General features: G+C 64.8%; 117 protein-coding genes, 1 pseudogene and 2 riboswitches (2 of these 120 only partly in view). Of the genes and pseudogenes, 73 read left to right on the forward strand and 45 right to left on the reverse strand.

Annotation, left to right across the window (positions count from 1 at the left end; translation table 11 throughout):
* Together otsB and RFA01S_RS04805 are read right to left on the reverse strand one after the other, a co-directional pair.
* On the reverse strand, window positions 1–299 hold the start of the coding sequence (gene otsB, locus RFA01S_RS04800; RefSeq protein ID WP_032406564.1) for a trehalose-phosphatase. 2254 nt of this gene lie to the left of the window's left edge; only the first 299 of its 2553 coding nucleotides appear in the window; its start codon is at window positions 297–299; its stop codon lies off the left edge, out of view.
* 59 nt (window positions 300–358) lie between these two features.
* Window positions 359–1102, reverse strand: coding sequence for a FadR/GntR family transcriptional regulator (locus RFA01S_RS04805; RefSeq protein WP_027494331.1), 744 nt, complete (start codon window positions 1100–1102; stop codon window positions 359–361).
* Between the two features lie 80 nt (window positions 1103–1182).
* On the opposite strand from RFA01S_RS04805, the gene RFA01S_RS04810 reads away from it, so the two are divergent.
* Together RFA01S_RS04810 and RFA01S_RS04815 are read left to right on the forward strand one after the other, a co-directional pair.
* Complete coding sequence (locus tag RFA01S_RS04810; RefSeq protein WP_027494330.1) at window positions 1183–1743, forward strand: gluconokinase; 561 nt, start codon at window positions 1183–1185, stop codon at window positions 1741–1743.
* 259 nt (window positions 1744–2002) lie between these two features.
* Window positions 2003–2305 carry a WhiB family transcriptional regulator gene (locus tag RFA01S_RS04815; protein WP_032406563.1) on the forward strand — a complete coding sequence of 101 codons (303 nt, stop codon included), beginning with the start codon at window positions 2003–2005 and terminating at the stop codon, window positions 2303–2305.
* Here the strand turns inward: RFA01S_RS04815 and RFA01S_RS04820 are convergent.
* Entirely contained in the window at window positions 2278–2859 is a 582-nt protein-coding gene (locus tag RFA01S_RS04820; protein ID WP_032406562.1) for a GNAT family N-acetyltransferase, read from the reverse strand. The genes RFA01S_RS04815 and RFA01S_RS04820 overlap by 28 nt on opposite strands.
* A 1208-nt stretch (window positions 2860–4067) precedes the next feature.
* Between RFA01S_RS04820 and RFA01S_RS04825 the strand changes: the two genes are divergently transcribed.
* Both RFA01S_RS04825 and RFA01S_RS04830 read left to right on the forward strand, forming a co-directional pair.
* Window positions 4068–4787 (forward strand): DUF2637 domain-containing protein, encoded by a 720-nt coding sequence (locus RFA01S_RS04825; protein ID WP_032406561.1) that lies wholly within the window; start codon window positions 4068–4070, stop codon window positions 4785–4787.
* A gap of 22 nt (window positions 4788–4809) precedes the next feature.
* Complete coding sequence (locus RFA01S_RS04830) at window positions 4810–5322, forward strand: DUF427 domain-containing protein (protein WP_032364925.1); 513 nt, start codon at window positions 4810–4812, stop codon at window positions 5320–5322.
* 4 nt (window positions 5323–5326) lie between these two features.
* Here the strand turns inward: RFA01S_RS04830 and RFA01S_RS04835 are convergent, their stop codons facing one another.
* From RFA01S_RS04835 to RFA01S_RS04845, 3 genes are read right to left on the reverse strand one after another with little or no spacing between them, the layout of a single operon-like run.
* Window positions 5327–6376, reverse strand: coding sequence for a YncE family protein (locus RFA01S_RS04835; protein ID WP_032406560.1), 1050 nt, complete (start codon window positions 6374–6376; stop codon window positions 5327–5329).
* Window positions 6373–6996, reverse strand: coding sequence for a 5,6-dimethylbenzimidazole synthase (gene bluB / locus RFA01S_RS04840; RefSeq protein WP_174557217.1), 624 nt, complete (start codon window positions 6994–6996; stop codon window positions 6373–6375). Before bluB ends, RFA01S_RS04835 begins: the two co-directional genes overlap by 4 nt.
* A gap of 11 nt (window positions 6997–7007) precedes the next feature.
* Window positions 7008–9281 carry a putative bifunctional diguanylate cyclase/phosphodiesterase gene (locus tag RFA01S_RS04845; protein WP_032406558.1) on the reverse strand — a complete coding sequence of 758 codons (2274 nt, stop codon included), beginning with the start codon at window positions 9279–9281 and terminating at the stop codon, window positions 7008–7010.
* A 126-nt stretch (window positions 9282–9407) separates the two neighbouring features.
* On the opposite strand from RFA01S_RS04845, the gene dinB reads away from it, so the two are divergent.
* Entirely contained in the window at window positions 9408–10649 is a 1242-nt protein-coding gene (gene dinB, locus RFA01S_RS04850; RefSeq protein ID WP_052060524.1) for a DNA polymerase IV, read from the forward strand.
* On the opposite strand, the gene RFA01S_RS04855 is transcribed toward dinB, so the two are convergent.
* Window positions 10650–12047 carry a cytochrome P450 gene (locus RFA01S_RS04855; RefSeq protein WP_032406557.1) on the reverse strand — a complete coding sequence of 466 codons (1398 nt, stop codon included), beginning with the start codon at window positions 12045–12047 and terminating at the stop codon, window positions 10650–10652.
* Window positions 12048–12142: 95 nt separating this feature from the next.
* Between RFA01S_RS04855 and RFA01S_RS04860 the strand changes: the two genes are divergently transcribed.
* From RFA01S_RS04860 to RFA01S_RS04870, 3 genes are all read left to right on the forward strand, one after another.
* Window positions 12143–12718: a TetR/AcrR family transcriptional regulator gene (locus RFA01S_RS04860; RefSeq protein WP_032406556.1), complete on the forward strand. Its 576-nt coding sequence runs from the start codon at window positions 12143–12145 to the stop codon at window positions 12716–12718.
* Between the two features lie 22 nt (window positions 12719–12740).
* Window positions 12741–13022, forward strand: a complete 282-nt coding sequence (locus RFA01S_RS04865) for a DUF2277 domain-containing protein (RefSeq protein ID WP_032406555.1) — start codon at window positions 12741–12743, stop codon at window positions 13020–13022.
* A gap of 106 nt (window positions 13023–13128) precedes the next feature.
* Window positions 13129–13821 (forward strand): hypothetical protein, encoded by a 693-nt coding sequence (locus tag RFA01S_RS04870; protein WP_032406554.1) that lies wholly within the window; start codon window positions 13129–13131, stop codon window positions 13819–13821.
* Between the two features lie 17 nt (window positions 13822–13838).
* Here the strand turns inward: RFA01S_RS04870 and RFA01S_RS04875 are convergent, their stop codons facing one another.
* Window positions 13839–15002, reverse strand: coding sequence for a globin domain-containing protein (locus RFA01S_RS04875; protein ID WP_032406643.1), 1164 nt, complete (start codon window positions 15000–15002; stop codon window positions 13839–13841).
* Window positions 15003–15175: 173 nt separating this feature from the next.
* On the opposite strand from RFA01S_RS04875, the gene clpB reads away from it, so the two are divergent.
* From clpB to pyrE, 5 genes are all read left to right on the forward strand, one after another.
* Complete coding sequence (clpB, locus tag RFA01S_RS04880; protein ID WP_032406553.1) at window positions 15176–17722, forward strand: ATP-dependent chaperone ClpB; 2547 nt, start codon at window positions 15176–15178, stop codon at window positions 17720–17722.
* 103 nt (window positions 17723–17825) lie between these two features.
* Window positions 17826–18767 carry a DUF5666 domain-containing protein gene (locus RFA01S_RS04885; protein ID WP_052060523.1) on the forward strand — a complete coding sequence of 314 codons (942 nt, stop codon included), beginning with the start codon at window positions 17826–17828 and terminating at the stop codon, window positions 18765–18767.
* A gap of 125 nt (window positions 18768–18892) precedes the next feature.
* Window positions 18893–19846, forward strand: coding sequence for a TtfA family protein (locus tag RFA01S_RS04890; RefSeq protein WP_032382281.1), 954 nt, complete (start codon window positions 18893–18895; stop codon window positions 19844–19846).
* A gap of 57 nt (window positions 19847–19903) precedes the next feature.
* Window positions 19904–20479 carry a LemA family protein gene (locus tag RFA01S_RS04895; protein WP_032364932.1) on the forward strand — a complete coding sequence of 192 codons (576 nt, stop codon included), beginning with the start codon at window positions 19904–19906 and terminating at the stop codon, window positions 20477–20479.
* 102 nt (window positions 20480–20581) lie between these two features.
* Entirely contained in the window at window positions 20582–21130 is a 549-nt protein-coding gene (pyrE, locus tag RFA01S_RS04900; RefSeq protein ID WP_032406552.1) for an orotate phosphoribosyltransferase, read from the forward strand.
* Between the two features lie 58 nt (window positions 21131–21188).
* Here the strand turns inward: pyrE and RFA01S_RS04905 are convergent, their stop codons facing one another.
* From RFA01S_RS04905 to RFA01S_RS04925, 5 genes are all read right to left on the reverse strand, one after another.
* Window positions 21189–21686: a class F sortase gene (locus RFA01S_RS04905; RefSeq protein ID WP_255283965.1), complete on the reverse strand. Its 498-nt coding sequence runs from the start codon at window positions 21684–21686 to the stop codon at window positions 21189–21191.
* Window positions 21687–21783: 97 nt separating this feature from the next.
* Entirely contained in the window at window positions 21784–23631 is a 1848-nt protein-coding gene (locus RFA01S_RS04910; protein ID WP_072692001.1) for a hypothetical protein, read from the reverse strand.
* 271 nt (window positions 23632–23902) lie between these two features.
* Complete coding sequence (locus RFA01S_RS04915) at window positions 23903–25129, reverse strand: MFS transporter (protein ID WP_027494311.1); 1227 nt, start codon at window positions 25127–25129, stop codon at window positions 23903–23905.
* Window positions 25126–25587, reverse strand: coding sequence for a MarR family winged helix-turn-helix transcriptional regulator (locus tag RFA01S_RS04920; protein WP_032364936.1), 462 nt, complete (start codon window positions 25585–25587; stop codon window positions 25126–25128). The genes RFA01S_RS04915 and RFA01S_RS04920 overlap by 4 nt, the downstream gene beginning before the upstream one ends.
* A gap of 93 nt (window positions 25588–25680) precedes the next feature.
* Entirely contained in the window at window positions 25681–26280 is a 600-nt protein-coding gene (locus RFA01S_RS04925) for an Rv1733c family protein (protein WP_048316526.1), read from the reverse strand.
* 141 nt (window positions 26281–26421) lie between these two features.
* Here RFA01S_RS04925 and RFA01S_RS04930 point away from each other — a divergent pair, with 141 nt between their 5' ends.
* Window positions 26422–27117: a lysoplasmalogenase family protein gene (locus RFA01S_RS04930; RefSeq protein WP_052054760.1), complete on the forward strand. Its 696-nt coding sequence runs from the start codon at window positions 26422–26424 to the stop codon at window positions 27115–27117.
* Here the strand turns inward: RFA01S_RS04930 and RFA01S_RS04935 are convergent.
* The gene (locus RFA01S_RS04935; RefSeq protein ID WP_032406550.1) at window positions 27044–27493 is read right to left on the reverse strand and encodes a hypothetical protein; all 450 of its coding nucleotides are present in this window, start codon (window positions 27491–27493) and stop codon (window positions 27044–27046) included. The genes RFA01S_RS04930 and RFA01S_RS04935 overlap by 74 nt on opposite strands.
* Window positions 27494–27583: 90 nt before the next feature.
* Here RFA01S_RS04935 and RFA01S_RS04940 point away from each other — a divergent pair, with 90 nt between their 5' ends.
* The 4 genes from RFA01S_RS04940 (at window position 27584) to RFA01S_RS04955 (ending at window position 31000) form a co-directional block, all read left to right on the forward strand.
* The gene (locus RFA01S_RS04940; RefSeq protein WP_027494308.1) at window positions 27584–28372 is read left to right on the forward strand and encodes an SDR family oxidoreductase; all 789 of its coding nucleotides are present in this window, start codon (window positions 27584–27586) and stop codon (window positions 28370–28372) included.
* Between the two features lie 86 nt (window positions 28373–28458).
* Window positions 28459–29121: a DUF6636 domain-containing protein gene (locus tag RFA01S_RS04945; RefSeq protein WP_370878753.1), complete on the forward strand. Its 663-nt coding sequence runs from the start codon at window positions 28459–28461 to the stop codon at window positions 29119–29121.
* Complete coding sequence (locus RFA01S_RS04950) at window positions 29118–29801, forward strand: TrmH family RNA methyltransferase (protein WP_052060522.1); 684 nt, start codon at window positions 29118–29120, stop codon at window positions 29799–29801. The genes RFA01S_RS04945 and RFA01S_RS04950 overlap by 4 nt, the downstream gene beginning before the upstream one ends.
* A 62-nt stretch (window positions 29802–29863) precedes the next feature.
* Window positions 29864–31000 carry a glycoside hydrolase family 76 protein gene (locus tag RFA01S_RS04955; protein ID WP_032373679.1) on the forward strand — a complete coding sequence of 379 codons (1137 nt, stop codon included), beginning with the start codon at window positions 29864–29866 and terminating at the stop codon, window positions 30998–31000.
* Window positions 31001–31083: 83 nt separating this feature from the next.
* Here RFA01S_RS04955 and RFA01S_RS04960 read toward each other — a convergent pair whose 3' ends face one another.
* Together RFA01S_RS04960 and RFA01S_RS04965 are read right to left on the reverse strand one after the other, a co-directional pair.
* Window positions 31084–31749 carry a DedA family protein gene (locus RFA01S_RS04960; protein WP_027494304.1) on the reverse strand — a complete coding sequence of 222 codons (666 nt, stop codon included), beginning with the start codon at window positions 31747–31749 and terminating at the stop codon, window positions 31084–31086.
* 73 nt (window positions 31750–31822) lie between these two features.
* Window positions 31823–32563 (reverse strand): VTT domain-containing protein, encoded by a 741-nt coding sequence (locus RFA01S_RS04965; protein WP_371828753.1) that lies wholly within the window; start codon window positions 32561–32563, stop codon window positions 31823–31825.
* 185 nt (window positions 32564–32748) lie between these two features.
* Between RFA01S_RS04965 and fbaA the strand changes: the two genes are divergently transcribed.
* Entirely contained in the window at window positions 32749–33789 is a 1041-nt protein-coding gene (gene fbaA, locus RFA01S_RS04970; protein WP_027494302.1) for a class II fructose-bisphosphate aldolase, read from the forward strand.
* Window positions 33790–33852: 63 nt separating this feature from the next.
* Here the strand turns inward: fbaA and RFA01S_RS04975 are convergent, their stop codons facing one another.
* Window positions 33853–34554 carry an Rv0361 family membrane protein gene (locus RFA01S_RS04975; RefSeq protein ID WP_052060521.1) on the reverse strand — a complete coding sequence of 234 codons (702 nt, stop codon included), beginning with the start codon at window positions 34552–34554 and terminating at the stop codon, window positions 33853–33855.
* 148 nt (window positions 34555–34702) lie between these two features.
* Here RFA01S_RS04975 and RFA01S_RS04980 point away from each other — a divergent pair, with 148 nt between their 5' ends.
* The 3 genes from RFA01S_RS04980 to RFA01S_RS04990 all read left to right on the forward strand — a co-directional run bounded on the left by RFA01S_RS04980 (window position 34703) and on the right by RFA01S_RS04990 (window position 37259).
* Entirely contained in the window at window positions 34703–35119 is a 417-nt protein-coding gene (locus RFA01S_RS04980; RefSeq protein WP_032406638.1) for a DUF3151 domain-containing protein, read from the forward strand.
* Between the two features lie 37 nt (window positions 35120–35156).
* Complete coding sequence (locus tag RFA01S_RS04985; RefSeq protein WP_032371495.1) at window positions 35157–36251, forward strand: FUSC family protein; 1095 nt, start codon at window positions 35157–35159, stop codon at window positions 36249–36251.
* Between the two features lie 78 nt (window positions 36252–36329).
* Window positions 36330–37259 carry a cation diffusion facilitator family transporter gene (locus RFA01S_RS04990; RefSeq protein ID WP_027494299.1) on the forward strand — a complete coding sequence of 310 codons (930 nt, stop codon included), beginning with the start codon at window positions 36330–36332 and terminating at the stop codon, window positions 37257–37259.
* On the opposite strand, the gene RFA01S_RS04995 is transcribed toward RFA01S_RS04990, so the two are convergent.
* The 3 genes from RFA01S_RS04995 to RFA01S_RS05005 form a co-directional block, all read right to left on the reverse strand.
* Window positions 37249–37716: a pyridoxamine 5'-phosphate oxidase family protein gene (locus RFA01S_RS04995; protein WP_032406549.1), complete on the reverse strand. Its 468-nt coding sequence runs from the start codon at window positions 37714–37716 to the stop codon at window positions 37249–37251. The genes RFA01S_RS04990 and RFA01S_RS04995 overlap by 11 nt on opposite strands.
* Window positions 37717–37833: 117 nt before the next feature.
* On the reverse strand, window positions 37834–38607 hold the full coding sequence (locus RFA01S_RS05000) for a site-2 protease family protein (protein WP_032406637.1): 774 nt from the start codon (window positions 38605–38607) through the stop codon (window positions 37834–37836).
* Window positions 38604–39269 carry a hypothetical protein gene (locus tag RFA01S_RS05005; protein WP_052053266.1) on the reverse strand — a complete coding sequence of 222 codons (666 nt, stop codon included), beginning with the start codon at window positions 39267–39269 and terminating at the stop codon, window positions 38604–38606. Before RFA01S_RS05005 ends, RFA01S_RS05000 begins: the two co-directional genes overlap by 4 nt.
* A gap of 203 nt (window positions 39270–39472) precedes the next feature.
* Here RFA01S_RS05005 and RFA01S_RS05010 point away from each other — a divergent pair, with 203 nt between their 5' ends.
* The 7 genes from RFA01S_RS05010 (at window position 39473) to RFA01S_RS05040 (ending at window position 45611) form a co-directional block, all read left to right on the forward strand.
* Complete coding sequence (locus RFA01S_RS05010) at window positions 39473–40762, forward strand: adenylosuccinate synthase (RefSeq protein WP_027494295.1); 1290 nt, start codon at window positions 39473–39475, stop codon at window positions 40760–40762.
* 413 nt (window positions 40763–41175) lie between these two features.
* Window positions 41176–41727, forward strand: coding sequence for an alternate-type signal peptide domain-containing protein (locus tag RFA01S_RS05015; protein WP_032382206.1), 552 nt, complete (start codon window positions 41176–41178; stop codon window positions 41725–41727).
* A 30-nt stretch (window positions 41728–41757) separates the two neighbouring features.
* Window positions 41758–42354 (forward strand): hypothetical protein, encoded by a 597-nt coding sequence (locus RFA01S_RS05020; protein ID WP_052054742.1) that lies wholly within the window; start codon window positions 41758–41760, stop codon window positions 42352–42354.
* On the forward strand, window positions 42351–42926 hold the full coding sequence (locus RFA01S_RS05025) for a signal peptidase I (protein ID WP_032406548.1): 576 nt from the start codon (window positions 42351–42353) through the stop codon (window positions 42924–42926). Before RFA01S_RS05020 ends, RFA01S_RS05025 begins: the two co-directional genes overlap by 4 nt.
* On the forward strand, window positions 42926–43552 hold the full coding sequence (locus RFA01S_RS28490) for a SipW-dependent-type signal peptide-containing protein (RefSeq protein WP_052060520.1): 627 nt from the start codon (window positions 42926–42928) through the stop codon (window positions 43550–43552). The genes RFA01S_RS05025 and RFA01S_RS28490 overlap by 1 nt, the downstream gene beginning before the upstream one ends.
* Before the next feature lie 85 nt (window positions 43553–43637).
* On the forward strand, window positions 43638–45080 hold the full coding sequence (locus RFA01S_RS28670; protein WP_261308155.1) for a signal peptidase I: 1443 nt from the start codon (window positions 43638–43640) through the stop codon (window positions 45078–45080).
* 186 nt (window positions 45081–45266) lie between these two features.
* On the forward strand, window positions 45267–45611 hold the full coding sequence (locus RFA01S_RS05040) for an LGFP repeat-containing protein (RefSeq protein ID WP_255283968.1): 345 nt from the start codon (window positions 45267–45269) through the stop codon (window positions 45609–45611).
* Window positions 45612–45682: 71 nt separating this feature from the next.
* Here RFA01S_RS05040 and RFA01S_RS05045 read toward each other — a convergent pair whose 3' ends face one another.
* Window positions 45683–46207: a methylated-DNA--[protein]-cysteine S-methyltransferase gene (locus RFA01S_RS05045; RefSeq protein WP_032406546.1), complete on the reverse strand. Its 525-nt coding sequence runs from the start codon at window positions 46205–46207 to the stop codon at window positions 45683–45685.
* 90 nt (window positions 46208–46297) lie between these two features.
* On the opposite strand from RFA01S_RS05045, the gene yczR reads away from it, so the two are divergent.
* Window positions 46298–47779 (forward strand): MocR-like transcription factor YczR, encoded by a 1482-nt coding sequence (gene yczR / locus RFA01S_RS05050; protein WP_032406545.1) that lies wholly within the window; start codon window positions 46298–46300, stop codon window positions 47777–47779.
* A gap of 69 nt (window positions 47780–47848) precedes the next feature.
* Here yczR and RFA01S_RS05055 read toward each other — a convergent pair whose 3' ends face one another.
* Entirely contained in the window at window positions 47849–48925 is a 1077-nt protein-coding gene (locus RFA01S_RS05055) for a CaiB/BaiF CoA transferase family protein (RefSeq protein ID WP_032391242.1), read from the reverse strand.
* A 95-nt stretch (window positions 48926–49020) separates the two neighbouring features.
* Here RFA01S_RS05055 and purT point away from each other — a divergent pair, with 95 nt between their 5' ends.
* Window positions 49021–50217, forward strand: coding sequence for a formate-dependent phosphoribosylglycinamide formyltransferase (gene purT, locus RFA01S_RS05060; protein WP_032406544.1), 1197 nt, complete (start codon window positions 49021–49023; stop codon window positions 50215–50217).
* On the opposite strand, the gene RFA01S_RS05065 is transcribed toward purT, so the two are convergent.
* Window positions 50214–50909 (reverse strand): CPBP family intramembrane glutamic endopeptidase, encoded by a 696-nt coding sequence (locus RFA01S_RS05065; RefSeq protein WP_139278375.1) that lies wholly within the window; start codon window positions 50907–50909, stop codon window positions 50214–50216. The two genes, purT and RFA01S_RS05065, sit on opposite strands and share 4 nt — an antisense overlap.
* 42 nt (window positions 50910–50951) lie before the next feature.
* Between RFA01S_RS05065 and RFA01S_RS05070 the strand changes: the two genes are divergently transcribed.
* Complete coding sequence (locus RFA01S_RS05070) at window positions 50952–51434, forward strand: DUF456 domain-containing protein (protein ID WP_032406543.1); 483 nt, start codon at window positions 50952–50954, stop codon at window positions 51432–51434.
* Here RFA01S_RS05070 and RFA01S_RS05075 read toward each other — a convergent pair.
* The gene (locus RFA01S_RS05075; RefSeq protein WP_032406542.1) at window positions 51431–52177 is read right to left on the reverse strand and encodes an amidohydrolase family protein; all 747 of its coding nucleotides are present in this window, start codon (window positions 52175–52177) and stop codon (window positions 51431–51433) included. The genes RFA01S_RS05070 and RFA01S_RS05075 overlap by 4 nt on opposite strands.
* Before the next feature lie 55 nt (window positions 52178–52232).
* On the opposite strand from RFA01S_RS05075, the gene RFA01S_RS05080 reads away from it, so the two are divergent.
* Window positions 52233–53102, forward strand: a complete 870-nt coding sequence (locus RFA01S_RS05080) for an SMP-30/gluconolactonase/LRE family protein (protein ID WP_027494282.1) — start codon at window positions 52233–52235, stop codon at window positions 53100–53102.
* Between the two features lie 71 nt (window positions 53103–53173).
* Here RFA01S_RS05080 and RFA01S_RS05085 read toward each other — a convergent pair whose 3' ends face one another.
* Window positions 53174–54559 (reverse strand): FAD-dependent oxidoreductase, encoded by a 1386-nt coding sequence (locus RFA01S_RS05085; RefSeq protein WP_032371478.1) that lies wholly within the window; start codon window positions 54557–54559, stop codon window positions 53174–53176.
* A 304-nt stretch (window positions 54560–54863) separates the two neighbouring features.
* On the opposite strand from RFA01S_RS05085, the gene RFA01S_RS05090 reads away from it, so the two are divergent.
* From RFA01S_RS05090 to RFA01S_RS05105, 4 genes are all read left to right on the forward strand, one after another.
* On the forward strand, window positions 54864–55727 hold the full coding sequence (locus RFA01S_RS05090) for a TauD/TfdA dioxygenase family protein (RefSeq protein WP_032406541.1): 864 nt from the start codon (window positions 54864–54866) through the stop codon (window positions 55725–55727).
* A gap of 80 nt (window positions 55728–55807) precedes the next feature.
* Complete coding sequence (locus RFA01S_RS05095; protein ID WP_032371476.1) at window positions 55808–56335, forward strand: Rv0361 family membrane protein; 528 nt, start codon at window positions 55808–55810, stop codon at window positions 56333–56335.
* A 45-nt stretch (window positions 56336–56380) separates the two neighbouring features.
* Window positions 56381–56794 (forward strand): rhodanese-like domain-containing protein, encoded by a 414-nt coding sequence (locus RFA01S_RS05100; protein ID WP_032371475.1) that lies wholly within the window; start codon window positions 56381–56383, stop codon window positions 56792–56794.
* On the forward strand, window positions 56791–58014 hold the full coding sequence (locus RFA01S_RS05105; RefSeq protein WP_032364984.1) for an O-succinylhomoserine sulfhydrylase: 1224 nt from the start codon (window positions 56791–56793) through the stop codon (window positions 58012–58014). The genes RFA01S_RS05100 and RFA01S_RS05105 overlap by 4 nt, the downstream gene beginning before the upstream one ends.
* A 5-nt stretch (window positions 58015–58019) precedes the next feature.
* On the opposite strand, the gene RFA01S_RS05110 is transcribed toward RFA01S_RS05105, so the two are convergent.
* The 4 genes from RFA01S_RS05110 to RFA01S_RS05125 form a co-directional block, all read right to left on the reverse strand.
* The gene (locus RFA01S_RS05110; protein WP_032406540.1) at window positions 58020–59093 is read right to left on the reverse strand and encodes an isochorismate synthase; all 1074 of its coding nucleotides are present in this window, start codon (window positions 59091–59093) and stop codon (window positions 58020–58022) included.
* Window positions 59093–59851 (reverse strand): HAD-IIA family hydrolase, encoded by a 759-nt coding sequence (locus tag RFA01S_RS05115; protein ID WP_068053998.1) that lies wholly within the window; start codon window positions 59849–59851, stop codon window positions 59093–59095. Before RFA01S_RS05115 ends, RFA01S_RS05110 begins: the two co-directional genes overlap by 1 nt.
* A gap of 90 nt (window positions 59852–59941) precedes the next feature.
* The gene (locus RFA01S_RS05120) at window positions 59942–60283 is read right to left on the reverse strand and encodes a WhiB family transcriptional regulator (RefSeq protein WP_371829088.1); all 342 of its coding nucleotides are present in this window, start codon (window positions 60281–60283) and stop codon (window positions 59942–59944) included.
* 167 nt (window positions 60284–60450) lie between these two features.
* Window positions 60451–60813 (reverse strand): hypothetical protein, encoded by a 363-nt coding sequence (locus RFA01S_RS05125; protein WP_032406539.1) that lies wholly within the window; start codon window positions 60811–60813, stop codon window positions 60451–60453.
* A 156-nt stretch (window positions 60814–60969) separates the two neighbouring features.
* Window positions 60970–61063, forward strand: a riboswitch (SAM riboswitch).
* Window positions 61064–61206: 143 nt separating this feature from the next.
* Between RFA01S_RS05125 and RFA01S_RS05130 the strand changes: the two genes are divergently transcribed.
* The 4 genes from RFA01S_RS05130 (at window position 61207) to RFA01S_RS05145 (ending at window position 64540) form a co-directional block, all read left to right on the forward strand.
* Entirely contained in the window at window positions 61207–62136 is a 930-nt protein-coding gene (locus RFA01S_RS05130; protein ID WP_238325060.1) for an amino acid ABC transporter permease, read from the forward strand.
* The gene (locus tag RFA01S_RS05135) at window positions 62133–62930 is read left to right on the forward strand and encodes an amino acid ABC transporter ATP-binding protein (RefSeq protein WP_032406537.1); all 798 of its coding nucleotides are present in this window, start codon (window positions 62133–62135) and stop codon (window positions 62928–62930) included. Before RFA01S_RS05130 ends, RFA01S_RS05135 begins: the two co-directional genes overlap by 4 nt.
* Window positions 62931–62972: 42 nt before the next feature.
* Window positions 62973–63947, forward strand: coding sequence for an ABC transporter substrate-binding protein (locus RFA01S_RS05140; RefSeq protein ID WP_032406536.1), 975 nt, complete (start codon window positions 62973–62975; stop codon window positions 63945–63947).
* 68 nt (window positions 63948–64015) lie between these two features.
* Window positions 64016–64540 carry a GNAT family N-acetyltransferase gene (locus RFA01S_RS05145; RefSeq protein ID WP_052060518.1) on the forward strand — a complete coding sequence of 175 codons (525 nt, stop codon included), beginning with the start codon at window positions 64016–64018 and terminating at the stop codon, window positions 64538–64540.
* Between the two features lie 68 nt (window positions 64541–64608).
* On the opposite strand, the gene RFA01S_RS28085 is transcribed toward RFA01S_RS05145, so the two are convergent.
* Complete coding sequence (locus RFA01S_RS28085; RefSeq protein ID WP_255283969.1) at window positions 64609–65124, reverse strand: TfoX/Sxy family protein; 516 nt, start codon at window positions 65122–65124, stop codon at window positions 64609–64611.
* Window positions 65121–66965 (reverse strand): HNH endonuclease signature motif containing protein, encoded by a 1845-nt coding sequence (locus tag RFA01S_RS05155; RefSeq protein WP_072692003.1) that lies wholly within the window; start codon window positions 66963–66965, stop codon window positions 65121–65123. The genes RFA01S_RS28085 and RFA01S_RS05155 overlap by 4 nt, the downstream gene beginning before the upstream one ends.
* 370 nt (window positions 66966–67335) lie before the next feature.
* Here RFA01S_RS05155 and RFA01S_RS05160 point away from each other — a divergent pair, with 370 nt between their 5' ends.
* The 10 genes from RFA01S_RS05160 (at window position 67336) to RFA01S_RS05205 (ending at window position 78601) form a co-directional block, all read left to right on the forward strand.
* The gene (locus tag RFA01S_RS05160; RefSeq protein ID WP_139278376.1) at window positions 67336–67842 is read left to right on the forward strand and encodes a hypothetical protein; all 507 of its coding nucleotides are present in this window, start codon (window positions 67336–67338) and stop codon (window positions 67840–67842) included.
* 103 nt (window positions 67843–67945) lie between these two features.
* Window positions 67946–68039, forward strand: a riboswitch (SAM riboswitch).
* Between the two features lie 220 nt (window positions 68040–68259).
* Window positions 68260–69870: an ABC transporter substrate-binding protein gene (locus RFA01S_RS05165; protein ID WP_032406535.1), complete on the forward strand. Its 1611-nt coding sequence runs from the start codon at window positions 68260–68262 to the stop codon at window positions 69868–69870.
* The gene (locus RFA01S_RS05170) at window positions 69867–70847 is read left to right on the forward strand and encodes an ABC transporter permease (protein WP_032391251.1); all 981 of its coding nucleotides are present in this window, start codon (window positions 69867–69869) and stop codon (window positions 70845–70847) included. Before RFA01S_RS05165 ends, RFA01S_RS05170 begins: the two co-directional genes overlap by 4 nt.
* Window positions 70840–71736 (forward strand): ABC transporter permease, encoded by an 897-nt coding sequence (locus tag RFA01S_RS05175; protein WP_032406534.1) that lies wholly within the window; start codon window positions 70840–70842, stop codon window positions 71734–71736. The genes RFA01S_RS05170 and RFA01S_RS05175 overlap by 8 nt, the downstream gene beginning before the upstream one ends.
* A complete protein-coding gene (locus RFA01S_RS05180) occupies window positions 71733–73331 on the forward strand; it encodes a dipeptide ABC transporter ATP-binding protein (RefSeq protein WP_032406533.1) in 1599 nt (532 codons plus the stop codon). Before RFA01S_RS05175 ends, RFA01S_RS05180 begins: the two co-directional genes overlap by 4 nt.
* Window positions 73324–74403, forward strand: coding sequence for an LLM class flavin-dependent oxidoreductase (locus tag RFA01S_RS05185; protein ID WP_032406532.1), 1080 nt, complete (start codon window positions 73324–73326; stop codon window positions 74401–74403). The genes RFA01S_RS05180 and RFA01S_RS05185 overlap by 8 nt, the downstream gene beginning before the upstream one ends.
* A gap of 2 nt (window positions 74404–74405) precedes the next feature.
* Complete coding sequence (locus RFA01S_RS05190) at window positions 74406–75770, forward strand: NtaA/DmoA family FMN-dependent monooxygenase (protein WP_032369944.1); 1365 nt, start codon at window positions 74406–74408, stop codon at window positions 75768–75770.
* Window positions 75767–76507 carry a DUF1684 domain-containing protein gene (locus RFA01S_RS05195; RefSeq protein ID WP_238325059.1) on the forward strand — a complete coding sequence of 247 codons (741 nt, stop codon included), beginning with the start codon at window positions 75767–75769 and terminating at the stop codon, window positions 76505–76507. The genes RFA01S_RS05190 and RFA01S_RS05195 overlap by 4 nt, the downstream gene beginning before the upstream one ends.
* Window positions 76504–77628, forward strand: a complete 1125-nt coding sequence (locus RFA01S_RS05200) for an LLM class flavin-dependent oxidoreductase (protein ID WP_032369856.1) — start codon at window positions 76504–76506, stop codon at window positions 77626–77628. Before RFA01S_RS05195 ends, RFA01S_RS05200 begins: the two co-directional genes overlap by 4 nt.
* A 37-nt stretch (window positions 77629–77665) precedes the next feature.
* Window positions 77666–78601: an NADP-dependent oxidoreductase gene (locus RFA01S_RS05205; RefSeq protein ID WP_032406530.1), complete on the forward strand. Its 936-nt coding sequence runs from the start codon at window positions 77666–77668 to the stop codon at window positions 78599–78601.
* A 24-nt stretch (window positions 78602–78625) separates the two neighbouring features.
* Here RFA01S_RS05205 and RFA01S_RS05210 read toward each other — a convergent pair whose 3' ends face one another.
* Window positions 78626–79315, reverse strand: a complete 690-nt coding sequence (locus RFA01S_RS05210; protein WP_238325058.1) for an LLM class flavin-dependent oxidoreductase — start codon at window positions 79313–79315, stop codon at window positions 78626–78628.
* A gap of 168 nt (window positions 79316–79483) precedes the next feature.
* Entirely contained in the window at window positions 79484–80503 is a 1020-nt protein-coding gene (locus RFA01S_RS05215; RefSeq protein WP_032366695.1) for an aldo/keto reductase, read from the reverse strand.
* Window positions 80504–80596: 93 nt separating this feature from the next.
* Between RFA01S_RS05215 and RFA01S_RS05220 the strand changes: the two genes are divergently transcribed.
* Window positions 80597–81187 (forward strand): TetR/AcrR family transcriptional regulator, encoded by a 591-nt coding sequence (locus RFA01S_RS05220; protein WP_032386123.1) that lies wholly within the window; start codon window positions 80597–80599, stop codon window positions 81185–81187.
* A gap of 29 nt (window positions 81188–81216) precedes the next feature.
* Here the strand turns inward: RFA01S_RS05220 and RFA01S_RS05225 are convergent, their stop codons facing one another.
* Together RFA01S_RS05225 and RFA01S_RS28090 are read right to left on the reverse strand one after the other, a co-directional pair.
* On the reverse strand, window positions 81217–82866 hold the full coding sequence (locus tag RFA01S_RS05225) for an FAD/NAD(P)-binding protein (protein ID WP_307718863.1): 1650 nt from the start codon (window positions 82864–82866) through the stop codon (window positions 81217–81219).
* Window positions 82812–83261, reverse strand: a pseudogene (locus RFA01S_RS28090) (FAD/NAD(P)-binding protein); the annotation flags it as partial. The gene RFA01S_RS05225 and the pseudogene RFA01S_RS28090, both read right to left, overlap by 55 nt.
* Between RFA01S_RS28090 and RFA01S_RS05230 the strand changes: the two are divergent.
* The 4 genes from RFA01S_RS05230 (at window position 83157) to RFA01S_RS05245 (ending at window position 86726) form a co-directional block, all read left to right on the forward strand.
* Window positions 83157–83567, forward strand: a complete 411-nt coding sequence (locus RFA01S_RS05230) for a nuclear transport factor 2 family protein (protein WP_032391261.1) — start codon at window positions 83157–83159, stop codon at window positions 83565–83567. The pseudogene RFA01S_RS28090 and the gene RFA01S_RS05230 sit on opposite strands and share 105 nt — an antisense overlap.
* 324 nt (window positions 83568–83891) lie before the next feature.
* Window positions 83892–84764: an LLM class flavin-dependent oxidoreductase gene (locus RFA01S_RS05235; protein WP_032406529.1), complete on the forward strand. Its 873-nt coding sequence runs from the start codon at window positions 83892–83894 to the stop codon at window positions 84762–84764.
* Between the two features lie 12 nt (window positions 84765–84776).
* Window positions 84777–86123, forward strand: a complete 1347-nt coding sequence (locus RFA01S_RS05240; protein WP_032406528.1) for an LLM class flavin-dependent oxidoreductase — start codon at window positions 84777–84779, stop codon at window positions 86121–86123.
* A 78-nt stretch (window positions 86124–86201) separates the two neighbouring features.
* Window positions 86202–86726, forward strand: a complete 525-nt coding sequence (locus RFA01S_RS05245) for a hypothetical protein (RefSeq protein WP_032406527.1) — start codon at window positions 86202–86204, stop codon at window positions 86724–86726.
* A gap of 14 nt (window positions 86727–86740) precedes the next feature.
* On the opposite strand, the gene RFA01S_RS05250 is transcribed toward RFA01S_RS05245, so the two are convergent.
* Complete coding sequence (locus RFA01S_RS05250) at window positions 86741–87220, reverse strand: winged helix-turn-helix domain-containing protein (protein WP_032366689.1); 480 nt, start codon at window positions 87218–87220, stop codon at window positions 86741–86743.
* 279 nt (window positions 87221–87499) lie between these two features.
* Here RFA01S_RS05250 and RFA01S_RS05255 point away from each other — a divergent pair, with 279 nt between their 5' ends.
* Window positions 87500–87913 (forward strand): GNAT family N-acetyltransferase, encoded by a 414-nt coding sequence (locus tag RFA01S_RS05255; RefSeq protein ID WP_080736226.1) that lies wholly within the window; start codon window positions 87500–87502, stop codon window positions 87911–87913.
* 18 nt (window positions 87914–87931) lie between these two features.
* Here RFA01S_RS05255 and map read toward each other — a convergent pair whose 3' ends face one another.
* The gene (gene map, locus RFA01S_RS05260; protein ID WP_032406526.1) at window positions 87932–88702 is read right to left on the reverse strand and encodes a type I methionyl aminopeptidase; all 771 of its coding nucleotides are present in this window, start codon (window positions 88700–88702) and stop codon (window positions 87932–87934) included.
* A 103-nt stretch (window positions 88703–88805) separates the two neighbouring features.
* On the opposite strand from map, the gene RFA01S_RS05265 reads away from it, so the two are divergent.
* On the forward strand, window positions 88806–89501 hold the full coding sequence (locus RFA01S_RS05265; RefSeq protein WP_094622791.1) for a GNAT family N-acetyltransferase: 696 nt from the start codon (window positions 88806–88808) through the stop codon (window positions 89499–89501).
* A gap of 2 nt (window positions 89502–89503) precedes the next feature.
* Here RFA01S_RS05265 and RFA01S_RS05270 read toward each other — a convergent pair whose 3' ends face one another.
* Together RFA01S_RS05270 and RFA01S_RS05275 are read right to left on the reverse strand one after the other, a co-directional pair.
* Window positions 89504–89725: a hypothetical protein gene (locus tag RFA01S_RS05270; protein ID WP_032406525.1), complete on the reverse strand. Its 222-nt coding sequence runs from the start codon at window positions 89723–89725 to the stop codon at window positions 89504–89506.
* A gap of 236 nt (window positions 89726–89961) precedes the next feature.
* On the reverse strand, window positions 89962–90258 hold the full coding sequence (locus RFA01S_RS05275; RefSeq protein ID WP_032406524.1) for a DUF222 domain-containing protein: 297 nt from the start codon (window positions 90256–90258) through the stop codon (window positions 89962–89964).
* Between the two features lie 124 nt (window positions 90259–90382).
* On the opposite strand from RFA01S_RS05275, the gene RFA01S_RS05280 reads away from it, so the two are divergent.
* From RFA01S_RS05280 to fgd, 3 genes are all read left to right on the forward strand, one after another.
* A complete protein-coding gene (locus RFA01S_RS05280; RefSeq protein ID WP_032406523.1) occupies window positions 90383–90721 on the forward strand; it encodes a hypothetical protein in 339 nt (112 codons plus the stop codon).
* The gene (locus RFA01S_RS05285) at window positions 90718–91050 is read left to right on the forward strand and encodes a YidH family protein (protein WP_027498497.1); all 333 of its coding nucleotides are present in this window, start codon (window positions 90718–90720) and stop codon (window positions 91048–91050) included. The genes RFA01S_RS05280 and RFA01S_RS05285 overlap by 4 nt, the downstream gene beginning before the upstream one ends.
* A 63-nt stretch (window positions 91051–91113) precedes the next feature.
* Window positions 91114–92127, forward strand: a complete 1014-nt coding sequence (gene fgd, locus RFA01S_RS05290; RefSeq protein WP_027498496.1) for a glucose-6-phosphate dehydrogenase (coenzyme-F420) — start codon at window positions 91114–91116, stop codon at window positions 92125–92127.
* Here the strand turns inward: fgd and RFA01S_RS05295 are convergent, their stop codons facing one another.
* Window positions 92128–92652: a nitroreductase/quinone reductase family protein gene (locus RFA01S_RS05295; protein WP_032406522.1), complete on the reverse strand. Its 525-nt coding sequence runs from the start codon at window positions 92650–92652 to the stop codon at window positions 92128–92130.
* A 60-nt stretch (window positions 92653–92712) separates the two neighbouring features.
* Between RFA01S_RS05295 and pta the strand changes: the two genes are divergently transcribed.
* Window positions 92713–94830, forward strand: coding sequence for a phosphate acetyltransferase (gene pta, locus RFA01S_RS05300; protein WP_174557203.1), 2118 nt, complete (start codon window positions 92713–92715; stop codon window positions 94828–94830).
* On the forward strand, window positions 94827–96011 hold the full coding sequence (locus RFA01S_RS05305) for an acetate kinase (RefSeq protein WP_032365119.1): 1185 nt from the start codon (window positions 94827–94829) through the stop codon (window positions 96009–96011). Before pta ends, RFA01S_RS05305 begins: the two co-directional genes overlap by 4 nt.
* Window positions 96012–96018: 7 nt before the next feature.
* Here RFA01S_RS05305 and RFA01S_RS05310 read toward each other — a convergent pair whose 3' ends face one another.
* From RFA01S_RS05310 to RFA01S_RS05320, 3 genes are read right to left on the reverse strand one after another with little or no spacing between them, the layout of a single operon-like run.
* Window positions 96019–98502, reverse strand: coding sequence for a serine/threonine-protein kinase (locus RFA01S_RS05310; RefSeq protein ID WP_139278377.1), 2484 nt, complete (start codon window positions 98500–98502; stop codon window positions 96019–96021).
* An 11-nt stretch (window positions 98503–98513) separates the two neighbouring features.
* Window positions 98514–99485, reverse strand: a complete 972-nt coding sequence (locus RFA01S_RS05315) for a glutamate ABC transporter substrate-binding protein (protein WP_032391270.1) — start codon at window positions 99483–99485, stop codon at window positions 98514–98516.
* A complete protein-coding gene (locus RFA01S_RS05320; RefSeq protein ID WP_032365121.1) occupies window positions 99482–100786 on the reverse strand; it encodes a GlnX family signal transduction membrane protein in 1305 nt (434 codons plus the stop codon). Before RFA01S_RS05320 ends, RFA01S_RS05315 begins: the two co-directional genes overlap by 4 nt.
* A gap of 85 nt (window positions 100787–100871) precedes the next feature.
* On the opposite strand from RFA01S_RS05320, the gene RFA01S_RS05325 reads away from it, so the two are divergent.
* Complete coding sequence (locus tag RFA01S_RS05325; RefSeq protein WP_027498489.1) at window positions 100872–101708, forward strand: NUDIX hydrolase; 837 nt, start codon at window positions 100872–100874, stop codon at window positions 101706–101708.
* 2 nt (window positions 101709–101710) lie between these two features.
* On the opposite strand, the gene thiE is transcribed toward RFA01S_RS05325, so the two are convergent.
* A complete protein-coding gene (thiE, locus tag RFA01S_RS05330) occupies window positions 101711–102403 on the reverse strand; it encodes a thiamine phosphate synthase (protein ID WP_027498488.1) in 693 nt (230 codons plus the stop codon).
* A gap of 158 nt (window positions 102404–102561) precedes the next feature.
* Between thiE and thiO the strand changes: the two genes are divergently transcribed.
* The 7 genes from thiO to RFA01S_RS05365 all read left to right on the forward strand — a co-directional run bounded on the left by thiO (window position 102562) and on the right by RFA01S_RS05365 (window position 108938).
* Window positions 102562–103614 carry a glycine oxidase ThiO gene (gene thiO / locus RFA01S_RS05335; RefSeq protein WP_081371280.1) on the forward strand — a complete coding sequence of 351 codons (1053 nt, stop codon included), beginning with the start codon at window positions 102562–102564 and terminating at the stop codon, window positions 103612–103614.
* Window positions 103611–103826 carry a sulfur carrier protein ThiS gene (gene thiS, locus RFA01S_RS05340; protein WP_032369838.1) on the forward strand — a complete coding sequence of 72 codons (216 nt, stop codon included), beginning with the start codon at window positions 103611–103613 and terminating at the stop codon, window positions 103824–103826. The genes thiO and thiS overlap by 4 nt, the downstream gene beginning before the upstream one ends.
* Window positions 103819–104571 carry a thiazole synthase gene (locus tag RFA01S_RS05345; protein ID WP_027498485.1) on the forward strand — a complete coding sequence of 251 codons (753 nt, stop codon included), beginning with the start codon at window positions 103819–103821 and terminating at the stop codon, window positions 104569–104571. Before thiS ends, RFA01S_RS05345 begins: the two co-directional genes overlap by 8 nt.
* 284 nt (window positions 104572–104855) lie before the next feature.
* Complete coding sequence (locus RFA01S_RS05350; protein ID WP_027498484.1) at window positions 104856–105818, forward strand: ABC transporter ATP-binding protein; 963 nt, start codon at window positions 104856–104858, stop codon at window positions 105816–105818.
* Window positions 105818–106588, forward strand: coding sequence for an ABC transporter permease (locus RFA01S_RS05355; RefSeq protein ID WP_032386137.1), 771 nt, complete (start codon window positions 105818–105820; stop codon window positions 106586–106588). The genes RFA01S_RS05350 and RFA01S_RS05355 overlap by 1 nt, the downstream gene beginning before the upstream one ends.
* Before the next feature lie 25 nt (window positions 106589–106613).
* A complete protein-coding gene (locus RFA01S_RS05360) occupies window positions 106614–108080 on the forward strand; it encodes a M28 family peptidase (RefSeq protein WP_032406520.1) in 1467 nt (488 codons plus the stop codon).
* A 36-nt stretch (window positions 108081–108116) separates the two neighbouring features.
* A complete protein-coding gene (locus tag RFA01S_RS05365) occupies window positions 108117–108938 on the forward strand; it encodes an adenylate/guanylate cyclase domain-containing protein (RefSeq protein WP_032406519.1) in 822 nt (273 codons plus the stop codon).
* Here RFA01S_RS05365 and thiD read toward each other — a convergent pair.
* Window positions 108900–109754 (reverse strand): bifunctional hydroxymethylpyrimidine kinase/phosphomethylpyrimidine kinase, encoded by an 855-nt coding sequence (thiD, locus tag RFA01S_RS05370; protein WP_027498480.1) that lies wholly within the window; start codon window positions 109752–109754, stop codon window positions 108900–108902. The two genes, RFA01S_RS05365 and thiD, sit on opposite strands and share 39 nt — an antisense overlap.
* A gap of 301 nt (window positions 109755–110055) precedes the next feature.
* Here thiD and RFA01S_RS05375 point away from each other — a divergent pair, with 301 nt between their 5' ends.
* Together RFA01S_RS05375 and RFA01S_RS05380 are read left to right on the forward strand one after the other, a co-directional pair.
* A complete protein-coding gene (locus RFA01S_RS05375) occupies window positions 110056–110382 on the forward strand; it encodes a GNAT family N-acetyltransferase (RefSeq protein WP_027498479.1) in 327 nt (108 codons plus the stop codon).
* 114 nt (window positions 110383–110496) lie between these two features.
* Window positions 110497–110584, forward strand: partial view of a GNAT family N-acetyltransferase gene (locus tag RFA01S_RS05380; protein WP_052060516.1) — the start only. Its footprint extends 269 nt past the window's final position; only the first 88 of its 357 coding nucleotides appear in the window; the start codon lies at window positions 110497–110499; the stop codon falls past the right edge of the window.

Raw genomic sequence — 110584 nt, forward strand, 5'->3', positions numbered from 1 at the left:
ACGAACCCGGCGTCGAACTCGCTGCCGTGGCTGCCCACGAGCTGCACCTCGGACGGCAATCGCGAGAGGATCGCGAGATCGCGGAGGGCGCGGCCGGAGATGACCGCAGCGTTGGTGCCGGCGAGGGAGGCGAGCCCGCGCATGGCGCTGACGGACTCGGGGTGCGGGAAGGCCTTTTGCGGGTCGGAGACGATCGGAGCCATGGTTCCGTCGTAATCGGACGCGACGAGCAAACGCGGAGTCCGAGCGACTCCGACGAGTGCGCGGCGAAGTTCGAGCGGCAATTCGAGAGCAGTCACGCGTCGAATCTAGGCGATGAACCTCGTCTCGGCGTACCTGGCTTCGTGCGTCCGGTGCATCACTGCTGGTCGGGAACCAGACCGGGCGACGGCGTCACACCGGAAGCAGCCGACATCGACCTCGCGGATTTGGTGACGATGGCCAACATCGCTCGTTGTGCGGCGTCGGCGTCACCGGACTGGATCGAGGACGCGACCACTCCGTGCAACCGGATGGCCTCGGGGTCTGCTTGCCGCGACATCAAGGCATGGCGGGTGCGTCCGGCGAGTACCTCGACGACGATGTCCGACATCGACCGCAACATGGGATTGCCCGACGCCTCCAGCAGCGTGCGGTGAAAGTTGCAGTCGTGTTCGAGGTAGGCCTCCGAGTCCGCGGACCGCGACGTCGAGGACATTCCGATGACGGCAGCGGTGAGCGCCCCGCAGTGCTCGGGGGTGGCTCGGTGGGCAGCGAGTTTGGCTGCCAAAGGTTCGATACCCGACCGCAGTTCGCTGAGCAGCAGCAGCTGCTCGGCGCGGGCAGGCCCGGCCAGTTGCCAGCGGATGACCACCGGGTCGAGGGAGTTCCAGTTCTGCGAACCCAGCACCGTGATGCCGACGCGTCGCCGAACGGTGAGCAGGCCCAGTGACTCGAGAACACGAACGACTTCTCGCACCACGGTTCGCGATACGGCGAACCGCACGGCGACGTCGTCGGCCGAGATTCGGGTGCCACTCGGGATCGCGCCACTCACGATGTCGCGCCCGAGCTCGTCGAGCACCGAATCGTGGAGTTGGCGAAAATCGTTGGTCTCGGTCATGTCCGATCGATCGTCCCACGGGTTGCCCGGTTTCTCGCGTCTGTCCGATCCCGATGCACCGGATGGAGCAGTATCGAGTCATGGCAGCAGAGAAGACAGGCAGAGCGCACCATCCGGTTCTCGTGGTGATGGGGGTATCCGGATCGGGCAAATCCACCGTGGCAGGCATCCTCGCCGGAGCCTTGAAATGGGACCTCCAAGAGGGCGACGACCTGCACCCGGACGCCAACGTCGCGAAGATGGCGTCGGGTCAGCCCCTGACCGACGAGGACCGATGGCCCTGGCTCGACATCATCGCCGAGTGGATCACCGACCACACCAGCACAGGACGATCGGGAATCGTGACGTGCTCGGCACTCAAACGGTCGTATCGGGACGTACTGAGCGCAGGGGCGAAGGACGGGGCGCCGGTGATCTTCGTGCACCTGGCCGGAACCAAGGACCGAATCAGCGGGCGTCTGAATGCACGGATGGACCACTTCATGCCGTCCTCGCTGCTCGACACCCAGATCTCGACCCTGGAACCCCTCGGCGACGACGAGAACGCCATCGTCGTCGACATCGGCCCGCCGCCCACCAAAATCGCCGAACACGTCCTCGTCGAACTCGAAAAACGCGCAGGAATGTCCGAAAGCCACTGAGTGCTGCCTGCCTCTGCCCTCTTGCTCCCCACCCGGGTTCGGATCAATGCGGGATTCAGTCGGTCAGAGTGCGGCAATGGGACATTGATCCACACCCGGGGGCCGAAACAGGGCAGAGGTCCGGGGCGGAGTGTCCGGTAAGTGCATATTCCAAGCAAGCGCGCTTGATTTTAAGTACTACGAATGACCGAAAGGACTTGTAAAAGTACGACGAATGCGAGAAGGTGAGCTTGTTCACTTTTCAGTGAGGAGACAGCTCATGGTGCGAGGCGCACCCGCCAGGCCGGTCCAACTTCCCGTTCCCAATGCAGATGTCTGGGACTGGCAACTCGACGGTCTGTGTCGTGGTCTCGACTCGTCCGTGTTCTTCCATCCCGAGGGGGAGCGAGGCCGTGCCCGCGCCACGCGGGAGAGAACCGCCAAGCAGGTCTGCGGTCGCTGCCCGGTGCTCGAGCAATGCCGTCAGCACGCACTCGAGGCGAACGAGCCGTACGGCGTGTGGGGCGGAATGTCTGCACACGATCGCGCAGACTTCTACCGCGGAGCGGTTCGTACCGCTTGATCCTGCAGTACCGGTGCTGCAGAGGCTTCGTAGACGATCTCCAGGCCGTCCTCGTCATCCCATTGCTCACCCACTTCGATGAACCCGAAGCTCTCGATGAGGGCCAGCGAGGGCGTGTTGTTCGGGCTGACTGTGGCGCGCACACTACGCACGTCCTTGTGTTGCCGTGCAACAGCGAGAAGGGTTTCTACCGAACGTCGGGCATGGCCTCGTCGACGAAACTCAGGATCGACTCGGTACCCGATCTCCACCATCCCCGTCTCGTCGGGAGCTCCGTGGAAGCCGGCCACGCCGACTGCCATGGCGACGTTCGGGTCGACCATCAGCCGCGTGATCCACGATGCATCGCCGGGGATGTCGATGATCTGCTTGCTTCTCCTCCGCCACAGGCTGCGGCATTCGACCCCGGCGAGATAGGGCGAAACACGGTGGTGTGATGCGGGAATCGACTGTCCCTTTGCCAAGGCATGCAGCATCTCCGCGGGAATTGCGTCCAGGTGAAGTCGTGACAGCTGGGGCTGGGGATGACGCCACGGGGCGCTTGTCATAGTCATTGGCGAGACCTTTCCACTCTTTCCGGCCGATCAGCCTTCCTCGATGAGATCGAGCACAACGCCGCTCGAGTCGAAGCCGAAACGGGAGTTGAGCGGCAAGCGATGTGCTTCAGGTTTCAAACTTTCGATACCTTGGCGAACTATTTTGGCTCAAACCCTTGTCTTGGACGTATGTGCCGTTTTATGTTCGAAGCGTCCAGAAGCACGAAACAACTCATGTTTCTCGAGGAGTAAACATGCAGGTCAGACGAGCTATCGGGGGAGTATTAATCGGGGTTGCCGTTCCCGCACTGGCCATGGCGGGAGTGCAATGAGCCTCGGCTGAACCTATTCAGCCGCAACCGCAAACGCCCGCTTCTGTCGCCAGGCGCATTCGCCTTCCACTCCACGAAATCGGTTGCGTGGTGGGCAATGACAACGGCCGATGTGTTGGCGGCGGGGTGTACAAGCGAGAGGATGCGAGATAGCAGCACCACTGATCAATTCATCGCAAATTCCTGCCCCGATCAAGGTCGGGTCGCGGATACCACAAGGCACCTCGATAGATCGCATCATTGCTGCGCTGGAGCCTCTGGACGGGAAAGTGACGCGTGTGAGCGAGACGTCAGCCCGGATCGACGCCGGCAACATAGCCGTTTACCGAATGTTGGGAACATCGCTAGCGCTCGGGCGGCGAAACTTGCCAATTGCCGTCTCGATCGATGTCAGGGACCAAAAGCCCTCAGTTTCAGTGACATTGAGAGACACGATTGCCGTGGTACTCCGTGTGCGGAGTGAGGGTGATGCGCTGAATGAACGCGTCGCGGAGATCAACGAGCTTCTCAATGTTGTATGACTTCCGATTCCGCGGTACTGCGAGCTACTGATCTCACAATATCGGTGGCGGATCGCGCACTAGGGCAGTGTCTCCATTGCGTTGCTCGACGCTCAGTCGCAGGGGTCCATCCCGGCGTTGTGCTCCTTGGTGGCCATAATGGTTCTGCTTCCAGCTGGATACATGGTCCGAATGTGAAAAGGTGGGGCGACGGAGGCGCAGACTGGAAGCGGATTGCCTCGTTATCATCGAGCGTTCACTCGTCCGAGCCGTGATCGGAAGTATCGAGGTGGAGTGCAGCACACGGTGCCGGACGTGACCTGCGCACTGGATTCGGGGCCACCAGCGTGCTCGTCGCCGAACCTGTCGGTGGGCTCGTGTTTCATGACGACCCATGAACAAGGTCCTGCGTGCGACGCTCGTCAGTGCGGTCGTCATCACCACCGTCATCGGAATTGCGTCGTTCGTGCTGAGTTTTGCCGCACTGTGGGATCTCGCCACGATGGCGGGCGTCCCGCGTTCGCTGTCGTGGCTGTGGCCCGTGATCGTCGACGGCACCATCCTGCAGGCCACGATCTCCGTCATCGCGCTTGCTCAATTCGAGGAACAACGCAGTGGTCGACGCTTTTTCTGGGGCGTGTTGATCACGGCAGCTCTGGTCAGTATCGGCGCAAATGCCATGCACGCCTTCATTTCCGACGCCGGAACACTGCATCCGGCGCTGTCGGCGGCCATCGCGACGGTCGCCCCGGTCAGTCTGTTGGCCGCGACCCACGGACTCGGCATCCTGGTCCGAGTGCCGGCCGAACTGCCGAACAATCCAGAGATCCCGGACGACGCCCGAAGCCTCACGCAGGCAGACGACGACACCGTGGCCGCCGACGTGGTGCCGCTGCAGACCGGGATCGAACCGAGACCGGAACTGGCTGAGCCCGCGTCTGCTGTGTCATCCACCCCGGTACCGGCCGCACCCGTCGAGGACGTTCGTCGCGAGGTGCCGGCGCGCGATATTCCGTTCACGTCCGTGCGCACGGTCGAACCATTGGACGACGTCGATCGCTGGATTCTCGACGAAGAACGGGTGGACGATCTCTATCCCGTCGACGCTCCGTGACATCCGGTGGCACCATCGAGTGATGAGCCAGAATCTGCCGAGATCCGTAGTTCCCGAGAAGCCGAAGCCGGGTCAGGAGTCGGTGTGGGATTACCCCCGTCCACCGAAGCTCGAGTCCTCCAACCGTTCGCTGGTCGTCCGGCTCGGCGGCGAGGTGGTCGCGCGCACCACCGCCGCGTACCGAGTGCTCGAAACCAGCCATCCGCCCACCTGGTACATCTCGCCCGCAGACGTGGTTCCGGGTGCGTTGACGCCGTCCGAGGCCCGGTCGACGCATTGCGAATGGAAAGGCGCGGCGACGTACTGGGACGTGCACGGCGGCGACGCCGTCGCCCCGGCCGCGGGGTGGAGCTACGAGAACCCGACACCGCGGTTCGCCGAGATCGCCGGCTACCTCGCGTTCTCACCCAGCCGACTCGACTGCGAAATCGACGGCGAGGCGGTCCGGCCGCAAGAAGGCGGTTTCTACGAGGGCTGGATCACCGACGACGTGGTCGGCCCGTTCAAGGGCATTCCAGGCTCCTACGGCTGGTGATCACTCACCCCGCGGGTAGCTCGGCGCGGGGGATGATCTGAATCGAACTCGTTGCGCCGGGGTCGCTGCCGGTCACCAGAACGTCCCCGGTGCGCGGGTCCACGGCAACAGAGTTGGCCTGTGTCACGGTCGGGACGTCGCCCAGGATTCGCGGTGCGGAGACGTCCGAAACATCTACCACGCGCAACAGATTCGACGCGGTCAACGTCACGAACAGCAGTGCCCGGTCGCGGTCGACGGCAAGTCCATACGGATTACCCGGGGCCTCGATCGACGCGGTCTGGCGGATACTCCCCGCAGCGTCGACCGAAGCGAGAAGAACGGTCCCGCCGTCGGTATCGGCGAACCCGGCTGTTGTCTCGTTCACCGTCACGGCGTGGGTCAGCTTGACGCCGATCGGGGCCTGCGCCACCTCCCGCTGGGTCGCGCCGTCGTAGACCCACACACCGTTGCCCTGCACGTCTGCGACGGCGGCGTACGGGCCGAGAGCGGCAGCGCCACCGGGCTGGACCGGGCCCGGCGGTAGCTCCGACACGACCGATCCCTCGCGCAGGAAGATCACCCCGCCGCCCATCTCGTTGGTGGCCACGATCGTGCCGCCGGAGGTGAGCACCGCGTCGTGCGGCTGCCGTCCGACACCCGTGGCCGTGGACAGGATCGCGCCGTCGTTGAGCGCCACTTCGAGTAGTTCGTCACTGCCTTCGAGCGGGGCCAGGACCGGGCCGTCGGGACCTGCCAGCGAAAGATGCCGGGGTGCGCCCGTCGTCGGGACCATCTGCCGGACGGCACCCGTCGCCGCGTCGAACAGCACCACGCCGTCGGGCTCGCGTACTCCGGCGGCGGCGATGCCCGACGTCCCCACGACGATGCCCTCGGGAGCCCCGGGGAGCGGAACGACAGTTCCGACGGGATCGGCAGAATCGGGTGCCTGGGCGGGTTCGGCTGCCGGAGTTGTTGCCGGCGTGGTTGCGGGCGAGGGGGATTCGTCAGGGGCAGAAGAGCACCCCACGAGCAGGAGGCACGTGACCGTCGCCGCGGCGAGAGCGGTTTTCACGATCGGCGGTACTGCTCGAAGTGCAGGGCATCGTCCAGTGGACGCCCCGTGCGCCAGCCGAATCGCTCGAGATCCGGTACCTCCTGGAACGACTCGACCGGGCCCACACACAACCATGCGATCGGACGCACCGGGGCGGGGATGTCGAGCAGTTCGGTGAGGTACGCCTCGTCGTAGAACGACACCCAGCCGACCCCGACGTTCTCGGCTATCGCTGCGAGCCAGAGGTTTTCGATGGCCAGTACTGCCGAGAACAATCCGGTGTCGTCGACGGTGTCGCGGCCGAGGACGTGCGGGCCTCCCCGGTTCGGGTCGTACGTGACCACCACTCCGGTGCCGCTGGTCTCGATCCCTTCGATACGGATGGGGTCGAACGTCTGTCGGCGCTCGGAGTCGAGCTTGTTCGCGAAGTCCTGTCGGCAGTCGGCGACGTGTGCGGCGAAGGCGCTCAACGTGTCGGGTTTGCGGACCACTATGAAATCCCAGGGCTGGGTGTTACCGACGCTCGGTGCCTGATGCGCTGCGCCGAGGATGCGGCGCAAGGTGTCGTCGTCGACGACGGTTCCGTCGAACTCGGCTCGCACGTCGCGGCGAGATCGAATGGCCGCGTATACCGACAGTGTGGCTTCGGTCATGATATCCGTTCTCCGATAACAGTTTTCAGGTTCTCGTTCAGTTCGTCGACGAGGGCGGGCAGGTGCTCGCCGGGGGTGGGGCGGCCCAGATGGAAGCCCTGCGCCCGTCCGCATCGCAGCTCACGCAACACCGATACCGTCCTTTCGTCCTCCACGCCCTCTGCGGTCACCGACAGCCCCAGTGTGCGCGCCAGTTCGATGGTCGAGCGAACGATGGCGGCGTGAGTGGCGTTGTGCGACATTCCGCTGACGAACGTTCGATCTATCTTGAGTTCCTGGACCGGGAGGCGCTCGATGTAGGCCAGAGAACTGTAGCCCGTGCCGTAATCGTCGATGGCGACCTGCACTCCCATGGCGTGCAGACCGGCCAGCACCTCGGTGGCACCGGCGGGGTCGGTCATCGCGGAGCTCTCGGTCACCTCCAAGGTCAACTGCTCAGCAGGACAATCGAACTCGGACAGGACCCGGGACACGTGGAAGATCAGGCTGTCGTCGAACAGGTTTCGGGTGGAGATGTTGACGGCCATGCGCAGGTGCAGGCCCGATGCCGCCCATCGCTGTCGTTCCGCCAGGGCTTGCTCGAGAACGTAGCGGGTCAGTGGGCGGATCAGTCCGGTGTGCTCGGCCGTGGGCAGAAATGCGCTGGGAGAGAGAATGTCTCCGCTCGGGTGGTGCCAACGCAGCAGGGCTTCGACCCCCACCACGGTCATCGAGTCCAGGTCGACCTGGGGCTGATAGCGCAGTCTCAGTTGATCCGACGCGAGGGCGGCGGTGAGCTCGCCCAGCATGATCAACTGCTCGCTCTTGTCCCGGTCCATGGACCGGTCGTAGTACGCGACGCGCGATTGCACGGTCTTCGCGGCCTGCACGGCGAGGTCGGCGCGTTGCACCAGACGGTCGGGTGTGGCGTCGTCCTCGGCGACGCGCGCCGGGGCGTTCGTCGCTACCCCCACGCTCGCTTCGATGAGCAACGACATGTTGCCCACCTCGAACGGCGTCGAGAATTGTTCCAGTATGTCGCGGGCGAGGGCCGCGGGATCCATCGAATCCGACTCACCGCACAGCGCGAATTCGTCACCGGCCAAGCGTGCCAACAGGATCGCGTCATCGCCCACCGTGCGCAGACGGGTGGCGACGGCGGCCAGCACCTGATCTCCGAGGCCCCGTCCGAACGTGTCGTTGATTTCGGTGAAGCGGTCGATGTCGACCGTCAGCAATGTCGATTCACCGGCGTTGCCGTAGATCCGGTGTTCGAGGGCGCGCAGATTGGCCAGCCCGGTGAGGTGGTCGGTGTCGGCGACGGCGCGGAGCTGAACGGTCTGGATGTGCAGCAGCCGCAGCAGGTCGGTGATGCGCAGGATCACCAGGACCACCAGAATGCCCGCGCACAGCATGACCGCCCATCCCCATTGTGCGATCGGCTTCTCGCGCACGACTTCGACGACCATCACGGCGGGGGCGGTGAGCGTGGCGGCGGTCAGCACGACGACGGACGGTGTGGTGAACGACGCCATCAGGTGGGCGTCGGATTCGATGGTGGGGCTGGTGATTCTCCGCATCGACGGGTGGAGTGCGGCGACGCCGATGAGCACGTAGGACAGCGTCCACCCCGCGTCGAGCAGCGAGCGGTCGGCCGAGGAATCGGACACGATGGAGAAGTTGTTGGCGGTGTCGGTGACGACGAGCAGGACCACCGCCGCGGTGAGCAGTCGGTAGGACAGTGCCCGCCACTGACGAGAGCCGACGAAGTGGGCGAGCAACCCGAGCAGAAAGATGTCCATCGCGGGATAGGCGACGTCGACCAGCCCGGCAACGCCGGAGATACCGTCCCCGTCCAGCGATGGTTGGACCGCAAAAACCCAGGTGAGCAGTGCGAATGCGACCATGACGATAGCGCTGTTGGCGATGTGGCCGCGTTCGCTCGCCCGCCACTTGTGCCGGACCAGCAGGAACAGTCCGAAACCGTAGATCGGGTAGCCGACGAGGTAGAGCGCGTCGGCGAGGGACGGATAAGGCACGACGCCCCCGCCGGCGTGAAGCCACTCGTAGACGATGTCGCCGAGCACCCACACCGCGGTGCCCGCGGCGATGCTCCACCAGGCGGTTCGGTTGCGCGGACGGTTCAGTCTCGTTCCCACGATCGTGGCGGCGACGGCGGACGCCCCGACCACGACGAAGATCGATTGCGACCAGACGGAGTCGGGCACCGCGAAGTAGGCGATGCAGCCGAGTACGCCGAGTGCTCCGTACCACCGCCACCAGGCCGTCACAGTTGTCTCCAGCCGTTCGCGTGATCCGACGACTCAACAATGGCACATCAGGTGACCTGGGTCACTTTCTCGGGGTGTTTTTCGGGCTCGATGCAGGTAACGGGGATGTCGGTGCCTCGTGGGAGCATGAAAAACGTGGAGTCGAGCGCCGAAAAGGCGAAGAGCGGGGAAGCGAGCATCATGCATGCCGATCTCGACTCCTTCTATGCCTCGGTGGAGCAGCGAGACGACCCGCGGCTGCGGGGAAAACCGGTGATCGTCGGCGGGGGAGTGGTACTCGCGGCCAGCTACGAGGCCAAGGCCTTCGGGGTACGCACCGCGATGAGCGGTGGGCAGGCGCGGGCGGTCTGTCCGCAGGCGATCGTCGTGCCGCCGCGTATGGAGGCGTACTCCCAGGCGAGCAAGGACGTGTTCGACGTCTTTCACGACACGACGCCGCTCGTCGAGGGAATCTCCATCGACGAGGCCTTTCTCGACGTCGGAGGCCTGCGCAAGATAGCGGGCAGCGCCCTCGACATAGGGCAGCAACTGCGCCGCGACGTCGCCGAACAGGTCGGGCTCCCGATCACCGTCGGGATTGCCACCACCAAGTTCCTGGCGAAGGTGGCCAGTGCTTTCGCCAAACCCGACGGGCTGCTGTTGGTGCCACCCGGTGGTGAACTCGACTTCCTGCACCCGCTGAACATCGAAAGGTTGTGGGGCGTCGGCAAGGTCACCGCCGAGAAGCTGCACGTACTCGACATCAGAACCGTGGGAGACATCGCGGCCTACGGCGAGAGATCGCTGGCCTCGGTGTTGGGAAAGGGCGCAGGAGCGCACCTGTACGCACTGGCCATGGGACGAGATCCGCGCCGCGTGCAGCCCGGAAAGTCGCGCAGTTCTATCGGTGCCCAGCGGGCCCTGGGCCGCGGGCGGCACGACGCGGCCGAGGTGGAGGCGTCGTTGATCGGCCTCGTCGATCGCGTCACGCACCGAATGCGGGGCGCGCAGCGGACCGGCCGAACCGTGATGTTGCGCTTGCGGTTTGCCGATTTCACTCGGGCCACCCGATCGCACACCCTCGATCGCGCCACCGCCGACACCCGGGACATCCTCGATGCCGCACTCGAGCTGCTGCACGAGGCGGCTCCGCTGATCGCGGAGAAGGGCATCACGCTGGTCGGGGTGACGGTCTCGAGCATCGACAGGGGTGGAGCCGAGCAACTGGAACTGCAGTTCGACGCCCCCTCGGTACGCAGACCACCCGAGGCGTCGGCTCTCGACCGTGCGTTGGACGGGGTGCACAAGAAGTTCGGGTCGACGTCGCTGACGCGCGGGGTACTGCTCGGACGAGACCCGGGGGTATCGGTACCGCTGCTGCCGGACTGACTACGTGCGCACCGTGGGCTGCACCCGAAAGCCCTCGGGCATCATGGTCAGCCGCTCCGTGACTTTAAGCCGATACGACGGGTCGGCCTGCAGGTCGAAGCGTTGCAGAACGGTTCCGAGAACCAGTACGGCCTCATGGATGGCGAATTGCCTTCCGATGCATGCTCTTTCACCCGTCCCGAATGGCTTGTACACGTGCGCCGGCCGGGCTTTGATACGAGCGGGCAGGAAGTTGTCGGGGTCGAATTTCTCCGGCCGATCGCCCCACACCGGATCTCGATGCAGTGCCGTCGCGAGCACGATCGCCCAGTCTCCTGCCGCCATGGGGTAGCCGTCGCCGATGACGGTGTCGGCTCGTGCGCCGCGTCCGAACGCGGGAACCGTCGGCCACAGACGCAGTGATTCGTCCAGGACTCGGCGAACGTACCGGAGTTTGGGGACCTGGCCGAACTCCGGTTTGTCGGTGCCCCAGATCTCGTCCACCTCGGCCCGGGCACGTTCGAAGACCTCGGGGTGGGTGGCCAGGAAGTACAGCGCGAAAGACAATGCACCAGAGGTGGTCTCGTGCCCGGCGATCAAGAACGTCAGAATCTGGTGGCCGATGTTGGCTTCGCTCAATGCATTCGGGTTGTCGGCCTCGCGCGCCGCGTCCATCATGATCTGCAGTAGGTCGGTGAAGTCCCCGTCGGACTGTCGACGAGTACGTACGACGTCGGTGAGTACCTCGGCCAGGTACTTCTTGTTCTGCTCGTATCGGCGGTCCGATCGGGCGAACAGCGGCGCGGCGAACGCCGGGATCGATACCAACGCCCGCCGTTGGTTGTACGTCAGTGCGCCGACCATCGCGGACACGAACGGGTGTGGTTCGGCGCGGGTGAACGAGCCGAAGCTGTAGCTGAATCCGGTGCGTCCGATGGTCTCGAGCGTCAGCTTCGTCATGTCCGAGGACACATCGGTCGTCGACGCGTCGCGCGAACGCTCGGTCCAGTGCTCGATCAGATCGTCCGCGACGTTCACCATGATGTCGTGGTAGCCCCGCATGGCTCCGGCGGTGAACGCCGGCCGCAGCAGATCGTGGGCCCGTTGCCAATTGGGCTCGTGGTTGTAGGCGGTGAACAGGCCGTCGGCACCGATGTCGCGGAGGCGCTCGACGCCCGGCGGCAGGAACTTCTCGAAGCGGCGTTCGTCGCACAGATCGCCGACCACGTCGGCACCCGAGGCGAAGACGAAGCGTTTGCCGAGGATGTGGCGCTCGAACATCGGTCCGAGCCGGGCGGCCAGAGCGGTCGAATCCTGGATCGGCGAGCGCGGGTCGACGCCGATGACGTCGCCCAGTATCGGCAACCGATACGGCGGATGCGGTAGTACGCCGTCTCGTAGTGCGAATTCCGTCGACATGGCCGCTCCTCAGTCCCCGAACCGACTCGTTGAACCGGTGTCAAATAGTGACCGTACTCACCGTTGAACTCGTGTCAAGTAAGGTTCGAAACCCCATGACCACACCTCGAAAACGCATGACACCGGAGCAGCGGCGTGCGCAGCTGATCGAGATCGGGTCGACCCTGTTCGCCGAACGTCCCTACGAGGACGTGTGGATCGAGGAAGTGGCAGACCTGGCCGGGGTCTCACGGGGTCTGATGTACCACTACTTCCCGTCCAAACGGGAGTTCTTCGTCGAGATCGTGCGCACCGAATCCGAGCGCAACCTCGCCGTCACCGCCCCGGACCCGTCGTTGCCGGTCCTCGAGCAAATAGCCGCCGGACTCGACGCCTACATCGCCTACACCGACGAGCATGCGCACGGCGTCCGAGCGGTCAATCGAGGCGCGCTGCTCGGAGACGACCGCATCAACGACATTCTGACGCGCGAGTTCGACATCCAGCAGCAACGCATTCTCGACGCGCTGCCGGACGAGTTCCACGACGACGAGACGATCCGGGCCGCGCTCCGCGGGTGGGTGGCATTCGTCCGCGCGGTCTGTCACGACTGGGTGGAGCGCAGGACTCTGAAGAGGGAACAGGTTCGCGAGCTGTGTCTGAAGGCGATCGCAGGTCTTCTCGAGGTGTGACCTGCGGGTCTATCGTCGGGGAATGTGCCGAAACATCACCACCCTGCGGGGATTGGAACCACACGCCACCGACGACGAGATCGAGGCTGCGGCGCGTCAGTACGCCCGCAAGATCAGCGGAGTGCAGAAGACGTCCGACGCCACCCGTGACGCGTTCGAGACGGCAGTCGCCGAGGTGACGGCCACGACGCATCGGCTGCTCGACGCCCTGCCGGACCGGCGGCAGCCACCTCCGACGGTGCCTCCGCTCAGGCGTCCGGAAGTGCAGGCGCGGATTGCCGCCAAGGCGGCTGCCGGGGCCTGACGCGCGCTAGCAGACCACTGCATCGAATGGATGGTTTTCCGCAGAATCGGACGCGCGATCGGGGTCGAGGGTGGCAAACTGGTCGAGTCAGGCGAAGGGGGTGACGATGACCGATCGACGACGACGACGCACGTTCGATTCCCGAGACGGTGACGCCGAGGTCGCCGAGCCGCTGCTGCGAGCGGTGTTGTCCTACGCGCCCCGCGACGAGTCCCCGATGCCCCATCCTTCCGAGGGCATCACCTTGCGGGCCGAGAACGGATCCGGTTCGATCCGCCTGGAATTGGCCATCGCCGACGATCTCGGGGTAGGCGTACCGGGACCGTTCGGATCCAGATTCTACGAATGTGGATCGTTCGAAGTAGTTGTGCCGCAACGAGACCCACGCGAGGGTGCGTTGTTGATGATTCACCTGCTCGAAGCCAAGGCTCCGCATCGATTCGAGTTCACCGCATCCATGCCTGCGTGCTGGGCGTTACGGCTCGAGCGAGACGGTTCCGTATCGGTGCTCGACAGCACCGGCGACGCAGTGATATTCATCGGCCGCCCTTGGGCTTTCGACTCCGACCTGCACCCGGTGCACGTGTACTACACCATCGAGAACGGCCTGTTGGTGCAGAATGTCGGAGCTACCTCCGACACCGGATACCCCATCCTCGTCGACCCCGATCCCGAGGCGATCATCACCGGAGACGGCAGACTCGTCACCGAGAGCTGGACACCGCGGCTGGTCGTCGGTGGCATCGTCGAGGACCTCCCGCCGCGGTCGATCTCCGGTCGAAAGATCATTCCCGGCTGAAAAGTGTTGTAGCGCAGTCAGAACGGATCGTGCTGAATGTGCTCCATCGGCGTACCGACCTTGCGCAGTGCATACAGCGTGGTGCGCACCATCGACGGCGATCCACAGATCTGAATCTGCCGATCGGCCCACGAGCCGAACCGGGTCACCACCTTGCCCACCGGGCCGTGCAGCCGATGATGCATGCCCCACGGGAGTTCGCGCGTCGGACCCGAGTGCCACCACGGATCCTCGAGCTCCTCGGTCACCGGCACCACCGTCAACCACGGATTCGACAACGACAGCTGCCACAGCGTGTCCAAGTCGTAGAGATCGCACGGATACGTCCCACTGACGAACAGGTGCACCCGCGGATTGGTGCTGCGCTGGGCCATCTCCATCACCTGCGCGCGCAACGGTGCCAAACCGGTGCCCCCGGCGATCATCAGCACGTCCTCGCCGATCGTGCGATCGACGTGCATGCCGCCCAGCGGCGGGCTGATCAGCCAACGGTCGCCGACAGTCGTTTCGGTGACCATCGCCGGTGATACCCAGCCCCCGGATACGCGTCGAACATGGAACTCGATCTCGCCGTAGGGGTTGCTGGGAATGGCAGGGGACAGGTAGCGCCACAGTTTGGGCCGCTGCGGAATCTGCACACTGACGTACTGGCCGGGGAAGTACGGAATCTCCCCGTCGGTCTTCAGTCGCACCACGGCCAGGTCGTCGAGCAGGCGGTGATGTTCGACGACCGTCGCGCTCCAATACGGGGGCAGTTCGTCGTTGTCGGCGGCGGCGGCCATTGCGTTGCTGACCACGGTGAGGGCATCTCGCCAGGCGGTCTCGACCTCGTCGGTCCACATCTCGGTGCCGGCGAAGCTCCGGAAGGCGCTGATCAGCGCCGAACTCCCCGCCCGGAAATGTGCCCCGGAAATTCCGTGCTTGCGGTGGTCCCGGCCCAGCTGTTCGAGGAACGGCTCGACGCGGTCGGCGTCGTCCAGATTGTCGAAGATGTACCCCAGTGCCAGGACGAAATGCTCGCGCAATGCGTCCATCGATGCCGGGAACAGGGAACGGAAGTCGGGATACTCGGCGAAAAGGTGAGCGTAGAACGACCGGGACAGCCGTTCGGGACCGTTCGGTGCAGCCGCTACCGACTTGAATCCGGTGCGGACCAGGGAGACCGTGCGTGCGTCGAGCAACCTCCACCCCCACCGATTGACACCTTCGACCGTCACCAAAGTAGACCGATCGAGACTTTCGCGCATCAGGGCATTGCGTACGAAAAGAATCAAGGTTGAGCGGAACAGACTCAACTTGTCTATGGTTGTACCCAGCGACACGCTCGAACCCCACACTGGAAAGAAGGTGACCGGTGGACAGTTTCACTCCCACCACGAAGTCGCAGGCAGCACTTTCGGCTGCCCTGCAGGCCGCATCCGCGGCCGGTAACCCGGATATTCGTCCGGCACATTTGTTGGTGGCGTTGCTCGATCAGACCGACGGCATCGCCACACCATTGCTGAAGGCCGTCGGCGTCGACCCCGCAACGGTGCGTCGAGAAGCGCAGAACCTCGTCGATCGCCTGCCCTCGGCATCCGGTTCGACCACCACTCCGCAACTCGGCCGTGAAACCCTCGCCGCGATCACCGCAGCGCAGCACCTGGCCACCGAACTGGACGACGAGTTCGTCTCCACCGAACACCTCATGGTGGGTCTCGCGACCGGAAACGACGACGTCGCCAAGCTCCTGTCCGGCCATGGTGCAGGAGCCAACGAGCTGCGCGACGCGTTCCAGGCGGTCCGCGGCAGTGCCCGCGTCACCAGCGCGGATCCGGAGAACACCTACCAGGCGCTGGAGAAGTACAGCACCGACCTGACGGCGCTCGCCCGAGAAGGCAAGCTCGATCCCGTCATCGGTCGCGACACCGAAATCAGGCGTGTCGTCCAGGTGCTGTCCCGGCGAACCAAGAACAACCCCGTTCTGATCGGTGAACCCGGTGTCGGCAAGACCGCCATCGTCGAAGGACTCGCGCAACGCGTCATCGCCGGCGACGTACCCGAAAGCCTGCGAGGCAAGACCGTCGTATCCCTCGATCTCGGTTCGATGGTCGCCGGCGCGAAGTTCCGCGGTGAGTTCGAGGAGCGGCTCAAGGCCGTGCTCGACGACATCAAGAACTCCGCCGGTCAGGTCATCACGTTCATCGACGAGCTGCACACCATCGTGGGCGCGGGAGCCACCGGCGACTCGGCGATGGACGCGGGCAACATGATCAAGCCGATGCTTGCTCGCGGCGAGCTCCGACTCGTCGGCGCGACCACCCTCAAGGAGTACCGCAAGTACATCGAGAAGGACGCCGCCCTCGAACGCCGCTTCCAGCAGGTCTACGTCGGGGAGCCGTCGGTCGAAGACACCGTCGGCATCCTGCGCGGACTCAAGGAACGCTACGAGGTGCACCACGGCGTCCGCATCACGGACTCCGCCCTGGTGGCCGCCGCGACCCTCAGCGACCGGTACATCACGGCCCGGTTCCTGCCGGACAAGGCCATCGACCTCGTCGACGAGGCTGCATCACGTCTGCGCATGGAGATCGACTCGCGCCCCGTCGAGATCGACGAGGTGGAACGAGCCGTCCGTCGCCTCGAGATCGAGGAGATGGCCCTGGCCAAGGAGACCGACGACGCATCGAAGGCCCGGCTGGACAAGCTGCGTCAGGAACTCGCCGACCTACGGGAGAAGCTGGCCGAACTCAGCACGCGGTGGCAGAACGAGAAGAACGCCATCGACTCGGTGCGGGCGCTCAAGGAAGAACTCGAGAACCTGCGCGGAGAATCCGATCGTGCCGAACGCGACGGTGATCTCGGCAAGGCCGCCGAACTGAGGTACGGCCGGATCCCGACCCTGGAGAAGGAACTCGCGGCCAAGACCGAGGACTCACCTGCCCAGGGCGACGTGATGCTCAAGGAGGAGGTAGGCCCGGACGACGTCGCCGACGTGGTGGCGGCGTGGACCGGAATTCCGGCCGGCCGAATGCTGGAAGGCGAGACCGCCAAGCTGCTGCGGATGGAAGACGAACTCGGCAAGCGAGTCGTCGGACAGAAAGATGCAGTGCAAGCGGTGTCCGACGCCGTCCGACGGGCCCGCGCCGGGGTGGCCGACCCGAACCGTCCGACGGGCTCGTTCCTGTTCCTCGGACCCACCGGCGTCGGTAAGACCGAGCTCGCGAAAGCGTTGGCGGAGTTCCTCTTCGACGACGAACGCGCGATGGTGCGCATCGACATGAGTGAGTACAGCGAGAAGCACGCCGTGGCCAGACTCGTCGGTGCCCCTCCGGGCTACGTCGGCTACGAGGCCGGCGGCCAGCTGACCGAGGCGGTACGCAGGCGTCCGTACACGGTGGTGCTTTTCGACGAGGTGGAGAAGGCACACCCGGATGTGTTCGACATCCTGCTGGCCGTGCTCGACGAGGGCAGGCTCACCGACGGCCAGGGCCGCACGGTCGACTTCCGCAACACGATCCTGATCCTCACCTCGAACCTCGGTGCCGGCGGTACCAAGGACGAAGTGATGGACGCGGTGCGGCGCTCGTTCAAGCCCGAGTTCGTCAACCGGCTCGACGACGTCGTCGTGTTCGACGCACTGTCGGAGGACCAGCTCGAGTCGATCGTCGACATCCAGCTCGGCTTCCTCGCGAACCGTCTGGCAGCTCGTCGACTGACTCTCGACGTGTCGTCGCCGGCCAAGATGTGGCTGGCCGTACGCGGTTACGACCCGCTGTACGGTGCTCGACCGCTTCGCCGACTGATTCAGCAGGCAATCGGCGACCAGCTGGCGAAGCTCCTCCTCGCCGGTGACGTGCACGACGGCGACGTGGTGCCCGTGAACGTCAGCCCCGACGGCGAACGGCTCATCCTCGGCTAGCGCCCGAGCCGGCAACCAGCCCGAGCAGGCCCGCACGAACGTCTCGTGCGGGCCTGCTGTCGGTAGCCACTGTCGACGTTCTCGGCGTGGGTACCCTCGTGGAATGACAGATCCGGACGACCCGCGAGCACCTAGAGATCGCGATCAGGACGCGGCGCAGCAGCCGGAGTCATCCCAGCCGACCCAGGACTATGGGCACCCAGGTGCCCAGCAGTACCCGGACGCCCAGCAGTACCCGGACGCCCAGCAGTACCCGGATGCCCAGCAGTATCCGGGCGCTCAGCCGACGGAGGCGTATCCGACCCAGGCCTACGGCAACCCCGACCCGCAGGCGTACCCACCGGGCTACCAGCCGACGCAGGCGTTCCCGCCCTTCGACCCGGCGCAGCAGGCGGCCGCGAACCAGGCCTACGGACAGGCCCCGGGATACGACACCCAGCAATACGGTCACACCCAGCAGTACGGTCACACCCTGCAGTTCGGACAACCACAGCAGTTCGGGGGCACCCAGCAGTTCGGGGGTGCGCCGCCGCCGCAGGAGCCGAACAGCGTCGATTCCGGCAGTAAGGGGCCCCGTCCGTGGGTTCTGGCGCTGATCGGGCTCGTTGTGCTCGTCATCGTCGTCTCGTTCGGGATTGCGTTTCTGAGCGGAGGGCGCGACGAACCGGGCACCACCGCCGCGGCACCGTCCACCTCCATCCGGCCCTCGCCGTCCAGCGCGCCCACGACCACGCCGCGGCCCACGGAATCGGGTGCGACAACCACACCCGAGCTCATCCCGGGCGGCATTCCCGAGATCCTCGGCCAGCTCGGCTCGTCGGTGGGAACGATCAACGCCAACGACGGTTCGACTCTGACGCTCGACGGCCTCGACGGCGCTCCGGTCACAGTGCAGACCACACCGCAGACCCAGATAATTTCGTTGTCCGGTCGCGATCTCGCGTCGTTGGCCGTCGGCGCTTTCGTCGTGGTGCAGGGCGAGGCCGTCGAGAACGGAATCATCCGTGCGAACGTCATCATCGAGACCCCCAAGCTCGGAGGGTAAGGCGGGAGTGGAGCCTGCGGAATGACCCGCAGCTCTCCGTGCGGCTCCTATGACCGTTCACAGGAGTCGGCGGCCGTGGACGGGCGCGAGGTGGAAGTCGATTAAGGTGGTTCGCGATGACGGCAATGTGGTTCGGCCTGGCGGTAATTGCACTCGTGGGCGCAGCAGCGCTGCTCTACATCGACCGATCCAAGCGAGATCGATCCGGTCGGGTACGGCAGATGTGGGCCAAGGCCCAGGGGTACGAGTACCGACCCCACGACCGAGAGCTGGTCACCCAGTTCTCGCGCGCCGCGCTGTCCAAGCCCGAGTTCGATGTGGCTCTCGGCGTCGTCACCGGAGTTCGGCGTGGTGAGGAGTTCGTACTCTTCGACGTCGAGGAGACGGGCACCATCGTGGCCGTGCAGCGTTCTGTCGGCTCCGACGTCGATATCGACCTGAGGCCCCGCTCGACGCCACCTCCGCGCGACGAGGACATGCAACTGCTCGGGTCCATCGGACCGCGAGTGGTGTTCGCCACCGACGTCGACATCGCTCGTCGTGTCTGTGACCAGCGGATGGCGGCGTTCACCGAGTCGATTCCCGAGAATCTGCAGCTGTTGTGGAGTGAACAGGACTGGACTCTCGGATCGATGCCCCTGACCAGCTCGGGGCGCGATTGGGATGCCGCGATCGATGCGGTGGCGCGACTGTCGGGGATGCTGCACGTTCTGCCGCCGGTCCGCGGTAGCGCCGTGTACGGCTCGCGTCCGGGCGGCGGCGAGTCCGTTCGTGATCGAAGCGATCCGGGTCGACCGTTGGTGCAGGAACCGCGCGTCGGGCCGCCCCGCAACCAGCAGTCCGGGAACGTCCCGCCGCGCGGTGTGGAGCCGCGCAGTGTCGAGCCTCGCGGTGTGGAGACGAGAAGTCCTGCTGCCGATTCTCGTCCGCAGGAGGCGACTCGACGGCCGAGTCCACCGAGGCCGGATCAGAGCGGACCGCAGGCCACGCGATCGGTGAATCCGGTGCGACCGGTGCCGCGTCCGCCCGTGTCCCGTCCGATTCCGTTCGATGCGGATCGGCGACGCAACCAACCCTGATCATTCTCGGGCGTGCCTACCGGCCTCGGCGGCTGGGCACCGTTAAATTCGTACCTCGTGACGGTTTTCTCGGGCGTTGTGGTCCTCGTGCTGGTACTCGTCGTTCTCGGTTACGTCCTGAGTGTGGTGCGCCGCCTCGCGCGGTACCGCGGTCTGGCCGAGCAGAGCGCACGGCTCGTCGACATCGAGCTCGAGCGTCGATACGAGCAACTGCAACCGTTTCTGACTGCGGCCGAGTCGGCGGACCTGTCGGGCGACCTGCTGCGTCAGCTCGCCGGAGCGCGTTCGTGGTCCAAGGCAGTCCGTGATCGCGGACTGGGCCTGCAGGCGCAGGCTGCCGCCGAGAACGCTCTGTCCGCCGCCTTCCATGCGGTTCTCGACGACGCCGAAGCGCGCCGCAGTGTCGTCGGCAACTGGGCGTTCCAGGGGCCGGCCGGCGACCTGACGGTCACCGAGAAGCGGATTGCCGGCGCGGTGCGGGTGTACAACGACACGGCGTATCAGCTGTCCGAGGCCGTCGGATCGTTCCCCTCGTCGCTGGTCGCGAAGGCTCGATCGGTGACCGCGCCCGAACCGTTCGTCGAAACCAAGGAGTCCCTGGACGAGCACCGCGCCGCCGAGGTCGCCGCGTAGGGGAGCGCTGCGCCCAGTACCCGGGTGCGGGTGGTCGAGAATCTCGGTGGGTAAGTTCGTACCGACCCGACCGCCTCATGGCACGACGAGAGGAACCCGAACATGGCTGACAGCGCTGCGAATTCGGACAGGCAGGAACTGGCCGATCTGGTGAAAGAGCTCGCCGTCGTGCACGGGAAGGTGACGTTGTCCTCGGGCAAGGAAGCCGACTACTACGTGGATCTGCGTCGGGCGACCCTCCATCATCGCGCAGGTGCATTGATCGGTTCGCTGATGCGCGAACTCGTCGCCGACTGGGATTTCGCGTCGGTCGGCGGTTTGACGATGGGCGCAGATCCCGTCGCGATGGCGATCATGCACGCGCAGGGCCGGCCGATCGACGCATTCGTGGTGCGCAAGGCAGCGAAGGCGCACGGCATGCAGCGTCAGATCGAGGGACCGGACATCGTCGGCAAACGTGTTCTCGTAGTGGAAGATACGACGACGACCGGCAATTCGCCCCTGACCGCAGTTCGAGCCCTGCGCGACGCGGGCGCGACGGTGGTCGGGGTCGCCACAGTCGTGGATCGGGCGACGGGTGCGGACGATGTCATCGCCGCCGAAGGGCTGGTATACCGATCACTGCTGGGCTTGGCAGACCTCGGTCTGTAGCCACTGTCGCGGCCGGACCGGGGGCCCGGCCGCGACAGTGATTGTCTACAAGCCTGTTTCAGCGAATCAACTGCGCGACGACGACGAAGTTGTCGTCGGTCGGCTCGCCGCCTTGAACGTCGCAGTTGGCCAGGATCAATCGACCGGGCACCGATTTGCGGAGTTCGTTGTCCGCCAACAGTGATCCCTTCGGCAGGGGTCCTACGGTTTCGACTGCGTACTCCACAGTGCCGTTGGCCGTGCGTAATACGACGGTGTCTCCCGGTGCCACCACCCGGAGTGCCTTGAACGGGGCGTCCCGCTTCGAATAGTTGTGTCCGGCAACAACTACCGTCTGCTCGGTCGAGGTGCCCGGCATGCCACTCTCGGCCCACCAGGCCGGTAGTTCGTCCACCGGGTTCAGCACCTGCCCGCTTTCCCCGCCGCGATAGAGGGGGTCCGGATGAATGGGACTGCTCAGATAGGTCGACCCGTCCGCCGAGCGCAGCTCGATGTACTCCGGTCGAGAGGGGGCGACATCGCCCGTCGGTGCAGCCCCCGAGATCTGTGACTGCACCGGCGAACGATCGGGTGCGGCGATCCCGACTTCGTCACTCGCACAACCTGATACGAGAAGAACGAACGTCAGGATCGCCGTCCACAGCCAGCGGGTGTTACGAGGTGGCATCGGTGGAGCTGCGGCGACGCAGGTAGAACGCGCCACCGGCAGCTGCGACGACGACCACGCCGACACCGGCCAGGATCACCGGGGTGTTCGACGAGCTGTCCGAAGCGCCCGACGCCTCGTTCGAGGAATCGCCGAGTGCCAGATCGACCGGCGGGAGCTCTCCGGCCACGCTGACGACGCCGTTGTCGTCGGTGGTGAAGTAGTCCGCGACGGTGAAGGATCCGTCCTCGTTCTTCACGCCGACGAGCGAGACTCCGGTCTTGTCGACGACGACGGTGTTCTCGTCGACCTCGGTGACGGGTACGTCTTCCTTCACGGTGTTGCCGAGGTTGATGGTCCACTCGAACTTCGGTCCGCTGGCTGCCAATTCGGCTGCCTCGGCCTTGAGATCGGCCTCGGCCTTCGCCTTGGCGTCGGCTTCGGTCTTGGCGGCCGTTGCGGCGTCCTGAGCCGTCTTCAGCGTGGCTGCTGCCTCCGTGGCCTTGGTCTTGGCGGTCGCGGCTGCGTCGGTCTTGGCCTGCAGGTCGGCGTTCGCCGTCTCGACGGCCGTATTCGCCGTCACCAGTGCCGCTGCGGCTGCGTCGGCCTTGGCCTGCAACTCAGCGACATCGGCGTCCGACGGCGCGGAATCGAGTGCAGCCTGGGCAGCGGTTGCCGCCTCGGCCTTGGCGTCGGCGTCGGCCTTCGCTGCGTCGGCGGCAGTGCGGGCGTCGGCTGCGGCCTTCTCGGATGCAGTGTCTTCACCTGCGGCGGCCTCGGCTGCGGCTTCGAGGTTCTTCGCGTTCTGCTCGGCCACTGCGGCCACTGCGGCAGCGGTCTGAGCCTCGATGTTCAGTGCCAGCGACTTCGCGGCAGTGGCAGCGGCAGCGCGAACTGCAGCGGTCACCTTGGCGAGGTTGAAGTTCTTGAACGAATCCTGAACAGCGGTAACGGAATCCGCGAGCGCCTTGTTCGATGCGTCGGCTTCGACCTTGGCGGTGGCGGCGAGTTCGGCCTTCGCGTCGGCGTCTGCGCGAGCCGCCTCGGCTGCGGCGGTGGCCTCGGGGTCGCCCGAGACGGCTGCGGCTTCGAGCTCCTTCGCCTTCGCCTCTGCCTCGGCTGCGACTGTTGCAGCGCTGTCGGCGGCGGCCTTGGTTTCGTCGGCCTTGGTCTTCAGTTCGGCAGCGGTGTTCTTCGCTGCGGTGACCGCTGCGCTCGCTGCTGCGCTCTCGACCTTGGCGTTCGAGGCGGCCGTGACGGCGGCCTTGGCCTTGACGTCTGCCTCGGCAGCAGCAACCTCTGCCTTGGTGGCGTCGGTGCTCGCGGTGGCCTCGGCTGCCTTGGCCGTCTCGAGTCGTACCTGGGCGGCAGCCGATGCGGCTGCGGCTTCCTTGCTGGCGGCCTCGGCGTCGGCGATCGCCTTCTTCTCGGCGTCGGACAACTGCGGAATGACGTCGAGATTGACTGTGGCCGTGCCGTCTTCGTTGAACACGACGCCGCCGGTGATCTGCGGCAGTGGACGAACGGCGGAGGGGGCTTCGGGTGTCGGGACTGCGGCTGCGGCGGCCGCGGCTGCGTCCTCGGACGTGACGGCCGGGACAGGAGCGTCGATCTGTCCTTCGGCTGTTGCGGTGCCCGATCCTTCTACTGCGGCACCCTGTTGGCCTGTGGGAGCGGCGGGTTCGACGCCTTCGGATTCTTCGCCCGCCGGTGCTTGAACCTCGGAGCTTTCCGGCGTACTGGGATCCTGAGCACTGGCGATTCCCGGTGCGGCGATGGACAGGGACAGTGCCATGGCGGCCCCGGCTGCGGCGAGGCGCGCCTTCTTGGACCTGGCGATCGACTTCTGCGACATGGAGATTGTGGCCCTTCGGTCAGTGGCAGCAGTGAGCTGCGCGCACCCGTCCTCCCACGCGGAACGAGTGTTGTTGGTGAGTCACACGAACAACCGTGATGACGTGACCGTAAACCAACCGGACGGTACATCGAACCGAAAAGTCCTTTACTGAGGTATTGGTTACCAAAGTGTTACTGATGAGACGGATGTGACGAATGAGGCCATTGATACACGCCGACGGCCGAAAGCGATGCTCTCGGCCGTCGGATCCAGCGGTTGATCGAAAGGCTCAGTCGCCTACTGTCACCGCGCGGGCCTCGTCGATGCTGTGCGGTGCCGGCTCGTGTTCGTCCACGTGAGCGAGGACTTTCCGGCCGCTCGCAAGGACGACGATGGCCAGGGCCGTGCAGGCCGCGCCGACCCAGAACGGGACGTGCATGTTGGATTCACCGAGCTTGCCGGCCAGGTAGGGAGCGGCGGCACCGCCGGTGAAGCGGACGAAGCTGTAGGCCGCCGACGCGGTCGAGCGCTCCACCGGCGCCGAGATCATGACGGTCTCGGTGATCAGAGTGTTGTTGACGCCCAGGAAGAGGCCGGCCACGACGGTTCCGACGATCAGGACGGTCTTGTTCTCGGTGAACATCGCCATGACGCCGAGGTCGACGGCGAAGAGCAGGAGCGAGAGCATCATCATGTTCAGCGTTCCGTAGGCCCGCTGGAGTCTCGGTGCGATGAACACCGATGCCACGGCCAGGCAGAGGCCCCAGCCGAAGAAGATGAAACCGATCGAGTAGGTACCCATGTCCAGGGGGAACGGGGTGTACGCCAGCAGGGTGAAGAAGCCGTAGTTGTAGAGCAGTGCGGTGATGCCGACGGTCAGCAGTCCGCGGTGTCGCAGTGCCCGGAACGGATCGAGGATCGACGTGGTGTGCGCGGGCTTGGGGGTGTCCGGGAGCATGACGATCAGCAGGATGAATGCGATGGCCATCAGTACCGCGACGCCGAAGAACGGTCCGCGCCAGCTGAATCCGCCGAGTAGGCCGCCGACCAGCGGGCCGGTTGCGATTCCGATGCCCAGTGCGGCCTCGTAGAGGATGATCGCGCGGGCGACGCCGCCGGATGCTGCGCCGACGATGGTCGAGAGCGCCGTGGCGATGAACAGGGCGTTGCCCAGTCCCCAGCCGGCGCGGAATCCGATGATCTCGCCGACGGAACCGGACATGCCGGCGAGGGCGGCGAAGACCACGATGACGGCCAGGCCGGCCAGCAGTGTGCGCTTGGGCCCGAATCGGCTGGACACGACGCCGGTTATCAGCATCGCGACGCCGGTGACGAGCATGTAGCTGGTGAACAGCAGCGACACCTGGGACGGCGAGGCGTGCAGTTGTTCGCCGATCGGCTTGAGGATCGGGTCGACCAGACCGATGCCCATGAAGGCGATGACGCTGGCGAACGCGACGGCCCACACGGCGCGCGGTTGCTTCAGCAGGCTGTCGGGGGAGGTGCTGGTGGTCACGAAAGAGTTCCTCTCTTTTCGCGATCGACGGGTTCGAGGATGCTGCGAAGCTCGCTCAGGCCGTCGGTCAATTTCTGGATTTGTTCCGGGTCTCGGTCGGACAGGTACGGGACGAGTCCGTCGACGATGTGACGGCGACTCGCGGCGAGCCACCGATGGCCGGCCTCGGTCATCTCGACAAGCACGGCCCGCGAGTCGTCGGGGTCGGACGTCTTGGTCACCAGGCCGTTCTTGCCCAACTTCGCGAGCAGTGCCGTGGCCGAGGGCTGCGAGCATCGGTCCAACTCGGCGAAGGTGCTGATGCGCAGGGGCTGATACTCCTCGAGCAGCGACAGTGCCCGCATCCACGCTCTGGGCCATTCGTCGCTGCCGAATCGGGCAGCCAAGCGAACGAAGCGTGACGAACTGGTGACCAGCTCCGAGACCAGATCTTTGAGGTCGTCGTGGGAATGGCTCACCGGTTTATTGTTGCATACACTAACTATATATCGCAATGCGAGGCTCACCTGCCGTTGAAATCGGGTGGGGTGAGCTCGGGGAGTGAGAGCGGATCAGTGTCGACTCAGTAGATCGGCGATCTCGCGATCCCACTCGGCGTTTCGGCGCCCGTCATATCGGAAGCGCATGACGTAGTAGAAGCCGATCAGCGCAGTGGCCGCCAGGATCCAACTTCCGACAGCACTGAAGATCGCGGCAGCGACGACATCCGACGAGGTCAGTGGCCGCAGGCTCAGCTCGCCGGCGTCGTTCACCCAGATCTGAGCGGTCGTACCGACCGGCGACCCGGTGTCGACGCTGACGCGGCCGGTGTGCTCGACGCCTCGGTAGACCCACTGCGAGGGAACGGCCGTCACGGCGGCACCGTTGGTGGAGTCGAAGCTGGTCGCGGCAGTCGGTGCCACGGTTGCGACATCGGTCGTGGTGGCCGTCACCTGGTGGATCGACGTGCGCTGCTCGTCGAGTCGTTGCTGCTGCTCGGAGTAGGCACCGGTGCCGATCCACAGCGAGAACGGCACCATGACGATCAACAGGGTGACGACCCAGCGCTTGATCTGTGCCTGGCGGAGGTCGCAGTCGCGGAGAAGCGGATTGGGGTAGCCGGCGACCTCGTCACCTGCGATGCGAGTGTGCCCGGTGAGTTTGCGGCGCATGATGGTCCCCAGTGCTTTCGAAAATGATCCGACCGACCTGTCCACGATGCCCACGCTCACTGCGAGTATCAAGCGATAGGGGTCAGGGTCACATGTGACGGTCGTTATGACGGATTCGCCCCGGAAAGGTCGGAAGTGAACATCGATCGGGTGGGATATGCCCGCGTTGCCGCGTCGGTAGCAGGTGCGGTGACAGTGCTCGGGGCGTGGACGGGCTCGGCACGGCTGCAGAAGATTGCCAAGCCGCTGATCGTTCCTGCATTGGCCACCGCTCTCGATCCAGCACACGACCGGGTGCTGGCGACGGGTCTGGTCGCAGCCACCATCGGCGACGTGCTGTTGATCGACCCGGACGACGACTCGGCGCTCGAACTCGGTGCCACGGCATTCGGAGTTATGCAGAGTTGCTACACGTTTCTGCTGTGGCGTCGTGGTGCGCGACCGGTTCTGCTGGACGCCGTTCCGCGATACGCGGGCTGGCTGGCCGCGTCGATCCTGCTGGCTCGACGCCAACCGGCGGTCGCCCCGACCCTGTCGGCCTACGGCGGCGTGCTCGCGACGACGTCGACGTTGTCTGCGCGGTCGGTCTCGCGTGGGGGTGACCGCAGGCTCGTCGTGGGCGGCATCCTGTTCACGGTGTCCGACGCGCTGATCGTCCACCGACGGTTGTTCCTCACCGACGAACGGCAGCGCCGCACGGCGGAGGCGGTGATCCTGTCCACGTACGTGGCCGCTCAGATGTTGCTCGTCGACGCCCTGGCCACTACTCGTCGACGCCGTGACGGGGAAGCAGCAGAACCCGCTCTCGATGGGCCGGGTCCACTCGAACGGCGATGACCGTGCCCGGCTCGAAGTGTGCGGTGTCGGCTCGGGGAATGCCGTAGACGATCTTGCCGAAGTAGCTGCTCGAGCCCGGCACGGTGAACTCCAGGTCCAGCTCGGCGGTGTCGTCGTCGATGCGCCGGATCGCGTCCACCGTCGCCCACCCCTCGACGCCGTGTTCGATCAGATCCTTCTGCTCGCGCGTGGGGCGTCCGGCGATCATCATGGCCAGGCCGAGGGCCGCGCCGAATCCGGCCACCAGGGCTGCCAACTGGTACGGCAATGTGCCGGGCGGGGTCTTGTCCACGAGCCAGCCGATCCAGACTGTCAGCACTATCGAATAGCCGATCGCCACGACGACGACGGCTCGCACGATCCTCGAGTCGTTCACTTCGGTACTCCTGTGCCGTCGGGAGACGGCGTTCGATCGATCGGAGATTGGGGGTTACTCGTAAGTAGGGTTACATGTACGGTGATCGATGTGACTCGACCAACTGTCTTCATCTCAGGTGCCGCGGCCGGCATCGGCCGTGCAACGGCACTCAAGTTCGCTGCCAACGGTTACCTCGTCGGTGCGTACGACATCGACGAGACCGGTTTGGCGTCACTCGGCAAGGAAGCTGCTTCGCTCAGCGGTCGGGTGTTCACCGGTACTTTGGATGTAACCAACTCCGACCAGTGGGAAACCCGGTTGAAGGAGTTCGTTGCCGAGGGTGACGGTCGACTCGACATCCTGATCAACAATGCCGGGATCCTCGCTGCAGGGGCCTTCGAAGACATGCCGCTCTCGGTACATCGCCGCCAGATCGATATCAACGTCAACGGCGTCGTCTACGGCACCCACGCTGCATTCCCATACCTCAGGGACACCCCGGGCGCGCAGGTCGTCAACCTGTGCTCGGCCTCGGCCATCTACGGTCAGCCCGAGTTGGTGACGTACGGCGCATCCAAATTCGCGGTACGTGGCATCACCGAGGCGTTGGATCTCGAATGGAGCAAGTACGACATCGCGGTCAAGGCCATGTGGCCGCTGTTCGTCCAGACGGCGATGACCGAGAAGATCTCGACGGGCACCACGAGTTCGTTGGGCATCAAGCTCACCGTCAAAGATGTGTCCGACGCGATCTTCGACGCCACCCGTCCGGTGAAGCGTCGGTTGCACAAGGTGCATTTCCCGGTCGGACTGCCCTCCAAGGCACTCTCGCTCGGTTCACGGTTCTCGCCTGCGTGGCTCACCCGTGAAGTCAACCGCCGTCTGAGCCACACCTAGAACGCCGCACCGGACGATGCCGGCGCTGCGCCGGTATCGTCTGTCTTTCGAGCAGTAGGTGTCGAAAGGTGGGTCGGGTTTTCTTCATGCTGAGCACGGTGCGGTCGAGCAGGACAAGACAATTCGGGACAGTGCGATTCGGAACGGTGCGGGCGTGGGCGGTCGCTGTCGGGATCGGGTCGGCGCTCGTACTCACCGGCTGCAGTAGCGAGTCGGCTGCGCAAGCGCCGCCTCCGTCGTCGACCACCACCCCCGTGCCGACCACCACGACGACGGCGCCGACCACGACTCCGCCGCCGGTGACGACCACGTCGGAAGCGCCGCCGCCCCCGCCGGTCGAACCACCCCCACCGGTCGCGGAGCCGCAGACGACCTATGCCGCGATCGGCGGGGCCTATTACTTCACCTCGCCCGACGGACTGTTCCAATGCGGCATCGTGCCGCTGTCGAGTCGCACCGAGGCCGGGTGTCAAGGTACGACCACCCCGGTCCCGCCGCGGCCCGACGACTGCATGATCAACTGGGGCAACGGTATTCGCGTGACCAACGACGGTCCCGCGGCATTCATGTGTTCCGGGGGAGTGGTGTACACCTCGGGTGGCGAGTCGATGGATCCGCCGCTGGCTGTCGGTGCGACCATCGCCGAGGGTGGCTACACCTGCACCTCGGCCGAGAACGGAATCTCGTGCGCGAACGACGCCACCGGTCACGGATTCCGGATCGCGCCCGACAGTAACGAAATCTATTGAGCGAGAACGAGATCGATGGCCAACCGGCCGAAGCCGGTCCCACCGAATGGGGTGAGAACCCGAACGGCGTCGGCCCGTGGTCGGACACCCACGACCAGCCGCCGCCCGACGACCCGCGACTGGACCCCGAACTGCTCGCCGCCGGTGATCGACGCAATGTCGTCGACGCATATCGATACTGGCGACGCGAGGCCATAGTCGCCGACATCGACACGCGCCGTCATTCACTGCACGTCGCCATCGAGAACTTCGCGAACGACGCGAACATCGGCACGGTGGTGCGCACGGCCAACGCCTTCGCCGCGCAGGCGGTGCACATCGTCGGGCGGCGTCGATGGAACCGTCGCGGCGCGATGGTCACCGACCGGTACCAACACATTCACCACCACGATTCGGTGGAGGCGCTGATGGCGTTCGCCGAGGACCAGGGACTCGTCGTCGTCGCCGTCGACAACACCCCGGGCTCGGTGCCGATCGAAACGGCAGAATTGCCGCGCAACTGCCTGCTGCTGTTCGGTCAGGAGGGTCCCGGCGTCTCCGATAGTGCGCGGGAGTCCGCGTCCATGACGGTCTCGATCGCGCAGTTCGGGTCGACACGCAGCATCAATGCCGGTGTTGCGGCCGGGATTGCGATGCACTCGTGGATTCGTCGCCACGCCGATCTCGATACCGCATGGTGAGGACAGGGCATTACCAGGACGGGATGTAACGGTTCGGCAACGGTAGTGGCAGGATTGCGGGTATGCAGGAGTTGTGGTCGCAGCGTGCCGACGCTGCGGAGGGGGCCGTCGTCGCACGGCACATGCGTCGGCTGTGGGGACTGCCCGGTACGGCGCTCGGAGTCGTCGCGTGGCCGCCCGTCAAGCATGAGCGTGCCTTCCTGCGCTGGCACTACTGGTGGCAGGCACACCTGCTCGACTGCGCAGTGGATGCCGCCGACCGCGAACTCACCACAAAACGTCGACGACGCCTGACGAAGATCACCCGCGCGCACCGCACCCGAAACCTCACCGGCTGGACCAACAACTACTACGACGACATGGCCTGGCTCGGGTTGGCCCTGGAACGTGCGCAGCGTCAGCACTTCGTCGGAAATCGCAGCGGCATCCAGCAGATAGAGATGGAACTGTTCGACGCCTGGGCTCCGGCCGAAGGCGGCGGCATCCCGTGGCGCAAGAAATCCGACTTCTACAACGCGCCTGCCAACGGCCCGGCCGCGATCATGCTCGCCCGCACCGGTCGGCTCTGGCGGGCCCAGGAGATGTCGGACTGGATGGACCGCACCCTGCGTGACTCGCGCACCGGATTGATCCTCGACGGCATGCATTCCACCCGCGCCCTCGTCGACGCGGGCAAGTCCGGCGAGGTCGAACGCGCGATCTACAGCTACTGCCAGGGCGTCGCACTCGGCCTGGAAACCGAACTCGCACTCCGTCTCGGCGAGCCGAGGCACGCGCAGCGCGTCCACGCGCTGGTCGACGCCGTCGAGAACCACCTCACCCGCAACCTCGTCATCACCGGCGGCGGCGGGGGAGACGGGGGCCTGTTCAACCCGATTCTCGCGCGCTACCTCGCATTGGTGGCCACCGAACTACCCGGCGACACCGACGCCGACGACCGGGCACGAGAGGTCGCCGCTGCAATCGTCCTCGCCTCGGCCGAGGCCGCGTGGGAGAACAGACTCGAAGTGGAGGACAACCCACTGTTCGGTGCCGACTGGACCCGCGAAGCACGATTCCCGGGGCAGGGCCTGCACATCGCTACCTTCGCCGAGGGAACGGTCCGACCGTCCGAGGTGCCCGAACGCGACCTGTCCGTGCAACTCGGTGGCTGGATGCTCATGGAAGCGGCCTACCGCGTCTGTGCTGCTGGATTCTAGGTCGTTCCGCAGGCTGCACTCCCGCGGTTTCTAGGTCGTTCCGCAGGCTGCACTCCCGCTGGTTTTTAAATCGCTCCGGGCTACTACTCGACAACCTCGTCGACGACGATCGTCTCTTCGGGACGCGCCATTTCCTTGCGGTATTGCCAGATGCCCAGACCCGTTCCGACGACCAGCAGCACGATCATGCTGATCAGCACCGCGGGCATCAGCCACGGGATGCGTTGGATGAACGAGCCGAAGTAGAAGCCGACGAGCAGCAGCACCGGTGCCCAGATGATTGCGCCCAGAGTGCTGGCGATGGTGTAGCGACGGTGATCCATCTTCGCCGCCCCGGCGACCATCGGGCACAGCGTGCGCACCCACGGGATCCAACGTGCGACGAGAACCGCCCAGAATCCGTGCTTTTCCAGCAGCAGATTGACCTTGTGCAGGTTCTTGGTGTTGAGGTACTTGCCGTTCTTGCGGGCCACCAGCGTCGAACCGGTTCGGTGGCCGATCATGTATCCCACCTGGTTGCCCGCGATCGCCGCAACCATCGCACCGACCGAGAGAGCCCAGATGTGGCCGGTGCCCGACGCGTGCGTCGCCATGACGATGCCCGCCGTGATAAGCATCGAGTCACCGGGTAGGAACAGGCCGATGATCACCGCGCATTCGATGAACACGAATGCCATCACGATCACCCACACGACCAGCGGACCTGCCGACTGCAGCGGTCCGAAACTGCCGACGGCCTCGGTGGACACGGTCTGCAGTGCGGTGGCGGTCAATGCTGTGGCGCTCAGTGACACGGGCTCGATCGCTTTCGGAATTTCTCGATCAGGACTTGGAGTCCGGGGCGTCGGCTTCGATCGCGTCGGCTGCTTCCCCGAGTGGAGTCTTGCGGGCCTTGATCATGCGCTTGCCGACCTCGATCACGATGGGCAGTACGGACACGGCGACGATCAGCAGGAAGATGATGTCGACGTGGTCGCGGATGAACGCGATCTGTCCGAGCAGGTACCCCAGAACCGTGACACCCGCGCCCCACAGGATGCCGCCGACGACGTTGTACGTCAGGAACAGCGAGTACTTCATGTGCGACGCACCGGCGACGACCGGCGCGAACGTCCGCACGATGGGTACGAATCTCGCCAGGATGATCGTGATCGGGCCGTGCTTCTCGAAGAAGACGTGCGACTCGTCGATGTACTTCTTCTTGAAGAACCGGGCGTCGTTGCTCTTGAAAAGGGCAGCACCGCCCTTGGTGCCGATGAGGAAACCGACCTGGTCGCCGAGGATCGCCGCGATGGGAATCAGGATGACCAGCGTCCAGATGGACGCGAACGGCTCGATCTCGGTGGACTTCGACGCCGCGATCAGGCCGGCTGTGAAGAGCAACGAGTCGCCGGGCAGCAGCGGGAACAGCAGGCCCGACTCGATGAACACCACCAGCAGCAGACCGATCAGGACCCAGTGACCGAAGGAATTGAGCAGGTTCACCGGATCGAGGAAACCGGGCAACAGGGCCAGATTCGTCGTCACCGATTCCGAAGCAGCAAGAAGACTCACCGCGCCCACACTACCGGCCGAAACCGGCAACTCCTGAACAGTCGGTGTCGGCCGACCGTGAACTCGATGGCCTGTTCGGCACCCCTCGACGGACAACCACCCGGGAGGGACGTGAGCGGGTACGCACGACACCGAGCCCGGAGGTTGCCATACTGCACAGGACACAATCGAACTTTCAATGGAGGAATGACGCCGTGCCTATCGCAACTCCCGAGGTCTACGCCGAGATGCTGGGCCGGGCGAAGGAACACAAGTTCGCCTTCCCGGCAATCAACTGTGTGGGTTCCGAGTCCATCAACGCCGCCATCAAAGGCTTCGCCGACGCGGGTAGCGACGGCATCATCCAGTTCTCGACCGGCGGCGCAGAATTCGGCTCCGGCCTGGGTGTGAAGAGCATGGTCACCGGCGCTGTCGCTCTCGCCGAGTTCGCCCACGTCGTGGCCGCCGAATACGACGTCACGATCGCGCTGCACACCGACCACTGCCCCAAGGACAAGCTGGACACCTACGTGCGTCCGCTGCTCGCGATCTCGCAGGAGCGCGTCGACGCCGGCAAGAACCCGCTGTTCCAGTCGCACATGTGGGACGGATCGGCTGTGCCGATCGACGAGAACCTGGAGATTGCGAAGGATCTGCTGGCTCGTGCTGCGGCCGCGAAGATCATCCTGGAGATCGAAATCGGTGTCGTCGGCGGCGAGGAAGACGGCGTCGAGGCAGAAATCAACGACAAGCTGTACACGTCGAACGAGGACTTCCTCAAGACCGTCGAGGCACTCGGTGCCGGAGACGCCGGCTCGCGCTACCTGCTGGCGGCGACGTTCGGCAACGTGCACGGCGTCTACAAGCCGGGCAACGTCAAGCTCAAGCCGTCCGTTCTCGCCGACGGTCAGCGTGTGGCCAGCGAGAAGCTCGGCCTGGCATCGGGCTCGAAGCCGTTCGACTTCGTCTTCCACGGCGGATCGGGCTCGGCGAAGAGCGAAATCGAAGAGGCGCTCGAGTACGGAACGGTGAAGATGAACGTCGACACCGATACCCAGTACGCATTCAGCCGCCCGATCGCCGGACACTTCTTCTCCAACTACGACGGTGTGCTCAAGATCGACGGCGAGGTGGGCAACAAGAAGGCCTACGACCCGCGCAGCTACCTCAAGAAGGCAGAAGCCGGAATGACGGCCCGTGTGATCGAGGCCTGCAACGACCTGAAGTCGGCCGGACGCAGCGTCAGCGCCGGATAAGCGGCTGCGCCCCATGTGAGCGGAACCTCGTAGCCCACTACGAAGTTCCACTCACATGGGTACTCAGCTGCACACCTTCCACTGATCGCCGTCGAGGCTCAGGTCGAAGGTGCGCGGCGAGCGATCGTTCGGGTTGGCGTCCGTGTGGGCGATGACCTGAGCGATCGCCGTGGTGTCGTCGGTGACCTGGATGGCGTCGATGCTGTCGACGGTCGGGATGTTGCCCTGCTCCACGGACACCCGATGCACGTCGGCGAACTCCGTGTCCGGGATGTCGCGATAGAACGTCGCCAGGTCTCCGCAGGACGTGCTGCGCAGCGTGGCCAGATCTCCAGCGGCCAGCGCCCTGGTGAACGACTCGACCGTCGTGCGAATCTGCGCTTCCGGGGAGTCCTCGACGCTCGTGCGGTCGATCAGCAGGTACGCACCGGCGGCCACTGCCGCGATCACGACTACCGCGGCCACCAGAGCCGCCCACCACTTCTTGTGACTCGGTTTGTTCGGTTCCGCAGCCGGCGGTCCGACGCGGCGTGGTCCGACCTGCTGCGGCCGAGCCTGCTGCGGTTCGATCTTTCTGGGCGCGATCTTCTGAGGCGCAATCTTCTGGGGCTCGGCTTTTCGAGGCGCAGCTACCGGCGAATCGGCTTCAGGTGCAGCGATCTTCTCGGTGGGGGCGTCCGTCGATTCGTCGGCCGGCTTCTTCTTGTTCAGGTCGATCTTGGTCGTGTCGGCCTCGGGGGTCGCATTGTTCTTCTCGTCCGACATGCGTTCTCCCTCGTTCACCGAATTCCTCGAAAGCTGTAAGGCCGAAATTTCGTCAGCTGGCAGCCTATCGACCGCGTGTGCAGCGCAGCGTGAGCGCCGCCGGGGGTGTTCGGACACGATTGGGTGACGTAGGGGCACAATGAGCGCCATGACTTCTTTCGGTGATCTGCTCGGACCTCAACCAACGCTGTTGCCCGGCGACGACGAGGCCGAATCCGCACTGCTGAATCACGAGGCTCCCGAGACGGTTGCTGCGGCCCATCCGACGGCGTCGATCGCGTGGGCGTATCTCGCCGAGGCCGCTCTCGAACCGGGTGCCACCATCACCGCGTACGCCTATGCGCGTACCGGTTATCACCGAGGTCTGGACCAGTTGCGTCGTAACGGATGGAAGGGATTCGGGCCGGTCCCGTACAGCCATGAGCCCAACCGCGGATTCCTCCGATGCGTCGCAGTCCTCGCCAAAGCCGCCCGCGACATCGGCGAGCACGACGAGTACGCCCGCTGCCTCGACCTCCTCGAAGACTGTGACCCCAAAGCAGCGGAAGCGCTCGGCCTGGGCTGATCGGGCCCGCGCGAGCCGGGCGCGTGGCCGAACCCGGATGAAGGCGGGCACCGAGCGGCTGCGGTTGTCGCTGTTGCCCATCGTGCAGTGCGCGTTGGCGGCCGGGGTCGCGTGGTTCGTCGCCACGGATCTCGTCGGTCACGAACGTCCGTTCTTTGCGCCCATTGCGGCCGTCGTCTCGCTCGGTGTGTCCCTCGGGGCGCGGTTGCGTCGATCGGCCGAGTTGGTGGCCGGCGTGACGGTCGGCATCGGCGTCGGCGATCTGTTGATCTCCCTGATCGGCAGTGGGCCGTGGCAGATCGCGCTGGTGGTCGTGTTGGCGATGTCGGCCGCGGTGTTCCTCGACGGCGGCCCCATCATCGCGATGCAGGCCGGATCGTCCGCGGTGCTGGTGGCGACCCTCATTCCTCCTGGCAACATGGGTGGCCCCAACCGCATGGTCGACGCGTTGGTCGGTGGTCTGGTGGGCATCGCGATCGTGGCGTTGATTCCGACGCATCCGGTGTGGCGGGCGCGTAAGGATGCGGCGAACGTGTTGGCGACGGCGGCGAGTGTGTTGCAGAAAGTGGCCGACGGGTTGGTGGCCAACGACCCGAAGCCCATCGAGGATGCGTTGCGCAAGGCTCGGGCGACGCAGTCCGGAATCGATGCTCTGCGGACCGATCTCAAGGGCGGCCGGGAGATCGCGCGCATTTCTCCGATGTACTGGAATCATCGCACTCGGTTGGCGGCCCTGGCGGCGACAGCCGACCCCATCGACAACGCTGTTCGCAATATTCGGGTGCTGGCACGGCGGTCGTTGACCTTGGTGCGCGACGACGAAATTCTGGACCCGCGGGTGGTCGACGAGGTGGAGAAGCTGGCGCATGCGGTGGAAGTCCTACGCCAGATGATTCTCGCCGATCCGGGGCAGAAGCCGGATGCGGCGGAGGCCGCGCGGGTGTTGCGGTCGGTTGCTGCCGGAGCGAAGCCGGAACTGATCTCGAACGCCGGGTTGTCGGCGACGGTGGTGCTCGCTCAGTTGCGGTCGATCATCGTCGATCTGTTGCAGGTCGCCGGGCTCAAGCGCATCTCTGCGCTGGCGACTCTGCCGCCGACGGTCAAGCATCCGCACGTCCCGCCGGAGTTGTGACCCGAGCACACCATTGCATATATGCGTATGTACGCATATGGTGACTGCCTGAAGTCGTTGCAGTCACGAGGGGGAGTCATGGGCGCGGGTCACGGACACAGCCACGGCGTGGGTGGTCATTCGCCCGACGGCGCGGGACCGCCCAGATCTCGGGTTCGCAAGATGATCGTGGCGTTGGCCGTTCTGGTGGTGTTCCTGGTGGTCGAACTGACCGTGGCGCTGGCCATCGGCTCGCTCGGTCTGCTGGCCGATGCCGGCCACATGCTCACCGACGTACTCGGGATGTCGATGGGCTTGATCGCTCTCGTCCTTGCGCGAAAGGGAAGTGCCGCAGCGGCAAGGACATTCGGTTGGCACCGTGCCGAGGTGCTCACCGCGATCGCGAATGCTGTTCTGCTGCTGGGCGTTGCGGCGTTCATCATGTACGAGGCGATATCGCGCATCGGCGATGCGCCCGAGATCCCCGGTCTTCCGTTGATTCTCACCGCTGCGGCCGGTCTTGCCGCGAACATCGTCGTCATGATGCTCATCCGCGGCGATGCGAAGGACTCCCTCGCCGTTCGCGGTGCCTACATGGAGGTGCTGGCCGACGCAGTCGGCAGCGTCGGTGTGTTGGTGGGCGGTGTGCTCATGCTGGTGTTCGGGTGGACCTGGGTCGACATCGTCGTCGGCGTGCTCATCTCGCTGTGGGTGGTTCCGCGTGCGATCAAGCTCGCCGGGTCGGCACTGCGCATCCTCACTCAGGCGAGTCCTGCCGACGTCGACGTGGACGCGTTGACCGGAGATCTGAGCGCCCTTCCCGGAGTGACGGGAGTGCACGACTTGCATGTGTGGACCCTGACCACCGGAATGGACGTGGCCACGGTGCATCTGGAGTGCGAGGGGTCGTCGTCGATGGTGCTCGATCGAGCGCGCTCGCTGCTGTCGACCTACGGACTCGACCATGCCACCGTGCAGGTCGAGCCGACCGCACACGGCCGAACCTGCAAGGAAGAGCTCACCTGGTGACGGTGCGTACCTTGGTTCCCGGACGCCAGATGTCGATCTGCATGTGATCGTCCACCAGTGACGTCAGTACCACTTCGCCGATGTCGAGATCGAACACGTGATACGGCACGAGTTCGCCGGGAGTCGCGTCGAATATCGGTTGCAGCACAGCAGGATCGGTGATTTCTGCGGCGATTCCGCTGATCTTTGCGTCGCCGCCCTCCATGGAGTGATGGCCGGGATTGCTGTGCAGTGCGAACCGGCCGTCGCGCTGAAGATCTCGCGCTTTGGCGGCATCGAGCATCGAGCCGAGTCGCAGCACCCCGGTGTCCACGAACTCCACCTCGGTTCCGCTCACGCGCGGTGAGCCGTCCGCTCGTAGCGTCGCAAGAACATGGTGCTTGTGCGCGGTGAATCGAGCACGCACCGCGGACGCGAGTATCGGGGCCGCTGCCGAGAATTCGTTCCACGTCGTCATGCGCACATTATGCGACCCGGCACCGACAGTGTTGGGAAAGAATGCACGGAACCCGCCCGAACAGAAGGAATTCCGCCGATTGCGTTCGATATCGCGCACTCTTTCCCGCTGGACCTGTCAGATCCAGAATCGCATCAGGTAGTTGCCGTTGCCGGCGAAGAACTCGGGGACCCCCGACAATCCGAACAAGGTGTAGATCGCACCGAAGAAGGCGGCGTTGACGGCCGGCACGAAAAGCAACGCAACGAGGACGAGGATCCCGTATCCCTTGAACTGGTTCAGTGACGCTCGGGTGGTGGGTGAGAGCGAGGGTTCGAGGGCGGCGTAGCCGTCGAGTCCGGGCACCGGGATCAGGTTGAGGATCGTGGCCATGATCTGCAGGAACGCCAGAAAGCTGAGCCCGTACCAGAAGGCGGCGTTGGTGCCGTCGGTGCCGAACAGTCTGATGACCACCAGAAGAACAACGGCGAGAACGGCATTGGCGAACGGGCCGGCCAGGGCGATGCGCCGCTGGGTCGACGCCGAGAACTGGCCGGTGCGCAGGTACACGGCACCGCCCGGCAGGCCGATCCCACCGATCGCGATGAACACCACCGGGAGAACGATGGACAGCAGCGGGTGGGTGTACTTCAGCGGGTTCAGGGTCAGGTAGCCGCGGAGCTCGACTTCGCGATCACCGGCTCGAAACGCGGTGTAGGCGTGTCCGAATTCGTGCAGGCACACCGACGCGATCCACCCGGCGAGAACGAGTACGAACACTCCGATGCGCGCGGCGACGGACGTGACGTCTTCTGCCGTCCAGGCAAGAGCACCGCCGATTCCGGCGATGGCGAGTACCGCGACGAAGATCGGACTGGGCAGGACGGGACCGCGCCGCACCGGAACGGTCATCGGACCAGCAACCACTCCTGATGGTGGCGGTAGAAGGTCGACCGCTTCACTGCCTTGCCGCCGGCGATGCCGTCGCGGGTCAGTTCGGCGGCGGGGGAGCCGAGTTGCATGGCGCGGCCGCTCACCCAGCGGCGCGGCAGAAATCGGCGACGGCCGACCACGCGTGCACGGAGGCCGGGCATGTCCGGGGTGGGGGCCACCTCGACTCCGGGGACGACGCCGGAGAACAACCGGGTGTCGTCGACGTAGGCCTCGCCTTCGAGGTCGGTTCCGTCGGCACCGCCGAGCAGAGCCCTCCCGACGACGGCCTTGCCTGCATCGTCGCGGATGAGGGGTGTGCTCGACGCAGTGCCCGTCAAGGCGACCTTGGCGGCACGTGACCCGGTGCCCAGCTTGTAGATGTGAGCGGCATCGGTTGCGTTCTCCGGCACGAACGCGACTTCGACGTGCAGCCGTTCGGTGCGCATCAGGCGCGTCAGCAGCGCGGCGAGGGACGCATCGTCGCCCAGGACGATGATGCGTGGCTCGGGGGCGGATTCGATGTCGGAGAAGATCGCGCTGCAATCGTCGTCGGTCGGTACTGCGTCGGCGTTGCGCAGTGGGACGTCGGTCAGCGTGATCGGCAGCAGCGGGTTGCCGCACTGCAGAACGAACGGTGTCACGGCGCTCCTAGATCTTCCGATGAATCCTCGTCACGACCATAGTGCCCTCGTTCGGCGTCGACCGTAGCGGCATGCGGGCCAGCTCACCGCCTCGGCTAGACTGTTCCCCCGGCCACTGTCGCGCCTGCGACGAATGGTGACTGCTGCATTCGCTCGAGTACATCTGCAGCACGTCCTTGCACGAAAGCAACGTAGGAGAGCACATGCCGGCGATAGTCCTGATCGGCGCCCAGTGGGGCGACGAAGGCAAAGGCAAAGCCACCGACCTGTTCGGCGAACGACTTCAGTGGGTGGTTCGCTACCAAGGCGGCAACAACGCCGGCCACACCGTCGTTCTTCCCAATGGAGACAAGTTCGCACTGCACCTGATCCCGTCGGGAATTCTCACGCCGGGCGTCAAGAACGTCATCGGCAACGGTGTCGTCGTCGATCCGGGTGTGCTGCTCACCGAGCTCGACGGCCTCGAGAAGCGCGATGTCGATACGTCGAATCTGCTGCTCAGCGCCGATGCGCACCTGATCATGCCGTACCACGTGGCCATCGACAAGGTCACCGAGCGGTTCCTCGGAGCCAAGAAGATCGGCACCACCGGGCGCGGCATCGGCCCGTGCTACCAGGACAAGCTCGCCCGCGTGGGTGTGCGTGCGGCGGATGTGCTCGACGAGAAGATCCTGACCCAAAAGGTCGAGGCCGCACTGGAATTCAAGAACCAGGTGCTCTCGAAGATCTACAACCGCCGGGCGTTGGATCCACAGCAGGTCGTCGACGAGGTGCTCGAGCAGGCCGAAGGATTCAAGCACCGCATCACCGATACGCGCCTGCAGCTCAACCTCGCGCTCGAGCGCGGCGACACGATTCTGCTCGAGGGATCGCAGGGCACGTTGCTCGACGTCGACCACGGCACCTATCCGTACGTGACGTCGTCGAACCCGACGGCAGGCGGCGCGTCCGTCGGCTCGGGCATCGGCCCGAACAAGATCACCACGGTGCTCGGCATCCTCAAGGCGTACACGACGCGTGTGGGATCCGGTCCGTTCCCGACCGAGCTGTTCGACAACCACGGTGAGTACCTGGCCAAGCAGGGCGGCGAGGTGGGCGTCACCACCGGTCGCGCCCGACGTACGGGCTGGTTCGACGCGGTCATCGCTCGGTACGCCACCCGCGTCAACGGCATCACCGACTACTTCCTGACCAAGCTCGACGTGTTGTCCAGCCTGGACACCGTGCCCATCTGCGTCGCCTACGACGTCGACGGCGTCCGCCACGACGAAATGCCGATGACGCAGACCGGTTTCCACCACGCGAAGCCGATCTACGAAGAAATGCCCGGTTGGTGGGAGGACATCTCCGGTGCCCGGACATTCGAGGAACTGCCGATCAACGCGCAGAACTACGTCTTGCGTCTCGAGGAACTGTCGGGTGCGTACATGTCGTGCATCGGTGTGGGACCGGGCCGCGACGAAACCATCGTCCGTCGAGACATCCTGCGGTAGCCGAACCCGTCACCGAAAAGCCCCGAGGCACTCTGCTTCGGGGCTTTTTGCTGTCTCCGTGCGGACCGATAGACCCAGGATCGTCTGTGTCGATGAAACAGGCTGCGCTCTCGTAGACCGGCTGTAAACAACCATTCCGACGGGTATTCGCCTCAAAACGGCCGAGGTTAGGTGTCCGATTCGACCGATTCCGGATAGGGCTCCGCTTTACAGATGATTGCGACATGTAAACGCAGAGTTCGAAACGAGCGGCCGAAAAGACTCCTGGACTTTTACTCTCACTTGGGTAACAGGCCAGGTAGACGTGGCGAAACAATGAGCATCGCACCAATTGCGGAGGCCTCTTCGGATGGCCGACGATCCGATCGGATCACCCCCCTCGGCCAATGAGGCCACCGAAGAAAGTAGAACGAATGAACAAGGCAACCAAGGGTGCACTCGCCGGTGGTGCAGCGGTAGTGCTGCTGCTGGGCGGCGCGGGCTCGTATGCGCTGTGGAGTGACACCGAGACGATCGCCGGTGGCGGTGCAATTTCGACGGGCATTTTGAAGCTGGAGCCAGTGGGAGTCGGGACTTGGACCGACATTTCCCCGAGTGCCCCTGTTACTCCCGGCGATCTGGATATCGCGGCGTTCAACATGGTGCCGGGCGACGTCTTGGCCTACGACGTGACGTTTCGTGTAGACGCCGAAGGCGACAATTTGCAAGCGACTTTGATTCCGAACCAGGCATCGATCACCTACGGTGCCGGCGTCACCGCGAGTGAAATTACGGTGGCAACAGACACCCGGGACGCTGGCACTGGAGCGGCCATCCCTCCGCTCCTGACCGAAGCCAACGACGGCCAAGAGATCGACGTTCGGGTTGTGGTCACCTTCAATGCAGGCACGACTACGAACGTCGGTCAGAACTCGTCCGTCAACTTGGCCGGGTTTCAGGTCGTGCTCCAGCAAACTCGTGCATGATCCGGTCGTCTGCCTGACTTGACGCTGAGAATGACCTCCAACCGGAAGCTTGTCGGAGCGGCTCTTGCGATCGCGGTGACTGTGCTGGCCCTCGGGTCGGTGCAGTCCACCGCGGCTTTGTGGCGCACCGATGCGACCGTGCCGGGGACGGGGCCGGTGAATACGGGCACGCTGGTGCTGACGGCGGGTTCCGGCGGGTCGACGCAGTCGACTTCTTTCCAATTCGACGAGCTGAAGCCGTCAGGCTTGATTCAAACGGGTGACTTCGTTCAGCGGCCCTTGATCATTGCCAATGGAGGGACAATCCCCCTGAAGTTTCGCTTGGGCACAGTCGGGGTTCCGTCGTCGTCTGCGGGAATTGCCACGGTCCATGTCGACGCTCGACGAGTTGAGTCGACTGCGGACTGTCCGACGACCGGCTCGGTACCTGGCGGCGTCGCCACGCTTGCTGATGTCAGCGTACAAACCAAGGGCTCAGCCAGTGGGGTAGCGGGTTGGACCAATATCCCACGCAATACCAGCGCCACGGTGTGTATTCGCTCGACCTTGCTCGTTGCACCCGCGGCGGCTGTGGCGTATCGGCATGTGTTCACCTTCGATGCCCAGCAACTGAAGAACAACCCATGACATCAGTAGGCGAGCACAGAGCAGCCAGTAAATCTACCGGCGTCCGTTGGTGGATAGGACATGTGCTGTCGTGGACAGCGCTGTTATTCGTCGTTGCTGTACTTTTGGCTTCGATCGTGGTTCCCAAGTTGGGTAACGCGATGCCCCTCACCGTCTTGACGTCGTCGATGGAGCCGACGTACCCGCCGGGAACGCTGATAGTCGTCCGACAGACCGATGTAGAAAATCTGGGTGTCGGCGAGGCAATTACCTATCAGATCAAATCGGGTGAACCGGGTGTGATAACCCACCGCATTGTCGGCACCACGTTCGACAAGGACGGGAAGCAGCTTTACATCACGCAGGGCGACAACAATTCTGCTCCTGATCAGGACCCGGTGAGGCCCGTCCAGGTTCGCGGAACAGTGTGGTACAGCATCCCGTACTTGGGATATGTGAACAACTGGATCACAGGTGAGCGTCGGTCGGTGTTCGTCGGCGTCGTCGTCGCTGGATTACTCGCTTTCGCTCTGTATCAATTCGTCGGAGCCGGCCTCGACAGTAAACGAGCCAGAAAGAAGACCGATCTCTGATGGGCGCGCATGCGGTTCCCACAACGCTTTTCGCACGCGTACTGCGCCTCGTAGGAAGTGCGCGGGTTCGCGCGTTGCTGTCGCTTGGAATGGTGCTGGGGTTGGGTGCCGTCGGAACTCTCGCAGTGTGGTCGACAAGTGCCACGGCAACATCTGGTGAGTTCGCCACCGGATCGGTCGACATTCGACTCGACGGCAGTGAAGGTCCTGTGACGCAACCTTACGAATTCGCGCTCGCGCCAACGTCACTCCTGCCCGGTAATAGCACGGCGGCCGTCATAGCGGTACAAAACCGTGGAAGCCTCCCGTTCCGGTACGGCGTCTCCGTCGTCGGGTCCGGCTCGCTGTCTTCTGTGCTTACGGTGTCGGCGATGCCATCGGGATCCGTGTTCACGAACGGATCCAACAAAACGTGCACCGGCGGTACTGCACAGACTGCTGTAGTCCCCAGTGCTAGTTCAGCAGTGATGGTTCCGAATGCATCGGTTGGGCCCGTCGCCGCTACGACAGGCAACGCGAATCTTTGTATTCAGGCTACCTTGTCATCCGGCGCGGCCGCCAATCTGCAAGGTACGCAAGCGAATTTGACGCTACTGTTCACAGCGACTGGAGCGACCGGTGTCTAACACATCGACGACACCCTTGGGGACGCTTCGCGAGCTCGCACTGTCTGTTGGGGCGGTCATGGGGCTGCTCTGTATTTCTGCCAGCATGTGCGCCGTCTTTTTCGCTGTGACTCCGCTTGTATTCAGGTCGGGTTCGATGGCACCAGCCATCGACACCGGGTCCGTCGCGCTGGCTCGAATGGTCCCAGCTGCTGAATTACAGGTCGGCGACGTCGTGAGTGTAGATCTTGCGGACGGGACGAAGATAACCCACCGCATCACCGAGATCGTTGGCCTCGTTGGCAATTCCGCAGAGCTCGTGCTCAAGGGCGACGCAAACGATGTCGTTGATCCGGAGACCTATGTGGTCACCGAAGCGCAGCGTGTATTTGCAGACGTTCCGTACGCCGGCTATTTCGTCTCATGGCTCAGCACGCCCTTTGCGTGGGGAATCGGTGCAGTGCTGTCGACTTCGCTGATTGCGATCGCCTGGCAGCCGAGCGAGCGCAAGAATGAGCGGCCCAGACACTCGTCCGGAAAGCACGTGGCCGTGTCTTCTGTTGCAATTGTCACGGTGGCCGCGACTGTGACCGGGGTGGGTGTCTCACGAAGTGAGATGACCCTGGCGGCTAGCACTGATGTTGCCTACGCCACGACGACACTGACAGCTGGAACTGTCGCGCTGCCCGCAAGTTTTACATGCGAGGGCGGTGGACTTTTGACTCCCGTCACCTTCAAATGGCCGAATACAAATGCCGCGTACACCTATACCCTTGACTTCGGCCCGGTCGGTGGGTCTCCCGTAGCTCAATTCGAGGTTGCGCCTTCGGCAGTGAACCCATCGACTTTCAGCTCGGCCAGCATTGGTGGCCTCTTGGCCCTTGGTACTTACCAACTGACGTTGAAAGCAAAAGTAGGAACCTTCTTGGCCACAGGCTCACGCACGCATACGTTCTCCCGTCTCAATCTCGTGCTCGGTGTGACCAGCAGTTGCGGATCTCCATCGTCCACCACCGCGGGCGTCGCTGCCCGAAGTGCTCCCGCCCCAGCGACGCCGACAACCGAATCCGTGCCACCGGTCACATCGACAACGGTCGCAACTGTTCCTCTGACGACGACTACGACTGTTCCTCCGACCACGACAACGACCGCACCCCCGACTACCACGACGACTGTTCCTCCGACTACAACGACCACGACCGTCCCGGTACCTCCGCCGCCGGTAACGACAACCACGACCGCACCCGTGGCGCTTGCGTCCCCGCAGACGTCCCCATCCGGCACATCGACTGCTCAGGTTGTCGACATCGACGGCTCTCCGACGCTGCAGATCGTCGACACCGCAGGCATCGTTCAGTACAGCGCTCCTGCTACCTCCAGCGAGGCGTACGGCTATGGCGTCAACTGGGCGGCCGGGGATCAGCTGTGGTTGCTCGGACCGGATCAGTTGGTTCGGCTGGACGCGTCGGGTGGAAGCTGGTCTCGAACGGTGGTCGACCCCGCAGCGACGGATGAGATCCCCGCCGAGATTCTCGCCCTTCTCCAATAGCGCAGACGTCACATATATCTCCGAATCGAAGTGCGCGTCTACGAATCGGGTGGATAATCGAGGCCAAGTAAAGCGACGGAGGGCCGGTCGATGACTGAAAATTACAATGGCTTGGAAGTTTTCAGCTACCAATTCGATCGGTTTGCTTACGAACACTCGTGGATCGGGGCGCAGACTGGCGAATTCATGCTCGGTCCGCAAGGGGGCGGCATGTTGGAGTTCACCCACGCGATGGTGTTCGCCCTCCCCGAGGGTGGTGCGCACGAAGTACACGGACCCATCCTGGAGTGGTACCTCTCGCACGGCGGACCCTATGGCGCACTTGGCTATCCGATCAGCAACGAGCGCCCGACGCCCACCGGTTCCGGACGCTACAACCTGTTCCAGCGCGGAGCGATCGGCTGGCTTCCGGATACGGGCGCATTCACCATCGGCGGTAGAGAAGAGGATTCTGATGTCAGTCCGGGTCCCGACGCCGCGACGGTCTCCGTTGTCGACGCCTCGATGTCTTCGGCCGGCATACCTGGCTGAAAAGCCAACTTCAGTCCTGTTTTTTATCGCTTTATTCGGTCGAGAAGTATCTTCAGCGATTGCCGATGAATTCAGAACAGCGTCGGCTCGTCGAATCCGGCGACGCCTTCGATGCCGAGAATTCGTTGTTTCGTATTCGCCCCGCCGGGAGCGGAGAAGCCGCCTACCTCTCGGCCCGCGCCCAGCACGCGATGACACGGAACGATGATCGGTACCGGGTTTCGGCCCAGTGCCCCGCCCACCGCCTGGGCCGCGCCCGGCAGCCCGAGACGACGCGCGATGTCTCCGTACGTCAGCGTTGCGCCCCGGGGAATCGCGCTGCACACGGTGTAGACCGAGGCGTCGAACGCCGAAACCTCGAGCACCAACGGGATCGGGCTCATGTCCACGGCGCGCCCGGCGAGGAGCGCCACGATTCGATCGATCGCGTCCTCGGCGAGAGCGTCGACCGGACCTAGGTCAGCGGCGAAGCCGGCCAGGTAATCGAGCATCGCCTCGTCCGACGGCTCGGGTAGTGCCACGGCCATCACGCCGTCCGCGCTCCAGGCAAGACCGCATCGCCCGATGGCCGTGTCGAAGAGGGTGCTGCTCGGCATGGGTCGAGTATCCACCGGACGTCGACAGGCAGTCCAGTCGAACGCCCAATGGACTTGAAAGTTCGATGCCAGTGGGTGAATATGGGCTGTATGCCCTCCAGAGTGCTCAATGCAACGTCGCTGGCACGAGATCTTGGAAGCTGGCGCGGCGACGCGTCGGCCGATGGATCCGGCAGGCGCAAGGCCTCCCGTCCCACGTACAGGGCTCTCGCGGACGGAGTTCGACTGCTCATTCACGACGGCCGCATCCCGTTGGGTGTCGGGTTGCCGAGTGAACGCGATCTGTCTGCTGCTCTCGACCTGAGTCGCACCACGATCACCTCGTCGTATTCGGTGCTGCGCGACGAGGGCTATCTCATCAGCAAGCAGGGATCGCGCAGCACCGTGGCGTTGCCTGCTGCGCCGACCCCCAACGGCATGTTGATTCAGTCGACGTCGTCGTCGGGTCCGGTGGTGGACATGAGTCATGCGGCCATGTCGGCGGCCGACGGAACCATGACGGCAGCGTACGAGTCTGCGCTGCAAGCGCTTCCGACGTATCTGCCGACTCACGGTATGGAGCCCATCGGACTCGCAGTGCTGCGGGAGGCCATCGCGCAGCGTTTCGTCGAACGCGGATTGCCCACCACTGCCGATCAGATCATGGTCACTTCCGGTGCGCAGCAAGCGGTTCGGTTGTTGTTGGGTACGCTGACCTCGCCCGGTGATCGCGTCCTGATCGATCACCCGACGTATCCCAATGCACTCGAAGCCATCAGGCGCGTCGGTGCCCGACCGGTGCCGGTACCGGTTCGTCCCGTCGAAGGAGATTGGGATCTCGACGGAATCCGGAGTGCAGCAAGACAAACCGCCGCCAAGGTGGCGTACTTGATTCCGGACTTCCACAACCCCACCGGGCAAGTGCTCGACGCGGAGGGGCGCGCCGAGCTCGCACGCATCACCCGAGACACCCGAATGACGCTCATCGTCGACGAAACCATGGTGGACCTGTGGCTCGATGCGCCACCGCCGCCACCGGTCGCATCGTTCGGACGGGTGTCCGGTTCGGATATCGTCACGATCGGTTCGGCGTCCAAGTCGTTCTGGGGCGGTCTGCGCATCGGGTGGATCAGAGCGCATCCTTCGCTCGTCTCGCAGCTCGCCGGCTCGCGAGCAGCACACGACCTCGGTACCTCGATCGTCGATCAACTGGCGTCGTCGTTCCTGCTGCAGGACGCCGAACCCGCGCTGGAGGTCCGTCGATCCCAACTGCGGGAGCGTCGAGATGTGCTCGAAGATGCTCTGGCCGAACATGTTCCGGAATGGAAATACCGACGTTCGGAGGGCGGGATGTCGCTGTGGCTTCAGCTCCCCGCACCGGTGTCGAGTGCGCTCGCCGCTACTGCGCCTGCATTCGGGGCAGTGTTGGCCGCGGGCCCACGGTTCGGAGTCGAGGGTGCGTTCGAGCGTTACCTTCGGCTGCCGTACACCCGTGAGCCGCAAGAGCTTCGGGCCGCAGTTGCGGCCACTGCCGCGGCGTATCGAGCCTTGGCCCCGAGCGTCGAATCCGAACAGCCGGCCCTGGTGTTCTGACCGCGAGCTCGACGTTATGGACGAGAATCAGCCGAAAGGCGTCCATAACCTCGAGTTCGGCGCAAAGAATTACGCCCAGACGGATGCGATGTCGGTCGCCGTGGACGGCGGTGGCGTCGGGACTCCGTTTTCGGTGCGGGAGAACCGCGGTGCCGGACGGTGCTGCGTCACGCCGCCGATGTCGATGAGCGAGTCTCGGTCCTTCATATGTGGGTGGTTCGGGGCCTCGGCGAAGGTGAGGACGGGGGAGACGCAGGCGTCGGTGCCGTCGAAGATCGCCGCCCATTCGTCGCGGGTCTTGGTCAGGAATGTCGCGGTGAACTTCTCGCGCAGCTCCGGCCAGCGCGGCTTGTCCATCTGTGACGGTAGGTCTGCATCGGCGAGGCCGAGACCGGTCACGAGCTGAGCGTAGAACTGTGGTTCGAGGGACCCGACCGCCATGTACTTGCCGTCCGACGTCTCGTACGTGTCGTAGAACGGTGCGCCGGTATCGAGCAGGTTGACGCCGCGGTCGTCGCTCCATGCTCCGACGCCTCGCCAGGCCCAGATCATGTGCGACAGTGCTGCGGTGCCGTCGACCATGGCTGCGTCGACGACCTGTCCCTGTCCCGAATTCTGTCGTTCGTAGAGCGCCGCCATGATGCCGAAGACGAGGAACATCGATCCGCCGCCGAAGTCGCCGACCATGTTCATCGGTGGCACCGGTCGTTCGCCGTCGCGGCCGATGGCGTTGAGGACGCCGGTGACGGAGATGTAGTTGATGTCGTGGCCGGCGGTCTGTGCCCAGGGGCCTTCCTGCCCCCAGCCCGTCATGCGGCCGTAGACCAGGCGCGGGTTTCGGGCGAGGGCGTCGTCGGGCCCGAGTCCGAGTCGTTCGGTGACGCCGGGGCGGAAGCCCTCGATGAGGACGTCGGCGCGTTCGATCAGGCCGAGGACCTTCTCGATGTCGGCGGGATCCTTGAGGTTCGCTTCGACGATGGTGCGGCTGCGCAGCTGGTGGTCGTGTGGAGAGACCTGTCCGGCGCGCTGGACGCGGACGACGTCTGCGCCGAGGTCGGCGAGCAGTAGCGCTGCGTGCGGACCGGGCCCGATCCCGGCGAGTTCGACGACGCGGAGCCCTGCGAGCGGTCCACCAGTGTTAGCCACGTTTGTTGCCTCGTTCCGACTCGTCAGCTGCGATTGTGAATGGAGACTAACTTGTACTAGGGCGTCCAAGTGATGTGGGTGTGGATAATAGGGCTGTGACTGCCCCAGAACCCGTCCGCATCGGTACTCCACTCACGCCCGGTGCCACCCGGGTCATGCTCCTCGGGGCAGGTGAGCTGGGCAAAGAGGTCATCATCGCGTTCCAGCGCCTCGGTGTCGAGGTGATTGCCGTCGACCGTTACGACAATGCCCCGGGCCATCAAGTGGCGCATCACGCGTACACGATCGACATGAGCAACCCCGAAGAGCTGCTGGCCCTGATCGACGCTCAGCAACCGGACTTCGTCGTCCCGGAGATCGAGGCCATTGCCACCGATGCGCTCGCCGAGGTGGAGGCCAAAGGACGCTCCGTGGTCATTCCGACCGCGCGCGCAACACAATTGACGATGAATCGCGAAGGAATCAGGCGGCTCGCGGCCGAGGAGCTCGGTCTGCCGACCTCGCCGTACGCGTTCGCCGATTCGTTGGACGAGGTGCGACAAGCGTTGTCCCACATCGGCTTCCCCGCTGTCATCAAGCCGGTGATGTCCTCGTCCGGCAAGGGGCAGTCGGTGGTACGGACCGAAGCCGACGCCGAGACGGCGTGGGACTACGCGTTGAAGGGCGGTCGAGTCGACCTGGGCCGCGTCATCGTCGAGGGATTCGTCGATTTCGATTACGAGATAACACTTCTCACCGTGCGCGCCACCGACGGGACGTCGTTCTGCGAGCCGATCGGCCATCTGCAGGAGTCGGGCGACTACATCGAATCCTGGCAGCCGCAACCGATGTCCGACGCGGCACTCGCGTCGGCACGCGAAGTGGCCGAGAGAATCACGACGGCGCTCGGTGGTCGGGGACTGTTCGGCGTGGAGCTGTTCGTGCAGGGCGACAACGTGTACTTCTCCGAGGTCAGCCCCCGGCCGCACGACACCGGCCTGGTAACGCTTCGTACGCAACGGTTCTCGGAGTTCGAGCTGCATGCCCGCGCCGTTCTCGGGCTACCCATCGACACGACACTGCTCTCGCCGGGAGCGTCGGCGGTCATCTACGGCGGTGTCGATGCGGACGGCATCGCATTCGAAGGCGTCGCCGATGCCCTCGCGGTTCCCGAAACCGATCTCCGGCTGTTCGGCAAGCCCGCCAGCTTCGTCCGGCGGCGAATGGGTGTTGCGGTGTCTACGGCGTCGGACATCGAGACTGCGCGGGCTCGGGCCCGCGAGGCAGCAGGCAAGGTTCGACCGACCGTCTAGATTGCGGCCACCACCGCTGCGGTAGCAACGGCGTTGTTCATCGTGTGCAGTGCGATGCCCGGAATCAACGATCGGTGCAGTCGAACCAGCAGGGCCGCAGCAGAGCCTATGCAGACCATGATCAGCGCGATGGCGGGCAGCACGTGGACGGCCCCGAAGCACACCGCGGATCCGAGAACCGCGATCTGCCATCGTGTTCGGGTGTCGAACCACCCGAAGATCACCCGACGGAAGAGAATTTCCTCAAGTATCGGTGCGATCAGCACAGTGCAGACGATGGTGAGGGTTCCGGCGACCACACCCACGTCGAGTGCATCGAGTGTCGACGCGCTTCCGCCGGCATCGGAGGCGGGAGCTATGTCGACAGCGCCGGCGAGTGCAATACCGACGCCCATGGCGGCGATCCACGCGACGGGCACTTCCCACAGCAGGTGCCACAGTGAGCGTGGACCCGACGTGAGCTGCAGATCCTTCCACGTCCAGCCGCGGCGACTCAGCGACTGCCACAAGGCAACTGCGAACACCGCCGTCGCCAGCGGAATGGCGTAGCCGAGTACCCAATTCAGGTCGAACACACCGACGAGAAGCACGACCGCGGCCACCACAGCGATGGCACCGATGAGCAGGCTGCCGATGGACAGCAGGGCGTCGCCGCCGGAAACAGGACGTTCGAAAGTCGCGGTTCGGGGCACAGGCGTCAACTTACCGGCGATCGGCGTGCACACTTGACCACCATGAGCGCTCTCGGAGAAATACTGGTCGGCCTGGTGATTCTGGTCGGACTCGTCGGCATCGTCGTGCCCGTTCTGCCGGGCACCATCTTGATCTTCGCTGCTGTTGCGGTGTGGGCGTGGGTTACCGGCGGCACGGCCGCGTGGACGGTGTTCGGCATCGCGGCGGTGCTACTGGTTCTGAGCGGCGTCGTGAAATACACCTGGCCGGGCCGCCGGATGCGGGAGGCCGGAGTGCCGATGCGGTCGCTGATCGTCGGCGGCCTGCTCGGCATCGTCGGCTTCTTCGTCATCCCGGTCGTCGGGCTCTTCATCGGCTTCATCGCCGGCGTCTACGTGGCCGAACTACCCAGGCACCGCAACCATTCCGAGGCCTGGCGATCGACCGTGCACGCCACCAAGGCGGCCGGGCTGTCCATCCTGGTGGAGCTGTTCGGCGCGTTGCTCGCCTCGGCCGTGTGGCTCGGGGGAGCGGTACTGATCTAAGGCACCCGATACCAAGTCCGGGCATTACCGTCGAGCACAGCGGGGAGGTCGCCGCCGACGGCCCCGGAGATGATGTCGATGTCGGTCTCGGAGAACGGCCGTGGGGCTCGCGTACCGGGCAGGTCGGTGCCGAACAGCAGTGCCTCCGGGTTCACGCGGTGGATCTGCTGCAGGGTATCGACGATGTCGAGGTCCACGCGGCCGAATCCCGTTGCCTTGACGCGTACTCCGCGGTCGACGAGGTTCAACAGATAGGGAAGTCCCTGCGTCGACAGTCCCAGATGGTCGATGCTCACCGCCGGTAGTTTCGCGAGGATCGGCTCGAGCGAGAGCAGCAACGACGCGTCGACGTACAGCTCGGCGTGCCAGCCCACCAGTTCGTGCACGCGTCGGGCCTGCGTGGTGAGCATCTCGACGTCGGTTTCACCGCGTTTGAGGTTGAATCGCATCGCCCGCACGCCTGCCTCGTCGAGGGCGACGATCTCCTCGTCCGTGCACTCCGGATCGAGCTGAGCCACCCCCACCCAGCCGCGTCCGAGCGTCTCCAGTGCGGCCAACAGATAGCTCTGATCGGTGCCTTGGAACGATGCGGTGACCACGGCACCGCCGGTGATCCCGAGCCCGTCGACGTCGTAGAGATAGTTCGAGACGGTGTACGGATCCGGCGTGTATCCCTGGTTCTCGATCAGCGGAAATCTGGGGTCGATGATGTGTAGGTGGGCGTCGAACACGGGTCCCAGCATGCCAGCTCGCCGATTCGCCGTCGCGGCGACCTGGCTCGGTGTTTGAATGCGAAATATGAAACCGGAGACCACCGTCGTTCTCGACGGATACACGTATTTCGAATGTCCACGCTGGCACGACGGGAGGATCTGGGTATCGGACTTCTACAGTCATCGCGTCGTATCCGCCCTCGAGGACGGTTCCGATGTGCGAGTCGAGGCCGAGGTGCCCAATCAGCCGTCGGGCCTGGGCTGGTTACCCGACGGCCGGCTGTTGATCGTCTCGATGCGCGATTACAAACTGCTACTACGCGAGCACGATGGTTCGCTGACCGTCCATGCCGATCTGTCGACGTACGTGAAGGCGAACCTCAACGACATGCTCGTCGACGCGCAGGGGCGCGCGTACATCGGCAATTTCGGGTTCGATCTGATGAACTTCGCGCCCGTCGAGACGGCAGATCTGATTCGCGTCGACCCGGACGGGTCCGCGCACGTCGTGGCCTCGGACCTGTACTTCCCCAACGGAATGGCGTTCACCGATTCCGGTGAACTGCTCGTCGACGAGACGGTCGGGAACCGGGTCAGTGCCTTCGACATCGCCGAGGACGGATCACTGGGGGAGCGGCGTGATTGGGCGACGTTCGGTGAACTGCCGTCGTCGACGGACATGGCAACGGCCATGAGTGAGGTGAAGGTGGCTGCCGACGGCTGCTGCATCGACACCGACGGCACGATGTGGATCGCCGACGCACTCGGTCAGCGCGTGTTGCACGTCGCGCCGGGCGGAGAGGTTCTCGAGCAGCTCGACTTCGATCTCGGAGTGTTCGCGTGCGGACTCGGCGGATCCGACGGCCGCACGCTGTTCGTGTGCGCTGCACCCGATTTCAACGAGCATCAACGCAAGATCGAAACCGAGGGAAAGCTGCTGGCGGTTCGGGTGTAGAGCGCTTCGCGCATGTGAGTGGAAACTCGTAGCCTGCTACGCGTTTCCACTCACATGCGGCGCCAGCCGCTCTAGGCCTTGTCAGGCTCGGAGGCCTTCAGCATGTCCTCACGCTCGACGACCTTGACGCGCTCGCGGCCTTCTTCTTCGCCGAGGGAGCGTTCGTGGGCGTCGAGGCGGTACCAGCCGTCCCAGGTGGTGAACGGAACCTGCTTGCCTTCGAGGAACGAGGTGACGGCCTCGAGGTCCGGCTCGGCCGCACCGGCGAAGCTCGGCGCATCCTCGAGCAGGTTCGCGACTGTTTCGTTGGCGTCGCCCTTGGTGTGACCGATGAGGCCGACGGGTCCGCGCTTGATCCAGCCGGTGACGTACGTGGCGGGAACGGGCGTGGTGGAGTGCGGCGATTCGACGACGCGTCCGGCCTCGTTGGGGATGGTGCCTGCCTGCTCGTCGAACGGGAGCTGGCTGATGTTCTGGCTGAGGTAGCCCACGGCGCGGTAGACGGCCTGGACGTCCCAGTCGTTGTACTTTCCGGTGCCGCGGACGTTGCCGGTGCCGTCGAGTTCGGTGCGTTCGGTACGCAGACCGACGACCTTGCCGTCCTCGCCGAGTACCTCGTGCGGGGACTCGAAGAAGTGCAGGAACAGCTTGTGCGGGCGAGCGCCGACGTCGCGAATGGCCCAGTCCTGCAGGGTGTTGGCGACCATGTCGATCTGCTTGGAGCTGCGGCGAGCCTGCTCGGAGCCTTCGTCGTAGTCGATGTCCTCGGGGGCGACGATGACCTCGATGTTGGGCGAGTGGTCGAGCTCGCGCAGTTCGAGCGGGGTGAACTTGGCCTGAGCCGGGCCGCGACGTCCGAAGACGTGCACCTCGAGTGCCTTGTTGGCCTTGAGGCCTTCGTAGACGTTGGCGGGGATTTCGGTGGGGAGCAGTTCGTCGCCGGTCTTGGCGAGAACGCGTGCGACGTCGAGGGCGACGTTGCCGACGCCGAGGACGGCGACCTTCTCGGCCTCGAGGGGCCAGGTGCGGGGGACGTCGGGGTGGCCGTCGTACCAGGAGACGAAGTCGGCGGCACCGTAGCTGCCGTCGAGGTCGATGCCGGGGATGTTCAGTGCGCGGTCCGCGTTGGCTCCGGTGGAGAAGATGACGGCGTCGTAGAAGCGACGCAGGTCGTCGAGGTTGATGTCGGTGCCGTAGTCGATGTTGCCGAGCAGGCGAACCTGAGGCTTGTCGAGCACCTTGTGCAGGGCGGTGATGATGCCCTTGATGCGTGGGTGGTCAGGGGCAACGCCGTAGCGAATGAGCCCGAACGGGGCCGGCATCCGCTCGAAGAGGTCGATGCTCACGCCCGGTCCGCTGACATTGTGGTCGGACTTCATGAGCGCGTCGGCGGCGTAGATGCCTGCCGGTCCGGCACCGACGATGGCGACGCGGAGTGGACGAGTCTGATCAGTCATGTGCAGCGAGCTACCTTCTTCGAGGGAAGTGCGGACACCCCAGCATAAATTAAGGACAACCTGAGCTGGGGCAGTGGGCAACTTGCCGTATTCCCCGGGTTCCGGTAGGAATTGACCCGTGCAGACGACATACCTGGTCCGACGGTTCACCGTCGACTTCTGTCGCACCTGCACCAACATGTGTTGTCGGTGACCTGACCCGACGCCCAATCCCTGTTCCCCGACGTCGTCGGGACGGGATCCCTCCCTCGACGGCCGTGCCGCGACCAGTAGGCGCACCGCTGTCTCTCGGATTCGAGGACACATGACCACTCTGGAACAGACAGTTTCGCTCACTCTCGACAAGCTCGGCCCGTCGTTCGGTGCCGAAGTCATCGGTCTCGATGTCGCGTCGGCCTCCGATGCGCAGATCCACGCCGTCCGCCGAGCTCTCGTCGAGCACAAGGTTCTCGTGCTCCGAGGTCAGTCGATCGACGACGCAGGCCACATCGAGTTCGGCCGCCGACTCGGTGACCTCACCGCCGGGCACCCCGTGCACGACAGTGGTCACGTCGCCCCCGAGGTCTATGCCCTCGACAGCCAGGACAACGGTTTCGCCGACGTGTGGCACACCGACGTGACATTCATGGAGCGCCCACCGATGGGGTCTATCCTGCGGCCCGTCGTACTGCCTCCGCACGGCGGCGACACCAACTGGGCCGACAGTCAACTCGCCTACGAGTCCCTGTCCGCGCCGGTTCGCCCAATGATCGACGGGCTCACCGCAATTCACGACGGTAACCGTGAGTTCGGCTACTACCTCGCGCAGAAGCGCGGCGGTAAGGGCAACGTGTGGGACGGCAAGGAAGTGACCGCGCTGGTCCCCGTCGAACATCCCGTCGTGCGGGTGCATCCGGAAACCGGCCGCAAGGGGCTGTTCGTCAATCCGGGTTTCACCGCCCACATCGTGGGCGTCTCGGAGGCGGAGAGCCGCGGAATCCTGGATCTGCTGTACGCGCACCTCACCAAGCCCGAGCACATCGTGCGCCACCGTTGGCGTCTGGGTGATCTGGTGCTGTGGGACAACCGCAGCACCTCGCACTACGCCAACCGCGATTACGGCACCGAGCACCGCAAGATGCACCGCATCACGTTGAAGGGCGACATCCCCGTCGGGCCCACTCGCTGAAGGACCCACTCACTACGAGGACCCACACACTCCAGGACCCAGCTGAACGCAGACCCGTCGGATCGAGGAAGATTGCCTACATGGCGTCGTGGAGTGAACGTAGGCAGCAGTGGGTCGACAGTCGTGAGGAAGCGCGCAACAACGCATCCAAAGCGGCCGCCGACTCCGGTGAGCAGCGTCCGCCCACCGCGTGGCCGTTCATCATCGCTGCGGGCATCGTCGTCGTGCTGCTCGTCGGCATCTTCGCGGCGTCCAAGTTCGCCCCCGCGGAGGACAACGTGACACAGGCGCAGTTGCTCACCGACGCCGTCGACGGTTTCCTCGAAGCACAGAACACCGGTGACGCGGATCTGCTGCGTGCGAACACGTGCGCCGATCAGGTCGAGCGCCTGATTCCCGGCGACGACGCCCAGTACCGCACCGACCGCGCAGGCGACGTGGAACGCAACGGCGAGACGTCGATCGACGGAGTGCCCACGGGGTACGAGGTCAACGGCGACCGCGGCGTCGTCACGGTACCGCTGAAGGAAGAGAAATCCGGAGCGCAGACCGACGACAAATGGAAGTTCGTGCGGGTGAACGACACCTGGTTGGTGTGCAATGTCTGATCTCGGTATGTGTGTCGTAACAGCAAGTGACGGAAGGCTGATCCAGTGACCTACGCAGGTGACATAACCCCGCAGGCGGCGTGGGAGTTGTTGCAGAGCAACCCCGATGCCGTTCTCGTCGACGTCCGCACGCACGCCGAGTGGCAGTACGTCGGCGTACCCGACACCTCCGGCATCGATCGCCCGACCCACCTGATCGAGTGGGTGAGCTACCCCGACGGCGCTCGCAACACCGGCTTCGTCGACGAGCTGAAAGCCGCAGGCGTGGACGGCGATCGGCCGGTGGTGTTCCTGTGCCGCTCCGGTCAGCGATCCATCGGTGCGGCCGAGGCCGCCACGGCTGCGGGAATCGGCCCGTCCTACAACGTGCTCGACGGTTTCGAAGGTGCCACCGATGCTGACGGCCACCGCGGTGCCGTGGGGTGGCGTGCGGTCGGGTTGCCCTGGAGGCAGTCGTGACGAACATTCCCAGAGGCGGGGGTTTTCAGAAGCCGCTACCCGACGGTGTGGGTCAGGGAACGCTGGGAGTTCGCGGCGGTCTGATGCGATCGGGCTTCGATGAAAACGCCGAAGCGCTGTATCTCACCTCGGGTTTCGTCTACGAGAGTGCCGGTGCCGCCGAGCGGGCGTTCACCGGTGACATCGATCATTTCGTGTACTCGCGCTACGGCAACCCGACGGTCAAGATGTTCGAGGAGCGGTTGCGGCTGATCGAGGGTGCCGAGGCGTGCTTCGGCACGTCGAGTGGAATGTCGGCAGTGTTCACCGCGCTCGGCGCACTGTTGAAGGCCGGCGATCGATTGGTCGCTGCGCGTAGCCTTTTCGGTTCCTGCTTCGTGGTGTGCAACGAGATTCTGCCGCGCTGGGGCGTCGAGACCGTCTTCGTCGACGGCGAGGACCTCGAGCAGTGGGAGCAGGCGCTGTCGGTGCCGACGACCGCGGTGTTCTTCGAGACCCCGTCCAATCCGATGCAGTCGCTCGTCGATGTCAGGCGGGTGTCCGAGATGGCGCACGCCGCCGGCGCAACGGTGGTGTTGGACAACGTGTTCGCGACGCCTCTGCTGCAGCGCAGTCTCGAACTCGGTGCCGACGTGGTGGTGTATTCCGGTACCAAGCACATCGACGGTCAGGGCCGGGTGCTCGGCGGCGCGATCCTGGGATCGAAGGAGTACATCGACGGTCCGGTACAGACGTTGATGCGGCACACCGGACCTGCCCTGAGCCCGTTCAACGCCTGGACCTTGCTCAAGGGGCTCGAGACAATGCCGGTGCGTGTGCGGCATTCGGTGAACTCCGCGCTGCAGATCGCCGAATTCCTCGAAGGGCATTCGGCGGTGCGGTGGGTCAAATACCCGTTCCTGCCATCACATCCGCAGTACGAGCTGGCGACGTCGCAGATGTCGGGCGGCGGCACGGTCGTCACGTTCGAGCTCGATGCCCCCGAGGGCGCAGGCAAGCAGCGTGCTTTCGAGTTGCTCGACGGCCTGAAGATCGTGGACATCTCGAACAACCTCGGCGATTCCAAGACGCTCATCACCCACCCGGCCACCACCACACACCGCGCGATGGGGCCGGAAGGTCGTGCCGCAGTGGGCATCACCGATGGCGTCGTGCGGATCTCCATCGGTCTCGAAGACACCGAGGACCTGATCGGGGATCTGGACCAGGCGTTGAAGTAGCTGGGTCAGTTCTCGAAGACGCTGAGTACCGTTCTGAACTTTGCCGTGGTTTCGTCCAGCTCGGCGTCGGGGTCCGAGTCGGCGACGATGCCGCCGCCGGCTGTGGCGGTACCGGACAGGCCGTCCGCGGTGAGTTCGATGCACCGGATCGCGACCATCCATTCACCGTCCCCGCTGCCGTCGGTCCATCCGAGCGCCCCGGCATAGAAGCCGCGGGATCCCTCGATCTCGGTGATCGCTCGCATGGCGGCGGCGCGGGGAACACCGGCGACGGCAGCGGTGGGATGCAGCGCCAGTGCGAGGTCGAGGGCCGACGTCGACGGGTCGGCCAACGTACCGACGATCGGCGTGGACAGGTGCCACAGCTGCGGAGTGCTGCTCAGCTGAGGTGTCGCGGGTACGTCCAGTGTTTCGCAGAACGGTGCCAGTGCTGCCTTGATCTCGTCGACGACGAAGCGATGCTCGGCCTGGTCTTTCGCGCTGGCCGCCAGTGCCGCCGAGATACGCGCGTCCTCGTCGGGGTCGGTGGATCGCGCGGCCGTCCCGGCGAAGGGATGGCAGCTGACGACGTTGCCGCGTTTGCGCACCAGCAGTTCGGGGCTTGCGCCGACGAGATGTCTACCGGGCACGTCTGTGGGCGAGAGGTCCGCGAGAAATCCGTTTCCCATCGGATCGCGAGTCACCAACGCGCTCAACACCGCTGACGGATCGATGGGCGACTCGGCGGCCAGTTCGATCGCTCGTGCGAGCACGATCTTCTCGGCGACACCGGCTTTCACACGCCGCACGACCTCGCGTACCCGTTCGACGTGCACGTCCGGCTCGGGGATCTGGCGTTCGACGGTGACGGACGGAAGTGGCGGCTGTGCGTCCGGTACCGCCCACGCACCGGCGCGTCGGTAGAACTCCGCCGGCTCGATCAGCGCGGTGGCGTCGGACATGTCGAAAGGCAATACCCCGACGACGTTTCGGCCTTGCTGTACCGCCGCGACTGCGTCGGCGACGTCCGGAAACTGTTGCTGCACTCCCAAGCCGACGACGTGATGATCCTGCCGAGACAGAACGAATCGGAGCTTCATCAGAACGGGTTCTGTGTGCGGCCCACCAGGTCTGCGACGGAATCGAGCACTTTCGTCGGACGGTACGGGTACTGCTCGACGGACTGTACGGTCGAAATACCGGTCAACACCAGAATGGTCTGCAATCCCGCTTCCAGGCCGGACAGCACGTCGGTGTCCATCCTGTCGCCGATCATCAGAGTGTTCTCGGAGTGCCCGCCGATGGCGCGTAGAGCCGAACGCATCATCAACGCGTTGGGCTTGCCCACGTAGTACGGCTCTTTGCCGGTGGCCTTGGTGATGAGTGCGGCGACCGAACCGGTCGCGGGCAGCGAACCCTCGCGCGACGGACCGGTCGCGTCGGGGTTGGTGGCGATGAAGCGCGAACCCTTCTCGACGAGACGAATGGCGGTGGTGATGGCCTCGAACGAGTACGTTCGGGTCTCCCCGAGCACCACGTAGTCGGGGCTGGAGTCGGTGAGGGTGTAACCGATGTCGTGCAGCGCGGTGGTCAGACCGGACTCGCCGACGACATACGCACTGCCGCCGGGCCGCTGATTGCCGAGGAAGGTGGCGGTGGCGAGAGCCGAGGTCCAGATCGACTTCTCCGGAATGTCCAAGCCGGTGAATGCGAGACGTGCGCGCAGGTCACGTGGGGTGCGGATCGAGTTGTTCGTCAACACGATGAACGGGATCTCGTTGGCCTGCAGCTCGGCGAGGAACGTGTCGGCACCGGGGATCAGGTGATCCTCGTGGACCAGAACTCCGTCCATGTCCATCAGGTACGTCCACGGCAGGGGCTTCTCGATATCGGTCACCCCTCCATTGTGGACCATCCGGCGACCTGCGGACCATCTTCTGGTCGCGGCCTAACTTGCCCGCCGCTCGTGGTCGCGTCGCGAGTTGGCCCGATGCACCAGCCGTTCGCGGGCCGTCATGCCGCCCCACACTCCGAACGGTTCGTTGGCCGCCAACGCGAACCGCTTGCAGGCGTCGAGCACTCCGCAGCCTGCGCACACCTGCTTGGCGCGATCCTCGCGTTGGCGACGCGCCGTTCGCCCCTCACCCGAGGGGGAGAAGAAGATCTCCGAGTCCTGACCCCGGCACAGTGCGTCGAGCTGCCAGTCCCAGGATTCGGCGGCAGACGAGGAAATCCTGCGTTCGATCATTGCAATTGCGGTGTTCTTCGGTGGGGCAGATTCGTTCGGCATCGTGGCGACCCATTCCTTTCGTCGACGCTGCGCGAGACTGCTCCCGCACAAGGCCATTCGCCAGGAACTCTCGCCGCGTCGCGGGCGCGAGGCAAGGGTTGGAATCAGGGTGATTCGAGGTCGCGGGTTCAGGACACGTCGGGGGTGTACCGATAGAGGGCGTTCACTCAGTCGTCCAGCATGAACAGCGGAAGGATCACAGCCTGGATCGCGGCGATCACAGCAGGGAGATAGTCGCCTGCGACGACACACACGAGACTGCCGAGACCGAACAGAATCAGCGTCGTACGGGGAAGGAGCCACGTCGGCTTTCGGTCAGTTCGCCTGAGCGCGTAAAGAATTGCGGCTGCGATCGCCACTTGGATGGCGCTGTGAGTGGCCAGACGTATCGAATCGGACGTGTCGACTGCCTGGAATGTGCCGATCACGACCAGCGAACCGAGAAAGACGACACTCGCTGCGTTCAGCTGCCGATAGCGCGGCGTCCTTCGAAAGCCATCGTCACCGATCCTGGCTTTCCACACGTGCATGGGTCGAATTCTCGCACGAGGGTGGTGGAGTTCGTCGACCCTCTACAGATCCAACCCGGGGGCGGTTGCGCCGGTGGCAAGGGTTGAAATCATCGTGATTGTAACCGAATGCGCACGTGCACTTGACGCTTCGATAGATTGTTCTGTACGTTCCTGTCACCATCCAGAGCGACCGAGAGACCTTGGCTCGATGACGTCGCAGCAACCCCGCCTTACGGCGTGTGGGTGCTACCGCCAGGACCGATGGAGGCACGACCGATGAACATCTGCATCTGTACGCACGCTTGACCATCGGCGTACTCACAGCACGAAATCTTCGAAAGGCAACCCAGCGATGATCGCTGCCCATCCGGCCCGGCGGTTCCGGTGACTCAACTCGACTCTCGTCCGGTTGTGGATACGACGGACGACATTCCCGACGAACAGCTCGTCGTTGCACGCACGTGGCACCCGTGGCGCTGGGTGATCGCGGTCGCAACGCTGATAGTGGTCGGTCAGTTCCTGCACGGCTTCGTCACCAACCCCGGCTGGGATTGGGGCACCTTCGCGCAGTACTTCACTGCAGCATCGGTGATGTCGGCGCTGTGGTTGACCATCCAGCTCACCTTCTGGGGAACGCTGATCGGTTTCGCCATCGGTATCGGCCTGGCGGTGGCCCGGCTGTCCGACAATCCTGTGCTGCAGGTTATTTCCTGGTTCTACATCTGGGCCTTCCGTTCCATCCCGTTGATCGTGCAGCTTCTGTTCTGGTTCAATATTGCGTACCTGTACCAGACTCTGTCTTTGGGAATTCCGTTCGGTCCCAGCTTCTTTCAATTCGACGTCAACAGCGTCATCAGTGGATCGACGGCGGCCATCATCGGCCTGGCCCTGCACCAAGCGGCCTACTCCGCCGAGATCGTTCGGGCCGGCATCATCTCCGTGGACCAGGGGCAACTCGAAGCTGCAGCAGCGCTGGGTATTCCGAAAAGGCGGGAGTTCTTCAAGATCGTTCTGCCGCAGGCGATGCGAGGGATTCTCCCCAACGCGGCCAACGAGGTGATCAGTCTGTTCAAAGGCACGTCGATCGTGTCGGTGATGGCCATTGCCGAATTGTTCTATCAGGTGCAAGTCATATACGGACGCAACGGGCGCGTGGTTCCGCTGCTCATGGTCGCGACCGTCTGGTACATCATTCTGACGTCGGTACTGTCGATCGTGCAGTTCTACGTCGAGCGGCACTACGCCAAGGGCGCGGTACGCAACATTCCGCTGACGCCGATCCAGCAGATTCGCCACAAGCTCTCCAACGTCACCTTCGCGCCGAGAGGGGCAACCCGATGACCACTCTCGATGCCTCCACATCCACTGCCGCAACGAGATACGCGGTCGAGGTGCGCGGCGTCCACAAGTCCTACGGCGGGCTCGAGGTGCTCAAAGGCGTCGACCTCCTCGTACGTCCCGGTGAGGTGACCGCGATTATCGGCCCCTCGGGTTCGGGCAAGTCGACCCTGCTGCGCGCTCTGAACCATCTGGAGAAGGTGGATCAGGGCACCGTCCGGATCGACGGTGATCTGGTGGGATATCGGCGCAAAGGCAACAAACTGCACGAACTCAGCAACAAGGAGATTCTGCGGCAGCGTTCCCAGATCGGTTTCGTGTTTCAGAACTTCAATCTGTTTCCTCACCTGACGGTCCTCAAGAATGTCATCGAAGCCCCGATCTCTGCGCAGAAGCGCACGCGTTCCGACGTCGAACCCGAGGCGCTGGCTCTCCTCGAACGAGTCGGGGTGCACGCGAAAGCCCATGATTATCCGCGACGACTCTCCGGCGGACAACAGCAGCGGGTCGCCATCGCGCGTGCACTTGCCCTGCGTCCCACAGTCATTCTGTTCGACGAGCCGACGTCAGCGCTCGACCCCGAATTGGTGGGAGAGGTTCTCGAGGTCATCCGCGGCCTGGCACGCGATGGTGCCACCCTGGTGATCGTCACGCACGAGGTCGGGTTCGCCCGCGAGATCGCCGACACCGTCGTCTTCATGGATGGCGGCGTCATCGTCGAACAAGGCTCTCCTGCAGAGCTTCTCGATTCACCCCAGGAGGAACGCACCAAGTCGTTCCTCGCTCACGTTCTCTAGTTCTCACTCATGCTTCACCTGCACCCACGAACGGGGAAAGTCATGTCCGGATCATCTCGTAGGCTCGCGGTAGTAGCGTCGGCATTCGCTGTCCTGGCACTCACTGCGACAGCATGCAGCGAGCCCACTGCCGAATCTCGGGTCGTCACCGAGGACGGCGGATCGTTCGATCTTTCACCCGAGCAGGCCGACCGCGTTCGCGCCGAGAAGGTCGACGACATCGCAGCCGAAGTGCCGCAAGCGATTCGTGATCGCGGCACGCTGATCGTCACCGGGGCGGGCGGTACCGCGCCACCGCTGCGTTTCTACGCGACCGACGACACCACCATCGTGGGGTCCGAGGTGGACTTCTCGTACCTGATCGCCGACATTCTCGGTCTCGACGTCGATCTTCAGGTCGCAGATTGGTCGCAGAACTTCGTGAAGATCGACTCCGGCGAGAACGACGTGTTCATCTCCAATGTCACCGTCACCGAGGAGCGCAAGGACAAGTACGACTTCGCGACCTATCGACTGGACAACCTCGCTTTCGAGGCGCAGAAGGACACCGATTGGACAGTCGAGAAGCGTCAGGACATCGCAGGCAAGAAGATCGGTGTCGGCTCCGGTACCAACCAAGAGCAGTTGCTGGTCGACTGGAACGAGCAGAACGTAGCCGAGGGTCTGGCTCCAGCCGAGATCGCTTATTACCAGAACACCTCCGATTACTACCTGGCGCTCGGGTCAGGCCGTATCGACGGGTACCTGGGACCCAATCCGTCCGCGGTTTATCACGCGGCAACCGGTGGTGAAACCAAGATCATCGGCACGTTCTCGGGTGCCGGAGATGCGCTGCAGGGTGAAATAGCAGTACTGACCAAGAAGGACAATGGGCTCATCGACGCCGTGCAGGACGCAGTGAACCACGCCATCGAGGACGGCAGCTATCAGAAGGTGATCGATCGTTGGGGCCTGCAGTCCGAGGCAGTGACCGAGTCCGTCATCAACCCGCCCGGGCTACCCCGCAAGGAAGGTTAGACAACTGAGCAGAGTTGACGTCGGCCGGGAAGCTGATCTGGTCGACAGTTAATCGAGACAGGAAGCACATGAGCGCGACGTTCGATGTCAACATTCGCACTGGTGACACGGGTCCAGGACGCGTGGACTTCGTCGAGGTCGATCAGCACGATCGGCTGGCGATGCCCCTGCTGCAAGAACTGGCGATCGAATATTCGTCCCGATACGGCCGGAGCCCCGGTGTCCAATACGAGGAACTGAAGTCCTATCCCGCCCGGGAGTTCGCACCGCCGGGTGGTGTGTTGGTAATTGCCTTGGCCGATGGCGTTCCTGTTGCCGGAGGTGCGTACCGGAAATACGACTCGGAAACCGCAGAGCTGAAACGTATTTGGACATCGAAAGAGCACCGCGGCAGGGGATTCGGCAGACTCGTCGTGGCCGAGCTGGAACGCAGCGCACGTGATCGCGGATATCGCAGGGTCTACCTGACGACTGGCTGGAATCAGCCCGAGGCCGTTGCGCTGTACCTGGCAGCTGGATACACCCCGCTCTACGACCGAAGTCTGCCGTCCAGAACAGTCGGATCGCACCCCTTCGAGAAGAGTCTCGAATGAGCCCGGTTCAGTGATGCCCGACTACGGCCCGGGTGGGGTGCGGTATCGCCGAGCAATGTTTGTCAGCCCTACGTGTCGGCGTGGTGTTCCAGAGCTGCACCGACCCAGAACTGCAGTGCCTGTTCGCTTGTCAGCGCTTCTGCATCGACGGTAATCCAGCCTTCACCCATCGACCGCCCCTTGCCCATGGCGGCATGGTGGGCCCCATCGAGCTGGAGGTATTCGGGTTCGCGTACCCCGTCCACACGAACAAGCAAGGCACGGTTTTCGGTGCCGACACACACCACCATTCTGTCTCGCACCATGAACGCCAGACCGCCGAACATCTTCTGCTCACGCAGACTCTCCTGGCCCGAGAGAGCGTCGCGGATGCGGTCCGCAAGAAGCTCGTCGTACGCTATGCGCTCGTACTCCTCCTGTGATGGTTGTATCGATGGAACCCCCTGGTCGTGTCGAGCGCAACTGTGGGTCGACGCAATGGGGATTCGGTATCTGCGTTGCAGTCCTGCCGGAGGCAGGGCTGTGTCGATGGCCGGGTGGTGCGACAGGCAGAGCTGTGCCGTGGTGGTGGTGTGGGTCGTCAGGCGGGTTGTCGTGGTTCTTCGTCGCCGGTGTCGCGGGTGTTGTCGTTGTGGTGGTCGGGTGGGTAGAGGACTTCTTCTGGGTGGTGTGCGTGGTTGATCAGCCCACGGCGTGTGGGGTCCATCCCGGTGGGTGGGTGCCACAGGGTGCGGCCCGGATAGCGGTGTCCTGCTGTGGTTTTGGTGGTGGCCCACTTTCCGGGTCCGGTGCCGACGTGTGCGTGGTGCATGTCGCAGGCGAAGGTGAGGGAGTCGATGTCGGTGGGTCCGCCCTCGACCCAGTCGTCGAGGTGGTGGGCTTGGCACCAGGTTGCGGGGCGGGTGCAGGAGGGGAAGCTGCAGCCGCGGTCGCGGGCGATGAGGACGATGCGTTGGTCGGCGGAGGCGATGCGTTTGGATCGGCCGAGGTAGAGGGCTCTGCCGTTGTCGTCGAAGATGGTGAGGTAGTGGTGGGCGTGCGAGGCCATGCGGATGGCGTCGCGGATCGAGACTCGGGATCCGGTGGCGGTCATGGCGTATCCGCAGCCGGCGTCGAGGTCTTTCAAACTCATGGTGACGATGGCGGTGACGGGTAGGCCGCGGTGGGTGCCGAGGGTGCCGGAGGCGAGGGTGTGCCGGAGCGCCATTTTCAGGGCGTCGTGGCGGCGTTCGTTCTGGGTGCGTCGATCCCGTGCGGCGGCAGCGTCGCGAGCAGCGGTGTCCGATGCGTCGGCGTCGGCTTGGCCGCCGGGTTCAGCAGCGCTGTCGGAGCCGGCACCGTCGTTGGTGTCGTTGGGTGCCGCTGCGTCCTTGGCTGCAGCTGTGCCGTTGGACCCTGTGCCGCAACCACAGTCGTCACCGTCGCACTCGCCGCAGTCGCCTTCGCAGCAGTCCTCGTCACCGCAGTCGTCGTCACTGCAGTCACTGTCCCCGTTGCGGGTCGTCCCATCCCACAGGCCTGCATCGCTCGACCCGGCATCACCGGACGACGGCTCGGACGTCGGCTCGGGCTGCTCTGCAGTGGACTTGCTGTCAGCTTCATCGTCGTGGACGACCGACGTCGGGTCGGCAGGATTGTTGACTCCTGGTTTCGCGGCTTTCGAGAACAGGGCTTCGAGGTAGGCCCGCAGTTCGGAGTCGACGCAGAACTTCCCTTCGGACATTCCGTCGGACCCCTGCTCACCGAGGTAGAAGAACGCATCCCGTTTCCGTGGCCTCGGCTTCGCGTTCTTGTCTTCGTCTTCGTTCTCGTCGAAGTCGCCGTCGGGGCTGAGGATCGAGTCCAGGTGCGCCACCAACGGAGCGAAGTCGTCGGGCCGCCTCGTCGAGGCGAGACCCACCAACTGCTGCTCGGCGCGATCGCGTGTCTGCGGATCCACAGTCGCCGGCAGATGCTTGAAGAATTCGCGGATCATCTGCACGTGCTTGGCATCGAGCAACCCTGCCCGCACCGCTGCAGCGGTGTGCGGCAACAAAGGCGGTAGCGGTTCGCCGGACAGTGCGGTGCGGTCACCCAACTCCGCGGCCAGACGTACCCGCGCACCGGCCGCTCGTGGGGTGATTCGCAGCATCCATGCCACCGAGCACGGCACCGAACCCGGATACACATCGAGGCCTTGTTGTGCGATCAGCTCGTTGAGCCAGGTGTGCGAGTACGCCGTCACGGACCGCGACACAGTTTCCATGCGTTGGATCACCGCACGTCGGTCGGCGTTCGACCATGCCACCGATGCCTGCCCCGCCAACTCGGCGACCGCCGACTCCACCGCGTCGACCAACCCAGCCAAGTCGGGGTCGGACACGTCAGGGGCTGGCGGCACCGTGTCGATGCCGTCCACCCCTGATCCGCCGTCCCCCGAAAGCATGAACAGAATCTACCGCGACCCACCGACAAGTATTCGAACGTACGTTCCCGCATCATTTGGCTGTCGCTGCGGCCCAGCTGGAGTCGGAGCACGGCACTATGCGGCCAATTACATATGGACCAAAAGTGTGACGTTGTCGGTTTTGTACAACCACGAGTCGCGAAGATGCTGGTGGCGGCGTTCAATATCCCCCAAGGCGGACGTAACGACCACAGCAGCGTTGCTTGCATCGGTGACGAAAGCCACTGCTCGACGGTATCTCCGAATGCGACTGTCGAGCCGGTGACCAATGTTGTGTGTTGACCCAGTGGGGATGATCGACATGAACGACTCGTGTGGCTCCGCGCTTTCGTGCAGTTCGCCCAAGGACATGATCACCCGTCTCCAGTTCGGCACCGCCGACCTGTGGCCAGAGGACGCGGCGCTTCCTGCCCGCTGGCGCTACATGGCCGATCTGGTCGACTCCGATCGCGGCATTCTCGCTGAGCTCCACGGTTCGGTGTCGGCGCCGGTGGCGGATGCTCTCGCTGCGGCTGCGGAACTGTGCAGACAATCGGCCGATGAGCCTGTGACCGCCGGAGACTGGGCGCTACTCGGACGAGCACTGGCGTGGCTCGGCCCCGGCGGTTCCGATATCGATCGCGCGTTGCTTGCTGTGGGAGAAGAATTGACACTGATCGGTCTCGACGGTGCGGAACAGGACTTCTCGGTCGCGACTTGGCTCTGCATGGACGTCCTCGTCCGATTCGCTCATGCCGGCGAAGCGATCGACTACTGGGTGCACCGCGTGAATGCGCCAGAGTTGAACAAATTTGCGTCGCATGATGATTCGAGATCTTGCGCGAGTGGGAGCGCTGGACTGGCGCTGGCCGTCTGAACGGTAGGCGTCGGTCCGACCGCGCTTCTCGCGTCTGTTTTCGGCGGGTTTTCCTACCCCGGTTGGCAACCGGGGCGATGCTCTCGTAGTATCGGAAACTGTAGGACCATCCAGAGCGACCGAGAGACCTGGCTCTATGACGTCGCAGCAACCCCCCGCTCGTCGGGTGAGGGTGCTACCGCCGGGACCGATGGAGGATTGCACGTGAACACCCGAGTTGCCGCAGGCTTCGTCAACGGTTGCCGCCGTCTCCATGTCGATCTGTGCCGCCTCAACGGTTCGACCTGTCGCAGCTGACATTTCGTCACAACTCGTACTTCACACCTCACCTCATCATCTGCGCGCACTCCTTCCTGGGCACACCCAGCTCGGATGCGGGATCGTGCGCGCGATCGACCAGATATCGGAGACACCTACGTGTCCACTCGTCCTGCATTCCTGGTGGCCGGCCTGATCGCCACTACGGCCACAGTCCTCGCCGGATGCGCCGGTGGTGCCGCCACCACGGCCGCCGACGCCGGTCCGGCCCAGCCCGGCGGAACTCTGCGTTACGGCTTGTCCGGGGCCCCGACCTGCTCGGATCCTGCCCAGTCCGGCACCAACCAGACCATCTACGTCACCCGTCAGGTCGTCGATTCACTCACCGATCAGAACCCCGAAACCGGTGAGATCGAACCGTGGCTGGCCGAGCGGTGGGACGTGGGTCCCGATGCGAAATCCTTCACATTCACGCTGAAGGACGGCGTCACCTTCAGTGACGGCACGGTGCTCGACGCGGCGGCGGTGAAGGCGAATTTCGACGCGATCATCGGCCTCGGCGCAGCGAAGGCACCGTTGGCGGCGAGCTATCTGACCGGTTATCAGAGCGCCACGGTGGTCGACCCCTCGACGGTGCGCATCGACTTCGCAGCACCGAATGCGCAGTTCCTGCAGGCGAGTTCGACACCTCAGCTCGGAATTCAATCCATCGCGACCTCGGCGCAGTCGGCCGAGTCGCGGTGCTTGGGTACCAATATCGGATCGGGACCGTTCACCTACGCGGATTACCAGCAGGACCGTTCAGTGACTCTGGCCAAGCGAAGCGGATACAACTGGGGTTCAGCGGTATTCGGTCATACCGGCGAGGCCTATCTCGATCGCATCGATTTCACCATCGTGCCCGAGTCGGGCGTTCGTACAGGAAGCTTGTCCTCCGATCAGCTCGACGCCGTCAGCGACGCGTTGCCGCAGGACGCTCCGCAGATCGAAGCGACCGGCGGCCGAATTCTGACCACCTCGAACCCGGGAGTCCCGTTCGGCATTCAGCCCAACGTCACTCGCGGTGCGCTACAAGACCCCGCCGTCCGGAAGGCCCTGGTACCGGCGATTAACCGTCAGGAACTCGTCGATACCGTCCTCGGACCCGACTTCCGCACGGCGACAAGCACGTTGGCCAGCGCCACCCCAGGATACGTCGAACTCGCCGATGTCACCTACGATCCCGAGAAGTCGAAATCGCTGCTCGACGACGCCGGCTGGGTTCCCGGTGCCGACGGGATCCGTGAAAAGGACGGGCAGAGGCTGAGTTTCGAGGTCATGTACTCCGCAGTGTTCGCTGGCAACCAGGCGATCCTGGAGTTGACGCAGCAGCAGCTACGTGCGGTGGGCGTCGACCTGCAGCTCGAGTTGGTCTCGACGTCCGAGGCGACAGCACGTCAGGGCACCAAGGACTACGACTCCACGTACTACAACAGCACCCGCGCCGACGGCGACATTCTGCGCACCACGTTCGCCGTCGACGGACGTAACCTGAACGCGCGCAACCTGATTCCCGATCTGGATGCATCGCTGACCGATCAGCTCTCGACCACCGATGCAACGGCGCGCAACGACATCCTCGCCACCGCGCAGCAGCAGGTGCTCGACAACGGACTGTGGATCCCCACCATCGAGCTGTCGCAGGCCGTCGGCGCGGCGTCGAAAGTGCAGGACCTGAAGTTCGAGGCCTCCGCTCGACTGCAGTTCTTCGATACCTGGCTGAGCGCATGATCCGGTACCTCGGGCAGCGCGTACTGCAGGCAGTGGCAGTGCTGTGGGCCGCGTTCACCATCTCGTTCGGCGTGCTGTTCCTGCTGCCCTCGGACCCGGTCAGTCTCGCTGTCGACTCTGCCGGTTCGGGCACACCGGTCGACGCGGCGGCCGTCGCAGAATTGCAGGCCCGCTACGGTTTGGACCAGCCGGTGTGGGTGCAGTACTGGCATTCGCTGTCTGGGGCTGTGCAGGGCGATTTCGGATTGTCCATCGCCACCGGACAGCCGGTGACGACGGCGATCCTCGATGCCGTGCCGAGCACGCTCGGCCTCGCAGGCACCGCACTGGTATTGGCAGTCGTGTTCGGGTCGGCACTGGCGTACGCCGCGACGTACACCCGAACGCCGTGGCTCAAGAATCTGTTGTTCGCACTCCCGCCGCTCGGGGTGGCTGTACCGACCTTCTGGGTGGGACTGCTGTTGTTGCAACTGTTCTCGTTCCAGTTGAGGTGGTTCCCGGCCTTCGGTGACGCCGGAGCGGCTGCACTGGTGTTGCCTGCGGTCACGTTGGCATTGCCGACCGGTGCGGTCATCGCTCAGGTGTTGGCCACCAGCATGTCGACTACCTGGAAGCAGCCGTTCGTCGATGTCGCTCGCGCCAAGGGCGTTTCGCGGCTACGGGTGCAGACGCGGCATATAGCGCGGCTGTCGTCCATCCCGGCTTTCACGATCGCGGGTGTGTTGGTGGGGACGCTGCTCGCCGGATCGGTCGTCGTCGAGACGGTGTTTTCGAGGGCTGGAGTGGGACGGCTGACCCAGACCTCGGTATTGGCCCAGGACATTCCGGTGGTACAGGGCATCGTGGTGCTGACCTCGCTGGTGTTCGTTGTGGTGAACCTGGCCGTGGACCTGCTGTATCCGCTGATAGACCCGCGCATCGTGCGCGAGTACAAGCCTGCGCGCGCAGTCGCGGAACCGGAGAAAGCTCATGTCTGACATTCTGATTCGTGACCGCGAGGTTCGGGCAGAGGCGTTGCTCGAGGCAGAGCCGGTGCCGTCGACAGCTCGGCGTCGCCGGGTTCTGACGGACGCCCTGAAGCACGTGTGGCTTGCCTTGTCCGCGCTCGTGCTGCTGCTCGCGCTGGGATTCGCACTCTTCCCCTCCGTGTTCGCGAGCGGAGACCCGTTGGTGGGCATGCCCGCCGACAAGCTCCAGGCCCCCAGTACGGCACATTGGTTCGGCACCGACAACATCGGCCGTGACGTCTTCACCCGCGTGGTGCACGGCTCCGGTCTGTCGTTGACCGCGACACTGCTCGCCGTCGGGATCGCACTGGTCGTCGGATCGCTCGTCGGCCTGATCTCCGGGGCAGTCGGGGGCCTCGTCGACGCCGTGCTGATGCGCATCGTCGATGTGCTGCTCTCGATTCCGACGCTGTTGCTGTCGCTGGCACTGGTCACAGCGCTCGGCTTCGGAACCGTCAACGTCGCCATCGCCGTGGGGGTCACCCTCATCGCCAACTTCGCCCGGGTCATGCGGTCGGAGGTGTTGCGTGTGCGTCGATCGCTGTATGTCGAGGCGGCGTACGCCTCGGGTGTGCGATGGTTCGACGTCTTTCGCCGACACATCCTCCGCAACTCGTACGGTCCCGTGATTGCCCTCGCAGCAGTCGAATTCGGTATGGCGGTCCTGGCGGTCTCGGCGTTGAGCTTCCTGGGATTCGGCGCTGTTCCGCCTACACCGGAGTGGGGATCGCTGATCTCCGAGGGTCGGAACTTCCTCGCCACCGCGTGGTGGATGGCCACCTTACCGGGCCTGGTGATCGTGGCAGTCGTGCTGTCCGCGCACCGTCTCGGGCACGCACTCGAGAGGCGATCCGAATGAGCCCCATCCTCGAAGTCGACAACCTCTCGGTCGGCTACGGCACGACGACGGCCGTGCGCGGAATTTCGTTCACCGTCGAACGCGGCGAGGTACTGGCCGTCGTAGGCGAATCCGGTTCGGGAAAATCCACCACGGCCCACGCGGTCATCGGCTTGCTGGCCGGCAACGGTCGGATCCGAAGTGGCTCGGTGACCTTCGACGGCCGGCGCCTGGACACCGCGTCGGACAACACACTGAATCGCTTGCGCGGTCGGCATATCGGGCTCGTCCCGCAGGATCCGACCACCTCACTGAACCCCGTCGTACGCGTCGGAGACCAGGTGGCCGAGGTGCTGCGTGTGCACGGGTTGGCAGATCGGCGTACCGCGAAGCTCGAGGCGATCCGCATTCTCACCGACGCGGGCCTCGACAACCCCGAGGTGCGGGCACGCCAGTACCCGCAGGACCTGTCCGGTGGGCAGCGGCAGCGGGTACTGATCGGTATCGCTCTCGCGTGCCGCCCCGAACTGGTGATCGCCGACGAACCGACCAGCGCCCTGGACGTCACCGTGCAACGACGCATCCTCGACCATCTGGACGCCCGAATTACCGAGACGGGTGCCGCAGTTCTGTTGATCACGCACGATCTGGGCGTTGCGGCCGATCGCGCCGACCGGCTGGTCGTCATGAGTGGTGGTGAGATCGTCGAAACCGGTCCGACTGCAGAGGTGTTGGCGAACCCCACCCATCCCTACACACAGAAGCTGCTCGCGGCCGCGCCGTCTCTGAACTCGACGCTCCGTCCGGCCAGGACGGGTGCGGGCGATCCAATTCTGTCCGTCTCGTCGGTGTCGAAGCGTTTCGCCATCGGACGAGGCGTTCACCTGGATGCGGTGCGAGACGCCACGATCACGGTCGAGCGGGGTCGAACCGTCTCTGTCGTCGGCGAATCCGGTTCGGGGAAGTCCACCCTGGCGCGTATCGCGATCGGCCTGGAAACACCCTCCGCGGGCACGGTCACGTTCGACGGAATCGATGTCACCGGCCTTCGTGGCACGGCGAGGCGGGAGCTGCGGCGTCGAGTCCAGATCGTCTATCAGAACCCGTACGCATCACTGAACCCGAAGTTGCGCGTCGGCGAGATCGTGCGAGAACCGCTGGACGCGTTCAAGATCGGGACGTCCCGAGAACGCTCGGCGCGTGCCGCGGAATTGCTCGACCAAGTGGCTCTGAGCAGTGACCACCTGGCGCGTCGCCCGGCCGAGTTGTCCGGCGGTCAGCGTCAACGCGTCGCAATCGCTCGGGCACTGGCGTTGGCACCGGAGGTGGTGGTGCTCGACGAGCCCGTATCGGCCCTGGACGTCTCGGTGCAAGCGCAAATTCTCTCGCTGCTCGGCGACCTGCAATCCGAGTTCGGTCTGAGCTATCTGTTCATCTCGCACGACCTGGCCGTGGTGCGCCAGATCAGCGACACCGTGGCTGTGATGCAGTCGGGTGTGATCGTCGAATACGGCAGCGCAGCTTCGATATTCGACAACCCCCAGCAGGAGTACACCCGCGAGTTGCTCGCGGCCATCCCAGGAACAGCGACACAGAGAGTGGGTACCGGTGTCTGACAAGCTTTTCGTCACCGCAATCGAACCGAGGGGAACCGGCGCACATCCACAGGCGTGGCGGCGACAGGATTCTCGCGCCGAGGAAGTGTTCACCGCGGCATTCTGGATCGATCAGTTCCGCGCGGCCGACCGGGCCGGGATCGATCTGGTATTCCTCGCAGACTCCTTCGCTTCCCGGACCCTCGAGGCGGTTGCCGTGGCAGCCCGGGCTGCTGCGCTCACCGAACGTATCGGTTTGATCCCGACGGTCACCGTCACCCACACCGAGCCGTTCCACATCTCCAAGCAGATCGCGAGTCTGGACTTCGCCTCACACGGTCGCGCAGGTTGGCAGGTCGAGGTGTCCGGCGGCGCGGAGCAGGCAGCACTGTTCGGGCGTAAGGGCGAGCAGGACGAAGAGAGCCTGTGGCAGGAGGCCGACGAGGCCATCGAGGTCGTCGCTCGGCTGTGGGACAGCTGGGAGGACGACGCCGAGATTCGAGACGCTGCGACGGGTCGGTTCGTCGACCGAGACAAGTTGCACTACATCGACTTTCAGGGTGAGCACTTCTCGGTGAAAGGGCCGTCCATCACGCCGAGGTCACCTCAAGGACAGCCACTGGTAGCAGTGCGCGCCCACTCCGCCGAATCCACCGCGGTAGCGGCCGCCAGAGCGGACATCGTGCGGATTGCTGCAGACTCGATCGAGGGCGCAGCTGCCCTCGCGGCGCGTGTTCGACGGGCCGTCGTGGCCGAGGGCCGCGACCCGGTGGACGTGTTCGTACTACTCGACGTCGAGACCTTGGTGTCGGAGACCGCGGCCGAAGAATTGGCGCAGCTCGACAACTGGGCAGGTCGGGTACGTACGCCGCAATCGCTGCAGTACGTGGGCGACGTCGCCGGGCTCAACTTGCTTCTCGGAGCGGCCGAATCCGCGGGACTGGACGGGGTCACTCTCGTGCCGCTCGCGCTTCCGTCGGGAGTGAAGACACTCCCGGCCACGGACAGCAGAACCGGAGCGACGGTGCGTGAGCGCCTCGGCCTGGCTCGTCCGACAAATCGTTTTGCAGCACCCGAAAGGAACAGTCGGTGACGATCTCGAAGCGGACCAAGAAGCAGATCCACCTAGGCGCGCATTTCCCTGGCGTCAACAACACCACCGTCTGGACCGACCCGGCGTCGAAGAGCCAGATCGAATTCGATTCGTTCGTCCACCTGGCCGAGTCCGCAGAGCGTGGGCTGTTCGACTTCTTCTTCCTCGCCGAAGGTCTCCGATTACGCGAGCATCGCAACAAGATTCACGATCTCGACGTCGTCGGCCGCCCGGACACGCTCACGGTGTTGAACGCGTTGGCATCGGTGACGACGAAGCTCGGACTCGCCGGGACGATCAACACCACGTTCAACGAGCCCTTCGAGCTCGCCAAGCAGTTCTCTTCGCTGGACCACCTGTCCGACGGGCGCGCGGCGTGGAACATGGTGACCTCGTCCGACGCGTTCACCGGAGAGAACTTCCGACGCGGTGGCTACCTCGACCGGGCCGACCGCTACGTGCGAGCGAACGAGATCATCGACGTCGCCCGAGAGTTCTGGGATTCGTGGCAGTCCGATGCGTTCGTCGTCGATCGGGATCGAGGTGTCTTCGGCCGAGAATCCGAGATCCGCACGGTCTCGCATTCGGGTCCGCAATTCGATGTGACGGGCCGCTTCACGCTGCCGCGCAGCCCGCAGGGACACCCGGTGTTGTTGCAGGCCGGCGATTCCGATGAAGGTCGTGAGTTCGGTGCGGCCAAGGCGGATGCGATCTTCACCATCCACGGAACGCTGGAGGACGGGCAGAAGTTCTACGCCGACGTCAAGGGAAGGTTGGCCAAGTACGGCCGCGAGCACGCAGACCTGAAGGTGCTGCCCGCCGCGACGTTCGTCCTCGGGGACTCGGCCCAGGATGCAGCCGAGAAGGCCGACCATATTCGGCACCAGCAGGTCAGCGGCAAGACTGCCATCTCGTTTCTGGAGCAGGTGTGGGGACGAGACCTGTCCGAGTACGACCCGGACGGACCGCTGCCCGACGTCGAGCCGAGCGGTGACGTGAGCATCACCCGTGGTCGCGCTCGCCACGGTGACCCGAGAACCCTTGCGCAGCAGTACCGTGAGCGTGCCGAGGCCGAGAATCTGAGCATTCGGGAGCTCATCATCGCGGTGACGACCCGGCAGCAGTTCGTCGGAACGCCGGCACAGGTAGCCGAGGACATCGACAGCTACGTCCAGAACGATGCGTGCGACGGGTTCATTCTCGTCCCGCACATCACACCGGCCGGGCTCGACGAGTTCGTCGACAAAGTCGTCCCACAACTGCAGGATCGCGGTAGTTTCCGTACCGAGTACACCGGGAACACGCTGCGTGATCACCTCGGTCTGCGTCACCCGTACCAACAGCGTGAAGGAGTACGAGCATCGTGAGTGAATTCGAGCAGGACTGGAAGCAGTGGCACGCGGACCGGGAAGCGTCCTACGGCGATCCATTGGGATGGTTATCGCTGACCGGATTGTATTGGCTCACCGACGAGTTCGAGATCGTTGCCGATCTGCCCGGCCGATGGCGGGCCGATGCGGACTCGGTGACCGTCGAGGGAGTGGACGGGGTGACGACTCTGAATCCGGTGGAGGGTGCGCCCGGGATCCTCGTCGACGACGGTGAACGCCGTATCGAGGTCATCCGCCGCACCGGCGCGGTGGCGTTGCGGGTCCACGATCCGAAAGCCTCGACCCTGCAGTCCTACAACGGAATACCGGCCTACGAACCCAGCGAGGAGTTCGTGGCCCGCGCCACGTTCACGCCCTACGACGCCCCGGTCACCGTGACGACAGGTGCCGTGGTCGAGGGTCTCGAACACCACCACACTGCGGTGGGCACCCTCGATTTCGAGCTGGCCGGTACAGCCCAGCAGTTGGTTGCGTTCGGCGGCAACGACACTGGTCTGAAGGTTCTGTTCACCGATGCCACGAGCGGGGTCACCACGTACCCGGCAGCGCGGATCCTTGCTGTGGCGGAACCCGAGGGTGGCTCCGTGGCACTCGATTTCAACCGAGCGGCGAACCTGCCGTGCGCGTTCACCGACTACGCGACGTGCCCGGTCGCGCCGGCGGAGAACCGGCTGACGGTGGCTGTCGAAGCAGGGGAGAAGACGCCCGGATGACGCGCGTGCCGCTGTCCGTTCTCGACCTGGCACCGATCAGCGCTGGGTCGAGCACTGCTCAGGCGCTCCGAAATTCGCTCGATCTGGCACGACAGGCCGAAGAGTGGGGCTACGAGCGCTACTGGGTTGCCGAGCATCACTTCGTCGCTGCGGCCAGTTCTGCGCCTGCCGTACTGGTGGGTTTGATTGCGGCTGCCACCAACCGCATTCGTGTCGGATCGGCTGCGGTCCAGCTCGGTTTCACGACAGCTGCTGCCGTAGTGGAGTCCTTCGGAACGGTGGACGCGCTGTATCCGGGTCGTATCGATCTTGGTGTGGGTCGATCCGGACAGCGCAGAGCAGCAGCCCTGACCGGTGCACAGCAGGCTGCGCCCGAGCACGCGGTGTCATCGGAACACGGTGGACTGTTCCCAGTGGCGCCCGCTGCGGCGACCCCGCGAACGACCCCGCTGCTGGCTGCGTCTCTGGCTGCGCTGCAGCAGCCGCACGCTGAGGTCCCGGAATTCGTCGATCAACTCGACGACCTTGTTGCGCTGCTTGCCGGTAGCTACGAGCGCGACGGGGTGCCGTTGACGGCACGCCCGGGTGTCGGGGCCGATGTGGCGCTGTGGCTGTTCGGCAGCAGCGCTGGGCCGACGGCCCGTGAGGCCGGTGCCCGCGGTCTGCCGTTCGCGGCGAGCTATCACTTCAGCCCGGGGACGACTCTCGAGGCGATCGACGAGTATCGCCGTGCTTTTCTGCCGTCGGCCCGGCTGTCCTCGCCGTACGTGGCGGTGTCGGCCGATGTGGTTGTTGCAGAAACGGATTCGCAGGCCCGTGAGCTGGCAGAGTCTTTTCCGCAATGGGTGCACAGCATTCGCAGCGGTCGAGGTGCGATCGAGTACCCGGATCCGAAGAACGTGGCACCGCTGACCGGCGAGCAATACGAGCTCGTCGCTGATCGAGTGGACACTCAGATCGTCGGATCTGCGGCGACGGTCGCGGTGAAGCTCGACGCCCTGCAGGAAGCGACCGATGCGGACGAACTCGTGCTCACCTCGGTCACATACGACCATGCGGACCGGCTGCGCTCGTACGAATTGCTCGGTAGGGAATGGGGACTGCCGCGCCTGCGGATCTGAGCGGAACATTTGCGTCGTGGTGACCGTTGTACCGCGCATGACACGAGTTGCAGTTGCAGCGTCCTACGGTGGACCGGACGTCATCGAGATCGTCGAACGAGAGCTGCCTGAACCGTCCGAGGGCCAGGTTCTGGTCGAGGTCAAGGCGATCGGCGTCAACCCCTTCGACTACAAGAGCTACAGCGGCGCCTTCGGTACCGACGGGTCGAAGCTTCCGATTGCGTTGGGCAGCGAGGCGTCGGGCATCGTGGTGGCGGTCGGAGGAACCGTCGAGGGCCCGGTCGGTCCTGTCGCCGTCGGCGACGCGGTGGTTGTCTCCGGCCAGAACGGTACGTACGCCGAGCGAATTCTGGTTCCCGCGCGGTTCGTGTTTCCGAAGCCTGAAGCCCTGGACTGGAACGTTGCTGCGGGTGTACTCGCCGTGGCTGGAACGGCCTACGACGCACTGGAATCCGTCGGTGTCGAGAGCGGAGACACCGTTCTCGTGCACGGGGCGGCGGGCGGCGTCGGGTCCGTGGTGGCTCAGCTCGCTCTGGAGCGCGGGGCCACCGTCATCGGGACTGCGCGCCACCAGAACCACGATGCACTCCGGGCCTACGGTGTCGAGCCCGTCGAATACGGCGACGGACTGATCGACCGGGTACGAGCAGCCGCACCGAATGGGGTGGATGCGGCAATCGACACGGTGGGCACCGACGAGGCCGTCGACGTCTCTCTCGAATTACTGACGGACAGAGCGAGATTGGTCAGCACGGCCGCCTTCGGACGAGCTTTGGCAGACGGGTTCCTCACCGTCGGTGGGCCGGTCAGTATGGAGCGTCGACGCCTCGCATCCCCGGTGCTGCTGGAGCAGGCGGGTGCAGGCGTATTCGAGGTCACGGTTGCCAAGACCTTCCCGCTCGAGGACGTCGCGAAGGCGCATGCCGAACTGCAGTCGACGCACCCGCGTGGAAAGTTCGTTCTGGTTCCGTGAGGACAAGGCCCGGCGCACGGGTTCTTACGAGCGACCGATGAACTCCTCGGTCACTCTCTGCGCGATGCCGTCGGGATAGGGGCCGGGGAGGATGAGAACGACATGATCGAATCCGGCGGCCACCGCGTCGCCGATGTCGTTTCTCGTTCTCTCGGGTTCTTCGAACGACACCCCGAGAGCGATCGATCGGGTGATCGCCCCTGGATCGCGCCCGATCTCGGCGCGGTACCGGTCGAGTAGTCTGCCTCTGTCCAGTGCGTCGGCCAGGTCCCCACCGGGAATGTTCCATACGTCGGCGTGTTCGGCGACGAGGCGCAGCACTCCTGCTGCCCGGCCGCCGATCACGATCGGCGGGCCCGGTCGCTGAATCGGTTTCGGATTCTGGAACGCCCCGACGAGGTCGACGTGGCTGCCGTGAAAGTCGAAGGGTTCGCTCTCGGTCCAGAGCCTACGAATCACCGTGAGCGATTCACCCAGTCGCGCAACAGCGTTCGCAGCGTCGCTGTAGGGCAGCCCGCTCCCGTCGCACTCCCGTCTCGCCATCGGCACGCTCGGCCGTGATCCGGCACCGATGCCGAAGTCCAGCCGCCCGTCCGAGACCGTGTCGACCGTGACGGCGATCTTCGCGAGAATCGCGGGCGGACGGATCCGATTGCTGGTGACCATGATTCCCAATCGCAACCGCTCGGTACGAGCGGCCAATGCGGACAGCATGGTCCAGCCTTCGAGATCGGGCCGTCGAGGTCACCGCCGATGGGCATGAGGTGATCGAACAGCCACGCGTGCTCGATTTCCGGAATGCCGTCTGCCTCGCGCCACACCCGGAGCAGGTCGGCGTAGGAGACGTTCTGGGGAGGAGTCATGATCCCGTAGCTGACCATGTCAGCGTCTCCGCAGGGAGGCGTCGAGCAGTGCCGGCGGAGTGTCGAACTTGTCGTCCGGCGCGAGATCGACTCCTGGAGCCACGATCTCGTCGATTCTGTCGAGGACATCGGCCGGGAGGACGGTGTCGGCGGCAGCGAGCTGCGAGTGTAGGTGCTCGACGGTACGCGGCCCGACGATCGCGCTGGTGACTCCCGGATGAGCCGTCACGAAACCGAGTGCGAGTTGGATCAGTGTCAGTCCGGCTTCGTCGGCAACGCCGACCAGTTTCTCGACGGCGTCGAGTTTGGCCCGTCCCGTGGGAGTGTCCGTGCCGAATCGCTCGGGCATCATCGCCGCGCGGTTGGTGGTGGTCTCTCGCCCGGCCCGGATGGCTCCGGAGAGGAAGCCGCCCGCCAGGGGACTCCACGCGAGAACGCCCATTCCGTACTCCTGCGCGACCGGAAGGACGTGGGATTCGATGCCGCGCTGCAGGATCGAGTACGGCGGCTGCTCGGTGACGAACCGCCCGAGACGGTGCTCCCGTGCGGTCCACTGCGATTGCACGATTCGGTAAGCCGGGTAGGTGGAGGAGCCGAAGTATCGAATCTTCCCGGCACGCTGCAGATCTGTCAGCGCCGAGAGGGTTTCCTCGTCGCTCGTGGTGGGGTCCCAGCGGTGTATCTGGTAGAGGTCGACGTGATCGGTACCGAGTCGGCGCAGACTGTTCTCCAGTTCGGTGACGATCCAGCGGCGGGAGCTGCCCTGATGATTGCGTTCGTCGCCCATGGGGTTGAACACTTTGGTGGCCAGCACGATGTTCTCGCGCCGACCTTGGATCGCCTTGCCGACCATTTCCTCGGATTGTCCCTGGCTGTACATGTCCGCGGTGTCGATGAGGTTGATACCGCCCTCGAGTGCGGCGTCGACGATCGCGGTTGCCTCGTCTTGCGTGGTGCGTCCGATGGCACCGAAGTTCATCGCGCCGAGCGAGAGAGTGCTGACCTGGACGCCGGTGCGTCCCAGTGTGCGGTACTGCATGGGGATCTCCTTGTGGCCTCTGGAGGGGTTACTCTGCGAGTAAGCGGAACAACGTTCCGTAAACAAACATACGGAACGTTGTTCCGTTTGTCGATGGCTGGAGGAACAGTGACCGAGGCCGAAGCCGAGCAGCCCAGAAAGCGGGCGGATGCGAGGCGCAACGAAGCGACCCTGCTCGACGCGGCGGCGGCTGCGTTCGTCGAGTCGGGAGTAGAAGTGCCGGTGCGCGATATCGCCAGGCGGGCCGGCGTCGGCGTGGGAACCATCTACCGGCACTTCCCGACGCGGGGCGACCTCGTCGTCGCCGTCTTCCGGCATCAGGTGGAGGCCTGCGCCGTCGCCGGTCAGGAGCTTCTCGCCGGCCGCGAATCACCGCACGCGGCGTTGGTGCTCTGGATCGATCGGTTCGTCGACTTCCTGGTCACCAAACACGGTCTGGCCGAGGCCATGCAGTCGGACAGCGCCGGATTCGAGACCTTGCACAGCTACTTCCTGAACCGGCTGGTTCCGGTGTGCGAGTCGTTGCTCGACGCCGCTGCGGACTCGGGGGAGATCGCCCCGGGGCAGACCGCATTGGAGTTGATGCGGGCGGTCGGCAACCTGTGCATCGGTGCCACGGACAGCCGCTACGACCCGCGCAAGATGGCGCGGGTGCTGATCGCCGGACTGCGCATCGCGCCGTGATCCGGTCCGTTGTTCGGCCGACCGACGGTTCAGCGGCTGTGCCGCAGTAGTTCTGCCGCGAGCTGGTCGTTGTGTCGGAAGAACCCGGCGTTGGTCCTCGGCCGCGGAAAGGCGCTCGACCACGTGTGTCCGGCGACCCACGGACCCACCGCGTAGCGGTTCTCGGCCGCCTCTCCCGACGCGGTGATCAATCGAGAGCGCCCGTCGACTGCTACTTTCGCTGCGCTGTGCTCGGTGGCGCGGATGTCGGTGATGTCGCCGCGCGTATGCAGGGTGCGTAGCAATTCGTCTCCGGCGGCGGCGATCGATGCGACGGGTAAGCGCGCGTCGATCAGAGTGTCGGCGTGCACCACCACATCGTGTGCAGAGCTACGGGCGAGGAACGACCCGTTCTCCGGGGAGAAGGTGACATCGGGGCCGAGGAAGTGAACGATGTTCGCCCGGCTGAGGGCCAGGAGTTGTTCGAGTCGTTCCGGTGGCGGACCGCTCGCGATGAAACTGAAGAACGAGTGCAGCCACCCTTCCACATCGCCTGCGACCGACTGCGCCGGAATGCGCCCGCGTCGCAACAACTCTCCGATGGTCATGTACACCGAGAGCAGCGCCGAGAAGACGGCGGCATCCGAGCTGTAGTAGGGATCTGCTCGACGACGAAGGTCGGTCTCGATGTAGGTCTGCAGCTCGGTACGTACCTCGTCGAGTCCATCGAAACGCCGTCCGGCAAGGGGTTTGTCGAGCCGTGCCAGATCGATGCGGTCCTCGTCCTTCGGAACGAATTGCTCCACGAAGGCGGTGAGTTCCTGCGATCCCCAGGTGATCTCGCTCAATCCGATCTCGAACTCCGGCCAGGAGCCGACTGTTCGCTCGGGGTGGGCCGTGAACAACTCGTAGTAATGAGCCCAGGCCAGTTCTTTGGATGCGAGCGGCCAGATTTCGTCGCGGAAGTGCAGGGGGCCGTGGCCGGGGAAGGCGTCGGCGGTGAAGAACTTCGGGAGGGGCGGGCGCGCCGCGGCGATGTCGTAGGAGATCTTCGCGTGGTACGGAACTCCGCGCCGCGAACCCGCATAGAGAATCGGTTCGCGGCCGGAGGCGGTGTACTCGAGCACGCCGTCCGCGTTGCGGGCGAACGATCCACCGCGAGTTTCCGCGAGCAACACCATCCAGTCGATGAATGCCAATCCGAGCCCGGCAATCAGCACCGGTTCTCCCGCAGGCACTCGGCTGGGATCGAGATCTGCGGTGTATCCGGGGCCGATGTACGTCAGCCCATGGGTTCGGGAGAACTCATCGAGCTGTGATTCACGGTGCGATGCAAGCGCATCCGGATGTCCCTGGGCCAAGAGCACGGCATCGGTGCGGATGGTCGATCCGTCGTCGAGTAGCAGTACCTGGTCGGCGGTCAGGTCCGTCACCCGTGCTCGATGAACGTGAACGTGCGTGTCGGTGTCGGCAACGGCGTGCTCGAACACCCAGCTGAGGTAGCGACTCTGTAGAGTCCGCGACGCGAAGGAATGCGGACCGAAATCGCGCAGTTCGTCGCGCAATTCGGGTCCTGGCGCAGGGTGTGGGCATGTTCCAGAACCCACTGCGCCAGCGTCGGACCGGGGCGGATCGGACCGTCGACGACGGTGGTGTCGTCGGTGAACATGGTGACGTCGGCGGCCACCGAATTCATCCACAGCAGCGGTGGTTGACTGCTACGCCAGATGCGACCGGCCCCCGGAGGGAACGGATCGACGACGTGGATGTGCAGCTCCGCATCGGACCGGCGCGCCAGCAGTCGTTCGAGTACGCCGGTGCCGCGCGGACCCGCACCCACAATGGCGATAGTGAACGATTTCACCGGCGGCCCTCCATCTGACACTGTCCCACTACGAGAAGTATGCACACGCCGAAAGTCGTTGCTGCAGGGGCAAAAAATCACGGTGAGCGAATGTCTTGCGTCCTGGCGGTCGGCTACTCTTGCTTCATGAACTCGTCCGCGGACCACTTGGTCGAGCAGTACCTCGATGCACTTCGACGGGCCGACGTCGATGCGGTCCTGACTCTGTTCGCACCCGGTGCGGTTGTGCACTCGCCGCTGTACGGACCGACGCCCGCATCCGACTTCTATCGCGCGCTTTTCGCGGACACCTCGGGTGCGACGCTGACCTCGAAGGGCGTCGCCGAAGGTCGTACGTCCGAAGGCGCTCGACTCGTCACGTTCTGGTTTCATTTCGACTGGAGACTGCCCTCGGGTGTGGCGGCCCCGTTCGACGTGGTCGACGTCGCCGAACTCGACGAGGACGGACGCATTTCTGCACTGTCCATCGTCTATGACACCGTGGATGTGCGGCCGGTCTTCGAGCGTGAAACCGGGTCCTCGTGGAGGTCGACGTAGGTCGCACGACCTGATCGGTGACAGTAGAGAGGTGGTCCGGGCCCGCGAGAGCGGTGACCTCGTGCTGACACTGCGCGTCTACGTACCGGCATCTACGTCCTTCGAATCAGCGTGATCGCAACGGGTGTGCTCTACAGCTGATGAACCTAGGGTCCACGTATGACCTGGCTGAAAGCACTGGCAGCGGCGTTGATCGATCGACTCGGAGCTCACCCTGCCTGCACCGCCGCGGCGCTGGACTTCGGAACTCGTGGTTGAGCCGTCCGGTGAAGATCGTCGGTACAGGAAGCAGTAACACGATGAGCGCGAAGGGCTGAACCGAGGATGACCGAGACGTTGTACTTCGCCGTCGAACTCGACGGGTTCGACGAGACACCCGCGCTCCTGAAGCAGAACGTCGCCGACGCCGAACGCGCCGGCTTCACCCTCGTCACCTTCGGTGATTCGCTGGTCTCCTCACGCGAGCGCCTCGATGCAGGTACTCGTGCGGCATTCGTCGCCTCCACCACGTCCACCCTCGGCCTGGCTCCCACGGTCCACACTCTGACGACCGAACCGTTCTTTCTCGCAACACAACTCGCGAGTGTGGACCACGCATCGCACGGCCGCGGGGCCTGGGTGGTCGGCACCGACAACAGCGCGGACACTCACGCGGCTGTCGGATCCGAGGTCCGCTCCGAGACCACCGCCGAAGTGCGTGACGTCATCGACGTGGCTCGGCGGCTGTGGGATTCGTGGGAAGACGACGCCGTCGTTCGAGACGCGGAGTCCGGCCGGTATCTCGATCCCGCTCGAGTGCATCACGTGCGCTTCGAGGGCGAATTCTTCGACGTCGTAGGGCCACTGATCACTCCTCGTCCGCCGCAGGGGCAGGTGGTCGTCATCGGCGACGCCGACCTGGGAGTCACCGATCTGCTCGATGTCGCACTCGTACGCGGGGACGGCATCGGCGAGCAGGCCGACACCGCTCGCCGCGACGGGGCCGCGCTGGTGTTCGCCGATATCGACCACCTGTCGAAGGCCGAGGCCCTCGCCGGTGTCGTCGACGGCGTCCGGCTGCACCTCGGTGGTGCGGCGTTGAAAGAGCTTGCCGTTCCGGCACATCTGATTCGTCGACCGACGCCGGGACTGTCGCTGCGGGAGAACCTGGGGTTGCCGCGTCCGGTCAGCCGCTACGCCGCGGCTGCGCACGAGTAGAGAAGAGCTGTCATGGGCATCATCGACCATCACCCGGACACCGGCGCACCGTTCGACCCGAACGCGCAGATTCATCTGGGCGTGTTCTATCCAGGGATCGGCGCGCAGACGGTCTGGGAGGATTCGCACGCCCCCGATCAAGTGGCCACCGACACGTTCGTCGAGGTCGCCGTCACACTCGAACGCGGTTTGTTCGACGCGTTCTTTCTCGGGGACGGTCAACGTATCCGAGAGAACCGTGGCGACATTCTCTCCACCGACATCGCCGGCAGGCCCGACGCCATCACGCAACTGGCGGCTCTGGCGTCGGTGACCGAGCGCATCGGACTTGTCGCGACCCAGAACACCACGTACAGCATCCCGGTGGAGTTGGCTCGTCGTTTGGCCAGCCTGGACGCGCTGTCGGACGGGCGCGCCGGATGGAACATCGTCACCACCGACAACGCCTGGACGGGTGAAAATTTCAGGCGCGGAGGGTGGTTGGAGCACGAACGCCGTTACGAGCGCGCCACCCAGGTGGTCGAACTGGCGAAGCAGTATTGGGCAGGTTCTCCTGTGGAGTTCCACACCGATCTGCTCGAAGCGGTTGCGGCACCCAACGTTCGGTCCAGTGTGCAAGGTGGGCCGGTGCTGTTCCAGGCCGGCGATTCGCCGGGAGGACGGGACCTCGCAGCCCGGCACGCCGACGTCGTCTTCTCGGCCAACAACGCCTACGACGCAGCGGTGGCCTATGCCAAAGATCTTCGTGCCCGGACGGTCGCCTACGGCCGACCCGCCGATGCAGTGAAGATCTTGCCCGGGGTGACCGTCGTACTCGGTGATACCGAAGCCGAGGCCGAAGAAAAGGTTCGGTGGCTTCGATCCAACGCGCACAACGGTGTTCGAGCCATCGCCTTTCTCGAGCACTACTGGGGCAAGGACCTCTCGGCGTACGACCCGGAGGGCCCACTACCCGACATCGATCCGGTGGACGCCGAGCTGGATCCTTCACGCGGCACGCTGTCCATCGACGCTCGGACCGGCAAACTGACTCAGATCGCGCAATGGCGAGCCCTCTCGGAAGAGAAAGGGCTGTCCATCCGAGAGTTGGTGCTCGAAGTGTCGCCGGCGTCGCGCTTACACTCGGGAACCCCTGCGGCAGTGGCAGACCACTGGGCAGCCCTCGTGCGTCACCGTGTGGTCGACGGCTTCAACATCAACCCGTACCACTTGCGCGACGCCATCGGCGATCTGGTCGACAAATTGGTCCCGGCATTGCAGGAGCGAGGGGTGTTCCGTACCGAATACACCTCGACGACGTTGCGGGGACACCTGGGCCTCGACGGTGACGATGCTTCGGAGCGTGCACGGGCGTCGTAGCGGGCTGGGCACATCCCCATCTAACGATCAGGTCTCGGGTGAGGTCGTACGAGGTGTTCGACGCTCTACCATGGGCCTATGACTGCTGACCCGACCACGCCTGCACCGTCGACCAGCTCGGCGAATTGGAAGCGGCGCGGCATCCTGCTCGGTGCCGGCGTCGTTCTTCTGTTGATCGCCTACTTCGTCCTGGCGGCGTTCCTGCCCCGGTGGTGGAGCCTGCGCGTCGAGAGCCTGGCTGATCGCACGTTCACCAAGGGAATTCTGTGGGGCCTGCTGTTCGGAATCGTGTGCACGTTCGCGCCACTGATGTTCTTCTGGAGTGCGTGGTCGGTCCGAAAGAGTAGGGCGGGAAAGCAGTTGGCGATCGGATCGGTGATTCTCGCAGTCGTCACCGCCATCCCGAACCTGCTGACTCTGACCATCGTTCTGGGTACCAGCAATGCCGCCCACGCCGGCGAACGCACCCTCGATACCAGCGCACCCGGCTTCCGCGGCGCGACGGCACTGGGCGCGATCATCGCGGTGGTTCTGGTCGCGTTGCTCGTGTTCGTGGTGGTACGTCGGAACCGTCGACGTCGAACAGCAGCACTGACGCGATAGTCGTGTAACTGATCTCAGGCGCTGCGCAGCACCGACGGCTCGGTGATGACGCGAATCCCGGGCTCGGGGTCGAATCGGTAGCCGGTGCCGCGGACCGTCGTGATCAGTCGGCCGTACTGCCCGAGTTTGGTTCGCACCCTGGAGAGATGGACGTCGACACTGCGGCCGCCGTTCGAGTCACTCAGCTCGGATCTGTTCACCACGACACGAGGATGCTGGGCGAGATAGGCGAAGATCTCGAACTCGGTGTGGCTGAACCGAACGCTCTTGCCGGCGAGAACCACATCGCGCGCGGGTAGGTCGATGACGAGGGGAGCGTTGAGTTCGTTCACCCGGACGTCGAAACGCGTCAGGATCTTGGCATGTGGTGCATAGCTTTTGGCGGCGACGCGGAGAGCATCGGCGAGGGCGTGCAATTGCGGTCGGGTCAATCCCTGCAAGGATGACGTCCCGGAATCGGAGATGCGAAGAACGACGGTCGCTTCGGTGCTCATGGCTGTGGCTCCTGTGACAAGTGTCGACTGTGACAAGTGCTGTCGACGGTGGGGAGGTCGGATGGTCAGCGTGGGCAGCGACAGTTCGTGTTCACGCTGTCACAGTGCACGACGACGACTGGCCGCACCAGCGATAAACTCACCGTGATTGCAGCGGTTGACGGCGGCCCGTAACGCGTGGTCCGATCGAGCGTGACCGATGTAGCGCAGTCCCGAACAGACCTCGTCACCCGCGCCGTCGACTGGAACCACCCCGACGCCGAATCGCTCCGTGCCGCAATGGCATCGGAGGTGGGTCCCCGATACGCGGACCGAGCGGCCTTGATGGCGAAGACGCAGGCCAATGCCGTGAACGAAGGCGACGTGCATCGCACGTTCGTCGTCTATCGGTGCGATGCGCAGAACGTCGAGCAGGCCGTCGGGCATGCCGCTCTGCGGTGGAACGGCCCCGACCTCGAACTGAAGAGAATGTTCGTTCATCCTGATCACCGTGGGTCGGGAGTCTCCACCGCGCTGCTGCAGGCGTCCGAGAATGCGGCCCGCGACCAGGGATTGCGGCGTTTGATTCTGCAGACCGGTGATCGTCAGCCCGACGCGGTGCGGCTGTACGAGAAGAGCGGCTACACCCGCATCCCGGTGTTTTCGCCGTACGAACTGCTGCCGTTCTCCAACACTTTCGAGAAGCGTTTGTGACTCCTTACCGACGCAGAATCACGAACGTAGGGTCATGATTTCGGCCCCGCTGTCGGTGATGACGACGGTGTGCTCGCTGTGCGCGGTGCGGCAACCGGTGGTGCTACGCAACGTCCACCCGTCGGGGTCGGTGACCAGCTCATCGGTATCCGCCATCACCCAGGGCTCGAGTGCCAACATCAGGCCGGGGCGAAGGCCGTAGCCGCGACCGGGCCTGCCGGTATTGGATACGTGCGGATCCTGATGCATCGTCGATCCGATTCCGTGACCACCGAACTGAACGTTGATGGGATAGCCGGCTTCACGAAGAACCGTCCCGATGGCGTGGGAGATATCGCCGATCTTGTTGCCCGGACGTGCCGCGGCGATACCCGCGGCCAACGCTCGTTCGGTGGCATCGATCATCGCCAGGCTCTCTGCCGGCTTGTTCTCGCCGACGACGAAACTGATGGCCGAGTCCGATGCCACGCCGCCGAGGATCACGGCAAGATCGAGGGTCAGCAGATCGCCGTCGGCCAGGTTGTAGTCGTGCGGCAAACCGTGCAGCACAGCGTCGTTGACCGACGTGCAGATGTAGTGGCCGAAGGGTCCGCGCCCGAAGGACGGCGCGTAATCGACGTAGCACGACGTCGCCCCCGCCCCGAGGATGATGTCCTTGGACCATTCGTCGATCTCGAGCAGATTGGTGCCGACGGTCGCGCGTTCGCGGACGGTCTCGAGAATTTCGGCGACGAGTGCACCGGTTTCACGGGCAAGGGGAAGCTTGCTCGGGGGCAGGATTTCGATCACGGAATGCCTTTCGGTTCGATGCGAATAACTATACCGGTATAAGTATTGGTGACGGAGTGGGTCGTGAGCAACTGACCGAGCCCGACATGGGACGCTGACCGACGTGTCTGTTCACCCTCTCGACGATCCCATTCGTACCTCCCTCGGGGGTCCGCTGTCGCGGTTTGCGATCACGCGCGGCCGAGTGATTCGCGCTGATCCCCAGGTCTCGCCTTTTCTGGCGCATCCCGACGTTCTGCAGCCACGGGACTGGGACGACATCGCAGTGCTGTTCGGGCCGCGAAGCATCGTGGGATTGCGGGGGCCGGTGCTGGATGTGCCCGAGGGGTGGTCCGTGGTCGACAGCTTCGGAATCGTTCAACTCGTGGGCACCGAACTCGAGACTCGGCCGTTGGCCGAGGCGGTAGAACTGACAGCCGACGACGTGCCCGAGATGCTCGATCTCGTGCGACGCACCGAGCCGGGCCCGTTCCTTCCTCGCACCCGCGAACTCGGCACGTATCTCGGTATCCGACGGGGCGGCGCACTGATCGCGATGGCAGGGGAGCGCATGCGTCCGCCGGGGTGGACCGAGATCAGCGCAGTGTGTACCGACCCGGCTCATCGCGGACAGGGCTTGGCCACCGAGCTGGTCCGCGCGGTCGGTCACGGCATCAGGGCCCGAGGCGACGAGCCGTTCCTGCATGCCGCCGCGACGAACATCCGCGCTATCGAGCTGTACCTCTCCATCGGATTCGCGCTGCGCCAGACGTCGCAGCTGACGCTGGTGAGAACACCGGAACGAGCGGCCGACGTCTGAGGTCAGAAGGGCGGCTCCTCGTCTTCTTCGTTGGTCGATTCTGGTTCGGGGGTCGGGTTGTCTGGTGGGTCGGGGTAGGCGATGACGCCGGATCGTCTGGGTTGGGTGGGGATGTGTGGCCGGAGGTCGTTGCCGATGATGGGTACGGCTGTTCCGTTGGCGGGCAGGGTGATTCGGGAGGTCTTCGAGGTGGAGGTCCACAGGATGGCACCGCCTGGGAGCATGACGGCGGTCCAGTAGCCTGCGGTTTTGACGCTGTGGTGGTATTCGCAGAGGCATTGGAGGTTGTTGACTGTCGTCCAGCCGCCGCCGAGGGGATTGGCGTGATCGAAGGCGATGATGTGGTCGAGTTGGCAGCGTTCGGCGGGTCGGTGGCAGCCGGGAAAGCGGCAGTGGCGGTCGCGTAGTCGTACGGCGGCGGTGGTGAGGGCGTCGGGTCTGTAGATCAGGGCTCGGTCGGTCAGGGGGTTACGCGGGGGAGGTCGATGTCGCCGGCCTCGAATGCGGTTTTCAGCAAAGGAAGCCGGGTGTGCAGTGCCACGCCGACGGACACGTACGCCTCCGCGACGGTGGCGGAGCAGCTCAACGCGAGTGCCATCTCGGTGCGTCCGTACCGGCTGTACTGCCGATGATTCGCATCCTGCGCGATGCAGGTGAGGTGGAAGTCGTAGCAGGCAGCGATCTTTCGGGCCGCATGCCGATTCTCTTCCCGCGCGGCAGTGATCAACGCATCCAACGACACCACTGGTGCAGCCATTTTTCACCCCCCGGTGACCCCCAGTTCAGAACATGCGTTCGAACTGAAGGAAGAGTATGTCGACCCACCGACAGGTTTCGAGATCACGGTTGCGAGAGCGTGCAGAGCAGGCCTACCGTTAACTATGCGAACAACATCCACGGTCCACTACGACGACGGTCTCGTGCGCGTGGACGACAGCGGGGTCACTTTGCGGCACTACTACTTTCCGTTCGCGATCGAGAAGTTCGTTCCCTACTGCGACATTCGCGCCGTCGACACCGCCGTGCTGGGCAACTGGAACGGACGCTGGCGACTGTGGGGAGCATCGTGGATCGACCAGTGGCTCCCGCTGGACGTCATGCGTCCGAAGAAGGACACTGCAGTGGTGCTCACCATCCGCCGCGTCTCGCCGGTCTTCACCCCCGACGATCCTGAACTCGTTGCCCGACTCATCCGCGAACGCATCACCGCTCCAGCGTGACGCGCCCCGACGAACGGTTCACCCTCGCCAGTGAACGCACCTTTCTTGCCTGGCTGAGAACCTCGCTCGGGTTGCTCGCCGGCGGGATCGCAATCGTTCACCTGGTTCCTGGGTTCAGCACCGGCTGGGTTCGCACTGCACTCGGCCTGATTCTCATCGGCCTCGCGGCCGCCGCACCCGTCATCGGACTGCGAAGGTGGATGCGAGTGCGCGCCGCCCTCGAGAGCGGAGCGCCCATGCCCGAGTCCCGGGACCTGTGGATCTTCGCGGTCGGCATCGGCGCAGTAGCAGTATTGGCTGCGGTGGTCACTGTTCTGGGGATCCAGTAGCACACCGCCAATCGCCGCAGGTGCACAATCGAAGTACTAGACGACCAACGACAGGAGTTCGGCGTGGCGCAGGGTCTCAAGCTCGGGTACAAAGCATCGGCGGAGCAGTTCGGGCCGCGGGAGCTCGTCGAACTCGGTGTTCTCGCCGAGCAACACGGTATGGACTCCGCGACTGTCAGTGACCACTTTCAACCGTGGCGTCACGAGGGCGGTCACGCCCCGTTCTCGCTGGCCTGGATGACGGCCGTCGGCGAGCGCACGAAGACGATCCAGCTCGGGACGTCCGTTCTGACGCCGACGTTCCGCTACAACCCGTCGGTCATCGCGCAGGCGTTCGCCACGATGGGCTGCCTCTACCCCGGGCGCATCATGCTCGGAGTGGGAACCGGTGAGGCGCTCAACGAGATCGCCACCGGGTTCACCGGCGAATGGCCGGAGTTCAAGGAGCGTTTCGCACGACTGCGGGAGTCGGTTCGCTTGATGCGCGAGCTGTGGCTGGGAGATCGCGTCGATTTCGAGGGTGAGTACTACACGACCAAGGGCGCGTCGATCTACGACGTCCCGGAGGGCGGCATCCCCGTCTACATCGCGGCCGGCGGACCCGTCGTCGCGCGATATGCGGGACGCGCGGGCGACGGTTTCATCTGCACGTCGGGCAAGGGCATGGAGCTCTACACCGACAAGCTCCTCCCGGCCGTCGAAGAGGGCGCAGGCAAGGCAGAGCGTGACGCCGGCGAGATCGACAAGATGATCGAGATCAAGATCAGTTACGACACCGATCCCGAACTGGCACTGGAGAATTGCCGTTTCTGGGCTCCGCTGTCTCTGACGCCGGAGCAGAAGCACTCCATCGACGACCCGATGGAGATGGAGAAGGCCGCCGACGAGCTGCCGATCGAGCAGGTCGCCAAGCGTTGGATCGTGGCTTCGGACCCGGACGAGGCCGTCGAGAAGGTCAAGCAGTACACCGACGCCGGCCTGAACCACCTGGTGTTCCACGCGCCCGGACACGACCAGAAGCGCTTCCTCGAGCTGTTCGAGAAGGATCTGGCACCGCGCCTGCGCAAGCTCGGCTAGTTACGTCGAAGTGCGGGGATCGGCCGAGAGTGCGAACAATCGCATGTCTCGGTCGGTCCTTGTTTCGTACTCGCCGTAGACCTCCACCATCGCGTCGAACTGTCGGTAGATGCGGGCCTTCTCGTCGCCGGTGATTCGGGTAGCTGTGACCGGTATCTTCCTGCCGCCGATAGTGACGACGGCCTTCGGATCGGCCAGAAGATTCGACGTCCATGCCGGATGGTGTCGTTGGCCGAAATTGGATCCGACGACGAAAATCCGATCACCCTCCCGGTAGTACAACAGCGGACTCGTCCTCGGCTTACCGGATTTGCGTCCGGTGGTGGTCAACAACACCACCGGAGCAGCGATCGGTCCGAGGACGGTGAATCGGCCGTTCGACTTGGTCAACAACCAGCGGTCGACGCCTGCGAGGTTCCTGATCACCCACGAACCGGGCTTGGTCGACGCGAACTTGACGGCGGGCTTGCGGATGAACGATGTCTCGCTGCCCCAACGAACATCCGGAAACGGTGATTCGGCCATGGCTCATGGGACAACCCGACTGTGCTCGGTGTCAACACCCCAACCATTAAGCTGGCGGGCATGGCTGAGTCCACCGGTGCCGAGACGGCTGACATGTATCCCTCGAGTATTTATGTCGCGTCACCGGAAGGCGACTCCGGCAAGTCCACGATTGCGTTGGGTGTGCTGCAGATGCTCGCCGCGACGACGGCCCGGGTGGGTGTGTTTCGGCCCATCGCCCGCTCGACGGACGAGCCGGATTACATTCTCGAACTTCTCGTCGAGCACACGACCGCCGATCTGAGTTACGAGCAGTCTCTCGGAGTCACCTACGAGCAGGTGCATTCCGATCAGGATGCGGCGCTGAGCGAGATCGTCAGTCGGTATCACGAGGTGGCTGCTCAGTGCGACGCCGTGGTGATCGTGGGTAGCGATTACACCGACGTCGGCAGTCCCAGCGAACTCGGGTTCAATGCGCGCATCGCGGTCAATCTCGGTGCCCCCGTGCTCCTCGCGCTGCGTGGCTCCGATCGAACTCCCGACGAGATCGCTCAATTGGCAGCGTTGTGCCAGGCCGAACTGCGGCAGCATCACGCCCATCTCGCCGCGATCGTGGCGAACCGGTGCGATCCGGATCAGCTGGACGCCGTCACCGACGCGTTGGCGTCGGTGGACGTTCCGGCGTGGAGCCTGCCGGAGATTCCCTTGCTCGTCGCTCCGACCATGGCGGAGTTGCTCGACGCGGTGGACGGAACGCTCTACAGCGGCGACTCGTCGTTGCTGCAGCGAGAAGCGATGCGGGTGATGGTCGGCGGTATGACGGCCGAGCACATTCTGGAGCGGCTCACCGAAGGCGTCGTCGTCATCGCGCCGGCAGACCGGTCCGACGTACTGCTCGCACTCGTCAATGCCCATGAGGCGAACGGTTTTCCGTCTCTCGCCGGCATCATCATGAACGGCGGAATCGAGCCGCACCCGGCGATCGCACGTCTTGTCGCAGGTCTCGGACCGAGACTGCCGATTCTGACGACCGAGCTCGGAACCTTCGACACCGCTTCGGCTGCGGCGCAGACGCGCGGCCGCGTTGCCGTCGGTTCTCAGCGCAAGGTCGACACCGCGCTGGGCCTGATGGAGCAGCGGGTGGACGCCAAAACCCTTCTGGGGCGGCTCGATATCGCCATCCCGACCATCACGACGCCGCAGATGTTCGAATACCAGCTCATTCATCGAGCGCGTGCCGATCGCAAGCACATCGTGCTCCCCGAGGGCGGCGACGACCGGATTCTGCGGGCCGCAGGGAGGCTGCTGCAACGTCAGGTCGCGGACCTGACGATCCTCGGCGAAGAAGGCCCCATTCGACGTCGTGCATCGGAACTGGGAGTGGATCTGGACTCGGCGACCATCCTCGACCCCAAGAACTGCGACTACACCGAGGAATTCGCGCAGGAGTACACCGAACTGCGCAAGCACAAGGGGATGACGATAGAGCGTGCCCGCGAGACCATGGCCGACATCTCTTACTTCGGAACCATGATGGTGCACAAGGGCATTGCCGACGGCATGGTGTCGGGCGCAGCGCACACGACCGCGCACACCATCAAGCCGTCGTTCGAGATCATCAAGACCACCGAGGGCGTGTCGACGGTATCGTCGATCTTCCTGATGTGTCTGTCCGATCGCGTACTGGCCTACGGCGACTGCGCCGTCGTGCCGGACCCGACGGCCGAGCAACTTGCCGACATTGCCATCTCCTCGGCGCAGACCTCGGCTCAGTTCGGTATAGAACCGCGGGTGGCGATGCTGTCGTACTCCACCGGCGAATCCGGCTCGGGAGCCGACGTCGACAAGGTGCGGCAAGCGACGGCCATCGTGCGCGAACGAAACCCGGAACTGTTGGTGGAGGGTCCGATTCAGTACGACGCGGCCATCGAACCGTCGGTCGCGAAATCGAAGCTGCCGGATTCCGACGTCGCAGGCCGCGCAACGGTATTCATCTTCCCCGACCTCAACACCGGCAACAACACCTACAAGGCCGTCCAGCGCAGCGCCGGTGCCGTCGCGGTCGGGCCGGTACTGCAGGGCCTTCGCAAGCCCGTCAACGACCTCTCGCGTGGGGCATTGGTCGAGGACATCGTCAACACCGTCGCCATCACCGCGATTCAGGCGCAGGGTATCTCCCAGCAGGAGGCACAGGCGTGAGCATCCTCGTCGTCAACTCGGGTTCGTCCTCCGTCAAGTTTCAACTGGTCGATCCCGATTCGGGCGAATCGCTGGCCAGTGGCCTCGTCGAGCGCATCGGAGAATCCGACGGGCGCGTCGAGCTGGACTACCGCGGCGAGAGCGCCGAGCGAACCCAGCACATCGATGACCACGGGGACGGGTTGGCTCTCGCGTTCGAGATGCTGTCCGACGCCGGCATCGAACTGGGGTCCGACGTGACCGCCGTCGGGCATCGCGTCGTACACGGTGGCACGGTGTTCTATCGCCCCACGATCATCGACGACACTGTCGTGCAGCAGATTTCGGACCTGAGCAATCTGGCACCGCTGCACAATCCGCCCAACGTCCTCGGTATCGAAGTGGCGCGGAAGCAACTGCCGAACGTGCCGCACGTGGCCGTGTTCGACACGGCGTTCTTCCATTCGCTGCCCGACGCTGCTGCGACGTACGCGATCGACGCCGCCGTCGCAGCCGAACACGACATCAGGCGCTACGGCTTTCACGGCACCTCGCACCGCTACGTGTCCGAACAGGTTGCCCGGTTCCTGGAACGCGATCTCGCGGAACTCAAGCAGATCGTGCTGCATCTGGGCAACGGTGCGTCGGCATCGGCGGTCGACGGGGGGCGCGCGGTCGATACGTCGATGGGTCTGACCCCGCTCGAGGGACTGGTGATGGGCACCCGCAGTGGGGATATCGACCCCGGTGTGATCATGCATCTGCGTCGTAGCGCCGGGATGAGTGTCGACGACATCGACACTCTCCTCAACCGCCGGTCGGGTCTGATCGGACTGTCCGGGGTCAACGACTTCCGGGAACTGCAACAACGCATCGACGACGGCGACGCGTCGGCCCGGTTGGCCTACGACGTGTACATCCACCGGCTCCGTAAGTACATCGGCGCGTACATGATCGGGCTCGGGCGGCTCGATGTCATCACGTTCACCGCGGGCGTCGGCGAGAACGCTGCTGCCGTGCGCACCGACGCGCTGGCGAACCTGGAGCACTTCGGCATTCGGATCGACCCCGAACGTAATGCTGTGCGCAGCAAGCAGGCTCGCGTGATCTCCGCCGAATCCTCGGCCGTCACGGTGCTGGTGGTGCCGACGAACGAGGAGCTGGCGATCGCCCGGGCGACGGACGATCTGGTTCGCTCCTGACGTACCGCTAGAACAGCGAACGCGGACGGATCGCATTCGCCAGGTCCACCAACGAGAACCGGTGCGCACGATCGGTCGCGCTGCGGGCCAGGGCCCGCAGACCCTTCTCGGTGCCGCGCCGCAAACCGTCCTCGGTGAACGGCACGCTGAGTATCGGTTCGCGTTCTGCCGTGGACGCGTGACCGGAGACGATCCAGTCCAGGGCCATCGCCAGGACCAACGTCCGCATCTGCAGTGCTCGGCTCTCCGCCTTGGGGAGCAGCGCCACTCGCCTTGCGGCAGAACGAAAGTCGGCCTCGGACAGCTCGGCGCGCGAGCGATCCATCAGCAAGGTCAGCACACTGGTCATCCGCGCCATCGAGTAGTGCCGCGAGCTGATCGGAACCTGGTCCAGTGCCGCGATGGCACCGGTCTGATCACCGCGGCGCTGCAGCTGCCGGGCCAGACCGAACGCCGAACTGACGATGCCCCTGTTGGTGCGCCACACAGCGCGGTACAGTCCCTCGGCTCTGGCTCGCCACTTCTCGGCGTCCTCGTCGTTGCCGAGCGCGACATGCCCCAACAATTCCGACGTGGCACCGAGCGCCAGTTTGGGCGCGAGCTCGCCGGGCATCGCTCCGAGCACGTTGTCGAAACTCGTGAACGCAGAATCGTATTCGTGGTGCAGCAACGCGATCAATCCGGCGTACCACTGCACCCGCCACGGGTCGGCCGCGTGATCCTCGGATTGCACCTTCGACAGGATGTCGGTGGCCTCCACGACGTGGCCCAGATCGAGGTGCGCCTTGACCTCGGCGAGGGTGATCTCCAGGCTCGCTCCCGCGGGCGCGGAACCGGTGGCACCTGACGTACCGGCCGACACCCGCTCGATGCCGTTCCGCTTGGCGTGCTGGAGCGAGTCCAGAGTCTGCTGAGCTTCGACGTGTACGGCGGCGGCCAGCAGGGGAGCGCTCGGATCGTTGGGATCGACCAGTGGAACCGGAAGTGCGGCAACCACTTCGGCTGCCGTCATGCGCTCGTGGCGTACCTTGCCGTCGACGTAGGTATCGGTACGACCCACCGACTGCTCCGTGCCGAATGTCGTACGCGGCGGGCTGAACACCGCGGACAGGCCGGGCCGCTCGACGCCCGTCCGGATGGCCAGGATCTCGCGCAGCACGCCGGTTGCCTGCCCCGCGAATTCGTCGGCGGACCGGAACCGCCGAGTCGGGTCTGCGTTGGTGGCTCGAAGCAGCAGGCGATGCAGCGACGGGAACTGCTGCAGCACGTCCGATTCTGCGACCGAGGGCAGGCCGTCGAGGTACTTGCCGTTCTTCGACGGCATGTCCAGCGTCAGCACCGCGAGGGTGCGGCCGACGGTGTAGATGTCCGACGCCACTGTCGGCCCGGTCTTCACGATCTCCGGTGCCTGGTACCCCACCGTGCCGTACAGGTAGCCGTAATCCTCGATGCCCGCGACCGCGCCGAGGTCGATCAGCTTGATCTGGTCCTCGGAGACCATGATGTTCTCGGGCTTGAGATCGTTGTAGACCAGCCCGATCGAATGCAGATAACCCAGTGCCGGAAGCACTTCGAGAACGTAGGCGAGCGCCTGCTCGACCGGCATGCGGGCGTCGTCGCCGCACGCAGTCAGGATGTCGCGCAGCGAACGACCACCCACGTACTCCATGACGATGAAGCCGACGGAGGTGCCGTCGCCGCGGGGTTGTTCGACGAAGTTGTAGATCTTGACGACGCCGGGATGCGCTACCTCGGCCAGGAATTGACGCTCGGCAACCGCGACCGCATGGGCTTCCTCGTCGCCGAAATGCAGTAGGCCTTTGAGCACCACCCAGCGGTCGCTGACGTTACGGTCGATGGCCAGGTAGATCCACCCCAGACCGCCGTGCGCGATGCAGCCCTGAACGTCGTACTGGCCCACCACCCGATCACCCGGCTCGAGCAGCGGCGTGAAATCGAAGGTGGTGCCGCAGTGCGGGCACACGCCCACCGAGATGTCGGGCTCGCCCGGTTCGCTGCGCCCGACCTTGGCGTTGCACTTCCAGCAGAACCGTTTGTGCTGCGGCACCGTGGGATCCGACATCACCGCGGTCGCCGGATCGATCGGCTCCACCCGCGGAACCTCCACCAGGCCGCCGCCCAGACGACGCCGAATACCGGTGCTGCGGGAACGACCGGACCGAGATCGACCGGTTCTGGCCCGAGTGGATGCACTCTGCGACATGCTGGATCTGACGGCTGCGGATTTGGCAACCGGAGATTTCGAGTTGCCGTCGCCTACCGGCGAATTCGGCCCCGGAGTCGGTGCGGTTCGATCGTCGATCGGCGACCGGGACACCGCTTGCGTGCGTTCGACGCCGTCCGTCGGCGTGGCTTCCGGCCGCGAGACCGCCTGCGTGCGTTCGACGCCGTCCGTCGATGTGAGCTGATCCCGTGACACCGCCTGCGTGCGTTGCGCGGGAGCGGTGGGTTGCTGTTCGTCCTCGTCCATGACGTGCGCCTCTAATCGCTGTACGACGCGGTGGGTGGACCGGGGGAGGGGCCGAGCACCGTCAGCCATTTGTTGTAGATGCGGTTCCAGGTGCCGTCGGACCTGATGCGTGCCAACGTTCCGTTGACGAAGCGCACGAGATCCTCGTTCTTCTTGTTGATGCCCACGCCGTACGGTTCCGGGCTCAGACTGTCGCCGACGATCTCGAGGTACGGGTCCTGTGCGGCCAGTCCGGCCAGGATGGCGTCGTCGGTGCTGATGGCGTCGACCTGTCGTTGTTGCAATACCACCAGGCAATCCGACCACATGGGCACCGTCACCACGGTTGCCGCCGGTTGCACCCGCTGCAGGCGACGCAGCGACGTGGTGCCCTCCACCGCGCACACCCGCTTGCCCGCCAGATCCCCGACCCCACGGATACCCGAGCCCTGCACCACCAGAACTCGGTGCTGCGCTTGGAAGTACACGGTGGAGAACTGGACGTCCTTACGCCGGGCGCACGTGATCGTCATGGTTTTCACCACGATGTCCACCGTCGAGTCCTGCAAAGCTTCGAGGCGCTGTGCGGACGTCAGAATTCGGAAGTCCAACCGGTTCGGGTCTCCGAACAGGTCGCGTGAGATCTCCCGAGCGATGTCGACGTCGAACCCGACCAGCTGCCCGGTCATGGGGTCGCGAAAGCTGAAAAGGTTACTGCCCGTGTCGAGGCCGACGACGAGGCGACCCTTGGCGCGGAGTGCATCGATGGTCGGCTGCGGAGGCAGTGGCACGTCGGTGCCGGTCGGTAGCGGCCGCAGACTGGCCGTGGGGCGGGCGCACTCGTCGTCCGCCGGTGTTTCGGTGGGCCGAGCTGCGACGGCGGCACCGTCGGGTAGAGGGGGTTCGGTGAACGTCGTATCGGTCTGTGCCGCAATTCTTTCCGGCGGTGAGCACCCGACGAGCAGGGCAGTCGCGACGAGGCCGGCGGCGAGCAGACGTTTCACAGGTACTCACGCAACCTCGGGAACAGGCCGACACCGAACGCCACCGACGCCACGACCGTCAGCACGTACGCGCCGTTCGACAAACCCGACAGGACCCAGACCGATCGGTCGATGTTGGAGCGCAGTTCGCTTCTTGCACTGTCGATCCCGTCGACCAGCACACTGTCGAGAGCATTGAACGCGGCCGCCGAATCCGAATCACCCGATCCGGTCGCTATCGACACCGCACCGTTGAAGTCGCCCACCTCGAGCGCCGAATCGATCCGCGCATGCGAGGCCGACCAGTTGTTCAGGGCCTCGGTCACCTCGGGGTCGCCCTCGAACATGTCCGCGAGCCGAGAGACGTTGCCGGCGAACGACTGTCCGTAATCCTGACTGCCACCGCGGCGGGCCAGGTCGAGTGTCTCGTCCGCCCTGGCCTGCTGGGCCAGAATGAAACCCGTCGTGTAGGACTTCAGCGGTGCCACCCCGCGGTCGATAGCGCGGTCGGTGGCGATCGACGAGATCAATCCCACCACCAACATCCACCCGAGCAAGCCGGCCAGCGCGGCCGTGGCACCGAGAAAACCGACATTCAGTGTCCGACGCGTCGTCCGGGACAGGTACCACTGAGCGAGACCGGTCATCAGCAACAGGAACACCACCGACCCGATCGCGAAGTACGGGGGACTGGTGAACCTCTCCTGATCGGCCGAGACGCGGGAGGCCTGCTCGGTGTACAACTTCTCGGCCAGCGGCAACAGGCTGGACTGCATCATCGTCGACGCCTCGCCGAGATATGCCGCACCCACCGGGTTCCCGCTGCGATTGTTCGCTCGCGCTGTCTCGACCAGCCCGCTGTACACCGGCAACCCGGTAGCGATCTGCGTCAGCACCGCGCTGGTGGCCTCGTCCTTGTCGGTGACCCCGGCGGACGCGGCGATCAATTCCGACGACGCCTCACCCAATGCCTGCGAGTACCGGTCACGTACTTCGGGTTGCTCGAGCCCACCGGCGATGAAGGCCGACGCGGCCGCCGCGTCGGCCACCGACAGGGCACCGTAGAGATTCTGAGCCGAGTTGGCGAACGGCTCGGTGCGCACCAGCAGTGTCCCGAGAGTGTCGACTCGATCGGTCACCGCCGTGGACGCGAGATTTCCGACGGTCAGCGCCAAGACGACCAGCGCGGTACCCATCGCGACCAACCGCGCAGGCGTCGAACGCATCGTGTATCGAACCGGTGGCTTGCCTGCAGCGGCACCGACGTGGGGTGCCGTTGTCGGGGGGACGGCAGCAGAGGGAGTAATGCCGGCCGCGATCACGCATCGAGCATATAAGCAGGCGGACCGCACTGCAGCCACTACAGCACAGTCACTACGACGAGGCGGTTCACCTAGGGTGGGGAGCATGCGCGGTGACGGGGACGGTTGGGTGATCGGTGAGAACGGTTCTCGGCACTGGGGCAAGCACGGTGCCGCCGGTCTGCTGCTCCGTGCGCCCTCCGATGCGGGCGAACCGATGGTGTTGCTGCAGCACCGCGCGTTGTGGAGTCATCAGGGCGGAACGTGGGCCCTGCCGGGCGGGGCTCGCGATTCGCACGAGAGCACCGAGCACGCGGCGGTCCGCGAGGCGCACGAGGAAGCCGGTATCTCGGCCGAACAGTTGAGCGTGCGCAGCGAGCGTGTCACCGCCGCAGTCCCGAGCGGTTGGTCGTACACCACGGTCATCGCCGACACCGATCACCCGCTGGCCACCGTCCCGAACGGCGAGAGCACGGAACTGCGGTGGGTGCCGGAGTCCATCGTCGGCGAGCTGCCACTGCATCCGGGTTTCGCGTCGAGCTGGCCGTCGCTGCGTACCGAGCCGCTGCGCGTGCTGCTCGACACCGCCAACGTCCTCGGCTCCCGGCCCGACGGCTGGTGGAAGGACCGCGCCGGCTCGACCGGCGCACTGTTGACGTCGCTGGCCGCGACACTGCCGCGCACGGTGGAACTACCCAGCGGCCAGTACGGCTGGCTCACCCGCATCGAGGCCGTGCTCGAGGGGCAAGCGCGCGACGCCGTTGTCGACGATCCGCGCATCCCGGTGATCCTCGCGGACGGCACCGGCGACGACACCCTCACCGATCAGGCCCACCGATCGACAGACCTGACCGCACTGGTCACCGCCGACCGCGGACTCCAGAATCGACTGCCCGGCGCGGTGCACGTGCTCTCGCCGTCTGCCGTGCTCGCCTGGCTGTGACGTCAGTTCTGTAGAGCTTGTACCAGCGCGCGTGCGGCTGCCTGCGGATCGCGTGCTTCGGTGATCGCCCGAACGACCACGATGCGCTCGGCTCCCGCCGCTCGAACCTGATCCACATTGGTCGCGTCGACGCCGCCGATGGCGAACCACGGCCGCTCCGGCAACGCATCCGCGGTAGCCCGCAGAGTTTCCAGGCCGGCGGCCGAGCGGTTGGGCTTGGTGGGCGTCGGCCACACCGGCCCGACGGCGAAGTAGTCGACGCCGTCCTCGATCGCGGCGAGCGAGGACTGCGCGCGGTTCTGCGTCGAGCGTCCGATCACCACATCCGGGCCGAGGATCTGGCGCGCGTAGTGCACGGGCAGGTCGCCCTGGCCCAGATGCAGGACATCGGCACCGGACGCCAGCGCCAGATCCGCGCGGTCGTTGACGGCCAGCAAGGCGCCGTGGCGCTTGGTGGCCGCGAGCAGAATCGCCAGCGCAGCGAGCTCGTCCTTGGCCTCGAGCGGCCCGAACTGGCGCTCACCGGCGGAGTTCTTGTCGCGCAGCTGGATGATGTCGACGCCACCGGACAACGCGGCCTCGGCGAACTGCGCGAGATCGCCCTTGTCGCGTCGGGCATCGGTACACAGGTAGAGGCGAGCGGACGCAAGACGCTCGCGAGGAGTCTGGTTGCGGACGGTCTGAGTTGGGTGCACGAAACGAACTGTATTCTCATGGCAGCCGCGACCGACGACGGAGTGGCCGACATATCGCGGGAGTCCCGGGGATCGTGGGGCTGAGAGTGGGTTCGCCGCCCTTACCGTCAATACCTGAACCCGATCATGCGGGCGCAGGGAGTGAGGACGTGAATCGCGTGCATATCGTCGTTATCGGCGGAGGCGTCATCGGGCTGTCGACGGCACTACGACTGGCGGAGGACGGCCATCGGGTGGTGGTGCACGATCCTGCGCTGGGTCGAGGCGCGTCGTGGGTCGCCGGGGGCATGCTGGCCCCGCTGTCCGAGGGGTGGCCCGGTGAACACGAACTCCTACGGCTCGGTGCCGCGTCGCTCGGGCGGTGGCCGGACTTCGCCGGACGCCTTCCCGGCCCGTCGGTGTTCTCGGCCACCGGATCGATGACCGTCGCCCTCGACTCCGCCGACGCCACCGACCTGCGCACGATCGCCGAATGGGTGGGCGAGCAGGGACACGAGCTCGAGATTCTCGGCCGCGCGCAGGTGCGTGAACTCGAACCTGCATTGGCGCAGAACATTCGGCTCGCGTTGTTGGCACCGACCGAGCTGTCCGTCGACAATCGGGCCCTGGTTACCGCGCTCGAGCAGGGATGTCTCGACGCCGGAGTGGAGTTCGTGGCAACCTCGGTCGACGCAATTCCCGACGCCGATCAGGTGGTCCTGGCCGCCGGTTCGCGCTGCGCCGCACTGTGGCCGACACTGCCCGTCCGGCCGGTGAAAGGCGAGATCCTGCGGCTGCGTCGCCGACCCAGCGCCGCACCGCCACCGCACCGCACCATCCGCGGAACCGTGCACGGCCGACCCGTGTACCTGGTGCCACGCGGCGACGGATTGGTCGTCGGCGCAACACAATACGAATCCGGTGAGGACACCCAGGTCACCGTGGCGGGGGTACGAGACCTGATCGCCGACGCCGAACGACTCATGCCGAGTATCGGCGAGTACGAACTGTACGAAACCGCTGCAGGTTTACGGCCGATGAGCCCCGACGGACTGCCGATGATCGGCAGACTCGCCGACAACGTGATCGTCGCTACCGGGCACGGCCGCAACGGCATTCTGCTCGCGCCGATCACCGCCGACGCCGTCGCCGCGCTGATATCGGGCGACACGCTGCCCGAGGCGAAAGCCGCCACACCCGAACGCTTCTCACAGATCGAAAGGACACCATGACCCAGGTTGCCATCGGGATCACCGTCAACGGCGAGGATCACCTGCTCACCGAGGACATGACCATGCGTCGGCTGCTCGAATTTCTGGGCCTGCCCGAGAAAGGTATAGCCGTCGCCGTCGACGGTGCCGTGCTGCCCAAGAGCCAATGGGACACCACCGACGTCCAAAAGGGTTGGACCATCGACGTTCTCACGGCGGTTCAGGGTGGCTAGCGCACTCACCATCGCCGATCGCACCTTCACGTCCCGGCTCATCACCGGCACCGGGGGAGCGGCCAACCTCGCCGTCCTCGAGGAAGCCCTCGTCGCGTCGGGAACCGAACTGACCACCGTCGCGATGCGCCGCGTCGACGCCGCGGGTGGAACGGGAGTGCTCGATCTGCTGCGGCGGTTGAACATCGCCCCGCTGCCGAACACCGCGGGGTGTCGGGGAGCAGCCGAGGCCGTGCTCACCGCGCAGCTCGGCCGCGAGGCGCTCGAGACCGACTGGGTGAAACTCGAAGTGATCGCCGACGAGCGAACCCTGCTGCCCGACGCCATCGAATTGGTCAAGGCCGCAGAGCAACTCGTCGACGACGGTTTCCAGGTGCTGCCGTACACCACCGACGACCCGGTACTGGCCAAGCGTCTCGAAGACATCGGCTGCGTTGCCGTCATGCCGCTCGGCTCACCCATCGGCACCGGCCTCGGCATCGCCAATCCGCACAACATCGAGATGATCGTCGAGGCCGCAGGGGTACCGGTGATCCTCGACGCGGGCATCGGCACCGCCAGCGACGCCACCCTCGCGATGGAACTCGGCTGCGACGCAGTGCTGCTCGCCACCGCGGTGACCCGCGCGAAGGACCCGGCGCTGATGGCGTCGGCGATGAGACATGCGGTGGCGGCGGGTTACCAGGCCCGACATGCAGGCCGCATCCCGAAACGATTCTGGGCGCAGGCAAGCTCACCGATGTAGCGGCTGCATTCACATGAGCGGCTGCGTCGGCGGCGCAGCCCTTTGTGTGGTGCTGCGTATTTCGCAAACGCGAGCGCGTTTGCGAAACGCGCGCAGAATAGTGGCGAAAATGAGGGCGAATCCCCGCGCATCTGGCAGACGCGCGCGCATTTGCGGCCGCGCTCAGGCGACCGCGTGCCCCAGCCAGGCCTCGGCTGTCTCAGGGTCTGTGTCATCCAAAAGGATGATGCAAGTCGCGACTGTGGGGCGATGTGGACACGCCGTCGATCGGGGACAGTTGTCCCATGATCGAAGTGACAGGACTGACCAAGCAGTACGGAGCGGTGACGGCGGTCGACAACCTCACCTTCACCATCAAACCCGGCATCGTGACCGGCTTTCTCGGACCGAACGGTGCGGGTAAGTCCACCACGATGCGAATGATTCTCGGGCTCGACCGCCCCACCTCGGGGACGGCGACCATCGAGGGCAAGAGCTACAGCCACCTGAAGCAGCCACTGCGTACCGTCGGCGCTCTGCTCGACGCCAAGTGGGTGCACCCCAACCGATCTGCGCGTGCGCACCTGGAATGGATGGCCGCGTCCAACGGCATCCCCAAGTCCCGCGTCGACGAGGTGCTGCGGCTGGTGGGCCTGTCCGAGGTAGCGAAGAAGAATGCGGGCGGATTCTCGCTCGGCATGTCGCAGCGGCTCGGTCTCGCCGGCGCTCTTCTCGGTGACCCCAAGGTGTTGTTGTTCGACGAGCCGGTCAACGGACTCGATCCCGAGGGCATCGTCTGGATCCGAAAGTTCATGCAGCGCTTAGCAGCCGAGGGCCGCACGGTCCTGGTGTCGAGCCACCTGCTCTCGGAGATGGCGCAGACGGCCGAACACCTCATCGTCATCGGACGCGGCAAGCTGATCTCGGATTCCTCGGTGCAGGAATTCATCGACCATGCCTCCGAGGCCTCGGTACGCGTGCGCAGCCCACAGCTCGACGGCCTACGTCAGGTGCTGACCACCGCCGGCCTCACGGTGCGTGAGCCGGACAAGTCCGACGAACTGCAGCCCTCGCTCGTCGTGCTGAACTCCACCACCGACGCGATCGGCGACCTCGCCGGCCGGGCCGGAATCACATTGCACGAGTTGGCCTCTCAGCGCGGCTCGCTCGAGGAAGCATTCATGAAACTCACCGGAGACACAGTGCAATATCACGGCTCGGGAGCCGAAGACCAGAACACTCAGCAAGCAATGGGCGGTGCACTCTGATGGGCGTCTTGGCAGCAGAAAGAATCAAGTTCACCTCGACCAAGTCGCCGTGGTGGTGCAGCGCGATCGTGGTGGTCTTCGGCCTCGGGTTCGGAGCCATCCTGGGTTGGGCCGCAAAGACCGCCGTCGGCCCGGATGCGCCGGAAGGTCTGCCACCGACCACCGCATACGACGTCGTCGGCAGCGGCGTCGGCGGACTCGGCATCATGGTGCTGATGATCCTCGGTGCACTCACCGTCACCAGCGAATACCGCTTCGGCCTGATCCGAACCACGTTCCAGGCGATCACCAACCGGGCCTCGGTGCTCGGTGCGAAGGCACTGATCGTCGGCGTGTACGGGGCCGTGCTGTCGTTGGTTCTGGCCTTCGGCGCGTTGTTCCTGGCCAAATCCATCGCCGGTGAGGAAGCCGGGGCTCTGTTGAGCTTCGACGTCGACGGCACCTGGCGCGTCGTCTACGGCACCGCGGTCCTGGCGTTCGTGCAGATCGTTCTGGCCGTTGCCGTGGGTGCGCTGATTCGTCAGTCCGCCGGAGCAATCGCCGTGTTGTTGTTGTGGCCGTTGCTCATCGAGAGCCTCGTCGGGATCATCCCGAAGGTCGGCGAGAAGATCCAGCCGTTCCTGCCGTTCAAGAACGCCGACCATTTCCTCGGCGGAAGTGCGGGAACGGACTTCCACTGGGGACCGATCGGCAGCCTGATCTACTTCGTCGTCTTCACCGCGGTGATCTTCGGAGTGGCAGTGTTCGTCGTCAATCGCCGGGACGCCTGACACCTGCCTGGGTAGGGTGTCCGCTATGCGGATTTCCTTGCTTGCAGGTAGCGCCGTCACTGTCCTGATTCTGGCCGGTTGCTCGTCCTCCTCCGGTACGGGGGACGAGGAACCGGCCAGAGTTTTCGCGACACCCGACGGGGCCGGCCTGTCGGAAGCGGTCACCGAGGATGCCCTCGTCGGGCACCTGCAGGAATTAGAGAACATCGCCGCCGCGCACGACGGTAACCGCGCGGCCGGCACTGCCGGATACGACGCAAGTGTCGATTACGTTGTCTCCCAACTCGAATCGGCCGGATTCGACGTCACCACTCCCGAATTCGATTTCGACACCTTCGAAGCGCAGACGCAAACCCTCTCGCTCGCGGGCACCGAGATTCCGGTGTTCGCGCTCAGCTACTCGCCCACCACGTCCGCCGAGGGGATCACCGCACGCGTCGTCGGCGCTCCCGCCGGGGCAGACGGGTGTGAGGCAACCGATTACGCCGGTCTCGACCTGACGGGAGCGGTGGCAGTCGTGCCGCGAGGGGTGTGCCCGTTCGGTGCGAAGCAGACCGTCGCCGCCGAATTGGGTGCGGCAGCAGCGATCATCGTCAACAACGAACCCGGACCACTGGATTCGGGAACGCTCGGTGATTCCGAGACCGCGAAGATTCCGACCGGCGGTGTCAGCCAGGAGGACGGGGCAGCGGTCCTCGCGGCCCCCGAGGTCACGTTGACTCTCGTCACGACGACCGAGTCGACCACGAGCCGCAACATCATCGCGCAGACCACGACCGGCTCGACCGAGAACGTGGTGGTCGCGGGTGCCCACCTCGACAGCGTCCCCGAGGGCCCGGGCGTCAACGACAACGGTACCGGCACCTCCGCCGTGCTCGAGACTGCTCTGCAGATGGGCAGTGCGCCCGAGGTGACCAACGCGGTCCGGTTCGCATTCTGGGGTGCCGAGGAGAACGGGCTCGTCGGTTCGACCAAGTACGTCGAGGGCCTGTCCGACGAGGACAAGCGAAACATCGCGCTGTACTTGAACTTCGACATGATCGGCTCGCACAACCCCGGCTACCTCGCCTACGACGGCGACGACTCCGACCAGGTCGGTGAGCCCGCGGGACCGGCGGGATCCGACGCCATCGAGCGCACGTTCGTCGAGCACTTGGCGGCCGACGGTATCGCCGTCGACGGTACGGATTTCGACGGTCGATCCGACTACGGGCCGTTCATCGAGGTCGGCATCCCCGCAGGCGGTGTCTTCAGCGGCGCGGACGAGAACAAGACCGCCGAGCAGGCCGCGAAGTGGGGTGGCACGGCCGATCAGACGTTCGACGAGAATTACCACACCGATCAGGACACCCTGGCGAACGTCGACCGCGCGGCGCTGGCGAAGAACGGTGCCGCCGTGGCGTACGGCATCGGTGTCTACGCGCAGTCGGTGGAAGGCCCCAATGGAGTACCGGTCGGGGCTGCGCGCGAGGCCGCACGCGCCGAAGGGTAAGGGAAGTATGTGTAACCGTGAGTTACGCTCGATCCTGTGAACGCAGTCGTCTCCTCGGTGGTGGAGTGGGTCCGCACCACCAACCGAGCGCCCACCGTCGTCGGGGCGGTTCGGCGTGTGCGTCGCGCATTACCCGGTGACCCCACGTTCGGTGATCCGCTGTCGATCGACGGTCCGGGACGCGCACTGGCCGTCGCGCGCGTGGCGGATCGGTTCCTGGCAGCGAACGGACTCGACGACGAACCGGGCGCCTCCCGCGAACTCGGCCTCGGTGCCCTCCAGGTGTGGCAGGCCGTCCTCGAGCGAGCCGGCCGGGGCCGCGGCGACGAGGACGTCACGATCGTCTTCACCGATCTCGTCGGATTCTCGTCGTGGTCACTGCGCGCCGGCGATACCGCCACATTGACGTTGCTCCGCAAAGTCTCCAAAGCCGTCGAACCCGAGGTCGTGTTCCGCGGCGGTCACGTCGTGAAAAGGCTGGGCGACGGCATCATGGCCGTGTTCGCCGATGCGGGCAAGGCGGTCGACGCCGTGTTCGCGGCGCGCGAGGCCCTCACCAGCGTGAACGTCGACGGCTACACCCCGACGATGCGAGTCGGAATACACACCGGAAGCCCGCGTCAGGTCGGTTCCGACTGGCTCGGTGTCGACGTCACCGTCGCAGCGCGGGTCATGCAGACCGGCGGAAACGGCAACATCATGATCTCGGCCGCCGCACTCGACGCCGTGTCAGCGGAGGTGCTCGACGCGTTGCACGTGGTCGCCAAGCCTTATCGGCGCAGCTTCTTCGCTCCGAAGATCAAGGGCGCACCCGACGACCTACGCATTCTCCGACTCGTGCAGTCGCCACAGCGGTGACACCGGGCCGTGGCCCGCACCGAGGTCGTAGGACGCGGCCAGGCAACGGGTGACCCATTCCTTACCGAACGCTACCGCGTCGGGCATCGAGTATCCGTGGGCCAGCGCCGACGCGATCGAGGCCGCGAGGGTGTCGCCGCCGCCGTGATCGTTGCCGGTGTCGATGCGTTCGCTGGTGAATTCGAGGAAGGTGTCGCCGTCGAACAGTAGATCGGTGCTGTGGGTCGAGGTGCGGAGGTGACCGCCCTTGACCAGGGCCCATTGCGCGCCCAATCCGTGCAGCGCCTCGGCGGCGCGACGCGCGCCGGCGTCGTCGACGACATCGATGCCGGTGATCAACCGAACCTCGTCGAGGTTGGGAGTCACCAGCGAGGCGATGGGAAACAGCGTGTGCCGGATGGCGTCGAGCGCCTCGGCGTGCAGTAGGGGGTCACCGTGCATGGACGCGCACACCGGGTCGACGACGAGCGGAACCGGTTGGTCGCGGCCGATACCCACCTCGGTGCACACGGCCGTGACCGCCTCGATGATCGCGGTGGACGCCAGCATCCCGGTCTTCGCTGCGCCGACGCCGATGTCCGATACCACCGAGCGAACCTGAGCCGCGACGATCTCCGGCGGGATCTCGTGGAAGCCCGTCACGCCGACGGTGTTCTGGACCGTCACCGCCGCGACGGCAACACATGCGTGCACGCCCAACATGGCCATCGTGCGACTGTCCGCCTGAATTCCGGCACCGCCGCCGGAGTCGGTTCCGGCGATCGTCAGCGCGCGGACGGGAGTCTCGCCGTTGGGCGTGAGCGGTAGGAACTTCACGAGAGACGACAGTACCGGCGGGCCGCGATCGGCAGGGTCTCGGCAGGCGAGACGCCGGAGGTGAATGTTGGTGAAAACATGGTGACACTTTGAATGTTGTTGTATCACAACGCCGCACGGGGACACTTATGAGCTGTACCAGCATCCGGTTCGGGATCGATGGACAAACCTACGCATCCGAAGGTTTGTTGGTAGAAAAGGTGACAGACCCACCTCGCGCATGTTTAATAGTGGTGCACGTCACATACCGTCTCGGTTCCGAAGTTCCTCCACCACTCCACACCCAGCAAAGGAGGCGTCCATGCTTGCGAGTTCTCCCAGTGCTGATGTCTCGATCAACAAAGACCAGAATCGCTTCGAGCTTCGACTGAACGGCGACCTCGTCGGCATCGTCGGATTCTTCGAAGTCGAAGGAAACGGAGCCCGTGCGACACGCACGCATGTCGTCTCCTTCATGCACACCGTCGTCACCGAGGACTTCGGTCATCAAGGCTTGGCCGGCATTCTGGTTCGCCGCGCCCTCGACAGCGCGCGGTCCTACGGCTGGAAGGTCAAGCCGGTCTGCACCTACGTCCAGCGCTTCGCGGCAGCCAACCCCGAGTACAACGACATGCTCGTCGCTCTCTGAGTACTCGCACTGCCCGGCCGGTCACACCAGGGCTGGTTACGTAAAGGACTCGACTCGGCGTCGATCGGTGCACTTTCCCCGCGACACTCGAGCAACTCTGGTCTCATAAGTGACATGAGTCACATCCTTCACCGCCGCTCCGACGCGGCGATTCCGGTCGAGCGCCCCTCGGTCCGCATCGAGGACAACGCCGATCACAACA

Source organism: Rhodococcoides fascians NBRC 12155 = LMG 3623, from assembly GCF_001894785.1.
Classification (GTDB): domain Bacteria; phylum Actinomycetota; class Actinomycetes; order Mycobacteriales; family Mycobacteriaceae; genus Rhodococcoides; species Rhodococcoides fascians.

What these genes read in the sequence shown, in the direction of transcription:
- RFA01S_RS04805 (WP_027494331.1), bottom strand. Translation starts at nt 1,102, where the DNA reads ATGACCGAGACCAACGATTTTCGCCAACTCCACGATTCGGTGCTCGAC.
- RFA01S_RS04810 (WP_027494330.1), top strand. Translation starts at nt 1,183, where the DNA reads ATGGCAGCAGAGAAGACAGGCAGAGCGCACCATCCGGTTCTCGTGGTG.
- RFA01S_RS04815 (WP_032406563.1), top strand. Translation starts at nt 2,003, where the DNA reads ATGGTGCGAGGCGCACCCGCCAGGCCGGTCCAACTTCCCGTTCCCAAT.
- RFA01S_RS04820 (WP_032406562.1), bottom strand. Translation starts at nt 2,859, where the DNA reads ATGACTATGACAAGCGCCCCGTGGCGTCATCCCCAGCCCCAGCTGTCA.
- RFA01S_RS04825 (WP_032406561.1), top strand. Translation starts at nt 4,068, where the DNA reads ATGAACAAGGTCCTGCGTGCGACGCTCGTCAGTGCGGTCGTCATCACC.
- RFA01S_RS04830 (WP_032364925.1), top strand. Translation starts at nt 4,810, where the DNA reads ATGAGCCAGAATCTGCCGAGATCCGTAGTTCCCGAGAAGCCGAAGCCG.
- dinB (WP_052060524.1), top strand. Translation starts at nt 9,408, where the DNA reads ATGAAAAACGTGGAGTCGAGCGCCGAAAAGGCGAAGAGCGGGGAAGCG.
- RFA01S_RS04855 (WP_032406557.1), bottom strand. Translation starts at nt 12,047, where the DNA reads ATGTCGACGGAATTCGCACTACGAGACGGCGTACTACCGCATCCGCCG.
- RFA01S_RS04860 (WP_032406556.1), top strand. Translation starts at nt 12,143, where the DNA reads ATGACCACACCTCGAAAACGCATGACACCGGAGCAGCGGCGTGCGCAG.
- RFA01S_RS04865 (WP_032406555.1), top strand. Translation starts at nt 12,741, where the DNA reads ATGTGCCGAAACATCACCACCCTGCGGGGATTGGAACCACACGCCACC.
- RFA01S_RS04870 (WP_032406554.1), top strand. Translation starts at nt 13,129, where the DNA reads ATGACCGATCGACGACGACGACGCACGTTCGATTCCCGAGACGGTGAC.
- RFA01S_RS04885 (WP_052060523.1), top strand. Translation starts at nt 17,826, where the DNA reads ATGACAGATCCGGACGACCCGCGAGCACCTAGAGATCGCGATCAGGAC.
- RFA01S_RS04890 (WP_032382281.1), top strand. Translation starts at nt 18,893, where the DNA reads ATGTGGTTCGGCCTGGCGGTAATTGCACTCGTGGGCGCAGCAGCGCTG.
- pyrE (WP_032406552.1), top strand. Translation starts at nt 20,582, where the DNA reads ATGGCTGACAGCGCTGCGAATTCGGACAGGCAGGAACTGGCCGATCTG.
- RFA01S_RS04910 (WP_072692001.1), bottom strand. Translation starts at nt 23,631, where the DNA reads ATGTCGCAGAAGTCGATCGCCAGGTCCAAGAAGGCGCGCCTCGCCGCA.
- RFA01S_RS04925 (WP_048316526.1), bottom strand. Translation starts at nt 26,280, where the DNA reads ATGCGCCGCAAACTCACCGGGCACACTCGCATCGCAGGTGACGAGGTC.
- RFA01S_RS04945 (WP_370878753.1), top strand. Translation starts at nt 28,459, where the DNA reads ATGCTGAGCACGGTGCGGTCGAGCAGGACAAGACAATTCGGGACAGTG.
- RFA01S_RS04955 (WP_032373679.1), top strand. Translation starts at nt 29,864, where the DNA reads ATGCAGGAGTTGTGGTCGCAGCGTGCCGACGCTGCGGAGGGGGCCGTC.
- RFA01S_RS04975 (WP_052060521.1), bottom strand. Translation starts at nt 34,554, where the DNA reads ATGTCGGACGAGAAGAACAATGCGACCCCCGAGGCCGACACGACCAAG.
- RFA01S_RS04980 (WP_032406638.1), top strand. Translation starts at nt 34,703, where the DNA reads ATGACTTCTTTCGGTGATCTGCTCGGACCTCAACCAACGCTGTTGCCC.
- RFA01S_RS04985 (WP_032371495.1), top strand. Translation starts at nt 35,157, where the DNA reads ATGAAGGCGGGCACCGAGCGGCTGCGGTTGTCGCTGTTGCCCATCGTG.
- RFA01S_RS04990 (WP_027494299.1), top strand. Translation starts at nt 36,330, where the DNA reads ATGGGCGCGGGTCACGGACACAGCCACGGCGTGGGTGGTCATTCGCCC.
- RFA01S_RS04995 (WP_032406549.1), bottom strand. Translation starts at nt 37,716, where the DNA reads ATGACGACGTGGAACGAATTCTCGGCAGCGGCCCCGATACTCGCGTCC.
- RFA01S_RS05000 (WP_032406637.1), bottom strand. Translation starts at nt 38,607, where the DNA reads ATGACCGTTCCGGTGCGGCGCGGTCCCGTCCTGCCCAGTCCGATCTTC.
- RFA01S_RS05010 (WP_027494295.1), top strand. Translation starts at nt 39,473, where the DNA reads ATGCCGGCGATAGTCCTGATCGGCGCCCAGTGGGGCGACGAAGGCAAA.
- RFA01S_RS05015 (WP_032382206.1), top strand. Translation starts at nt 41,176, where the DNA reads ATGAACAAGGCAACCAAGGGTGCACTCGCCGGTGGTGCAGCGGTAGTG.
- RFA01S_RS05020 (WP_052054742.1), top strand. Translation starts at nt 41,758, where the DNA reads ATGACCTCCAACCGGAAGCTTGTCGGAGCGGCTCTTGCGATCGCGGTG.
- RFA01S_RS05025 (WP_032406548.1), top strand. Translation starts at nt 42,351, where the DNA reads ATGACATCAGTAGGCGAGCACAGAGCAGCCAGTAAATCTACCGGCGTC.
- RFA01S_RS28490 (WP_052060520.1), top strand. Translation starts at nt 42,926, where the DNA reads ATGGGCGCGCATGCGGTTCCCACAACGCTTTTCGCACGCGTACTGCGC.
- RFA01S_RS28670 (WP_261308155.1), top strand. Translation starts at nt 43,638, where the DNA reads ATGTGCGCCGTCTTTTTCGCTGTGACTCCGCTTGTATTCAGGTCGGGT.
- RFA01S_RS05040 (WP_255283968.1), top strand. Translation starts at nt 45,267, where the DNA reads ATGCTCGGTCCGCAAGGGGGCGGCATGTTGGAGTTCACCCACGCGATG.
- RFA01S_RS05045 (WP_032406546.1), bottom strand. Translation starts at nt 46,207, where the DNA reads ATGCCGAGCAGCACCCTCTTCGACACGGCCATCGGGCGATGCGGTCTT.
- yczR (WP_032406545.1), top strand. Translation starts at nt 46,298, where the DNA reads ATGCCCTCCAGAGTGCTCAATGCAACGTCGCTGGCACGAGATCTTGGA.
- RFA01S_RS05070 (WP_032406543.1), top strand. Translation starts at nt 50,952, where the DNA reads ATGAGCGCTCTCGGAGAAATACTGGTCGGCCTGGTGATTCTGGTCGGA.
- RFA01S_RS05075 (WP_032406542.1), bottom strand. Translation starts at nt 52,177, where the DNA reads ATGCTGGGACCCGTGTTCGACGCCCACCTACACATCATCGACCCCAGA.
- RFA01S_RS05080 (WP_027494282.1), top strand. Translation starts at nt 52,233, where the DNA reads ATGAAACCGGAGACCACCGTCGTTCTCGACGGATACACGTATTTCGAA.
- RFA01S_RS05085 (WP_032371478.1), bottom strand. Translation starts at nt 54,559, where the DNA reads ATGACTGATCAGACTCGTCCACTCCGCGTCGCCATCGTCGGTGCCGGA.
- RFA01S_RS05090 (WP_032406541.1), top strand. Translation starts at nt 54,864, where the DNA reads ATGACCACTCTGGAACAGACAGTTTCGCTCACTCTCGACAAGCTCGGC.
- RFA01S_RS05095 (WP_032371476.1), top strand. Translation starts at nt 55,808, where the DNA reads ATGGCGTCGTGGAGTGAACGTAGGCAGCAGTGGGTCGACAGTCGTGAG.
- RFA01S_RS05110 (WP_032406540.1), bottom strand. Translation starts at nt 59,093, where the DNA reads ATGAAGCTCCGATTCGTTCTGTCTCGGCAGGATCATCACGTCGTCGGC.
- RFA01S_RS05115 (WP_068053998.1), bottom strand. Translation starts at nt 59,851, where the DNA reads ATGGACATGGACGGAGTTCTGGTCCACGAGGATCACCTGATCCCCGGT.
- RFA01S_RS05120 (WP_371829088.1), bottom strand. Translation starts at nt 60,283, where the DNA reads ATGCCGAACGAATCTGCCCCACCGAAGAACACCGCAATTGCAATGATC.
- RFA01S_RS05125 (WP_032406539.1), bottom strand. Translation starts at nt 60,813, where the DNA reads ATGCACGTGTGGAAAGCCAGGATCGGTGACGATGGCTTTCGAAGGACG.
- RFA01S_RS05135 (WP_032406537.1), top strand. Translation starts at nt 62,133, where the DNA reads ATGACCACTCTCGATGCCTCCACATCCACTGCCGCAACGAGATACGCG.
- RFA01S_RS05140 (WP_032406536.1), top strand. Translation starts at nt 62,973, where the DNA reads ATGTCCGGATCATCTCGTAGGCTCGCGGTAGTAGCGTCGGCATTCGCT.
- RFA01S_RS05145 (WP_052060518.1), top strand. Translation starts at nt 64,016, where the DNA reads ATGAGCGCGACGTTCGATGTCAACATTCGCACTGGTGACACGGGTCCA.
- RFA01S_RS05155 (WP_072692003.1), bottom strand. Translation starts at nt 66,965, where the DNA reads ATGCTTTCGGGGGACGGCGGATCAGGGGTGGACGGCATCGACACGGTG.
- RFA01S_RS05160 (WP_139278376.1), top strand. Translation starts at nt 67,336, where the DNA reads ATGATCACCCGTCTCCAGTTCGGCACCGCCGACCTGTGGCCAGAGGAC.
- RFA01S_RS05170 (WP_032391251.1), top strand. Translation starts at nt 69,867, where the DNA reads ATGATCCGGTACCTCGGGCAGCGCGTACTGCAGGCAGTGGCAGTGCTG.
- RFA01S_RS05175 (WP_032406534.1), top strand. Translation starts at nt 70,840, where the DNA reads ATGTCTGACATTCTGATTCGTGACCGCGAGGTTCGGGCAGAGGCGTTG.
- RFA01S_RS05180 (WP_032406533.1), top strand. Translation starts at nt 71,733, where the DNA reads ATGAGCCCCATCCTCGAAGTCGACAACCTCTCGGTCGGCTACGGCACG.
- RFA01S_RS05200 (WP_032369856.1), top strand. Translation starts at nt 76,504, where the DNA reads ATGACGCGCGTGCCGCTGTCCGTTCTCGACCTGGCACCGATCAGCGCT.
- RFA01S_RS05205 (WP_032406530.1), top strand. Translation starts at nt 77,666, where the DNA reads ATGACACGAGTTGCAGTTGCAGCGTCCTACGGTGGACCGGACGTCATC.
- RFA01S_RS05210 (WP_238325058.1), bottom strand. Translation starts at nt 79,315, where the DNA reads ATGCTGTCCGCATTGGCCGCTCGTACCGAGCGGTTGCGATTGGGAATC.
- RFA01S_RS05215 (WP_032366695.1), bottom strand. Translation starts at nt 80,503, where the DNA reads ATGCAGTACCGCACACTGGGACGCACCGGCGTCCAGGTCAGCACTCTC.
- RFA01S_RS05220 (WP_032386123.1), top strand. Translation starts at nt 80,597, where the DNA reads ATGGCTGGAGGAACAGTGACCGAGGCCGAAGCCGAGCAGCCCAGAAAG.
- RFA01S_RS05230 (WP_032391261.1), top strand. Translation starts at nt 83,157, where the DNA reads ATGAACTCGTCCGCGGACCACTTGGTCGAGCAGTACCTCGATGCACTT.
- RFA01S_RS05235 (WP_032406529.1), top strand. Translation starts at nt 83,892, where the DNA reads ATGACCGAGACGTTGTACTTCGCCGTCGAACTCGACGGGTTCGACGAG.
- RFA01S_RS05240 (WP_032406528.1), top strand. Translation starts at nt 84,777, where the DNA reads ATGGGCATCATCGACCATCACCCGGACACCGGCGCACCGTTCGACCCG.
- RFA01S_RS05245 (WP_032406527.1), top strand. Translation starts at nt 86,202, where the DNA reads ATGACTGCTGACCCGACCACGCCTGCACCGTCGACCAGCTCGGCGAAT.
- RFA01S_RS05250 (WP_032366689.1), bottom strand. Translation starts at nt 87,220, where the DNA reads ATGAGCACCGAAGCGACCGTCGTTCTTCGCATCTCCGATTCCGGGACG.
- RFA01S_RS05255 (WP_080736226.1), top strand. Translation starts at nt 87,500, where the DNA reads ATGGCATCGGAGGTGGGTCCCCGATACGCGGACCGAGCGGCCTTGATG.
- RFA01S_RS05270 (WP_032406525.1), bottom strand. Translation starts at nt 89,725, where the DNA reads ATGCTCCCAGGCGGTGCCATCCTGTGGACCTCCACCTCGAAGACCTCC.
- RFA01S_RS05275 (WP_032406524.1), bottom strand. Translation starts at nt 90,258, where the DNA reads ATGGCTGCACCAGTGGTGTCGTTGGATGCGTTGATCACTGCCGCGCGG.
- RFA01S_RS05280 (WP_032406523.1), top strand. Translation starts at nt 90,383, where the DNA reads ATGCGAACAACATCCACGGTCCACTACGACGACGGTCTCGTGCGCGTG.
- RFA01S_RS05295 (WP_032406522.1), bottom strand. Translation starts at nt 92,652, where the DNA reads ATGGCCGAATCACCGTTTCCGGATGTTCGTTGGGGCAGCGAGACATCG.
- pta (WP_174557203.1), top strand. Translation starts at nt 92,713, where the DNA reads ATGGCTGAGTCCACCGGTGCCGAGACGGCTGACATGTATCCCTCGAGT.
- RFA01S_RS05310 (WP_139278377.1), bottom strand. Translation starts at nt 98,502, where the DNA reads ATGGACGAGGACGAACAGCAACCCACCGCTCCCGCGCAACGCACGCAG.
- RFA01S_RS05325 (WP_027498489.1), top strand. Translation starts at nt 100,872, where the DNA reads ATGCGCGGTGACGGGGACGGTTGGGTGATCGGTGAGAACGGTTCTCGG.
- thiS (WP_032369838.1), top strand. Translation starts at nt 103,611, where the DNA reads ATGACCCAGGTTGCCATCGGGATCACCGTCAACGGCGAGGATCACCTG.
- RFA01S_RS05350 (WP_027498484.1), top strand. Translation starts at nt 104,856, where the DNA reads ATGATCGAAGTGACAGGACTGACCAAGCAGTACGGAGCGGTGACGGCG.
- RFA01S_RS05355 (WP_032386137.1), top strand. Translation starts at nt 105,818, where the DNA reads ATGGGCGTCTTGGCAGCAGAAAGAATCAAGTTCACCTCGACCAAGTCG.
- RFA01S_RS05360 (WP_032406520.1), top strand. Translation starts at nt 106,614, where the DNA reads ATGCGGATTTCCTTGCTTGCAGGTAGCGCCGTCACTGTCCTGATTCTG.
- RFA01S_RS05375 (WP_027498479.1), top strand. Translation starts at nt 110,056, where the DNA reads ATGCTTGCGAGTTCTCCCAGTGCTGATGTCTCGATCAACAAAGACCAG.